General features: G+C 51.5%; 116 protein-coding genes and 1 tRNA gene (2 of these 117 running past the window's edge). 51 read left to right on the forward strand and 66 right to left on the reverse strand.

Features of this window, described 5'->3' with window-relative positions; all coding sequences use genetic code 11:
• The 4 genes in view from tolB to JFC11_RS13010 are tightly spaced (at most 47 nt apart) and all read left to right on the forward strand, a layout consistent with a single transcriptional unit that may run on beyond the window.
• Window positions 1-1,091 carry the 3' portion of a Tol-Pal system beta propeller repeat protein TolB gene (gene tolB, locus JFC11_RS12995; RefSeq protein ID WP_038484314.1) on the forward strand. 196 nt of this gene lie to the left of the window's left edge, so the window shows 1,091 of its 1,287 coding nt (coding positions 197-1,287); its start codon lies off the left edge, out of view; its stop codon occupies window positions 1,089-1,091.
• Window positions 1,092-1,137: 46 nt separating this feature from the next.
• On the forward strand, window positions 1,138-1,683 hold the full coding sequence (gene pal, locus JFC11_RS13000) for a peptidoglycan-associated lipoprotein Pal (protein ID WP_038484311.1): 546 nt from the start codon (window positions 1,138-1,140) through the stop codon (window positions 1,681-1,683).
• A 47-nt stretch (window positions 1,684-1,730) separates the two neighbouring features.
• Window positions 1,731-2,522: a tol-pal system protein YbgF gene (gene ybgF, locus JFC11_RS13005; protein WP_038484308.1), complete on the forward strand. Its 792-nt coding sequence runs from the start codon at window positions 1,731-1,733 to the stop codon at window positions 2,520-2,522.
• A gap of 33 nt (window positions 2,523-2,555) precedes the next feature.
• Window positions 2,556-3,317, forward strand: coding sequence for a YciK family oxidoreductase (locus tag JFC11_RS13010; RefSeq protein ID WP_198349708.1), 762 nt, complete (start codon window positions 2,556-2,558; stop codon window positions 3,315-3,317).
• Between the two features lie 73 nt (window positions 3,318-3,390).
• Here the strand turns inward: JFC11_RS13010 and JFC11_RS13015 are convergent, their stop codons facing one another.
• A complete protein-coding gene (locus JFC11_RS13015) occupies window positions 3,391-4,059 on the reverse strand; it encodes an HAD-IA family hydrolase (protein WP_198349709.1) in 669 nt (222 codons plus the stop codon).
• The gene (ubiG, locus tag JFC11_RS13020; RefSeq protein ID WP_198349710.1) at window positions 4,060-4,803 is read right to left on the reverse strand and encodes a bifunctional 2-polyprenyl-6-hydroxyphenol methylase/3-demethylubiquinol 3-O-methyltransferase UbiG; all 744 of its coding nucleotides are present in this window, start codon (window positions 4,801-4,803) and stop codon (window positions 4,060-4,062) included.
• A 165-nt stretch (window positions 4,804-4,968) separates the two neighbouring features.
• Between ubiG and JFC11_RS13025 the strand changes: the two genes are divergently transcribed.
• The 6 genes from JFC11_RS13025 to JFC11_RS13050 all read left to right on the forward strand — a co-directional run bounded on the left by JFC11_RS13025 (window position 4,969) and on the right by JFC11_RS13050 (window position 14,272).
• Window positions 4,969-6,261 carry a nucleotide sugar dehydrogenase gene (locus JFC11_RS13025; protein WP_198349711.1) on the forward strand — a complete coding sequence of 431 codons (1,293 nt, stop codon included), beginning with the start codon at window positions 4,969-4,971 and terminating at the stop codon, window positions 6,259-6,261.
• A gap of 9 nt (window positions 6,262-6,270) precedes the next feature.
• Window positions 6,271-7,119 carry a coiled-coil domain-containing protein gene (locus tag JFC11_RS13030; RefSeq protein WP_198349712.1) on the forward strand — a complete coding sequence of 283 codons (849 nt, stop codon included), beginning with the start codon at window positions 6,271-6,273 and terminating at the stop codon, window positions 7,117-7,119.
• A gap of 84 nt (window positions 7,120-7,203) precedes the next feature.
• The gene (gene tamA, locus JFC11_RS13035; protein ID WP_198349713.1) at window positions 7,204-9,057 is read left to right on the forward strand and encodes an autotransporter assembly complex protein TamA; all 1,854 of its coding nucleotides are present in this window, start codon (window positions 7,204-7,206) and stop codon (window positions 9,055-9,057) included.
• A gap of 9 nt (window positions 9,058-9,066) precedes the next feature.
• Window positions 9,067-13,074, forward strand: a complete 4,008-nt coding sequence (gene tamB / locus JFC11_RS13040; RefSeq protein WP_198349714.1) for an autotransporter assembly complex protein TamB — start codon at window positions 9,067-9,069, stop codon at window positions 13,072-13,074.
• Between the two features lie 9 nt (window positions 13,075-13,083).
• Complete coding sequence (gene msrA, locus JFC11_RS13045; RefSeq protein ID WP_198349715.1) at window positions 13,084-13,704, forward strand: peptide-methionine (S)-S-oxide reductase MsrA; 621 nt, start codon at window positions 13,084-13,086, stop codon at window positions 13,702-13,704.
• Window positions 13,705-13,774: 70 nt separating this feature from the next.
• On the forward strand, window positions 13,775-14,272 hold the full coding sequence (locus JFC11_RS13050) for a c-type cytochrome (protein WP_232482904.1): 498 nt from the start codon (window positions 13,775-13,777) through the stop codon (window positions 14,270-14,272).
• 39 nt (window positions 14,273-14,311) lie between these two features.
• Here the strand turns inward: JFC11_RS13050 and can are convergent, their stop codons facing one another.
• Window positions 14,312-14,959: a carbonate dehydratase gene (gene can / locus JFC11_RS13055; RefSeq protein WP_038484281.1), complete on the reverse strand. Its 648-nt coding sequence runs from the start codon at window positions 14,957-14,959 to the stop codon at window positions 14,312-14,314.
• Between the two features lie 172 nt (window positions 14,960-15,131).
• On the opposite strand from can, the gene gorA reads away from it, so the two are divergent.
• The 4 genes from gorA to JFC11_RS13075 all read left to right on the forward strand — a co-directional run bounded on the left by gorA (window position 15,132) and on the right by JFC11_RS13075 (window position 19,206).
• Window positions 15,132-16,514 (forward strand): glutathione-disulfide reductase, encoded by a 1,383-nt coding sequence (gorA, locus tag JFC11_RS13060; RefSeq protein WP_198349717.1) that lies wholly within the window; start codon window positions 15,132-15,134, stop codon window positions 16,512-16,514.
• A gap of 236 nt (window positions 16,515-16,750) precedes the next feature.
• Window positions 16,751-17,329 (forward strand): diaminobutyrate acetyltransferase, encoded by a 579-nt coding sequence (ectA, locus tag JFC11_RS13065; protein WP_030072977.1) that lies wholly within the window; start codon window positions 16,751-16,753, stop codon window positions 17,327-17,329.
• A gap of 124 nt (window positions 17,330-17,453) precedes the next feature.
• The gene (gene ectB, locus JFC11_RS13070) at window positions 17,454-18,722 is read left to right on the forward strand and encodes a diaminobutyrate--2-oxoglutarate transaminase (protein WP_038484274.1); all 1,269 of its coding nucleotides are present in this window, start codon (window positions 17,454-17,456) and stop codon (window positions 18,720-18,722) included.
• Window positions 18,723-18,807: 85 nt separating this feature from the next.
• On the forward strand, window positions 18,808-19,206 hold the full coding sequence (locus tag JFC11_RS13075) for an ectoine synthase (protein WP_038484271.1): 399 nt from the start codon (window positions 18,808-18,810) through the stop codon (window positions 19,204-19,206).
• A gap of 138 nt (window positions 19,207-19,344) precedes the next feature.
• Here JFC11_RS13075 and JFC11_RS13080 read toward each other — a convergent pair whose 3' ends face one another.
• Complete coding sequence (locus JFC11_RS13080) at window positions 19,345-19,875, reverse strand: DUF3833 domain-containing protein (RefSeq protein ID WP_038484268.1); 531 nt, start codon at window positions 19,873-19,875, stop codon at window positions 19,345-19,347.
• A 224-nt stretch (window positions 19,876-20,099) separates the two neighbouring features.
• On the opposite strand from JFC11_RS13080, the gene JFC11_RS13085 reads away from it, so the two are divergent.
• The 6 genes from JFC11_RS13085 (at window position 20,100) to yidD (ending at window position 24,790) form a co-directional block, all read left to right on the forward strand.
• On the forward strand, window positions 20,100-20,939 hold the full coding sequence (locus JFC11_RS13085; RefSeq protein WP_038484265.1) for an ATP-dependent zinc protease family protein: 840 nt from the start codon (window positions 20,100-20,102) through the stop codon (window positions 20,937-20,939).
• Window positions 20,940-20,977: 38 nt separating this feature from the next.
• Entirely contained in the window at window positions 20,978-22,501 is a 1,524-nt protein-coding gene (locus JFC11_RS13090; RefSeq protein WP_198349718.1) for an inactive transglutaminase family protein, read from the forward strand.
• Window positions 22,498-23,496 carry an alpha-L-glutamate ligase-like protein gene (locus tag JFC11_RS13095; protein ID WP_198349719.1) on the forward strand — a complete coding sequence of 333 codons (999 nt, stop codon included), beginning with the start codon at window positions 22,498-22,500 and terminating at the stop codon, window positions 23,494-23,496. Before JFC11_RS13090 ends, JFC11_RS13095 begins: the two co-directional genes overlap by 4 nt.
• Before the next feature lie 31 nt (window positions 23,497-23,527).
• A complete protein-coding gene (locus JFC11_RS13100; RefSeq protein WP_038484256.1) occupies window positions 23,528-23,977 on the forward strand; it encodes a transcriptional repressor in 450 nt (149 codons plus the stop codon).
• On the forward strand, window positions 23,977-24,444 hold the full coding sequence (gene hisI / locus JFC11_RS13105; RefSeq protein ID WP_198349720.1) for a phosphoribosyl-AMP cyclohydrolase: 468 nt from the start codon (window positions 23,977-23,979) through the stop codon (window positions 24,442-24,444). The genes JFC11_RS13100 and hisI overlap by 1 nt, the downstream gene beginning before the upstream one ends.
• Before the next feature lie 70 nt (window positions 24,445-24,514).
• Window positions 24,515-24,790: a membrane protein insertion efficiency factor YidD gene (gene yidD, locus JFC11_RS13110; RefSeq protein ID WP_232482913.1), complete on the forward strand. Its 276-nt coding sequence runs from the start codon at window positions 24,515-24,517 to the stop codon at window positions 24,788-24,790.
• A 26-nt stretch (window positions 24,791-24,816) separates the two neighbouring features.
• On the opposite strand, the gene JFC11_RS13115 is transcribed toward yidD, so the two are convergent.
• Both JFC11_RS13115 and JFC11_RS13120 read right to left on the reverse strand, forming a co-directional pair.
• The gene (locus JFC11_RS13115; RefSeq protein ID WP_038484250.1) at window positions 24,817-25,233 is read right to left on the reverse strand and encodes a SufE family protein; all 417 of its coding nucleotides are present in this window, start codon (window positions 25,231-25,233) and stop codon (window positions 24,817-24,819) included.
• Between the two features lie 38 nt (window positions 25,234-25,271).
• Window positions 25,272-26,495, reverse strand: coding sequence for a tyrosine-type recombinase/integrase (locus JFC11_RS13120; RefSeq protein WP_232482905.1), 1,224 nt, complete (start codon window positions 26,493-26,495; stop codon window positions 25,272-25,274).
• 176 nt (window positions 26,496-26,671) lie between these two features.
• On the opposite strand from JFC11_RS13120, the gene JFC11_RS13125 reads away from it, so the two are divergent.
• Window positions 26,672-27,706 (forward strand): DNA-binding protein, encoded by a 1,035-nt coding sequence (locus tag JFC11_RS13125; RefSeq protein WP_038484244.1) that lies wholly within the window; start codon window positions 26,672-26,674, stop codon window positions 27,704-27,706.
• A 103-nt stretch (window positions 27,707-27,809) separates the two neighbouring features.
• Here the strand turns inward: JFC11_RS13125 and nfuA are convergent, their stop codons facing one another.
• Window positions 27,810-28,421, reverse strand: a complete 612-nt coding sequence (nfuA, locus tag JFC11_RS13130; protein ID WP_038484241.1) for a Fe-S biogenesis protein NfuA — start codon at window positions 28,419-28,421, stop codon at window positions 27,810-27,812.
• A gap of 286 nt (window positions 28,422-28,707) precedes the next feature.
• On the opposite strand from nfuA, the gene metH reads away from it, so the two are divergent.
• The 4 genes from metH (at window position 28,708) to JFC11_RS13150 (ending at window position 36,048) form a co-directional block, all read left to right on the forward strand.
• Window positions 28,708-32,403: a methionine synthase gene (gene metH, locus JFC11_RS13135; protein WP_120386950.1), complete on the forward strand. Its 3,696-nt coding sequence runs from the start codon at window positions 28,708-28,710 to the stop codon at window positions 32,401-32,403.
• A complete protein-coding gene (locus JFC11_RS13140; protein WP_198349722.1) occupies window positions 32,403-33,719 on the forward strand; it encodes an MATE family efflux transporter in 1,317 nt (438 codons plus the stop codon). The genes metH and JFC11_RS13140 overlap by 1 nt, the downstream gene beginning before the upstream one ends.
• Before the next feature lie 138 nt (window positions 33,720-33,857).
• On the forward strand, window positions 33,858-35,516 hold the full coding sequence (locus JFC11_RS13145; protein ID WP_038484232.1) for a nitrite/sulfite reductase: 1,659 nt from the start codon (window positions 33,858-33,860) through the stop codon (window positions 35,514-35,516).
• Window positions 35,503-36,048 carry a DUF934 domain-containing protein gene (locus JFC11_RS13150; RefSeq protein ID WP_095602931.1) on the forward strand — a complete coding sequence of 182 codons (546 nt, stop codon included), beginning with the start codon at window positions 35,503-35,505 and terminating at the stop codon, window positions 36,046-36,048. The genes JFC11_RS13145 and JFC11_RS13150 overlap by 14 nt, the downstream gene beginning before the upstream one ends.
• Before the next feature lie 110 nt (window positions 36,049-36,158).
• Here JFC11_RS13150 and smrA read toward each other — a convergent pair whose 3' ends face one another.
• A complete protein-coding gene (gene smrA / locus JFC11_RS13155) occupies window positions 36,159-36,749 on the reverse strand; it encodes a DNA endonuclease SmrA (RefSeq protein WP_095602930.1) in 591 nt (196 codons plus the stop codon).
• A gap of 121 nt (window positions 36,750-36,870) precedes the next feature.
• Here smrA and JFC11_RS13160 point away from each other — a divergent pair, with 121 nt between their 5' ends.
• From JFC11_RS13160 to JFC11_RS13170, 3 genes are read left to right on the forward strand one after another with little or no spacing between them, the layout of a single operon-like run.
• A complete protein-coding gene (locus JFC11_RS13160) occupies window positions 36,871-37,341 on the forward strand; it encodes a gamma-glutamylcyclotransferase family protein (protein ID WP_198349723.1) in 471 nt (156 codons plus the stop codon).
• A 47-nt stretch (window positions 37,342-37,388) separates the two neighbouring features.
• Window positions 37,389-38,015: an NAD(P)H:quinone oxidoreductase gene (gene wrbA, locus JFC11_RS13165; protein ID WP_038484219.1), complete on the forward strand. Its 627-nt coding sequence runs from the start codon at window positions 37,389-37,391 to the stop codon at window positions 38,013-38,015.
• The gene (locus tag JFC11_RS13170; protein WP_038484216.1) at window positions 38,012-38,404 is read left to right on the forward strand and encodes a DUF2069 domain-containing protein; all 393 of its coding nucleotides are present in this window, start codon (window positions 38,012-38,014) and stop codon (window positions 38,402-38,404) included. Before wrbA ends, JFC11_RS13170 begins: the two co-directional genes overlap by 4 nt.
• A gap of 30 nt (window positions 38,405-38,434) precedes the next feature.
• Here the strand turns inward: JFC11_RS13170 and JFC11_RS13175 are convergent, their stop codons facing one another.
• Entirely contained in the window at window positions 38,435-39,127 is a 693-nt protein-coding gene (locus JFC11_RS13175) for a cytochrome b/b6 domain-containing protein (RefSeq protein ID WP_198349724.1), read from the reverse strand.
• 237 nt (window positions 39,128-39,364) lie between these two features.
• Between JFC11_RS13175 and pdxH the strand changes: the two genes are divergently transcribed.
• A complete protein-coding gene (gene pdxH, locus JFC11_RS13180) occupies window positions 39,365-40,009 on the forward strand; it encodes a pyridoxamine 5'-phosphate oxidase (RefSeq protein WP_038484211.1) in 645 nt (214 codons plus the stop codon).
• A gap of 116 nt (window positions 40,010-40,125) precedes the next feature.
• Here the strand turns inward: pdxH and JFC11_RS13185 are convergent, their stop codons facing one another.
• Complete coding sequence (locus JFC11_RS13185; protein ID WP_198349725.1) at window positions 40,126-42,873, reverse strand: bifunctional acetate--CoA ligase family protein/GNAT family N-acetyltransferase; 2,748 nt, start codon at window positions 42,871-42,873, stop codon at window positions 40,126-40,128.
• Window positions 42,874-42,979: 106 nt separating this feature from the next.
• Between JFC11_RS13185 and JFC11_RS13190 the strand changes: the two genes are divergently transcribed.
• Together JFC11_RS13190 and JFC11_RS13195 are read left to right on the forward strand one after the other, a co-directional pair.
• Entirely contained in the window at window positions 42,980-43,921 is a 942-nt protein-coding gene (locus JFC11_RS13190) for a histone deacetylase family protein (RefSeq protein WP_038484205.1), read from the forward strand.
• 103 nt (window positions 43,922-44,024) lie between these two features.
• Window positions 44,025-44,657, forward strand: coding sequence for a helix-turn-helix domain-containing protein (locus JFC11_RS13195; RefSeq protein ID WP_038484202.1), 633 nt, complete (start codon window positions 44,025-44,027; stop codon window positions 44,655-44,657).
• 41 nt (window positions 44,658-44,698) lie between these two features.
• Here the strand turns inward: JFC11_RS13195 and JFC11_RS13200 are convergent, their stop codons facing one another.
• From JFC11_RS13200 to JFC11_RS13235, 8 genes are all read right to left on the reverse strand, one after another.
• Window positions 44,699-45,049, reverse strand: a complete 351-nt coding sequence (locus tag JFC11_RS13200) for a TusE/DsrC/DsvC family sulfur relay protein (RefSeq protein ID WP_120386957.1) — start codon at window positions 45,047-45,049, stop codon at window positions 44,699-44,701.
• A 2-nt stretch (window positions 45,050-45,051) separates the two neighbouring features.
• A complete protein-coding gene (gene tusB, locus JFC11_RS13205) occupies window positions 45,052-45,339 on the reverse strand; it encodes a sulfurtransferase complex subunit TusB (RefSeq protein ID WP_038484196.1) in 288 nt (95 codons plus the stop codon).
• Window positions 45,340-45,375: 36 nt separating this feature from the next.
• Window positions 45,376-45,741 carry a sulfurtransferase complex subunit TusC gene (gene tusC, locus JFC11_RS13210; RefSeq protein ID WP_038484193.1) on the reverse strand — a complete coding sequence of 122 codons (366 nt, stop codon included), beginning with the start codon at window positions 45,739-45,741 and terminating at the stop codon, window positions 45,376-45,378.
• Between the two features lie 53 nt (window positions 45,742-45,794).
• Window positions 45,795-46,184, reverse strand: a complete 390-nt coding sequence (gene tusD, locus JFC11_RS13215) for a sulfurtransferase complex subunit TusD (RefSeq protein WP_198349726.1) — start codon at window positions 46,182-46,184, stop codon at window positions 45,795-45,797.
• A gap of 81 nt (window positions 46,185-46,265) precedes the next feature.
• The gene (locus JFC11_RS13220) at window positions 46,266-46,946 is read right to left on the reverse strand and encodes a Bax inhibitor-1/YccA family protein (RefSeq protein ID WP_038484188.1); all 681 of its coding nucleotides are present in this window, start codon (window positions 46,944-46,946) and stop codon (window positions 46,266-46,268) included.
• Window positions 46,947-47,167: 221 nt separating this feature from the next.
• On the reverse strand, window positions 47,168-47,344 hold the full coding sequence (locus JFC11_RS13225) for a hypothetical protein (protein ID WP_167457121.1): 177 nt from the start codon (window positions 47,342-47,344) through the stop codon (window positions 47,168-47,170).
• A gap of 115 nt (window positions 47,345-47,459) precedes the next feature.
• The gene (locus JFC11_RS13230; protein ID WP_198349727.1) at window positions 47,460-48,464 is read right to left on the reverse strand and encodes an aldo/keto reductase; all 1,005 of its coding nucleotides are present in this window, start codon (window positions 48,462-48,464) and stop codon (window positions 47,460-47,462) included.
• 22 nt (window positions 48,465-48,486) lie between these two features.
• On the reverse strand, window positions 48,487-49,548 hold the full coding sequence (locus tag JFC11_RS13235; RefSeq protein ID WP_198349728.1) for a hydrolase: 1,062 nt from the start codon (window positions 49,546-49,548) through the stop codon (window positions 48,487-48,489).
• 297 nt (window positions 49,549-49,845) lie between these two features.
• On the opposite strand from JFC11_RS13235, the gene JFC11_RS13240 reads away from it, so the two are divergent.
• Together JFC11_RS13240 and cydB are read left to right on the forward strand one after the other, a co-directional pair.
• Window positions 49,846-51,258 (forward strand): cytochrome ubiquinol oxidase subunit I, encoded by a 1,413-nt coding sequence (locus JFC11_RS13240; RefSeq protein ID WP_038484182.1) that lies wholly within the window; start codon window positions 49,846-49,848, stop codon window positions 51,256-51,258.
• Window positions 51,255-52,253, forward strand: a complete 999-nt coding sequence (cydB, locus tag JFC11_RS13245; protein WP_038484179.1) for a cytochrome d ubiquinol oxidase subunit II — start codon at window positions 51,255-51,257, stop codon at window positions 52,251-52,253. The genes JFC11_RS13240 and cydB overlap by 4 nt, the downstream gene beginning before the upstream one ends.
• A 121-nt stretch (window positions 52,254-52,374) precedes the next feature.
• Here cydB and JFC11_RS13250 read toward each other — a convergent pair whose 3' ends face one another.
• The 3 genes from JFC11_RS13250 to JFC11_RS13260 form a co-directional block, all read right to left on the reverse strand.
• Window positions 52,375-53,544, reverse strand: coding sequence for an alpha-hydroxy acid oxidase (locus JFC11_RS13250; protein WP_038484176.1), 1,170 nt, complete (start codon window positions 53,542-53,544; stop codon window positions 52,375-52,377).
• A 169-nt stretch (window positions 53,545-53,713) separates the two neighbouring features.
• On the reverse strand, window positions 53,714-54,016 hold the full coding sequence (locus JFC11_RS13255) for a helix-turn-helix domain-containing protein (RefSeq protein WP_038484173.1): 303 nt from the start codon (window positions 54,014-54,016) through the stop codon (window positions 53,714-53,716).
• Complete coding sequence (locus tag JFC11_RS13260) at window positions 54,013-55,359, reverse strand: type II toxin-antitoxin system HipA family toxin (RefSeq protein WP_038484170.1); 1,347 nt, start codon at window positions 55,357-55,359, stop codon at window positions 54,013-54,015. Before JFC11_RS13260 ends, JFC11_RS13255 begins: the two co-directional genes overlap by 4 nt.
• A gap of 179 nt (window positions 55,360-55,538) precedes the next feature.
• Here JFC11_RS13260 and JFC11_RS13265 point away from each other — a divergent pair, with 179 nt between their 5' ends.
• A complete protein-coding gene (locus JFC11_RS13265; protein ID WP_198349729.1) occupies window positions 55,539-55,844 on the forward strand; it encodes a hypothetical protein in 306 nt (101 codons plus the stop codon).
• Window positions 55,845-55,992: 148 nt separating this feature from the next.
• Entirely contained in the window at window positions 55,993-56,772 is a 780-nt protein-coding gene (locus tag JFC11_RS13270; RefSeq protein WP_089038349.1) for a transporter substrate-binding domain-containing protein, read from the forward strand.
• 98 nt (window positions 56,773-56,870) lie between these two features.
• On the opposite strand, the gene JFC11_RS13275 is transcribed toward JFC11_RS13270, so the two are convergent.
• From JFC11_RS13275 to JFC11_RS13390, 24 genes are all read right to left on the reverse strand, one after another.
• Window positions 56,871-57,440 (reverse strand): hypothetical protein, encoded by a 570-nt coding sequence (locus JFC11_RS13275; RefSeq protein WP_198349730.1) that lies wholly within the window; start codon window positions 57,438-57,440, stop codon window positions 56,871-56,873.
• A gap of 228 nt (window positions 57,441-57,668) precedes the next feature.
• Window positions 57,669-58,136, reverse strand: coding sequence for a GNAT family N-acetyltransferase (locus tag JFC11_RS13280; RefSeq protein WP_038484158.1), 468 nt, complete (start codon window positions 58,134-58,136; stop codon window positions 57,669-57,671).
• 97 nt (window positions 58,137-58,233) lie between these two features.
• Window positions 58,234-58,737 carry a P-loop NTPase family protein gene (locus tag JFC11_RS13285; protein WP_198349731.1) on the reverse strand — a complete coding sequence of 168 codons (504 nt, stop codon included), beginning with the start codon at window positions 58,735-58,737 and terminating at the stop codon, window positions 58,234-58,236.
• A gap of 37 nt (window positions 58,738-58,774) precedes the next feature.
• A complete protein-coding gene (locus tag JFC11_RS13290) occupies window positions 58,775-59,086 on the reverse strand; it encodes an addiction module antidote protein (RefSeq protein ID WP_038484152.1) in 312 nt (103 codons plus the stop codon).
• 156 nt (window positions 59,087-59,242) lie between these two features.
• The gene (locus JFC11_RS19020; RefSeq protein WP_231656915.1) at window positions 59,243-59,404 is read right to left on the reverse strand and encodes a hypothetical protein; all 162 of its coding nucleotides are present in this window, start codon (window positions 59,402-59,404) and stop codon (window positions 59,243-59,245) included.
• A gap of 86 nt (window positions 59,405-59,490) precedes the next feature.
• The gene (locus JFC11_RS13300; RefSeq protein ID WP_167541175.1) at window positions 59,491-59,664 is read right to left on the reverse strand and encodes a hypothetical protein; all 174 of its coding nucleotides are present in this window, start codon (window positions 59,662-59,664) and stop codon (window positions 59,491-59,493) included.
• Window positions 59,665-60,117: 453 nt separating this feature from the next.
• On the reverse strand, window positions 60,118-60,360 hold the full coding sequence (locus tag JFC11_RS13305) for a hypothetical protein (protein WP_198349732.1): 243 nt from the start codon (window positions 60,358-60,360) through the stop codon (window positions 60,118-60,120).
• Window positions 60,360-60,650: a head-tail connector protein gene (locus JFC11_RS13310; protein ID WP_198349733.1), complete on the reverse strand. Its 291-nt coding sequence runs from the start codon at window positions 60,648-60,650 to the stop codon at window positions 60,360-60,362. The genes JFC11_RS13305 and JFC11_RS13310 overlap by 1 nt, the downstream gene beginning before the upstream one ends.
• Window positions 60,647-62,143 (reverse strand): terminase large subunit, encoded by a 1,497-nt coding sequence (locus JFC11_RS13315; protein WP_198349734.1) that lies wholly within the window; start codon window positions 62,141-62,143, stop codon window positions 60,647-60,649. The genes JFC11_RS13310 and JFC11_RS13315 overlap by 4 nt, the downstream gene beginning before the upstream one ends.
• A complete protein-coding gene (locus JFC11_RS13320; protein WP_198349735.1) occupies window positions 62,140-62,601 on the reverse strand; it encodes a hypothetical protein in 462 nt (153 codons plus the stop codon). Before JFC11_RS13320 ends, JFC11_RS13315 begins: the two co-directional genes overlap by 4 nt.
• Window positions 62,602-62,664: 63 nt before the next feature.
• Complete coding sequence (locus JFC11_RS13325) at window positions 62,665-62,976, reverse strand: HNH endonuclease (protein ID WP_198349736.1); 312 nt, start codon at window positions 62,974-62,976, stop codon at window positions 62,665-62,667.
• Window positions 62,948-64,108: a phage portal protein gene (locus tag JFC11_RS13330; RefSeq protein WP_198349737.1), complete on the reverse strand. Its 1,161-nt coding sequence runs from the start codon at window positions 64,106-64,108 to the stop codon at window positions 62,948-62,950. Before JFC11_RS13330 ends, JFC11_RS13325 begins: the two co-directional genes overlap by 29 nt.
• The gene (locus JFC11_RS13335) at window positions 64,105-64,626 is read right to left on the reverse strand and encodes an HK97 family phage prohead protease (protein WP_198349738.1); all 522 of its coding nucleotides are present in this window, start codon (window positions 64,624-64,626) and stop codon (window positions 64,105-64,107) included. The genes JFC11_RS13330 and JFC11_RS13335 overlap by 4 nt, the downstream gene beginning before the upstream one ends.
• A gap of 2 nt (window positions 64,627-64,628) precedes the next feature.
• A complete protein-coding gene (locus JFC11_RS13340; RefSeq protein ID WP_198349739.1) occupies window positions 64,629-65,846 on the reverse strand; it encodes a phage major capsid protein in 1,218 nt (405 codons plus the stop codon).
• A 415-nt stretch (window positions 65,847-66,261) separates the two neighbouring features.
• The gene (locus tag JFC11_RS13345) at window positions 66,262-66,663 is read right to left on the reverse strand and encodes a MarR family transcriptional regulator (protein WP_198349740.1); all 402 of its coding nucleotides are present in this window, start codon (window positions 66,661-66,663) and stop codon (window positions 66,262-66,264) included.
• A gap of 44 nt (window positions 66,664-66,707) precedes the next feature.
• On the reverse strand, window positions 66,708-67,001 hold the full coding sequence (locus tag JFC11_RS13350; protein WP_198349741.1) for a helix-turn-helix domain-containing protein: 294 nt from the start codon (window positions 66,999-67,001) through the stop codon (window positions 66,708-66,710).
• Window positions 67,002-67,003: 2 nt separating this feature from the next.
• On the reverse strand, window positions 67,004-67,486 hold the full coding sequence (locus JFC11_RS13355; protein WP_198349742.1) for a hypothetical protein: 483 nt from the start codon (window positions 67,484-67,486) through the stop codon (window positions 67,004-67,006).
• Window positions 67,476-67,769 (reverse strand): hypothetical protein, encoded by a 294-nt coding sequence (locus tag JFC11_RS13360; protein WP_198349743.1) that lies wholly within the window; start codon window positions 67,767-67,769, stop codon window positions 67,476-67,478. Before JFC11_RS13360 ends, JFC11_RS13355 begins: the two co-directional genes overlap by 11 nt.
• On the reverse strand, window positions 67,766-67,975 hold the full coding sequence (locus JFC11_RS13365; RefSeq protein ID WP_189463097.1) for a hypothetical protein: 210 nt from the start codon (window positions 67,973-67,975) through the stop codon (window positions 67,766-67,768). Before JFC11_RS13365 ends, JFC11_RS13360 begins: the two co-directional genes overlap by 4 nt.
• Window positions 67,976-68,244: 269 nt before the next feature.
• Window positions 68,245-68,451, reverse strand: a complete 207-nt coding sequence (locus tag JFC11_RS13370) for a helix-turn-helix transcriptional regulator (protein WP_198349744.1) — start codon at window positions 68,449-68,451, stop codon at window positions 68,245-68,247.
• 100 nt (window positions 68,452-68,551) lie between these two features.
• Window positions 68,552-69,076 (reverse strand): hypothetical protein, encoded by a 525-nt coding sequence (locus JFC11_RS13375; RefSeq protein WP_198349745.1) that lies wholly within the window; start codon window positions 69,074-69,076, stop codon window positions 68,552-68,554.
• A complete protein-coding gene (locus JFC11_RS13380; protein ID WP_198349746.1) occupies window positions 69,069-70,301 on the reverse strand; it encodes a tyrosine-type recombinase/integrase in 1,233 nt (410 codons plus the stop codon). Before JFC11_RS13380 ends, JFC11_RS13375 begins: the two co-directional genes overlap by 8 nt.
• 164 nt (window positions 70,302-70,465) lie before the next feature.
• A tRNA-Ser gene (locus tag JFC11_RS13385) sits at window positions 70,466-70,556 on the reverse strand.
• 58 nt (window positions 70,557-70,614) lie between these two features.
• Entirely contained in the window at window positions 70,615-72,321 is a 1,707-nt protein-coding gene (locus tag JFC11_RS13390) for a potassium/proton antiporter (RefSeq protein WP_038484061.1), read from the reverse strand.
• A gap of 147 nt (window positions 72,322-72,468) precedes the next feature.
• On the opposite strand from JFC11_RS13390, the gene JFC11_RS13395 reads away from it, so the two are divergent.
• Complete coding sequence (locus JFC11_RS13395) at window positions 72,469-73,629, forward strand: ABC transporter substrate-binding protein (RefSeq protein WP_198349747.1); 1,161 nt, start codon at window positions 72,469-72,471, stop codon at window positions 73,627-73,629.
• Between the two features lie 26 nt (window positions 73,630-73,655).
• The gene (locus JFC11_RS13400; RefSeq protein ID WP_198349748.1) at window positions 73,656-75,041 is read left to right on the forward strand and encodes a 3'-5' exonuclease family protein; all 1,386 of its coding nucleotides are present in this window, start codon (window positions 73,656-73,658) and stop codon (window positions 75,039-75,041) included.
• 29 nt (window positions 75,042-75,070) lie between these two features.
• On the opposite strand, the gene JFC11_RS13405 is transcribed toward JFC11_RS13400, so the two are convergent.
• The 3 genes from JFC11_RS13405 to JFC11_RS13415 all read right to left on the reverse strand — a co-directional run bounded on the left by JFC11_RS13405 (window position 75,071) and on the right by JFC11_RS13415 (window position 78,675).
• Window positions 75,071-75,877, reverse strand: a complete 807-nt coding sequence (locus JFC11_RS13405; protein WP_198349749.1) for an alpha/beta fold hydrolase — start codon at window positions 75,875-75,877, stop codon at window positions 75,071-75,073.
• Window positions 75,878-75,924: 47 nt separating this feature from the next.
• Window positions 75,925-76,599: a 7-cyano-7-deazaguanine/7-aminomethyl-7-deazaguanine transporter gene (locus tag JFC11_RS13410; RefSeq protein WP_038484049.1), complete on the reverse strand. Its 675-nt coding sequence runs from the start codon at window positions 76,597-76,599 to the stop codon at window positions 75,925-75,927.
• A gap of 159 nt (window positions 76,600-76,758) precedes the next feature.
• Window positions 76,759-78,675: a propionyl-CoA synthetase gene (locus tag JFC11_RS13415; RefSeq protein WP_198349750.1), complete on the reverse strand. Its 1,917-nt coding sequence runs from the start codon at window positions 78,673-78,675 to the stop codon at window positions 76,759-76,761.
• A 286-nt stretch (window positions 78,676-78,961) separates the two neighbouring features.
• Between JFC11_RS13415 and JFC11_RS13420 the strand changes: the two genes are divergently transcribed.
• On the forward strand, window positions 78,962-79,282 hold the full coding sequence (locus JFC11_RS13420) for an ArsR/SmtB family transcription factor (RefSeq protein ID WP_038484043.1): 321 nt from the start codon (window positions 78,962-78,964) through the stop codon (window positions 79,280-79,282).
• Window positions 79,283-79,313: 31 nt separating this feature from the next.
• Here JFC11_RS13420 and sohB read toward each other — a convergent pair whose 3' ends face one another.
• Window positions 79,314-80,360, reverse strand: a complete 1,047-nt coding sequence (sohB, locus tag JFC11_RS13425; RefSeq protein WP_038484041.1) for a protease SohB — start codon at window positions 80,358-80,360, stop codon at window positions 79,314-79,316.
• 139 nt (window positions 80,361-80,499) lie between these two features.
• On the opposite strand from sohB, the gene JFC11_RS13430 reads away from it, so the two are divergent.
• Window positions 80,500-80,811, forward strand: coding sequence for an SCP2 sterol-binding domain-containing protein (locus JFC11_RS13430; RefSeq protein ID WP_198349751.1), 312 nt, complete (start codon window positions 80,500-80,502; stop codon window positions 80,809-80,811).
• Between the two features lie 23 nt (window positions 80,812-80,834).
• On the opposite strand, the gene nudC is transcribed toward JFC11_RS13430, so the two are convergent.
• The 4 genes from nudC to JFC11_RS13450 are packed head-to-tail and all read right to left on the reverse strand — an operon-like array spanning window position 80,835 to window position 83,616.
• Window positions 80,835-81,614 carry an NAD(+) diphosphatase gene (gene nudC / locus JFC11_RS13435; protein WP_038484035.1) on the reverse strand — a complete coding sequence of 260 codons (780 nt, stop codon included), beginning with the start codon at window positions 81,612-81,614 and terminating at the stop codon, window positions 80,835-80,837.
• Window positions 81,607-82,359: a DNA polymerase III subunit epsilon gene (gene dnaQ / locus JFC11_RS13440; protein WP_120386980.1), complete on the reverse strand. Its 753-nt coding sequence runs from the start codon at window positions 82,357-82,359 to the stop codon at window positions 81,607-81,609. Before dnaQ ends, nudC begins: the two co-directional genes overlap by 8 nt.
• Window positions 82,347-82,826, reverse strand: a complete 480-nt coding sequence (rnhA, locus tag JFC11_RS13445) for a ribonuclease HI (protein ID WP_038484029.1) — start codon at window positions 82,824-82,826, stop codon at window positions 82,347-82,349. The genes dnaQ and rnhA overlap by 13 nt, the downstream gene beginning before the upstream one ends.
• Entirely contained in the window at window positions 82,819-83,616 is a 798-nt protein-coding gene (locus tag JFC11_RS13450) for a methyltransferase domain-containing protein (protein WP_198349752.1), read from the reverse strand. The genes rnhA and JFC11_RS13450 overlap by 8 nt, the downstream gene beginning before the upstream one ends.
• Window positions 83,617-83,728: 112 nt before the next feature.
• Here JFC11_RS13450 and gloB point away from each other — a divergent pair, with 112 nt between their 5' ends.
• The 6 genes from gloB (at window position 83,729) to JFC11_RS13480 (ending at window position 91,592) form a co-directional block, all read left to right on the forward strand.
• A complete protein-coding gene (gene gloB, locus JFC11_RS13455) occupies window positions 83,729-84,496 on the forward strand; it encodes a hydroxyacylglutathione hydrolase (protein ID WP_095602885.1) in 768 nt (255 codons plus the stop codon).
• Window positions 84,497-84,525: 29 nt separating this feature from the next.
• The gene (locus tag JFC11_RS13460) at window positions 84,526-85,731 is read left to right on the forward strand and encodes a transglycosylase SLT domain-containing protein (RefSeq protein WP_198349753.1); all 1,206 of its coding nucleotides are present in this window, start codon (window positions 84,526-84,528) and stop codon (window positions 85,729-85,731) included.
• Between the two features lie 165 nt (window positions 85,732-85,896).
• Window positions 85,897-87,777, forward strand: a complete 1,881-nt coding sequence (locus tag JFC11_RS13465; RefSeq protein ID WP_198349754.1) for an extracellular solute-binding protein — start codon at window positions 85,897-85,899, stop codon at window positions 87,775-87,777.
• A gap of 74 nt (window positions 87,778-87,851) precedes the next feature.
• A complete protein-coding gene (locus JFC11_RS13470; protein ID WP_083003971.1) occupies window positions 87,852-88,925 on the forward strand; it encodes a microcin C ABC transporter permease YejB in 1,074 nt (357 codons plus the stop codon).
• Between the two features lie 2 nt (window positions 88,926-88,927).
• A complete protein-coding gene (locus JFC11_RS13475) occupies window positions 88,928-90,001 on the forward strand; it encodes an ABC transporter permease (protein ID WP_198349755.1) in 1,074 nt (357 codons plus the stop codon).
• A complete protein-coding gene (locus JFC11_RS13480; RefSeq protein ID WP_198349756.1) occupies window positions 89,994-91,592 on the forward strand; it encodes an ABC transporter ATP-binding protein in 1,599 nt (532 codons plus the stop codon). The genes JFC11_RS13475 and JFC11_RS13480 overlap by 8 nt, the downstream gene beginning before the upstream one ends.
• 171 nt (window positions 91,593-91,763) lie before the next feature.
• On the opposite strand, the gene JFC11_RS13485 is transcribed toward JFC11_RS13480, so the two are convergent.
• Together JFC11_RS13485 and JFC11_RS13490 are read right to left on the reverse strand one after the other, a co-directional pair.
• Window positions 91,764-92,468, reverse strand: a complete 705-nt coding sequence (locus tag JFC11_RS13485) for a pseudouridine synthase (RefSeq protein WP_198349757.1) — start codon at window positions 92,466-92,468, stop codon at window positions 91,764-91,766.
• A complete protein-coding gene (locus JFC11_RS13490) occupies window positions 92,468-93,283 on the reverse strand; it encodes an amidohydrolase (RefSeq protein WP_198349758.1) in 816 nt (271 codons plus the stop codon). The genes JFC11_RS13485 and JFC11_RS13490 overlap by 1 nt, the downstream gene beginning before the upstream one ends.
• 72 nt (window positions 93,284-93,355) lie before the next feature.
• On the opposite strand from JFC11_RS13490, the gene rarD reads away from it, so the two are divergent.
• Window positions 93,356-94,264: an EamA family transporter RarD gene (gene rarD / locus JFC11_RS13495; RefSeq protein ID WP_038484000.1), complete on the forward strand. Its 909-nt coding sequence runs from the start codon at window positions 93,356-93,358 to the stop codon at window positions 94,262-94,264.
• On the opposite strand, the gene JFC11_RS13500 is transcribed toward rarD, so the two are convergent.
• The gene (locus tag JFC11_RS13500; RefSeq protein WP_038483998.1) at window positions 94,235-95,890 is read right to left on the reverse strand and encodes a methyl-accepting chemotaxis protein; all 1,656 of its coding nucleotides are present in this window, start codon (window positions 95,888-95,890) and stop codon (window positions 94,235-94,237) included. The genes rarD and JFC11_RS13500 overlap by 30 nt on opposite strands.
• A 229-nt stretch (window positions 95,891-96,119) precedes the next feature.
• Between JFC11_RS13500 and JFC11_RS13505 the strand changes: the two genes are divergently transcribed.
• The 5 genes from JFC11_RS13505 (at window position 96,120) to JFC11_RS13525 (ending at window position 101,446) form a co-directional block, all read left to right on the forward strand.
• A complete protein-coding gene (locus JFC11_RS13505) occupies window positions 96,120-97,820 on the forward strand; it encodes a SulP family inorganic anion transporter (protein ID WP_198349759.1) in 1,701 nt (566 codons plus the stop codon).
• 106 nt (window positions 97,821-97,926) lie between these two features.
• The gene (locus JFC11_RS13510; RefSeq protein ID WP_038483991.1) at window positions 97,927-99,057 is read left to right on the forward strand and encodes an MlaE family ABC transporter permease; all 1,131 of its coding nucleotides are present in this window, start codon (window positions 97,927-97,929) and stop codon (window positions 99,055-99,057) included.
• A complete protein-coding gene (locus tag JFC11_RS13515) occupies window positions 99,057-99,881 on the forward strand; it encodes an ABC transporter ATP-binding protein (RefSeq protein WP_198349778.1) in 825 nt (274 codons plus the stop codon). The genes JFC11_RS13510 and JFC11_RS13515 overlap by 1 nt, the downstream gene beginning before the upstream one ends.
• A gap of 6 nt (window positions 99,882-99,887) precedes the next feature.
• Entirely contained in the window at window positions 99,888-100,829 is a 942-nt protein-coding gene (locus JFC11_RS13520) for an MlaD family protein (RefSeq protein ID WP_198349760.1), read from the forward strand.
• The gene (locus tag JFC11_RS13525; RefSeq protein ID WP_198349761.1) at window positions 100,826-101,446 is read left to right on the forward strand and encodes an ABC-type transport auxiliary lipoprotein family protein; all 621 of its coding nucleotides are present in this window, start codon (window positions 100,826-100,828) and stop codon (window positions 101,444-101,446) included. The genes JFC11_RS13520 and JFC11_RS13525 overlap by 4 nt, the downstream gene beginning before the upstream one ends.
• Here the strand turns inward: JFC11_RS13525 and JFC11_RS13530 are convergent.
• The 10 genes from JFC11_RS13530 to JFC11_RS13575 all read right to left on the reverse strand — a co-directional run.
• Entirely contained in the window at window positions 101,420-103,285 is a 1,866-nt protein-coding gene (locus JFC11_RS13530; RefSeq protein ID WP_198349762.1) for a protein kinase domain-containing protein, read from the reverse strand. The genes JFC11_RS13525 and JFC11_RS13530 overlap by 27 nt on opposite strands.
• 63 nt (window positions 103,286-103,348) lie before the next feature.
• Complete coding sequence (locus JFC11_RS13535) at window positions 103,349-104,605, reverse strand: 2-oxo acid dehydrogenase subunit E2 (protein ID WP_198349763.1); 1,257 nt, start codon at window positions 104,603-104,605, stop codon at window positions 103,349-103,351.
• Between the two features lie 17 nt (window positions 104,606-104,622).
• Entirely contained in the window at window positions 104,623-105,600 is a 978-nt protein-coding gene (locus tag JFC11_RS13540; RefSeq protein ID WP_120386991.1) for an alpha-ketoacid dehydrogenase subunit beta, read from the reverse strand.
• Between the two features lies 1 nt (window position 105,601).
• The gene (locus JFC11_RS13545) at window positions 105,602-106,804 is read right to left on the reverse strand and encodes a thiamine pyrophosphate-dependent dehydrogenase E1 component subunit alpha (protein WP_038483974.1); all 1,203 of its coding nucleotides are present in this window, start codon (window positions 106,802-106,804) and stop codon (window positions 105,602-105,604) included.
• 163 nt (window positions 106,805-106,967) lie between these two features.
• Window positions 106,968-107,744, reverse strand: coding sequence for an ABC transporter permease (locus tag JFC11_RS13550; protein WP_319618588.1), 777 nt, complete (start codon window positions 107,742-107,744; stop codon window positions 106,968-106,970).
• A complete protein-coding gene (locus tag JFC11_RS13555) occupies window positions 107,734-108,699 on the reverse strand; it encodes an ABC transporter ATP-binding protein (RefSeq protein ID WP_198349764.1) in 966 nt (321 codons plus the stop codon). Before JFC11_RS13555 ends, JFC11_RS13550 begins: the two co-directional genes overlap by 11 nt.
• Window positions 108,696-109,889, reverse strand: a complete 1,194-nt coding sequence (locus JFC11_RS13560; RefSeq protein ID WP_198349765.1) for an ABC transporter permease — start codon at window positions 109,887-109,889, stop codon at window positions 108,696-108,698. The genes JFC11_RS13555 and JFC11_RS13560 overlap by 4 nt, the downstream gene beginning before the upstream one ends.
• A 3-nt stretch (window positions 109,890-109,892) precedes the next feature.
• A complete protein-coding gene (gene osmF / locus JFC11_RS13565) occupies window positions 109,893-110,801 on the reverse strand; it encodes a glycine betaine ABC transporter substrate-binding protein OsmF (protein WP_198349766.1) in 909 nt (302 codons plus the stop codon).
• A 150-nt stretch (window positions 110,802-110,951) separates the two neighbouring features.
• Window positions 110,952-112,343 (reverse strand): cysteine--tRNA ligase, encoded by a 1,392-nt coding sequence (gene cysS / locus JFC11_RS13570; protein WP_038483959.1) that lies wholly within the window; start codon window positions 112,341-112,343, stop codon window positions 110,952-110,954.
• Window positions 112,344-112,354: 11 nt separating this feature from the next.
• Window positions 112,355-112,842, reverse strand: partial view of a glutamine--tRNA ligase/YqeY domain fusion protein gene (locus JFC11_RS13575; RefSeq protein ID WP_038483956.1) — the final stretch only. The gene runs 1,192 nt beyond the window's last position; the window shows 488 of its 1,680 coding nt (coding positions 1,193-1,680); its start codon lies off the right edge, out of view — the gene reads right to left on this strand; it ends in the stop codon at window positions 112,355-112,357.

The following is a 112,842-nucleotide window of genomic DNA, read 5'->3' on the forward strand; positions in this document are numbered from 1 at the left end:
TTTTTGCGCCTTTAGAACGCAGTGCGATGTTTGATAGGCCAAGCCAGGCGGATGACGTTGAGTTTGGCACTTGGCGTTCTCTAGATGTGCGATATTTAGTGGTAGGTAGAGCGCAACAGACAGGTAGTGGTTATCAGATTCAATTTGAGTTAATGGATATCAGTGGACAGCGCCGTATGATTGGCGAAACGGTCACTGCAAGCACGAACGATTTACGTGGTGCTGCTCACTATATTAGCGATCAAATTTTTGAAGAAATTACTGATATCCGGGGTGCTTTCTCAACTCAAATTGCTTATGTAACTGCTCAAGGATTAGGCGATAATATGCAATTTGGTCTGTATGTGGCCGATGCGGATGGTCGCAATAGTCAACAAGTGCTTACCTCCGACCAACCGATCATGTCACCTGCATGGTCTCCCGATGGTCGGAAACTGGCATACGTATCCTTTGAAACAGAGCGTCCGGCTATCTATATTCAAGATGTTTCAACTGGGCAACGGATACAGGCAACTTCTTTCGACGGTATCAATGGTGCTCCTACATGGTCACCTGACGGGCGCAAAATCGCTATGTCACTGTCCAAAGATGGACAACCAGAAATTTATATCCTAGATATCAATAATCGCTCAGTAGAGCGCATAACTCAAAACAGTAGCATTGATACCGAGCCAGCTTGGGCACCTGATGGACGTAGTCTGTTGTTTACCTCTGACCGTAGCGGTGGGCCGCAAATTTATGAATATTCGCTAGGTAGCGGTGAAGCAAATCGCATCACATTCACCGGTAACTACAATGCGCGCGCACGCTATTCACCTGACGGGGAGTATATCTTTTTAATTCACCGCTCCAACCGTGGATACCAAGTTGCACGTCAGGAGCGTGATGGAGGACGCCTTGTTGTCATCAGTGAAACAACAAGAGATGAATCCCCTAGTGTTGCGCCGAACGGGACCATGGTAATCTTCGCTACCCAACAGGGTAGTAATGGGGTGTTAAGTGCCGTTTCAGCGGATGGCCGCTCGTCATTTAGATTACCCGCAGCGCAGGGTGATGTGCGCGATCCCGCGTGGTCACCTTTTTTAAATTGATTGACGAAAAGTTTTATTTTTTTGTTTTCAGGCAAGGAGTCTGATTATGCAACTTAAACCGTTGGCTCGCTCATTGGCAGTAGCGTTATCTATCGTAGTTATCGCTGGCTGTTCCAGCACCGGCGGAACCCAGGACGGTGACTCTTATGGAAGCCAGGATGGCAGCGGTACCGGAACTAGCACCTCAGGTGCCGGCACTGGTGGCCAGTATGGTTCTACATCTGGTTCCGGCGCAGGCGCTGGTCAACAAGCCGATTCTCGCATTCCAGAAGTGCGCACCATTCATTTCGATTTTGACCGCGATACCATCAAGAGTGAGTATGAGTCGGTTGTAATGGCACATGCCCGCTATTTACGCGCCAACCCGAATTCGCGTGTTGTCCTGCATGGACACACCGATGAGCGTGGCACACGTGAATACAACATGGCTCTTGGTGAGCGTCGTGCTAATGCTGTACAGCGTTTCTTGAATATCCAAGGCGTATCACCGTCTCAAATGAGCGTTGTGAGCTATGGTGAAGAGCGTCCGGTGGCTAGCGGTCAAAGCGAAAGCGCTTACGCTCAGAACCGTCGTGTTGTCTTTAATTACTGATGGCATTGGCGCGCGCTGCGCGCCAACCCTTAATGTTCGGAGTCATCATGATCCACAGTCTCAAACGTTATTTTGAGAGGCTGTGCGGTGCGGGAGCCATAGTGCTCCCGCTGTCCGTATTGCCTTTAACAGCCTTTGGTCAGCAGCCATTAGTGCATGACTTATCATCGGGGTCAGGCGGGTTTTATCAGGAAGCTCAGCGCCATGAAGCTTCTGGTGGTAATTTAGTACTATTTAATCAGGTACAAGAACACCAGAAGGAGATTCAACAACTACGTGGTCAAATTGAAGAACTTCGACACCAGTTAGAGCAGCTTCGCCGGCAATCACAGCAGCAATACCTGGATATTGAAGATCGTTTGATGAATAGCGGCCCTAGCCAAATTGAACAATCGACTCCTGCAGTGGAACCCGAGGCGGCAGAGCAAGTTGCCAACGCAGCTTCTACTCGGAACGTCAGCGAAGACGCTCAGGCTGACTACCAAGCAGCGTTTGCCCACGTTCAAGCACGTCAATTCGAAGATGCGATCAATGCATTTAAAGCCTTTGTTACTGATCACCCCGACAGCAGTCTGACCGCGAACGGACATTACTGGCTGGGGGAACTTTATGCTGCTGAAGGTGAACTTGGCGCTGCTGATGAATCATTTAGCCGTGTTATTGAGCAGTACAGCGGCAGCAGTAAAGTACCCGATGCGCTTTATAAGCTAGGGTTAGTAAAAGCGCGGCAGGGCGAGGCTGAACGCAGTCGTGAACTGCTGGAACAAGTACGTGATGATTATCCGCAGAGTAGCGCTGCAGGACTTGCCAATGACTTTTTACGTCAGTCGGCAGGATAACGTCTGTTTACACTTTTGTATCAAGGAAACCTCATGAGCTGCAAAATCGACTATCAACCAGCGTCCAATCTTTTGGAAAACCGCGTCGTGTTGGTAACCGGTGCGGGTGATGGAATTGGACGTGCTGCTGCACTTACCTACGCCCGCCATGGGGCAACTGTGATACTGCTTGGCCGCACGATAGCCAAGCTTGAGCGTGTCTACGACGAAATTGAAGCAGAAGGCGGGCCTCAGCCTGCAATTTTTCCGCTCAACTTTGAGGGTGCAACACTCAAAGATTTTCACGATATGGCTGAAACGCTGGACAAAGAATTTGGCCGTTTAGATGGATTGCTGCATAACGCTGGCTTGCTAGGCAGAATTACTCCTTTTGAGCAGTACAATCCAGCGTTATGGGAACAAGTCATGCAGGTCAATATCAATGGGCCTATTTGGATGACCCAAGCGTTGCTACCACTGCTTCAGCAGTCAGCTGATGCTTCTGTGGTCTTCACCTCATCAAGCGTTGGGCGAAAAGGCCGAGCCTACTGGGGGGCATATTCGGTTTCAAAGTTCGCCACTGAAGGTTTTGTGGAAGTGCTTGCTGACGAACTTGAAAACCAGTCTACTGTGCGGGTCAATACGTTAAACCCAGGGGCAACACGTACCCAAATGCGCCGAACTGCTTATCCAGGCGAAGATCCGTTGACGCTGCGTACCCCTGAGGAAATCATGCCCACTTACTTATGGCTTATGGGGCCAGACAGCACGGGGGTTAGTGGCCAGAAATTTGACGCTCAACCACCACGTGGATAAACGTACCTTGCCCATAGCTTTCTGACGTTCCGCACCGCTTGTCGATGCTCTATGCGTTTTCATTCAATTAACGCTATGAATGAAAAGCAGTCAGAGCATCGACTAAGTCTTTACAGGTTTCAAACCATAAGTCAGCTGGCCATTGCTGATAGTCGTCTTCCTCACTGATATACCCGTAGCCAACGGCAACAGCCGTCATTCCCGCCGCTTTTGCTGCCTCCATATCACGGATATGATCACCGACGTACCAACACGCTTGTGGCGCCACGTTAAGCCTGCGCGCAGCCTCCCAAAGAGGTTCCGGAGCGGGTTTTCTGACCGCTAGATCATCTGCACATAAAAGAGCTCCTGGCGTGAGCGCCAGGGCCTCAAGTAGCGGAAGGGTATAGCGCCTTGGTTTGTTCGTTACGATTCCCCACAAGCGTGATGCTGAATGCCAGCGGTCTAGCCATTGGTCAAGGGGTTCAAATAGCCGACTGTGAACAGCAACTGCTTTTTCATAATTATCTAACAAATACTGTCGCGCCGTATCATGTTCAGTTGAACCACTTTCGATACCAATAGCCAAGGTTACTAAGGCACTGCCTCCGTTAGAAACCTGACCTCGTATTTTCCCATAGGGCAGTGGTGTCAGCCCATGATGCCGCCTCAATGCATTCGTTGCTTCAGCAAGATCAGGGGCAGTGTCAACAAGAGTTCCATCTAGATCAAACAGTATGGCTTCAGGTATTGATGTTGACATTTATTGGCTCGCTTTTCGGCAATACATCATGTAATTGACCGATACATCATTTGCGACCAAGCGGTAGTGACGAGTCAACGGATTATAGGTCAGTCCCGTTTGTTCATTAATCTCAAGGTCTGAGGCTCTTGCCCATGCGGCCATCTCAGAAGGACGTATAAATTTTGCATAATCATGGGTGCCGCGCGGCAATAGCTTAAGCACATACTCAGCACCTAAAATCGCAAAAGCATACGATTTAGGGGTACGATTTAGGGTCGAGAAGAAAACGTAGCCCCCAGGGCGAACCAGCTCACTGCAAGCACGAATGACCGATGCAGGGTCAGGCACATGCTCAAGCATTTCCATGCAGGTTACGATGTCATAATGCCCTGGCTGCTCTGCTGCTAACGCTTCAACACTTATCAGCCGATAGTCCACCGATGCACCGCTTTCTGCCGCATGTAGTCGGGCAACGTTAAGGGGCGCTTCTCCAAGATCAATGCCGGTAACATTAGCACCTCGATGGGCCATCGATTCACTTAAAATCCCACCACCACAGCCGACATCAAGCACCTTTTTACCGGCTAAGCCTGCACGCGCGTCAATAAAGTCAAGCCGCAAGGGATTGATAGCGTGCAGCGGCTTGAATTCCCCCTCTGCGTCCCACCAACGACTAGCAAGTGCTTCAAATTTCGCAACTTCCGCTGCGTCGACATTGTCGTGGTTGCGATGAGTAGTGCTATCCTGAGGTATCGCTTGCATGTTTTAACTCCCATTGTCGGTAAGTTGGCATGAAGGTGGCAACCAACCAGTCGTTCAGTATTATGTCATTCTAACCACTCCTGGAAAGGAACGCATGAAAAGGAACGCGACATGAATCTTAACCCTCTATTTTCGCGACTTTTATTTTCTCAGGGAGCGTGATGAATGCGAGTATTACTCCACGGAAGTGAACTAAGTGCCGCCACCGCCGCCGCAGCGTTAGCCTGGGTAGGCCATCAAGTTGAGTGGCTACTACACGAAAGCGCACCATGGCCACAGCTTTTAAAGGCGGACTGGTTGCGCAGTGAGCCTGAGTTAATGACGCATATTGAACAAGCGTTAGCCAGTGGAACACTGAGAATCATTGAAGCGCCAGAGCAGGCTCACTCTCCTGATGTAGTTTGGTTGGCTCTGTCGCCCAATCAGCGTCAGGCGGCCAAGGCACTGCTTGAAGCCTCTATATTTGAGCGCCATAGTGGTGCTGTATTAATTAATAATTCAACATTTCCAGTAGGCGAAACAGAGCAGTTGCACGCGCTTATGGGGCCCCAGCACAGTAGCGTTGCCTTACCCGACACTTTGGAAGAAGGGCGGGCCTGGCTCTCATTTACGCGTCCTTCACGCTGGCTATTAGGCTGCGATGATGCAACAGGTGAACAGGTGGCGCGCGAGCTTTTACGTGCCTTTAATCGCCGCAATGATGTGTTCCAGCGTATGCCTTGTAGAGCGGCTGAGCTGACTAAGCTCGCTATTAACGGCATGTTGGCAACACGTATCAGCTACATGAACGAGATTGCAGGACTAGCAGACACGCTCGGAGTTGACGTTGAACATGTACGCCAAGGCATGGGGGCTGATACTCGCATTGGTTATGAATATTTATATCCTGGCTGTGGCTTTGGTGGCCCCAATTTCTCTCGCGACCTAATGCGCTTAGCTGATGTTCAGTCAGCCAGTGGTCGTAATTCGGCATTGCTAGAGCAAGTAATGGACATCAATGAACAGAAAAAAGAGACGTTATTTAGGAAGCTATGGACGTTCTTCGAGGGCGATTTAGCCGGCAAAACAATTGCTATTTGGGGGGCTGCCTTTAAACCTGGAACTACCCGAATCGATCATGCGCCAGTGCTGACACTCCTTGCCGCCTTATGGGCACAAGGGGTGAAGGTGAAGCTTCATGATCCAGCGGCAACCCCCGCGCTGCTCAACGCTGTCGGTGACCGAAACGATCTAACTACGTTTACCAGTGACCCTTATCTGGCATGTGAAGGAGCCGACGCACTAATGTTGGTGACTGAATGGAAATCTTATTGGAACCCTGACTGGCATCGTTTAGCCTCCTTATTGAGCGCTAAGTTGGTGTTGGATGGACGAAATATTTATGATCCAGCCTTCGTGGCTAGCTGTGGCTTACGGTATAGAGGAATCGGGCGTCGAGCAGATCCCACAACGTATTGAGGAAAAGTCATGCCCAACAGTACTGCATCTTCTCGCATTGTTCCCGATGTGGATCAAAGCTTGACCGCACAACACTTGCGTCATCGCAGGGGGCCCAAACTGTGGCCATTGTGGTTATTGATGATGCTTATTATCATTTCGCTGGGCGCCGCAGCAGGGGGCCTTTGGTATGAAAGAGAACGCTTATTAGAAGAGGTGCATCGCGTTAGTGGAGAAGTGTCTAATCTTCATGCAAGACTCGACTCAGGTGACACGGATACACAAGATGCGATAGCCTTTTTACAAGCACAGATGAGAACACTGTTCCAAGAGCAAGAGCAATTAGCCGTTGCGGTGACAAGCACACGTGAAGAGCTGTACGGGCTCTTGACGTCAAACGAAGAGCTCATTAATGGTGATGCCCTGAGCAGCATTGCTGACCGTATTAGTTTGTTGGAAGAACAAGCAGCGTTGCGTGACCAGCAGCTTGCCGCAATACGCACATCACTTGATTCACTTGAGCAAGCGGGCATGTCTGGGCGGCAAAATTTAGCAGAAGAAGTAACTTACCTCGAAGAAATGCTGTCACAACGCTTGTCTGCTACTGCAAGCCGGTTAGATGAGGTTGCTCAACTGGAAAATGAGAGCAGCGAATTGGCAACAAAGGTTACAACATGGCAAGAAGAGATCGATCAGCGCTTTACTGAGGTAAACTCTGCTCTCGAAACGCTAAGAAGTACTGATATCCCAGCTACTCAAGAAGCTTTAGAAGCGCTTGAGCAGCAGTGGGTACAACGGTTAAACACCTTAGAAAGTGATATCCGTCAGGTGCGGCAAGCCCAACTGGCATTCAGTGCCCAGATGGAGATGCTCCGCTAGAAATACACCGTTAAAGATTGCCGGTATCATAGGGCAATTAGTAATAAAGCCACCGAGTCGCTGATTTGGTTAGGGATGAATTGCATGGAAAGAAAACGGCGATGGCCTACCGTTAAAAAAGCGACTTGTGGGGTGGTTTTACCACTTCTTGTAACGTGGTCAGCACCTTTGTGGGCACTCAACGCTTCCATCAATGGTGTTAGCAGTGAAGTTGAGGCCAATATTAATGCTTATCTACAAAATATTAATGAAGAGCAATACACCGATGTCAGGTTAGAAGGTGAGATACGGAAACGTGCGCAAGAAGCCATGCGCGTTTTCGGCTACTACGAACCAGACATTACGGTTGAGGTTGGTAGCTCACCCATCACACTCCGTATCGAGCCCGGTTCGCCGGTCAAAATCGATGTGCTTTCTGTCAATATCGCCGGTGAAGCGAGCGATGATCCTCCGTTTCAGGAAGCACTCGATGCATTTCCCTTGAAGGAAGGCGATACATTGCGGCATGCCCCATGGGATCGCCTGCGCAACCAGTTTTCAGGCTTAGCACTGGAACGTGGTTATTTCGACTCGGAGTTTACCGATCGCCGAATGGAAATAAGACCCTACCTTGAAAGCGCTCGTCTCTATATGGATTTCAACAGCGGCCCACGCTATCAATTTGGCAATACGACTATTGCAGGCAGCCATATTGAGCCTGAGCGGTTACTTCAAATGCAGACCTTTACGTCGGGAGAGCCTTATCTAGCGGAATCGGTAGCCCTTTATAATCAACGTTTGGCTGAAACAGGATGGTTCAGCTCTGTGACGGTTCGACCACGTTTAGCGACAGCACGCGAACTGACCTTATCGCCACCAACAGGTGGCTCACCGTGGTGGGATGAAGCAACAGCATCACAGCCCCAACGCCCCAGACTTTCCAGCGTAGCGTTTGCCAGCGCACTTAGCATAACTAAACGAGACGATACCAGCTTGCCTATTGACGTAAGTGTAGAGCCTGCTGATCGCCATCAATTTGAAGTCGGGGTTGGCTTCGCAACTGACGTAGGGCCGCGTATGCGATTTGGCTGGAAACAGCCATGGATCAATCGTTTTGGTCATAGTTTAAATCATGATCTGTATGTTTCAGCACCCGACCAGCGTTTCACCGGTACCTACAATATTCCATTAGAAGACCCTCTACGTGACAGCTATCGCCTTCAATATGGTGTGCGTAACCTGGATGACGGTGATACCCAATCATTAGAGGGCACCGTAGAAATTGCTCGTCGATGGGAATTTGAAAACCGTTGGGTGCAAACACTTTACTTCCGCACCACCTACGAAGACTTCACCCAAGGGGGAGTGTCTGATGAAGTATTACTGTTTTATCCAGGCATTCAGTGGTCTCGTACGAGAACGCGCCCCCAGCGGTTTCCGCTTTGGGGAGATAGACAACAATTATCGATTGAGTACTCAGACACCCTATGGGGCTCAGACGCCCAATTCGCACGTGTAACAGGCGATACTGAATGGATTCGCACCATCGGCGATGACAACCGCTTTTCTGCAAGGCTAAGTATCGGTGCTATCGAAACAGATAATTTCGATAAGCTGCCACCCTCGTTGCGATTCTTTGCAGGCGGCGACCGAAGCGTTCGGGGTTACTCCTATGAAAGCCTATCGCCGCGAAATGAAGAAGGGCTATTACGTGGCGGCCAGCAAATGCTGACCTCGACCCTCGAGTATCAGCGTCGAGTTTCTGGAGACTGGTGGGGAGCCACTTTTGTCGATACTGGAGATGCCTTCGATGACTGGGGGCCAGAAGAATTAAAAACGGGCGCAGGGGTTGGTGTACGTTGGATTTCCCCTGTGGGTCCTATCCGACTTGATGTAGCACACCCATTTGACGATGAAGACGATTGGCGGCTGCATTTTTCCATCGGTCCAGAATTTTAGGAGAGCATTTTGGCTAAGGTTGTAACAGCGGCATCCATTAAGCGTCAACCGCTCTCAGTTAAACATCGTGCCGGGTTGTTTTTGTGGAGTTTTGTACGGTTAGCCATTGTGCTACCACTCTGGCTATTTGGTTTGGTCGCTCTTCTATTAGGCATTGCGCTCTCTCCTTGGGGAACAGGACAACTATTTTCTCAAGGCGAGCAACGGGGGTTCTTTACGTATGAACACCAAGAAGGCGCACTGCTCGACCAGTTTGCATTGCGCGGTTTTCAACTATCGCTCGGTGAGACACGCGTCAACGTCGACAGCCTAGAGCTCGCTTGGGCTGAAGACTGTGTGCTGTCAGGCAAGCTTTGCCTAGATCAATTTCATATAGAAGGTGCAGATATACGTTTGGGGGAAAGCGCTGAACCGGACCCTGAATCACCAGAATCAGAGGGGATGCCTAGCATCCAACTTCCTTTTCCTATTGAGCTACGCTCAGTTGAGTTCAATAACGTTCAACTGCAGCTAGCTGATGGAACTCGCATCGGTTGGGAATCGTTTTCAACCGCGATCACTGCACAACAGCATCTTGTCAGTATCGCGCCTACTACGCTCATGCAGCCAACCGTGTACTTACCTCCCTCGGCAGGCACTCAACTGACCGAAGGTATTCAGACGCCGTTACATGCATCTGGCATTGATGGTGCTGTTATGGCTACCCAACCCCTCATAGAAGAACCTGATCAAGCAGTAGAGGCCTTAACAGCACGGGAGCGAATTGAGCTACCTGAAGTAATGCTTCCCATTGATATCGACTTAGCATCCCTCACCGTGACTGACGTCACTGTCAGCGGAGCCGTTGATTACCAAGTCGAACGATTAGCCGTGGTTGCGAGTGCCGAAGGCAACCAAATAGCTCTCCGGTCATTAGAGTTGCTCACGCCAGATGCCGAGGCAAACTTAACAGCCAACGCTACATTATCAGGCAGTTATCCGATAGATGCTCGATTAACGTCAACTTTGTTTTTACCCGAGATATTTCCCGAGCTAAGTGGGGAAGAGCTTGTTTTGGAGCTGTCGGGATCCCTAGATGAGCTTACAGCCAGTTTAGGGGCATCCGGTGTCGTTAATGCAACACTGGAGGCTCAAGTCGATGCACTAGCACCGACGCTACCCTTTGATATGCGACTACAGAGTAACCGAGTACAGTGGCCACTCACACAGCCCAGTAGTGATGAGTCAACGGCAGAACCTTATGTTGTTGAAGATATAGACATCGTTGCTAGCGGCAATTTGGAAGCGTACCAGACAACGCTTTCCTTAAACGCTCAAGGCCCGCAAGTGCCAGCCACCAACATTCGCCTCAGTGGCGACGGAGATCTTTCATCGTTCCGCTGGGCGCCACTAACCCTAACGATAGATGACAGTTCGCTTAGCAGTGAAGGGGAAGTTAACTGGGCTTCGTCACTGCGAGTTGATACCACCATCAGGCTGGATCAATTCGATCCTTCTCACTTTGTCGAACAGCTCAACGGCAATCTCAATGGCGATATTACCGCTAGTGTGAGCCAAACGGGCGACCTCTGGGAAGTCAGTCTGCCAGTCCTCGATATTAATGGGGAGCTCCAGGAGTATCCTCTGACGCTACAAGCCTCCCTAGAGGCTAACAGTGCGCTTGAAGTTGATATCCAAGAACTACTTTTCACTCAGGGAGACAACCGATTAACGGCCTCTGGCCAGGTTAGTGAACAAGCAATGTCGCTAGATACTGAGATTGCATTACGTCAATTACAGACGCTGCATCCAGACTTAGCGGGTACATTAACAGGCAATATTCTTGCCAGAGGTAGCATTAGCCAACCGAGAGTAGAGGCCGAAGTAACTGGTCGCGATTTGCGTTTTGCCGAGAACCGTATTGAAACGTTATCACTGACCAGTAATATCGAGGGTATCGACGATCCATCGCTAGACATTAACCTTGGATTGCAGCAAGTCAATGCAGGTGGGCAGGCATTTTCAAGTATTACCCTTGAGCTTAACGGCCGCCTATCTCAACATGCGCTCGCTGTTAGTATCGATGGCCAGGCCGATAACATGCTAAGCCGTGCGCTTTTAACGCTAAATGGTCGTTTTGATCAGCAAGCGCAGCAGTATCAGGGCCAACTAACCCCACTGGAAGTTGACTCCGAGTTTGGCAACCTACGTTTAGAAGCCCCTCTTGATATTCGTTACAACCTTGCTAACGGCCAAGCACAACTCTCACCTTTCTGTTTGCGGCGCGAAGAAGGAGGGCTTGTTTGTTCAGAAGAACCGGTTACTGCATCAGCTGATCAAGGGCGCACAGTGCTAAGCATCAGAGAAGTGCCGATGGAAGCACTGGAGCCTTTATTGCCTAAAGAGTGGAGCTTTGAAGGCGACACGACGGCAGACCTTGTTGCAGCTTGGCGCCAAGGGGGAGCTCAGTGGCAAGCCGACGTTCAGGTATTAAGTGAGTTAGCGATTACTGCAGTCAATGATTACGGCCAGCCCGTACAGCTTCCTGTGATTAGTTTAAACACGCAGTTAGAAGCCAGCCAAGCTCAAGCTGATGCCGATATTGTACTGTCGCTTGAAGATGCTGGTGAGCTGACACTCGATCTCACCATTAGTGATCCACTTGGTCGTGGTGGTCTTAGTGGAGAGCTAAGGGCCCAAGAGCTTTCTTTAACGCCTTACCGCCCATTAGTGGTGGGTATGGATCGTTTAGAGGGCGACTTAAATGGTAGTATACAAATTACTGGAACAACCAGTCAGCCAGATTTACAGGGGCAGCTTGCACTTCGCAATCTAAGCGCTAATGGCCCAGATATTCCTCTTGATATTAAAAATGGCGAGCTAGTCGTTGCGTTTGACGGCGAGCAAGGGGACATAAATGGTTTTATTGCGGCTGAACGTGGCCGCTTAAATATTACCGGGGATGCGTTTTGGCCCGCAGGTGACGACTGGCGTATTGGTGTCGATGTAAACGCTACCCAGGAGCCACTATTAATCGTTTTACCACAGTTTGGGCGTTTAGAAGCAGCCCCTGATATCCGCATTCGCGTAACGCCGGATCGCTTGCAAGTGCGTGGCAATGTCGATCTACCTTGGGCGCGCTTAGAGATTGGCGATCTTCCTGCCTCGGCTGTTAGCCCAAGCTCTGACGAAGTCATTATCACCGAGCGTGACGACCGAAAAGCGGAACGGCTGGCTCAGCAACGAGCTGCCAATAACGATTCAAGCGCGGCTGACGAGCTCTCACAATCAGGCATGGCCCTTGATGTGCTCATCACACTAACCTTGGGTCGTGATATGCAAATATCAGCATATGGGCTTAATTCTGGCTTGGGTGGCACATTAGAAATTCGTCAAAACCGTGGTGCACTACAGCTGTTTGGTGATGTCAATTTAGTCGATGGCCGCTTTCAAGCCTTTGGTCAAGATCTCCTGATTCGCCGTGGACAGCTAATATTCAGTGGTCCTCCGGGGCTTCCAATCCTCGATTTCGAAGCCATTCGAAATCCAGACATCACAGAAGATGAGGTTATTGCCGGCCTTCGCGTCAGAGGCAATGCCGAAGAACCTAACGTACTTATTTTTTCAGAACCAGGAATGAGTGAAACCCGTGCACTGTCATATTTATTAAGAGGGCGGGCGCCAGATGCTGCTGGTGGTGGAATTGGCAGCGAGCTAACTACCGCCTTGATTGGAATGTCTCTTGGACGGACAGGCCAAGCCGTTGGTTCAATTGGAGAAGCCTTTGGTATTAGCGATTTAACCTTGGATACCACTGGGGCAGGTGACAACAGTCAAGTAGCGCTGACTGGGCAGCTAACCGATGACATCCGTATTAGCTACGGTGTTGGCATTTTCTCGCCCATTGCAGAACTGACGTTACGCTACACACTTTGGCGTAATCTATACGTGCAGGCAGTATCGGGCGCCAATCAAGCCGTCGACTTAATTTATACCTTCACCCGGCCCGGTGACCCTACGATTTATCCACGGCAATAAGAGGGCGTTATGACGCTATTTTCTAAAGCAAATTCAACACCACTTGGCCGCGTGACGCCGATTGAAACGAGTAGCGTACATACCGTTACTGGCCACTCACTTCACCCTCCTTTTCCAGAAGGGTATGAAGAAATTGTGTTAGGTATGGGGTGTTTTTGGGGCGTTGAGCGCCTGTTTTGGCAAGTACCGGGGGTTTACGTCACTGCCGCAGGTTATGCTGGGGGAGAAACACAAAACCCAACTTATCAAGAAACGTGTACGGGACAAACAGGCCATACCGAAGTGGTTAGAGTGGTATACGACCCCAGTGCCACATCCTTAGATACGCTGTTGCAAATTTTTTGGGAACAGCACGACCCTACACAAGGAAACCGTCAAGGCAACGATGTAGGTAGCCAGTACCGTTCTGCTATTTTCACAACAACGGATGAGCAGTTGATTGCAGCAGAAAAGAGTGCCGATACCTACCAAAAGGCTCTCGATAAGGCTGGCCGTGGTGCTATTACTACCGAGATCAAGTCGCTGAATACCTTTTATTACGCAGAGGCTTATCATCAGCAATACCTGAACAAGAACCCCGGTGGTTACTGCGGACTGAAAGGTACCGGTGTGACTTGTCCCATCGGTTAGTCGTGGTGAGGGCCAAATCATTCATCATAAGGTCAGTAAAATGCCACACACTTTAAAACGTTCATGGCTCATGCCTTCGGTTTGGGCTCTGGCTATCTCTAGTGTAATTGCTACACCGGTCATGGCTGAGGAAGTCACTGAAGACACCGTTCCAGCGATGCCTCAAACGGTTGAAGAAAGCCCGTTTGCCAGTGAACGAGAAGCAGTCATATGGCGTCAGGATGAATTGAAAGAGCTAGAAAGTCTTCTGCGTCAGCTGCGTTTTGACTTGGTGAATAACCAGGATGCCCGCGGAGCCGCTCCACGGTTAGCAACACTTCAGAAACAAGCTACTCAAGCTCATTTTTTGCCCGCGTTTATTGTCGGCACCCATGGACGCGGGTCTGACGCTCGCCCAGAAATATGGGAGGAATGGGAAGACTTCGCAGCGGGATTTACAGATCTTGAACAAAAGGTGGCAGTGCTGATTGATGCTGCCGAGCAAGAGGATTATCGCGCGGCTACGCGAGCATTTTCTGATGTTGGCTTAAGCTGTAAAAGCTGTCATCGCGCCTACCGCTATAACTAACTGGGATCGATGTCATTAGAGCGATAGGCACAGATAGTGTCAGTCGCTTTGTTGAAGGCGGTCGATACGATAAAGGGTCTCAACCTGCTCCAGGCCGGTTATGGTGCAATTTAGATCTTTTACACGGCCGTCGCTCAACCCATAGACCCAACCATGCACTGAAATATCCTGGCCTCTCTGCCAGGCACGTTGCAGAATTTTAGTTCGGCACAAGCTATTAACTTGAGCCTTTACGTTCAATTCACACATGCGGTCAATTTGCTCTTCCAATGGCAAGTGTTCAAGCGTATCACGGTGGCGGTTATACTGTTCGCGCACCGAATGCAGCCAGTAATCGACGACTCCGCATTCACCGCCGGTTACTGCCGCCTTAATGCCACCACAACCGTAGTGCCCCACAATCATGATATGACTGACCTTGAGTACATCCACCGCAAACTGCACAACTGATAGTGCGTTCATATCGGTATGGTGGAGAAGGTTAGCGACATTACGATGGACAAAGACTTCGCCTGGCGGAAGGGCAATAATCTGGTTAGCGGGCACACGACTGTCAGAACAACCAATCCAGAGGTAATCAGGGTTTTGCTGATTGGAAAGGCGTTTAAAGTAGTCAGGATCTTCCTCACACATACGCTCTGCCCAGGCGCGATTATTATCAAGCAGTGTTTCAATAGCGTTAGACATTGGATCTCCGTCACAGGTTAGGAGCTGTTAGGTTCAAGATAGAGCAAACTAGGATACAGAGAGAGGGTTTTTAACCTTCTCGGAATCTAAGGTCAATCTTTGTGCTTAGCGACCGTTGTCGGCAAGTGCATGACCGATAAGTACATGCAATGGTTCAGGATAGGAGTAGCACATGGCAGATAACGCGGAATATGAATACGATTTACTGGTAATTGGAGCAGGGTCAGGGGGGGTTCGCGCCGCACGAATGGCGGCGGCAACCGGTGCCAGAGTTGCTATAGCAGAAGATCGTTACTTGGGCGGTACCTGTGTCAATGTCGGCTGCGTGCCTAAAAAATTGTACTCCTATGCGGCCCACTTTCACGACAGCTTCGATGATGCCGCGGGCTTTGGGTGGCAGTTGCCTGGGCCTGCTGTCTTTGATTGGTCAGTGCTACGCGACAATAAAACCAGTGAAATAAAACGCCTAAATGGCATTTATCAGCGGATGTTGGAGGGCGCGGGGGTCGTATTGCTTCACGCTAGAGCAACCGTGACAGATGCACACACCGTTTCATTGACCTCTGAAGAGGGTGTTACCCAAGTAACAGCACAAAAGATACTGCTGGCTACAGGTGGCTGGCCATGGGTACCTGATTTTCCTGGCAGTGAATATACAGTCACTTCAAATCAAATATTTGACCTTGACGCTTTTCCAGAGCGGTTTCTCGTTTTGGGGGGCGGCTATATTGCAGTCGAGTTCGCGAGCATTTTTAACGGCCTCGGTAGTGAAACGCATTTGATTTATCGTGGAGAGCTGTTTCTAAAAGGGTTTGATGAAGAAGTTCGAGCTTTTACCCGCGATGAAATGAGCAAAAAAGGCGTCAATCTGCATTTCAATACCAATATTGAACGGATTGAACCCAATGGCTCTGCGTTTAACGTGTATTTAACTAACGGTGATGTTCAAGAGGTAGATGCCGTCTTAGCAGCGACAGGACGTAATGCCAATACGCAGGGGCTAGGGCTTGAAGCATTGGGCATTCATCTTGATAGCAAGGGAAAAATCCCAGTGAATGCGCGCTACGAAACGTCAGTCCCTTCGATTTTGGCGCTTGGCGATTTGACCCAGGGGCCTGAATTGACGCCCGTGGCATTGGCTGAGGCGATGCAGCTAGTCGATATCCACTTCAATGAAACACTGCCTAAACCGCTGGACTACACCACGATTCCTACGGCTGTTTTTTGTCATCCCAATATTGGGACGGTAGGGCTATCTGAAGAGGCTGCCAGAGAAAACATTGGCAAGATTCGCGTTTATAGCGCGGACTTTAAAGCAATGAAACACACATTGTCAGGTAGCCAAGAACGCACCTTAATGAAGCTAATCGTTGATGATGCGACAGATGTTGTCGTAGGGGCTCACATGGTAGGTGAAGAGGCCGGTGAATTAATACAAGGGATCGCCATTGCGGTCAGAGCTGGGCTTACAAAAGAAGATTTTGATCGTACCATCGGTATCCACCCCACAGGTGCGGAAGAGTTTGTGACAATGAGAACAGCTACTCGCAATTGATTACATAAAATTCACATTTTTAAGGCGAGCATCAGCTCGCCTTTTTTGTCTCGCAGCTATGTGAGGTTGATCTAAACTCTTCCAATACAGCGGTTCTTTCAGCTGTTTTTTTGCAGGTAGAGACGCTTTTGATAACCAAAATTTATGGAAAAGGACAGGATGAATAATATGATTTTTGAATTGCTCATAATCAGCTGTTATAATGGCGCTCAAATTCGCTACAGCGAAGCATAACCATGAGCACGCCAATAACACCTTTTACCCCTTCTGCAGATCTTGCCCGCCCGACAGTCGCTGATGCTGTGGTTGGGCATGCGTCTACTCCGTTATTTATTCGCAAGCCGAATGCAGATGATGGTTGGGGCGTCTACGAGTTGATAAAAGCTTGTCCGCCGCTTGATGTTAATTCTGCTTATGCTTATCTACTGTTGGCAACTCAGTTTCGTGACACTTGTGCGGTTGCAACAAATGAAGAGGGCGAGATAGTAGGGTTTGTATCTGGTTATGTGAAAGACAACGCGCCGGACACCTACTTTTTATGGCAGGTTGCCGTCGGTGAAAAAGCACGTGGCACAGGCTTGGCACGCCGCTTAGTCGAAGCCATTATGTCGCGTCCAGAACTTGATAATGTGCATCATCTGGAAACGACGATCACTCCAGACAATCAGGCCTCTTGGGGCTTATTTCGCCGCCTAGCGGCACGTTGGCAAGCCCCTTTAAATAGCCGTGAATATTTCTCTACCGAACAACTCGGTGGAGAGCATGATCCTGAAAACCTAGTTCGCATAGGTCCATTTCAAACAGACAGTATGTAACGGAACGGACCAGCTATTGCCCAGTACGCGGCTCTCCATAGCTGGTTACGTTTTTAAATTTGTTACCGCTGCTTCCGCCAGTTTGCCCTACGCTTGGCTCAATGATTTAAAAAGGAGGTCGTTAATGCAGACCCAGACGCTTGAACGCATGGAATCTAACGTACGTACTTATTCGCGCTCATTCCCCGTTGTGTTTACGAAAGCCCAGAATGCTCGTTTAACAGACGAGAATGGTCGTGAGTACATTGATTTCCTGGCCGGTGCCGGGACTCTCAATTACGGTCACAATAACCCACATCTCAAACAAGCGATGATCGACTACCTGTCAACAGATGGCGTTGTTCATGGCCTGGATATGTGGACCGCTGCAAAGCGTGATTACCTAGAAACCCTTGAAGAGGTTATTTTCAAACCTCGCGGCTTAGACTACAAGGTACATTTGCCTGGTCCGACAGGAACTAACGCAGTAGAAGCGGCCATCCGTTTGGCCCGTGTTGCTAAAGGTCGCCATAACATTGTGACCTTCACCAACGGCTTCCACGGCGTCACTATGGGGGCATTGGCAACCACGGGTAACCGCAAATTCCGCGAGGCGACCGGTGGCATTCCTACACAAGGCGCAAGCTTTTTACCCTTCGATGGTTATATGGGAGAGCATGCGGATACGCTGGATTACTTCGAGAAATTACTTAACGACAAATCTGGCGGCCTCGATATTCCGGCGGGTGTTATTGTCGAAACTGTGCAAGGCGAGGGCGGTATTAACGTGGCAGGCCTTGAATGGCTCAAGCGTTTAGAGAGCATCTGTCACGCCCATGATATTCTGTTGATCATCGACGACATCCAAGCTGGCTGTGGCCGCACGGGTAAGTTCTTTAGCTTTGAACACGCGGGCATCACGCCTGATATCGTAACTAACTCAAAATCACTCTCTGGATTCGGGCTGCCCTTTGCCCATGTGTTGATGCGCCCAGAGCTTGATAAATGGAAGCCTGGACAGTACAACGGTACGTTCCGCGGCTTCAGTCTGGCAATGGTAACCGCTACGGCTGCGCTTAAAAAATATTGGTCAAATGATGTTTTTGAGCGTGATGTTCAGCGCAAAGCGCGTATTGTTGAAGAACGTTTCCAAAAGCTGGCGGCCTTACTCAGTGAGAACGGCATGCCTGCCACTGAACGTGGACGTGGCCTCATGCGTGGTATTGATGTTGTCTCTGGTGATATTGCCGATAAGATCACCAGTAAAGCATTTGAGCACGGCCTTATTATTGAGACCAGCGGCCAAGACGGCGAAGTAGTGAAATGCCTATGCCCGCTGACCATCAGTGATGAGGACTTGCTGGAAGCGCTGGATATTCTAGAAGCCTCAGTCAATGCTGTTATCCAAGCGTGATGTAGAAGTTGGGCTAATTTTGCAGCATCGATTCAGCACTGGGCTGCTTCGGTTAATACCAAGTGCCTCATAACGGAGCAATTCTATGATCGTTCGTAATCTTGAAGAAGCACGTAAAACAGATCGTCTTGTCACTGCCGAAAATGGCAACTGGGACAGCACGCGTCTTGTTCTAGCCAATGATAATGCGGGTTTTTCATTTCATATTACCCGTATTTTCCCAGGTACTGAGACGCATATTCATTACAAAAACCACTATGAAGCTGTGTTTTGCTATGAAGGCGAAGGCGAAGTAGAAACCCTAGCCGATGGCAAAATCTGGCCGATCAAAGCAGGCGATATTTATCTGCTGGATCAGCACGACGAACATCTGTTACGCGGTAAAGAAAAAGGCATGACCGTCGCATGCGTCTTCACGCCAGCAATTACTGGTAATGAAGTACACCAGGAAGACGGCTCATACGCTGCACCTGCTAGTGAGTGATAAGGTCAACGTTAGCTTTCTAATTGGCTAATGACAAAACAAAACAGCCTGCTTTATTAAGCAGGCTGTTTTTAATGGAAGATTGGCATAGGTGATATGGAATTAGTTGCTAAGAAATTAGGTGTTAAGAAATCAGGCTCACGAATCGACTTGCTCGAAAACCAAGGTGATTTCTCCTAAGGTAAAGCCAAATTTCTTCATCGCGGTGCGGTTTATCAAACGCCCATCGGGCTGCAGATACATCCAATCATCCATTAAGAAACGGATAGTGCGACCGCTAACCTCGATATCAAGCGGGTAGCGCATATGGAAGGCGTGACCATACTGACGCGCATCTACTTGGCCTTCAACATCATTCGCAGTGCCAACCCAGTGATGATCGTCTACTCGCTCAAACTCCCACACCCGTCGATCCGTCTCACCATCAGCAAACAAAAAAGCTTCATCAAGAGTCAGCTTGTTGCCGTCATAAGTTCCCGTGATATCGACTGTGAAACGGCGCTGTACTTCACCAGAGTAGTCTTGCACCATACCCCAAGCTTGGGTGTTGCCAGTGAAGTACTCAGCGATATCTAAGCGAGGAGTTGTGCTGGCATAATCTTCAACCTCGACATTGGCACAGCCAGCAAGCACAAATAGGGTAGTGGCAATTATGAGTTTGCGTATCATTAGAATATTCCTACACGAAGGATGTTAATCGTATAGCTATTGTAGGAGGAATTGGTGCGTTACAGTAGCATTAACAGGTGTTTCTACATAATCTATAGGTTCGTATAATATATATTATGTTAAATCAGATAGATAAAGGTTCCAAAACCAGCTGATCAAGTTGGACAATCCAGTGTCCTTCTCCTTATCATTCATGCTCTTCTTGTTTAAGGATATCTCACGTTATGCGCTCAGGTGTATTGTGTCTAATGGCTGGTTTGTCGCTTTCGGTTGCAGGCTGTGCTGTGACACCGCCAGAAACGAATGAGCCACCGCCATTAAGCGAAGCGTCTTTTAACACCCGCATCCTTGAACTTGAAACCTCTCTTGCCCAGCAGTGTGCATCCGCGTCTGCACTACTACACGAGCAGCAGCTTAACCAGCAGCAAGCGTTGACAGCTGATGTTCGCGAAGTCGGCAGTCTGTTGCGCTATTTGCGTCAAGATGTGGCTGGTATACAAGCTCGCGGTGAAGATCCCGTTATTGTTCGTGAAGAGTGCGATGTTGAGGCCACTCAAGACAACAAAACGCTGCTAGGCCGCAGTGAATGGATTGGTTTACCCAGCGTTGGCACTTATTTGAAGGCGCGCGTTGATTCAGGAGCCAACACGTCATCACTATCAGCATCTGAAATTACCCGCTTTGAACGTGATGGCGAAAATTGGGTGCGCTTTAAGTTGGCACTAAATGACGATGACGTGGTCGTAGATCGCGTGCGTGATGAATGGATCGAAGCGCCAATTGTACGTAGGGTGCGTATTGTTCAGGCATCTGGTGAAGAGTCTCGCCCAGTGATCTCACTGTTAATGACCCTGGGCCCAATCCGCGAAAACGTTGAGTTCACGCTTAATAATCGCACCCATCTGGACTACCCAGTGCTGTTAGGACGGCGATTCATGATGGATATTGCCACCATTGATGTTGCTCAAACCTATCTTTACGAACGCCCAGAATTCCCGGGTGGTGAACCCGCCGATCAAGCCGCTGAAGATGAAGCAGCAGATCAAGACGATACTGAAGAGTAACAGCTCTCCCCCGCCGTTTTTCGCTGAAAGGAATCATGATGTCACGGTTGCCATTTTATTTAATCGTTGGATTACTGCTGTTAGTTGGCATCGCCGCCAGTGTACATCGACATGTTCAGTTTGAAATCCCCTGGCTACCCGGTGAGCAGCGCCAAGTGTGGGAAATCGAAGCGGTTATCAATTTTAATGCCCAGGACGGCCCTGTGCAGGTTGATCTAGCGCTGCCTTCTCATCAGGCCGGATACCGGGTTTTGACGGAAAACACCGCGTCTTCCGGCTATGGGCTTGCCTATAAAGCAGATGAACTAGGTCGTCAGGCTGAGTGGACTATTCGCAATGCCGCCGGTAGCCAGCAGCTTTACTATTCAGTGCAGATGCTTGTTTCGCCAGATGCGCGCTCACCCGTGCAAACGCCACCAGAATTATCGACCGTTCCGCCCTGGGAAAGCCCGTACGATACTGCCGCTAGCCAATTAATTGATCGCGCTTGGGCGCGTAGCGCCAATAACGCCACCTTTGCGAGAGAATTGATTTTAGATATTAATGGCGAACGCCAAGGGGAAAATGCACGACTACTCTTAACCCAGGAACAGCCATCGCCACTTATTGTGCGTTTGTTGAACCAAGCGGATGTTCATGCAAGGGAAGTCAGTGGCCTATTGATGGAAGATGGTCGTCGTCGACAAACCCTCAGCAGTTGGATCCAAGTGTTCGACGAATCTGCCGAAACGTGGACGCTATTTAACCCGACTACCGGCGAGCAAGGAAAACCCGACAACCTTCTGCTCTGGGAAACAGGTGGTCGCGCGGTGCTAGAGGTCCAGGGCGGAACCAATTCGCGGGTCACCTTTTCAATGTTGACACATTACCAACCGGCTTCTGCGGCGGTTCGCAATCACTACTCTGATGACACACTACTCAACTTTTCTATCCATAGCCTTCCTTTGGAAGAGCAGGCACTTTTCCAAACGATTCTGCTGATTCCCATTGGCGCGCTGGTAGTGGTGTTTTTGCGCGTGCTGGTTGGGGTAAAAACGTCGGGCACGTTTATGCCGGTGCTGATTGCATTAGCGTTTATTCAAACTACCCTGCTAACAGGCTTAATTGGCTTCCTGCTGATTGTGGCCATGGGCTTGATCATTCGTAATTATCTTTCATACCTCAATCTATTGCTGGTAGCGAGGGTTTCGGCGGTCATCATCACGGTCATAGCAATCATCTCAATTTTCACTGTCATTGCTTATCGTATGGGCCTAAGTTCGGGGTTAACCGTCACATTTTTCCCAATGATCATTCTGGCGTGGACGATTGAGCGGATGTCGATTCTTTGGGAAGAGGAAGGGCCAAAGCAGGTACTGGTTCAAGGCGGAGGCAGCCTCTTAACCGCTGTATTAGCGTTCCTTGCCATGAACAACCCCTGGGTTCGCCACATTACTTTCAACTTCCTTGGCGTTCAGTTCATTCTGATGGCGCTCATCTTGTTGCTTGGTAATTACACGGGCTACCGTTTATTGGAGCTACGCCGTTTTAAGCCAATTACAGATGAAGAGAAATCATCATGAGCTGGCTAAAGAACTGGACGTGGCCGACACGACTTAGAGACAAGGGAATTATCGGCATGAATCGGCGAAATATTCGCTACATTGGCCGCTATAATTCCCGACGCTTATATCCGCTTGTTGACGACAAGCTGAAAACCAAGCTTCTTGCGCAGCGTTACGGCATTACAACGCCAGAACTCATTGGTACGGTAACGACTCAGTTTGGTGTCAAGCATATCAGTGAGATGCTGAGCGGCCATTCAGGCTTTGTGATCAAGCCAGCCAAAGGCAGTGGCGGAAAAGGCATACTTGTTATTGAAAAGGTACAAGAGGGTATCTTTATCAAGCCAAGCGGTGTCAGTTTGTCGATTGAAGATATTGAGCGCCATGTTTCGAACATACTTTCTGGTCTCTATTCGCTAGGCGGCTCACCGGATGTCGCCGTCATCGAAACGCTGATCAATTTCGATGAAAGCCTGATGGCTTATACCTATGAAGGCGTACCGGACATTCGAGTCATCGTGTTTAAAGGGTATCCTGTCATGGCCATGATGCGGCTCTCTACCGCGGCATCAGATGGGAAAGCCAATCTTCATCAGGGGGCTGTGGGTGTTGGGTTGAACATTGCCACAGGCGCGGCTCTGCGCGGGGTGCAGTTCGACCGCCCATGCTTCAGCCACCCCGATACAGGTCACGACTTGGCAAGTCTGGTTGTCCCACAGTGGGATACTCTGCTCCACTTGGCAGCAGGCTGCTACGAGATGACCGGGCTTGGCTATCTTGGCACCGATATGGTACTGGATAGAAAGCATGGCCCCATGCTGCTTGAGCTTAATGCGCGCCCCGGGCTTGCTATCCAAATGACCAACGGAGAAGGGCTTCGTCGCCGGCTTGACCTGATTGAACACCAGCCTGACGGTGTTCCCGTCGCTGAGCGGGTAGCGTTTGCACAGCACCACTTTGCCCGCCAAAGCGAACTCGTAGAAACGCCTGACACTTCTTCGGCGACGGCGTAGACTACGCATATACCGTTCAACGAGTGCCCTAATGACAGAAGCTAATACGCTATTACAACAAGCGGAATCCCAGTGCCATACCCGAGGCGTGAGATTTACTCCTATTCGCCGCCGAGTATTGGAACTGATTGCTGAGAATGGTGGCGGCCTAAAAGCGTATGACTTGTTAGACCAGCTATCCACTGAGCATGCCGCAGCAAGACCTCCCACGGTTTACCGTGCTCTAGACTTTCTTATCGAGCAAGGTCTCGTTCATCGTATAGAGTCACAAAATGCTTACGTTGCCTGTGCTTGTCCCGAGCATGCCCATGGCTTTCAGCTGTTGATTTGTCGTCACTGTGGCTACGTTGAAGAGCTTCACTTAGATGAAATAAGCGCCCAATTGGCTGAATTAGCCAAACGCCAAGGGTTTAACGTTGAGCGCCAAACGATAGAACTTCAAGGCTTGTGCCAAAATTGCCGATCTGCGAGTAATGAGTAATGTCACGTTTTGACCAATTAGCCCCGAGCGACCTATTCAAAGCTTTAGAGTCTGCCAGCCCTTCCGACACGTTGCCCGGGACGGAAACCCTTCTTGATGCAGTGCGCTTCAACGAACAAGGCTTGCTGCCTGCCATTGCCCAGCAGTTTGATTCGGGTGAAGTGTTAATGATGGCATGGATGAACCGCGAGGCACTCGAAGAAACGCTAGCAACGCAGCGTGTTTGCTACTACTCACGCTCGCGTAAAAAGCTCTGGCGTAAAGGTGAAACCTCGGGTCAACAACAGCAGCTGAAATCTGCGGCTCTCGACTGCGATGGTGACACGCTATTACTGCAAGTCGATCAAACTGGACCCGCTTGCCACACCGGTCGACGCAGCTGTTTTTACTTATCGGTAAGTGAAGAGCGTGCGACGATTACCAGCGAACCGCTTATCGACCCAGCGGCACTTTACGGCAAGAAATAGTGGTAAAAGAAAAGTGGTAAAGCTGCTATCCCAAGCAAAGCACGGGGCCTTGAAGGCACTCGCCATCGTCATGATTGGCTGTATCAAGGTCTATCAATACACCATTAGCCCCCTACTGGGGCCGCGCTGCCGCTTCTGGCCAAGCTGCTCCTCCTATACCGTTGAAGCCATTCAAGTGCATGGCCCTTTCAAAGGCGGCTGGATGGCGATAAAGCGTATTATGCGATGCCACCCAGGCAGCGCCGGTGGCATCGATCCCGTGCCTGGTGGCAGAAGCGAGCAACTGTGTCGTGAAGACCCCGACTTAACAGCGTCGCCGCATTCAAAGTGCGACCATCATCACTGATAAAGCTTTCCAATGCGCGTTTACAATTAAGACTGTTTTGCCACCTGGTAAATACGCTCCAACATGGCATGCAAGCCATTACTGCGGGTAGGTGATAGGTGCTTATCCAAACCTAAATCTTTCAAAAAGTGAGGCTCGGTTTGGCTAATCTCATCAGGTGTGCGATCACTATAGATTCTTAGCAGCAACGCAATCAGTCCTGAAACGATGGCCGCATCCGACGTTGCCTTGAAGATAAGCTTGTCGCCCTGCCCTTCGTGACACATCCACACGTTAGATTGGCAGCCCTGAATCTTAAACTCTTCAGTTCGCTGCTCCTCCGGAAAGTCAGGCAGTTGCTTCCCCATATCGATAATGTATTGATAACGATCCATCCAGTTATCAAATATTTCAAACTCTTCGACCAGTTCTTGCTGGGCCAGCTCAGCGCCTGAAGTTGCCATGGCGTTTCCTTTGGGTTGGTGTCTCAATATCATGCCTATTATAACGGGTCAGAAGGCGTTTTTGGGGCTGTTTTCAAGCGATGACGCTGCTGCTCTTGGTGCCATTCATTATCTTCGGTGTGTAAGTAGCGACTCGTCGTATCCAGTTTAGAATGACGGGCACTCTCGGCTAAATGGCGCAGGCTTACCCCCGATTGCGCTTGATGTGTAATCGCCGTATGTCGCAGCCAGTGGGGTGTTGCACGACGCAGCGCGTTCACATAGGCAGGCTTGCCATTTTGCGCTTCTAACGCGTCAGCCGCATCGCTAAATACACCTTTAATCAGCCGGTAAAGTTGGTTATCGCTAATGCCGCGACGTTTATCTAGCGCACGGATAAGAGGGTCGGGTTCGTGATAACTGGGCAGACCTGATAATCCAAGCGCTTCCCGCCATTCGAGCACGCACTCAAGCATGTCATCGGGCACCGGAATACGTGCAAGCTTACTCCCCTTACCGACCACCACCCACCACCATCGCCCCTCGCTTTCCTGAAAGTCACCCATCCGAGCGTTAGCCATTTCACTAATACGAGGCGCTAGTAGATAAGCGAAGCAGAATATAAATCGTCGTCGCGCTTGCTCATACGCTTCTCGCTCACTAGCGTGCCCGACTGGCGCATTCAGCCACTGCCAAAACCATGCCCAAAGATCTCGTTCTAGATAACGCTCAATGGTTTGAGCCTGGTTATTCAGCCGCCTAGCCTTGTCGCGCATTAGCACAAATGGATTATGGCGTACCCACCCAGCTTCCACTAGCCAGCTAAACAAGCCCTGCAGAATAATCAGACTTTGCCGCCGACTTGCAGGCGAGAGCCCACCACGAAAAGGTCGCCATTGCGCATGATAGCGAGGCTTACTTGCCCCCACCCACTGCTCAGCTGGCTGAGGATCTGCCAAAAAAGCCTCGTACTGGCGCAACATTTCACGATTCATATCGCATAACGACGTGTTATGGCTGGACAGCCAAAGCAGCAGGCGCTCCGCCTCTCGGCGATAACTTTTCAATGTCTGAGGGCTGTCTTGATACTCCCTAAGCCACGCAGCAACAGCCTCAACGTCGTTTTGAGCATCAATTAACTGCGTGTCAGTTCCCGGGGGGGCAGGCACGGAAGACTTAGCCAGCAAATCAGGCCAACCGCCCTTTTCTAGGCCTTTATATGCTTGTTCTTGCTGTTTCGCGACCTCTCCGGGCATCTCTGCGTTTCCCCATGTCCACTGCATGATTTTTCAATGGGTTAAGTGTGCTGTTATCAGCGTTAAAATTCAAGATTATGGCAGTAATCTTGAATTTATAGCGATGAATGTAAATAATATTACGTTTTATGTATTACGTAATTATTGTAATTTTAACCAAACCCTACGAAAATAGCGCTACCAATCTGACAGGGATAAGCACCATGGCTCGCAGCGGGATTCAATACAGTGATGTTCAGCAAGCAATCGATACCCTGCTCGCTCGCGGCGACACCCCTAGCGTGCAACGCATTCGCGAAGTACTGGGAACTGGCAGCTTCACAACAATCAGTGAGCATTTCCGTAATTGGCGTATTGAACGAGAGCAAAATCGCGATGTTCCGCCACCTAAGGGCGTTCCAGAAGTCATCGTTAACGTCGCAACCGAGCTATGGCGCGAGGCGCAAGAGGTCGCCAATCAAGCGCTCATCCACTATCGCGAAGATGCTAAACGGCAGGTAGAGAGCGCCCAGCAGGAAGCCGCCGAAGCGGTTCAGCAGACAGCCAATGCGGAACAACGCGAAAGCGCCCTTGCAGAGCATTTGCGACATACAGAACAGCGCTTGGAGACACTTAATCGTGAGCTGGCCGCTAGCCAAGCGAGCGAGCATCAGTGGCAGCAACAGGCAGAGCAAGCCACCCAAGATGCTAAGCGATACCAGCAGTTGCTTACCCAGTCTGAGCATGACGTAGCTTCGCTGAAAGAGCGCTTCACTGAGGAGCTGCAACAACGCCAAGCCGCTTGGGAACAGCGCATTGCTCAGGAAGAGCAGCGTAACGAAGCAGCAGAAGGAAAACTGATGGCGTTGCTAGACACGCTAAGACAAGAGCGTGCCCAAGAAGAAAAAGCACTACAAAAGCGCCTACTCCAGTTCGAGCAGCGCTCAGACAGCTTGGCGAAAGAGCTTCAGCTCAAAAAAGACACATTGCAGCACTACCAGTTAGACAACAGCAGCTTGCAACAACGAATTGACGAGCTTGAGCGCAACAATATATCGCTAAAAGAGCTGCACTCCAGCCTGCAGAGCGAGCTCGATAAGGCCCACCAAGCACTAGAACAGCAGCACAAAACGGCGCTTCAGGACGAAAACTGGCAGCAACAGCTTTGGCAACGAATGGAAGCCCTTCAGGCACAATTAACAGCGCTGCCCGAGACGCTCTCCTCGCAAGAAAAAGAAGATAATCCACCCAACGAATGATCTAGCACTTATAACCTATTACTCACAACCTACCACTCATAAAAAAAGCCCAGCAGATTTCTGCTGAGCTTTTCGAAGCGAACACGGTGCCACCAACAGTGCGTTAGCGGTAGTAAGCGTTCGTTGTATCCGTGTGATCGGTCACGTCACGGATACCCGCTAACTCAGGAATCCGCTCCATCAGCGTTTTCTCAACGCCATCTTTAAGCGTTAAATCTACCGCTGCACAACCTTGGCAGCCGCCACCAAAAGCAAGGATCGCCACCTTGTCTTCGGTCAGCTCTACCAGTTTGATTTCACCACCGTGGGCCGCCAGTCCTGGGTTAATCTCACTGTAAAGCGTGTAGTTGATGCGGTCTTCCAGCGGGCTGTCCGCGTTAACTTTAGGCATTTTCGCGTTAGGAGCCTTGATGGTTAACTGGCCGCCCATACGATCCGCGTTAAAATCAACAACCGCCTCGTCTAAAAACGCCAAACTGTTTTTATCGAGAAATACGTTAATTTTTTCAAGCTCAAGCTTAACGTCAGTGGGTTCTTCTTCACCTGGACGGCAATAGGCTAAACATGTTTCCGCGTAAGGCGTGCCGGGTTGGGTGATAAAAATACGCACAGCAATGCCTTCAACATTCTGCTTTTCCAACAGTTCAGCAAGATATTCCTGAGCACTGTCAGTAATATCAATACCTTGGGTATCAGTTTCGATAGTCGCGGTCATAAGGGATGTTATCCTCCCGTGGTTGTGGCTTGGCCACATCACATGTCATTTATAACTATTTCATTAACGCCTATGGTAAGCAAAACTGCTCGCCAGCACAATCCCGACTATTTTAGTAGGCTATTGCCTATGTATATGAGCGCGACTCATTAAGATACTGCAATAACTTCACGCCCTTACTTGCTGCCCTATGGTGTGCCCTTTGTTATGATAGGCGCCGCTCACACTATGACGACGACTATAAAAAATATCCTTTCGACTGAGACGCTGGAGATTCCCCCCTGCCATGGCTGCTAGTGATTTGACTGCTTCCCTCACCCAACGCCTTTCCCAACGTATCCTGATTTTGGACGGCGGCATGGGCACCATGTTGCAGAACGCCGAACTCAGCGAGGACGATTTCCGTAGTGACCGCTTTCGTGACTGGCCCTCGGATCTTAAAGGTAATAATGACCTATTAGCACTTACCTGTCCGGACTTAGTGGCACGTATTCACCGCGACTATCTAGAAGCTGGCGCGGATATTATCGAAACCAATACGTTTAATAGCACACGTCTTTCTCAGTCAGACTATGGCATGGAAGATTTGGTGCCTGAGCTAAATCGTGAGTCGGCACGTTTGGCGCGTAATGTCTGTGACGCCGTGGCTGCTGAAACGAATATCCCGCGGTATGTCGCCGGGGTACTTGGGCCAACCTCACGCACCGCATCTCTGTCGCCAGATGTCAACGACCCTTCTAAGCGCAATGTCACCTTCGACGAGCTTCGCGAGAACTATTACGAAGCTGCTAGTGCGTTAATCGAAGGCGGTGCCGATCTTATTATGATCGAGACTATCTTTGACACACTTAATGCCAAAGCCGCTATTTATGCGCTTGAAGAGTTGTTTGATGACCTGAACACGCGGCTGCCGGTGATGATTTCCGGCACCATTACCGATGCGTCAGGTCGCACGCTTTCTGGTCAAACCACCGAGGCATTCTGGAACTCTGTTCGCCACGCCCAGCCGCTCTCGGTTGGCTTGAACTGTGCTCTAGGTGCGGAAGAGCTGCGCCCTTACATCGAAGAGCTTTCCACTAAAGCCGATACCTTTGTTTCTGCGCACCCCAATGCGGGTCTACCCAATGAGTTTGGTGAGTATGACCAAACCCCAGAGGAAATGGCGGCCATTGTCAGCGAGTTCGCAGAAAGTGGACTGGTCAATATTATTGGGGGTTGCTGTGGCTCAACCCCTGAGCATATTCGTGCCATCGCTGAGGCAGTCAGCTCGATGGCGCCCCGCAAGGTTGCAAAGCGTAGTCATGCGTGCCGTCTGTCTGGCTTAGAGCCCTTCAACATTGAAGCCGACGCGCTGTTTGTCAATGTCGGTGAGCGCACTAACGTGACCGGCTCGGCACGCTTTAAGCGGCTGATCGTCGAAGAAGACTTCACCACCGCGCTTGAAGTCGCCTTGGAGCAGGTCGAGAACGGCGCGCAAATTATCGACATCAACATGGACGAAGGCATGTTGGAGTCCCAGGAAGCGATGGTTCGTTTCCTGAATTTAATCGCTGGTGAACCCGACATCGCTCGCGTTCCGATCATGATCGACTCCTCCAAATGGGACATCATCGAAGCGGGCCTTAAGTGCGTTCAAGGCAAGGCGGTGGTTAACTCTATCTCGCTGAAAGAAGGCGAAGCCGCGTTTCGCGAGCAAGCCACCAAGTGTCGCCGCTTTGGCGCCGCCATTGTGGTCATGGCGTTTGATGAAGAAGGCCAAGCAGATACCTTTGCGCGTAAAACCGAGATTTGTGAACGCGCCTACCGCTTACTAGTCGATGACATTGGTTTCCCGGCGGAAGATATTATTTTCGACCCTAATATCTTTGCTATCGCGACCGGCATAGATGAACACAATAACTACGCCGTCGATTTCATTGAGGCTACCCAGTGGATCCGTGAGCACCTGCCTCACGCGATGATCTCCGGTGGCGTATCGAACGTCTCGTTTTCATTTCGAGGCAATAACCCCGTTCGTGAAGCTATTCACTCGGTATTCCTTTATCACGCCATTCGTGCAGGCCTCAGCATGGGTATCGTCAATGCGGGCCAATTGGCGGTTTATGATGACTTACCCGCCGAGCTGCGTGATGCGGTAGAAGACGTCGTACTCAACCGCCGTAGCGATGGTACCGAGCGACTGCTTGACCTTGCCGACAAGTACAAAGGCGATGGCAGCGGTGCGGCCAAAAAAGAAGACCTGGAGTGGCGCAGTTGGCCGGTTAATAAGCGTATCGAGCATGCGTTGGTTAAAGGCGTAACTGCATATATAGAAGAGGACACCGAACAGGCTCGCGCCGAGGCCGCCAGGCCCATCGAGGTGATCGAAGGCCCGTTAATGGATGGTATGAACGTGGTTGGCGACCTGTTTGGTGCCGGCAAAATGTTCCTACCCCAGGTGGTTAAGTCGGCTCGCGTCATGAAGCAGGCGGTTGCCTACCTGATTCCCTATATCGAAGCGGAAAAAAGCGAAGAGACCAAGGCTAAAGGTAAGATCGTAATGGCCACGGTTAAAGGCGATGTTCACGATATCGGCAAAAACATTGTTGGCGTGGTGCTGCAGTGTAATAACTATGAAGTTATCGACCTTGGCGTGATGGTGCCCACCGAAAAAATTCTTCAAGCCGCTCAAGACCATAATGCTGACATCATTGGGCTTTCAGGACTGATTACCCCATCGCTTGATGAGATGGTGCATGTTGCTAAAGAAATGAAGCGTCGGGGCATGGATCTGCCGCTGCTCATTGGTGGTGCCACTACCTCCAAAGCCCATACAGCCGTAAAAATTGAGCCACAATACGATCACCCCGTGATTTATGTAACCGATGCCTCCCGAGCGGTTGGCGTTGCAGGCCGTTTACTGGCGCCGAACCTTAAAGCCGCCTACGTTGCAGAGATTCGCGAAGAGTACGAAAAAGTGCGCGAGCGTAACGCCAAACGTCGCCCTAAAGCCGCAGACCTGGACTATACCCAAGCCCGTAAACGGCGCTTTCGCACGGATTGGAACAGCTTTACTCCAGTAAAACCTCAGGTGTTGGGTCTAAAAACTTTCGATAACTACGACCTTGAAGAGCTGGTTGAACGCATCGATTGGACACCGTTCTTTATGAGCTGGCAGCTCGCTGGCAAGTACCCCAAAATCCTTGAAGATAAGGTAGTCGGCGAAGCTGCACGCAATTTGTTTGCAGATGCCAAAGTGATGCTGCGCAAGCTAATCGACGAAAAGCGTGTTCAAGCGCGCGGCGTCATTGGTCTGTGGCCCGCCAACAGCGTCGATGACGATGTCATTGAAGTGTATGCCGATGAAAGTCGCACCGAAGTAGTTGAGCGTTTGCACCACATTCGCCAGCAGACCACCAAAGGGCGTGACGGTATTTGCTACAGCCTTGCGGATTTTATTGCGCCTAAAGAGAGCGGCAAAGCCGACTGGATTGGTGGCTTTGCGGTTACCACAGGCCATGGGGTTGATGAACTTTCCAAAGCCTATGAAGCAGCTGGTGACGATTACAATGCCATCATGGTGCAAGCATTAACCGACCGTTTGGCAGAAGCGTTTGCCGAGCGCATGCACGAGCGCGTGCGCAAAGAGTTCTGGGGCTATGTGCCGGAAGAGACGCTGGATAATGACGCGCTAATTGCCGAGAAATATCAGGGTATCCGCCCTGCTCCCGGTTACCCAGCCTGCCCTGATCATACCGAAAAGGCCACGCTGTTCCGGCTGCTTGATGCGACAGAAAATACCGGCTTGGCACTGACCGAGAACTTCGCTATGTGGCCTGCGGCGGCGGTCTCTGGCTGGTACTTCGCCCACCCCCAGTCAAAATACTTCTCCACTGGAAAAATCACCCGGGATCAAGTGGAAGCGATTGCGCAACGCAAGCAGATGCCGTTAGTGGAAATGGAACGCTGGCTCTCTCCGGTACTCTCTTACGACCCTAGCTAATGTCAGCAGTGGGCCGCCGCCAAGGTAAGGTCATACGCTTAGCCTTACCTATCATGCTGGGCATGCTCTCACAGAGCATGCTCAACCTTATTGATGCTGCGCTGGTAGGCCATTTAGGCCAAGAGGCATTGGCAGGTGTTGGTATCGGCGCCTATGCCATGTTTATGATGACGGCATTGGTTTTTGGCCTCTCTTCCAGCGTCCAGTCGCAAACCTCTCAAGACCTGGGCTCAGAACACTTCCCGCTAACACGCTCACTTCACTCTGGCTTGCTGATCGCCGTTATGGTCGGTATTCCATTATCGTGTCTCGCGTGGTGGCAGGCTCCCCGGTTAATACAATTAATTAAGCCAGCAGATGATGTGACGACCATTGCCGTGGAGTATTTCCGCTGGCGCGTTGTATCGTTAGCCGCGATTGCCTTAACACTTTGCTTTCGCGGTTACTGGAACGGCCGGCAGCACACGCACCTTTACCTGCGTATTATCGTCATTGTGCATGTGTTCAATGTGATCGCTAGTGCAGGATTAATTTATGGCATTGGTGGCCTTCCAGCGCTGGGTGCCAATGGTGCAGGTATTGGCACGACGCTTTCGCTACTGCTGGGACTGATTATTTGGGCTTACGTGACGTATAACGCCCACGCACTTACCCGACAGAAGCTGACATTGCGTTCATTACAGACCACACTATTTTTGGCTATCCCACACTCACTGCAACAAGTATGGTTTGCCGCCGGCTATGTGGTGCTGTTCTGGCTATTAGGTAGGATGGGCACGCAGAGTGTCGCTGTCGGCCATGTGCTAGTGAATCTATCGTTGCTACTTATTTTACCTGGAGTCGGGGTGGGTGTTGCGGCAATGAGCTTGGTCGGTGAAGCGTTAGGGCGCGATGATCAACAGGCAGCACACCGCTGGGGAATCGACGCATTAAGCGTCGCTGGTTTGCTGCTGACAGTGTTGGCACTCCCTATGCTGTTGTTCCCAGCAACTGTTCTGGCTATTTTTTTTGAAGATCACTCACTCATTCAGTTAGGCACTCTTCCCTTACAAATTACTGGCCTAATGATAGTGCTGGATGCTGCCGCACTGGTGCTGGCCCAAACGTTAATGGGCGCTGGCGCTCAGCGAACAGTGATGTTGCTTACTTTGAGCATGCAGTGGCTAGTGTTTCTGCCACTGGCCTGGTGGGTAGGCATTGAGTTGGAATATGGGCTACTCGGTGTATGGCTAGTGCAGCTTTTCTACCGTGCGCTCAATTCCAGCAGCTTCTTATGGGTGTGGCAGCGTCGACGCTGGCTAGCTCAAGAGCTATGACTTATAAATCCCAAATACCATTTAGCGATAAAAAGATAATTATATATTCTTTTGTAGAATATGACGCCCGCGTTAAGGTGACGGCACATTACCGTCCGTCTCGACGTGACCATTTCGCTTTTAGCAGGATCGTGCCACATGTACCGTTATGATATTCACGACCAAACGTTGGTTGACGAGCGCGTCGCTCAGTTTCGTGACCAAATGGACCGCTACCGCGCCGGGCGTTTGGGAGAAGAAGAGTTTCGCCCGCTGCGGCTCCAAAACGGCCTGTATATTCAGAAGCATGCGCCAATGCTGCGAATCGCCATCCCCTACGGCATGCTGGCAGGCAAGCAGCTTCGCGCGTTAGCGGACATTACCCGCCGCTATGACCGTGGCTATGGCCACTTCACGACTCGGCAAAACTTGCAGCTGAACTGGCCCGCATTGGAAGACGTGCCCGATATTTTGGCTGACCTCGCCAAAGTACAAATGCACGCTATTCAAACCAGCGGCAACTGCATCCGCAATACCACCAGTGATCAGTTTGCCGGTATCGCGGGGGATGAAGTGGAAGACCCACGCCCTTGGTGTGAGCTAATTCGTCAGTGGTCAACCTTACATCCAGAGTTCGCCTACCTGCCGCGCAAATTTAAAATTGCTGTCAGCGGTGCCGCCCAAGATCGCGCAGCTATTCAAGTGCATGACATCGGCCTGCGGCTATGGCGTAACGAGGACGGCGACGTACGCATTAAAGTGCTAGCAGGTGGCGGCCTTGGCCGCACACCGATGATTGGCGACGTGGTGCGCGAAGACCTTCCCTGGCAGCATCTGTTAACGTATTTGGAAGCGTGTGTTCGCGTGTACAACCAATTTGGTCGCCGCGATAACAAGTTTAAAGCACGTATTAAAATACTCGTCAAAGCGCTCGGTATTGAAGAGTTTCGCCGCCGCGTTGACGAAGAGTGGGCGCATCTTAAAGATGGCCCACAAACACTCAACCAAGCAGCGGTTGATGCGGCCAAGATTCACTTCCCTGAACCAGAGCGTCGTCCGGTTGCTGAGAGCGCCATTGCCGATTTCGAACAGTTACGCAGCGAAAATCGTAGTTTGGCCCGCTTTGTGACGAATAACGTCACCGACCACAAAGTCCCTGGTTATAAAGCAGTGACTCTTTCACTTAAGCGCCGCGAACACGCGCCTGGTGATGTCACCGCGGATCAGATGGAAGCCGTCGCCGACCTGGCCGATCGCTATAGCTTCGGTGAAGTGCGCGTGACCCACGAGCAAAACTTAGTGCTGTCTGACGTTCCCGTCGATGAGCTGGAAGCACTCTGGAAAGAGCTTGATGCACTGGGCATGGCCAATCCGACTGTAGGTACGCTGAACGATATTATCTGCTGCCCTGGCGGCGACTACTGTGGCTTGGCCAACGCGGTCTCGATTCCCATCGCTCAAGCACTACAGGAGCGGTTTGAAGACCTGGACTTCCTCTATGACCTTGGCCCACTGGATCTGAATATTTCAGGCTGCATGAACGCCTGTGGGCATCACCACGTTGGTCACATCGGCATACTTGGCGTCGACAAAAAAGGCGAAGAGTATTACCAAATCTCGATTGGTGGTAACTCAACTGACGATGCCTCGTTAGGTAAAATCCTAGGGCCCTCTTTCTACCGCGAAGACGTGCCGGACGTTGTCGATAAGGTACTTCAAGTCTATGTGGCCGAACGTCACGCAGACGAGCGGTTCCTCGACACCTATCGCCGTATTGGCTTAAAACCCTTTAAGGAGCGTGTTTATGCCCAGCAATGACACTCAGACTGACGCGGTTGAGCTCACGCCGGTACATGTCGACCATCTGATCGCTGATGGTGAACTGGCAGCAGAGAATGCCTGGTGTGTGTCCTATGACGCTGACACGCTCCCTGAACAGCGTCCCGCCTTTGTGCCGCTGGCACTCTGGCAAGCGAATCAGGACGATGCCGAGCTAGCACCGCTGCTTTCAAGTGATACCGAGTTAACCACGGAGCTTGGCCAGCAGCTAAGCAGTACCAGTGCGGTTGCCATTGATTTCCCGGCATTTACGGATGGACGTGGCTACACGCTTGCTCGTTTGCTTCGCGAACGCTACGGCTATACCGGTGAGATACGTGCAGTCGGTGATGTGTTGGTCGACCAGTTGGATTACATGCGCCGCTGTGGCTTTACCGCCATGGCTCTGCGTGATGATCAGCATCCAGACGACGCTATCCGTGCGTTAAACATGTTTAGCGTTCGCTACCAAACCGATGTTGAGCAGCGCCAAGCATTGTTCGAACGCCGCCTGGCGGACACCAAGCAGTAACCGCAAACGGTATCGAGATAGAATTAGAGATAGAAAGGGCAGTTCCTCGGCTGCCCTTTTGCTTGATAAACAATTACTTGATAAACAATTACTTGATAAACAATGGCAGGCTATCCGCGGCGTTTTTGCTGGCGCTCACGGTTGTTAGCTTTGGCACGGTCACTTTTACGTAGCATGACCCAGGTGGCGCCAAGGCCGCCTTCGGAAGGCTGCGCAGAAACATAAGCTTGCACTTCGTCGAACTGAGCAAGCCATTTAGCCAGATAGGAACGCAGGACATTCGCAGGACTATCTATTTCTCGACCTCTCCCATGCACAATGAGCACAGAGCGAAGGTCGTGGAGGTAAGCTTCTTGAATAAACGGGAACAGCATTCTACGGCACTCTGCCAACGGCCGTCGTAGCAGATGTAGTTGGGCCTGAACACTGTAACCACCATGCTTCAGTTTATCGACCACACCTTGCTGAATACCCTCACGGCGGTATTCAATCGGATCAAAGGGCGGCAACAAGTCGACAAAATCATCAGATAAGAAATTACGCTCTTCCAGACGCTGCTCAGCACTTTCACGACGAGCAAGCTGGGCCTCTGTAGGCCGCTGGCGCTGGGTACCTGTATCTGCGCGGTTATGCTTGGGTAACGGCTTTACATCGCCGACCAACGCACTGAAATCCATCTCATCACGAAGTGATTGATTCATAACAGGCTCCTCTGACAGGGTCTAATGCCCTTATCCTAGCAAACCCGCCGACATTGCTTAAGACTTGTTTTCATTAACATCTAACGCCACGCTGATAGCCAACATTATCAAAGGAGTGGGCATGGTTTGGTTAAAACGTTTGATCGCGTGTAGCGCAGCACTACTAATCGGTGCTGCAGGTTGGCTTTGGCTGACAATGCTGAGCCCGTGGTTTTACGAGCGCCCCTCCCACTTGCCAGTCATTGAAGAACGCACCCACAGTGTCTTCGTCTATGGCACGCTGCGCTATCTCCCTGTGCGCTGGGTGGTGATGGGAAGTTCAGGCAACCCACAACCAGCACGTCTTGAAGGCTTTAAAAAAGAAGGCCTGGACTTGACTCCCGATACCCATAGCCATGTAGAAGGGTTACGGTTAGAAGTCACTGCGGATCAGCTACTGCGCTTGGATCGTTATGAGCGCCTAGGTATTCGCTATGAGCGGGTCAAACAAACGCTAACGGACGGTTCAACCGCATGGGTTTATCTACGTCTGCCCACGCTTAGCCAATTGCTTAACTCATCTCCTGTACAATCGGTAGCTCTGGTACCATAAGCAGACAACGCAGTGCCCTCTTTACGTCGTTATTTCTAGGATACCTCATGAGTGATTCCACGCCGTTTGTTTTAATTCTTTACTATTCGCGCTCAGGAGCCACTGCGGATATGGCAAGGCAAATTGCAGCAGGTGTCGAAAGCATTACGGGGATTGAAGCGCGGTTGCGCACCGTTCCCCCTGTCTCCACAACCTGTGAAGCCGTTGATCCCGAAATTCCAGCAGAGGGAGCAGTTTATGCAGACCTCGAGGATTTGCGCCACTGCAGCGCGTTGGCATTGGGTAGCCCTACGCGTTTTGGCAATATGGCTGCGCCGCTTAAGTATTTTCTAGATACGACCAGTAGCCTATGGATGAATGGCGCGTTGATTGATAAACCTGCCTGTGCGTTCACATCCACTTCCAGCCTCCACGGTGGCCAGGAAAGCACGCTTCTCAGCATGCTAATTCCGTTACTGCATCACGGCATGGTCTACGCCGGCATCCCCTATAATGAAACCGCCCTGCTTAGCACCCAAACCGGTGGCACCCCCTACGGGGCTAGTCATGTTGCCGGTGTGCGAAGTGACCGTTCTGTCGACGAGCACGAGCGTGCACTGTGTCTTGCTCAAGGCAAGCGGTTGGCTAGGCTTGCGCGAGCGCTGCATAAAATGCGCCAGGAGGAAGCGGCATGAGGCAGTGGTTAGAAGGTCTCGAGACTCGCCATGGACTCGATAAGCTCACACAGCAAGCAAGGCAGTTAGTACTCGTCAGCTTTGTCATTCTGCTGCTGCTAGTTATCTATCGTGGCTTTTTTATTCAGGGTGATACCTTTAACTGGCGTCCTGTTGTCGCATTTGTACTGCCACTCTTACTATTCCTACCCTCTATCATTGGTCAGCGAGCCAGAGGCCATGCTTGGTTAGCATTTGTCAGCCTACTGTACTTTACTCAAGGCACTATGCTGGCAACCCTACCCGGCCAAGGGGTTCGCGGTGTGCTGGAAGCTGTTACATCACTGGCACTATTTACTGGCTGTATGGCGTACGCACGTTTTCGCAGTCGTCAACAGCGCCAGGAGTAAGCTTAGATAACGCTCTGTTTGCTATAAATATCAGTAAGGATAAAACCACAACCAGCCACAAACGCCCGCCGCAACTAAAAAAGCACCTAGCGCAAACAGGCGATGCTTAGTTCGGTGGGCAGGTTTTATATCAATCGGTTCACTGTTGAAATGTTTGATTCCCGTCACCATCGCAGCGACTAAATTTTCTCCCTGCAGAGCATGCACAATGATGCCCGCAACATGGATGCCTATCAGGATAAGCAGCACATCACTATTGAGTGAATGCAAACTGGCTAGCTCGCCACTTATGTCTCGGCCCAGCAAACCGTAAAGTGGACCCTGGAAGAAGATATCGTCACTCAAAAACAGTCCACTCACTGCCTGAAAACTCAGTGAGAGTAACAAAAGGACCACCATCCACCCCCCCAGGGGGTTGTGGCTCGCGTAGCGGGGGGCACGTCGCTTCAGCAGCGCATTTGCATAAATTGCCGTATCTTTTGGACCATAGATAAACGCACTAAAGCGAGCATAGGCAGGACCTGAGACGCCCCATATCACGCGAAATATCAATAAACCAATAATGAGGTAGCCTGCTTGGGCATGAGCCTCAATCGGAAACAAAAACGGTGCGCCATTGGTTTTTGCGGTGTAAAACGAAATGATCACCGCTGCCAGCAGACACCAATGGAATAAGCGTACAAAGACGTCCCAAACGGCCAGCTGTTTTCTTTCATCCTGCATTACGTTGCCCTTTATCTTCTATTCATACATTTTCTCATTTCTTCAATGTTTCTGATATAACGCATTACAGAGCACAGTCGACGCGTTATACAATCAAGCAACTTTGCATTACCCGTAACGCCATCAACTTCTCGGCTGGGCTTCTAAATAGAGCTTGTCAGCAAAGCTTAGAGACAGGGCTTGAGCTTTACCGAAAGACCAGCGACCATGAACAAAATTTAAAGGGAGCAGTATTCAATGACACGCAATATAGCTGATATTAGGCGCGATTATGAAGGTGGCCGCCTTGATGAAGCCCAAGCCCCCGACAATCCCTTTGTGCTGTTTGATGAGTGGTTTAGCCTAGCGCTGGAAACAGAAGGACAAGACGGTAACGCAATGACCCTTGCTACGGTAGACAGTCAGGGGCGCCCCCATGCCCGTGTCGTTCTGCTCAAGGGGTTTGACGAGCAAGGTATGGTGTTCTTTACCAACTACCATAGCCACAAAGGTAGCGAGCTGAGCAACGTACCTTTTGCCGCCATCACCTTTTGGTGGCCCTCGCTGTCACGGCAAGTTCGCATCGAAGGTCCCGTAGAACAAGTGGCACAAGAAGAGTCTGATGAATACTTCTCAAGCCGGCCTCGTGGTAGCCAGCTGGGTGCCTGGATTGCTACCCAAAGCGTTGTGATCCCTGATCGTAATTGGATTGAAGAGCGGCAAAAACGCTTTGAACAAGCCTACGAAGGACAAGATATTCCGCGTCCGAATCACTGGGGCGGCTATCGAGTTAATCCTGAAATGATTGAGTTCTGGCAGGGGCAACCCAGTCGTCTTCACGACCGCCTACGCTTTGAACGGCGTGACGGCGGCGATTGGAGTCGCTTCCGCTTAGCTCCTTAATTAAGAAATCTATTAATTTAGTGGTTTCTTAATTTAGACACTGTTTTCACTCGATTTACCCATCCCATGAATAAGCCTGCCTCTTTTGAGGCAGGCTTATTTGGGTCAGCAATAGCTTAGTCAGGCTGGCTCTCCAACCGGTGACGCTGCCATTCGCTTTCAGGCTCGTTCAACCTGAGCACGGCATCAATCACCTGCTCTTCCATGTTGTAGCGACATCTAAAGCCCAAGTGCTTCATCAAGGCGCGCATGGGATGGTTATCTACCATAATTTTGCCGATCATTTCGAGCGTGCCAATGTTGGTGCAGTAATCGATCATCTTTTTCATTAGCAGGCTACCAATACCCAGCCCCTGCAAGTCGTCACGGATAATGACCGAAAATTCCGTGCGAATATTATCGGGATCATTCCATACCCGAACGACACCCAACATCTCCTTACTCCCGTCATCGTGCTGATGTTCGGCAATAAAGGCCATCTGTCGGTCGTAGTTGATATGCGACAGAATCGACAAATCACGCTGGGTTAGGTTGGATTTATTATGGAAATAACGAAAACGAATGCTCTCCTCTGATAACTGTCGGTGGAACGTCGTAATCAGAGGGGCATCTTCCGCGCGGATGGGGCGAACCTCTACCCGCCATCCATTTGTCAGCGTTACCCATTCACGTAGCTCTTCAGGGTAAGGCATGATGGCAAAACGCGCAGGCGGGCCTAAGTCCATGGCAAAATCCACTGCTAACATCCCATCACGGTTCAGCAGCAAAGGATTGAGTTCGAGCCCCCTCAAGTCGCCCAAGTCAGAAGCCATTTGGGATAGCTTGACCAACAGTTGGCAGAGCCGCTGGATATCTCGTTCGGGGTCGGCCGAATGCTCGCGAATCAATGAAGCCGCATGGGTTCTACCCACCACGTCAGCGGCCAAACTCATGTTTAGCGGTGGTAGCGCAATCTGACGATCCGCTAGCACGTTCACTTTATAGCCACCTATCCCGAAAACAATCAGCGGACCGAACACAGGATCACGAGTGATCCCGGCACAGATCTGCATTGAGTGTTTACCACGCTGCATTGGCTGCAAACAGTATTCGCGAATAGCATATTCGGGGAATTTCTCGCGCACCTTATCGCCTAGCTGACGGATCCCTGCGGCCACTTGCTCCGGCGTTTCTAAATCTTGCAGTAGACCCGCGGATATTTTATGGGGGTGTTTACGGTAGCGATAAGGGCGGCAATTGCCCTCGTGAATGACTTTTAGCGCCTTAGGACCTGGAAAATGATCTGCCATCGCTAAGGCATCTTCCGGATTAGCCAAATAGACACTAGGTGCGGCAGGAATGCCATAGGCTTCTAGCACTTGAGCTGTTTCTGAATGGGTCAACGTTTGCCGCCCCTCCGCTTTGGCATTTTTAATCAGCGCGCGACACTCCGCACGAATCTCTGCGCTGGTGGAAAAAGGTAAGCTAGGCGGAATTTCATGCAGCAGCGCCTGAACACGCTGATAGTCCACCATATGCATAAATGCTTTCACTGCCTTTTCCGGCGATGTATAGGTGGGGATACCCGCCAAATTGCACACATGCCTAGCATTCAGGGCTTCTTTCAGCCCCATCCAACTCGTCAGCAAGTTACGTTTAAATGTTTTTCGATGATCAATCAGCGCCTGAGCGGTGGCCAATGAGGGCGCTAAACGAGTAGGCGCGTGAACCACCAGTACGGCATCCACATTTGGATCGGCAGTGACAATTTTTAACGCTTCTACAAAACGCTCTGGCGTCGCGTTGCCGCCTAAATCCACTGGGTTCTCACCGGGTTTGCTCATATCTACCTGGCTTTTATGCAGCACACGCTGGGTCTCTTCGCTAAACTCCGCCAGTTTACCGCCCGCACTTATCAGTTTATCGATCGCCAGCATGGCGGGCCCTAAGCCATTAGACACAATAGCCAATCGGTCGCCGCGAAGCGGCTTCATGCGCGATAAGGTTTCAAGCGCATCCAGCAATTCATCATAATCATTGACACGAACAACGCCCGCTCGAGCGAAAGCCGCGTCAAACACCACATCACGATTAGCAATACCTGGTGTGGGAGCCATACCCGAAATATCAGACTGTGGCGTTCGCCCACTCTTGATGGCGACTACCAAGCGGTTACGCGATGCATCACGTACGGAGGTCATAAAGTGCTGAGCATCCATCACGCGCTCAAGGTGTAGCAGAATCGCTTGCGCTGGAGAAAACTGATTCACATAATCAATCAAATCTGGCAGTAGCACATCAACACTGTCACCTACCGTGATCAAGTGTGAAAAGCCAACATCGCGACCTGCAGCCCAATCGATCATGGCATTTGCCAACATGCCCGATTGCCCTAAATAGGCCACCTTGCCTGCTTGAACTGGCTGACTGGCATAGGAAGCATTCAGTTTCTTCCCAGGCACAATCAGCCCCATGCACTCGGGCCCTAGCACCCGGATACCCGACTCTATCGCCGACTGCAACATACGTTGCCGGATTGAGCCTTTGTTGCCCGTCTCACGATCAAGGTAGGCACCACCGGAAAGCACCAAAGCAGCTTTAACACCAAACTGCCCAAGTTTTTTGATAAGACTAGGAACACCATCGATTGGGGAACAGATAACCGCTAAATCAGGGATTTCTGGCAGTTCATTCACGGTACGGACGCAATCCACGCCGAAGACTGTGTCATATCCTTTCAGATTGACCGCCCATATTTTCCCCCTAAAACCGCCCTCTTGGAGGTTACTGAGCACTAAACCACCCAACGAGGCTGGCTTTTCAGAGGCACCGAACACGGCCACTGTGCGCGGTTCGAAAAAATGATGCAAAAAACGTGTGCTCACGAATGCGTCTCCCCTGAAATTAATAACCACTGTGTACGACTTATTGACACTGTCGCGCAAGCCCCTGAGACGATTAAGGTGGCGATATTGTCTTCGGAGCGCTTGCATGATTACTGCCTACCTTACTCACCCAGACTGCGCATTGCACCATATGGGGCCTGAGCACCCTGAAAGCCCTCAACGGCTTGAAGCGATTCGTGCACGCCTATCTCTAGCAGGCCTTCTTCAACAAACCATGCAGGCGGACGCCAAAGAGGCGTGTGACGAGGCGTTAGCAAGAGTGCACCCAACAAGGCACCTTAATGCGTTAGAGAAGTGCCTGCCGAAAGAAGGCATCGTTACACTCGATAGCGACACAATGATGAACCCCGATAGCCTAAAAGCGGCGAGAGTGGCCGCAGGAGCCGTCATTCGCGGAGTTGATCAAGTCTTTAAGCGCCAAGCTGACAACGTATTTTGCGCAGTACGGCCACCAGGGCATCATGCAGAAGCGGCTGATGCGATGGGGTTTTGTTTCTATAACAACATTGCCGTCGGTGCGGCCCATGCAAAAGCAAAATATGGTGCTAAACGTATCGCAATACTCGATTTTGATGTCCATCAATGCAACGGCACGATTGATATCTTCAAAAATGATCCAGAGGTACTGGTGTGCACGAGTTTCCAGTATCCGTTTTACCCATGGCGTTATTTACGCAGTGAATGGCAGAATGTGGTCAATACGCCGCTGGAAGTAGGCACTGATAGTAAAGAGTTTAGACGCATTATCGAACGACAATGGCTTCCCGCTCTCCATGCGTTCAAACCAGACTTAGTCATGCTTTCTGCAGGCTTTGATGCTCATCGCGACGACCCTATGGGAGACATCTGTTTAGAAGATGAGGACTTTTATTGGATAACCCACTTAGCAATGGAGATTGCAGCCCTCTATGCAGAAAACCGGGTAGTTTCAGTACTTGAGGGGGGATATAACCCGAAAACCCTCGCTAGCGGAGCAGAAGCTCACTTAAAAGCGCTATTGGGTTTGCCCTTTACGGATGTTCCATGACGTATGCCAATCACTATTGAGAAACCGTCATGCGACGGCGACCTTGATACAGAGCGTCTGTGATAACATGCGGTTTTATTGACGTTTACTCACCTGGCTTTTTATGACCGCTACTACTGAAGAGCATGCTGCGCTGCGCATAGCCTCTGGGCGAAAGCCCTTTGTCGAACCTTTACGCCTGGGGGAACGTTTAAAACAGATTCGCCTTGCTAACCAGTGGACATTGGAAGACGTCAGCCAGCGCACAGGCTTAGCACGCTCAACGCTCTCCAAGATCGAAAATGACCAAGTGTCGCCTACGTTCAGTGTGGTTCAAAAACTTATTACCGGCCTGAACATCGACCTGCCCCAGCTATTTACGCCGCCGAAGCGTGAGCGCTATACCATGGGGCGTAGAGATCTTACCCGTAAGGGCAAGGGCCAAGTGCACCCTACCCCTACCTACGAGCATGAGCTGCTAGGGCATCAGCTTGCTCAAAAGCGCATGATTCCCTTCAAGACCATTGTTAGAGCACGCAGTTTTGATGAGTATCATCAGTGGGTTCGACACGACGGTGAAGAATTTCTGATGATTTTAGAAGGCGATATTTTGTTATACACAGAATTTTATGCGCCACTCATGCTCGCCGAAGGCGATAGTATTTATTTTGATAGCGACATGGGGCATGCCCTTGTTTCTACCAGCCCAGAAGATGCGGTCGTGCTTTCTGTTTGCACACGGGGCGACTCGGTCTAACGCCAAGATTTCGTATTGCTCAAAATAACCGCAAAAAATAGCTATAAACAGTTTGTGGGCTTAGGAAGGCCAGCGATGCGAGCAATACGCTTTGGTGGACTCCCCGGAAACAGCGTCATTAAATAAATCGAATTCCCCTTTTCATCACCCAGCGCCTGTTTTGCGGCTTTCACTAAGGGCCGCATTGCGGGTGCCATTTCATATCGACCATAAAAATCGCGCACCAGCTGAATAATTTCCCAGTGTTTTTCTGTGAGAGTTAACCCTTCATCCTCAGCGAGTAACTGAGCAACCTCATCGCTCCACTGATCCTGCTTAACTAGATATCCCTCAGGATCTAGTTGAATCTTTTGTGATAAATCAAGATAACGGTATAAACTTTGATTACTCATATTCAATACCAGGAAATGATCTTTTCATTTTGCTCGGTCAACCTAATAAAGCCATCCATCTCTATCAAAGGCAGCCCATGGCTTGTGGCAACAGAGTGAACCCCTCTCGAAATAGCATCTTCAGCTAGCAAAAAAATCGACGCTGTATTGGCTGCCCAGCCTTGCCATTCAGGATAGAGCGCAGCCTGCACGCCGTCTTCTATCAGCACAACAGAATCGCCATTGCTGAGTGCGTTAAGCATTTGCACAGCAGCATCGCTATGGGGAGGTTTATTCAGAATATGCAGCATAGTTATTGGCTACTCTGCTAAAAATTGAGCGCAAAATTAAAAATTAAGAACATAATTATAACGCTGGAATAGGTCTGGCACGTCTGAAGGCGAGACTAGGGTAACTCCCTCAACCAGCTGATCAGTGGCTATATTGAAGGCTTGTAGAGTCTCGGTAGGGACTAATATGTTTTCTATATCGTACATTTCTAACATATTAATTGTCGGTAGCGTGGCTTTTTGGCCAGGCGCGCCAACCTGTTGCTCTTTGAGTAACGCGAATATCCCCTGCCCTAAAAACAGCAGATCAACAGCTTGCCCAAAGGCAGCAGACACTAGCGCAACATCCAGCCCTTCCCGCAACTCATTTGAGCTATAGGGCGCATGTCGTATAACGATAAGTCGCTCATTTGCTTCAGCCATCTTAGTCCTACCTATCTACTCTGGTCGCCCTGTTTTCAGCCCTGTTCTCACTACTAAGCAAACGTAATCAAACGATCACAGCGCTGCTGTAGCTCAAGCAGTTGTCCTAGCCCCGTTAATTCAAAGGGTGGCTCAAGATTGAAGTTCACTTTCCCGTGCCGCTTTGCCTCTGCTTCACTCACCACGCCACGGCGTAACGCCGCCGCGATGCATACATCTAATGCGACCCCGTGCTGATGATGCAGGTCAACCCAAGCATCTCGCATATTGAGCTCATCCTGTGGAGGAGACATTAGTCGGGAGGCATTATGAACGCCATCTTGATAGAAAAAAACGCCCTTGATGTGGTGTCCTTCATTTAGCACTGCTTGGGCAAATCGCAGCGCGGAATGAGGGGCTGTACTACTATACGGCGCCCCCATGACCAATAAGCCATACTCCATCGGATTATCTCGATACAGTCCGCCCTAAAAAAAACAGACCCTAGCAAGTAGGGTCTGTCGCGATAGTACTGCAGGGGTTGATCAATCGTTGCTCATAATGCCTAAAATCGAGAGCAGACTGATGAACAGGTTATAAATGGAAACATAAAGCGTAATAGTTGCGAGGATGTAGTTGGTCTCTCCCGCCCGGTGAACAATTTCACTGGTTTGGTAGAGGATCGCAGCTGATGCAAACAGCACAAAACCAGCGGAAACCATCAATGAAAGCGCAGGAATATTGAAGATCAGCCCAGCTACCATGGCCAAAATCAACACAATGGCACCAGCCATTAGGAAATTACCTAAAAAGCTGAAGTCTTTCTTGGTGGTTAATGCAACCGCAGAAAGGCCAATAAACGTCAAGCCAGTCATTGCCAATGCATTCATTATCAAAGCGCCACCGTTAGGCAACGTAAGATAGGCGGAAATGATTGGGCCAAGCGTAAAGCCCATAAATCCGGTGAATGCAAAAGTCGCCAGCAGACCAGCTGCTGAATTGGCCGTTTTGTGAACCAGGAACATCAGCCCGTATGCACCGATAAAGAACACAAAAATGTTCATTTGTTGGATGCCCATTGCGACAGAGGCACCAGCGGTGACTGCAGAGAATAGCAATGTCATGGCCAATAGCGCGTAGGTGTTACGCAGAACTTTATTAGCGCTAACACTACTTACTTCGCTGCGCGTTTGCGCTCTCGCCGTGTTCGAATCGTTAAAAGCCATTTATCTATGCTCCCTAATGGTAATACTAACAACGGACAAGAATGCCGTTACCAAGTTCCAGACGCAAGTATTTGTCTTCCACGCAAACAACTGCTTTTTAAGGCACTTGCTCCTCCAGCGTTGACTATGCTTAACATTCCACACCACTTTGGACATAGAAATGCGCTATAAAATTCCCCTGACCGTGCCACATTTGGCGTGATTATCTTCGCCTCTTCTGCTTACAGCTTCACTGCTGGCGGTGAAACGTTATCGTCGTCTTCTTCCTTGTGAGGTAAATGCTGCATTGTCGCTGCTTGACGCGCATCCTGAGCGTTATAGAGACGTGCATCGATCACGTTCAGCACCGCCAACTGTGCAAATAGCACGGCAAAACAAATAATCAGACCTTTTAACATGGCAGTGCTCCTTGGTGGGCTAACAACATCGTCGTTGGTAGCGAATAATAGTCCTAGGCGGAAAGAAAGCAACGGTGTTTGGTAAAATCACCATTTGCCCTATCAATTTACTCTATTAATCCGCAAATTCTTCAGTGTCAATATCGGCTTGTTGCGCATCGCTATAACGAGCGCCAGCGACTTGGCTCGGCAACAGCATACCGTTGAGCTGAGTCACTGTTGCGTCATCCAGTACGACCGTTTCAGCGCGTAAGTTCTCGCGTATATGCGTCACTGAGCAGGAACCAGGAATAGGCACAATATGATGGCCCTGGGCGTTTAACCAAGCTAGCGCCAGCTGTGCGAGTGAGATCTCAAGACGCCTAGCCATTGTTTTAACGTCATCCAACAAAGCTATATTGTGAGGTAAATTGTCTTTACTAAAGCGAGGCATTCCGGCGCGCATATCCCCTGTCGAAAACTGGGTAATTTCTTCCACTGCCCCCGTCAGAAAACCACGCCCAAGTGGACTGAACGCCACTAAGGCGGCACCGAGCTCCGCACATACATCCTTCAGAGCAATGTCGGGATTACGTGTCCAGAGTGAGTATTCTGACTGTACTGCTGCGACTGGATATTCCGCATTACCTCTACTAAGTGTTTCTGCCGATACCTCAGATAAACCAACCGCACCAATTTTACCCTCTTCCACTAGTCGGCCCAGCGCCCCAACACTCTCTTCAATAGGAACACTGCGATCTAGGCGATGCAGGTAGTAAATATCCAAATAATCCGTTTTCAGTCGTGACAGACTCTCTTCACACTGGCGACGCAATGTGCCGGGGCGACCATCGATAATGCGCTTCCCTGTTTCAGCATCCAATGCCATTCCACACTTGCTGGCGAGAAACAGCTGGTGCCTTTTTGTTTTTAAAGCGAGCCCCAACAACCGCTCATTTGCTGTTCCACCATAGAGCGTCGCCGTATCAAAATGGCGGTATCCCATCTCAAAGGCTTCTTCCAATACCCGAAGCGCCTCTGTTTCTGGCACATACTGCCCATAGCCATGGGAAAGATTCATGCATCCCAAGCCAATACGAGGAGACGAGACACCGTTTAATCGGTCAAAGAACACGGACATAGCAACCTCTGGGTGATTGACGTTAATTGGATAGTAGTGCGCTAGTGTTATGCGTTTTACCCTGGCTACAAACCTGCGACTGTAGCCAGTCAGGCAATCGGTGTTCAAGATAATAACGCGGCCGCCACGGAGGCCCCTCTATAAAGCCCACATGGCCACCCGAGGCATGAAGCTCCAGGGTGACATTGCTTGGCAAAGTTTCCGCATTAGGAACGCTCTGTGGGTAGATAAAAGGGTCATCTAGCGCATGCACAATAAGCGTTGGAATACGAAGGTGCTCCACGAAGAAAGCACTGCTGCAGCGATGGTAATAGTCATCAGCACTTTCAAAGCCATGCAGTGGCGCAGTAACGCGGCCATCGAAGTCCCAAAACGTCTTCATACCTTGTAATGTTTCAAGCGCCGCTAAACGCGCCAGTTCTTCCCTTCGCCCTTGGCGTAAAAACACCTGCTGTTTATGTTCAACATACTGGCGCAAGTCTCGCAGGAAACGGGCCTGGTAAATTCTGGAGAAGCCTTTACTTATTCGGTCTGCGCAGTGGTCTAGCCGAAACGGTACCGATACTGCTACCGCCGCCTGCAACGGAGTATTGCCACCCTCTTCACCCAAATACTTGAGCAACACATTGCCACCCAATGAGTAACCTATCGCGGCAAACAATTTGTATGGATAGCGTAACGTTAGTTGCTGAACCACATCCGCTAAGTCCTCACTCGCGCCAGAGTGATATCCCCTGGCACGATGGTTTGGCTCACCAGAGCAGCCACGCCAATTGACAGCCACGCTCTGCCAACCGCGCGCCGCTAACGCTTGTTGTTGCCCTAGTATATACAGTGAAGAAGAACTGCCAGTTAGGCCATGAAGCAGCAGTACACAATTCGCCGACTCACCCTCAGGCCCATACCAATCCACATCGATAAAATCACCATCTTGAAGCCTCATTCGCTCCCGCCGGCGTTGTAATTGGGGCGATGTCCGCCGTAGCGGGCTATAGAGCGTTTGCAAATGTCCACCTGGCAGCCAGCGCGAAGGTCGAAATGGAGGCAGAGGTGAAGACGGTAGTGAAGACCGTATTGAAGACATGGAGGAAAAGCGCCAGCAAAAAAACAGCTGAATAGCTTAGCAAAATTTGTAAGCAGATTTGATTATGGCAGAAATATCGCCTGGGGCTCGCCTAAAGCAGAAGCCACTTGTGTGCAGCGTTCTCATAGATGCGACAATACGCCATGCATCATTAGATACTTTCAACTTACGTCGCAGAGTGGTTTCAACTACTATTATTAATGATTAAAGAAATATAGCCATAGCCTTTAAGAATATAGCTCCTGCGACAACTACTGATTTTCAATACTTTCATGCCACACGATCTAGGAGGTCGCCATGGAATTAGATCCTCTGTTGCTTTCAAGGCTGCAGTTCGCTTTTGTTGTCTCTTTTCATGCCATTTTTCCGGTGTTTACTATCGGTCTGGCTTCCTACATCGCGCTACTGCATGGCCTGTTTTACAAAACGGAAAACCCCGCTTGGGATCGCTTGGCGCTCTTCTGGACAAAAGTGTTTGCCGTTGTGTTTGGCATGGGCGTCGTATCAGGCATTGTTATGTCGTTTCAGTTTGGTACTAACTGGAGCAACTTTGCCTACGCCACATCTAACTTCTTAGGTCCTGTCCTCAGCTATGAGGTAGTAACGGCCTTTTTCCTAGAAGCTGCTTTTCTAGGCGTACTGTTATTTGGCCGCAATAAAGTACCTGAAGGTGTGCATTTATTTGCTGCCATCATGGTTGCTGTAGGCACGTTTATATCTTCTTTCTGGATACTTTCTGCCAACAGTTGGATGCAAACTCCTGCAGGTTTTGAGCTGATCGACGGTCGGTTTCATATCACTTCTTGGATGGAAGCACTCTTTAACCCCTCCTTCTGGTATCGCTTTGTTCACATGGGCATGGCTTCTTTCCTAACCGGCGGGTTCGTCGTTGCAGGTGTTAGCGCCTGGTTCTTACTGCGCAAGCGTGATGTTGAAGCTAACAAAAAAGCGCTATCCATGTGTTTGTGGTTACTGCTGATCTTAGCGCCAGCACAAGCGGTAGTCGGCGATTTTCACGGTCTGAACACCTTGGAGCACCAGCCAACGAAAGTAGCCGCCATGGAGGGTAACTGGGAAACGCAAACCAATGTGCCACTTCTGCTTTTTGCTATTCCTGATAAAGAAGCCCAGACCAATCATTTTGAAATTGGCATCCCCAACCTTGCCAGCTTGATTCTGACGCACCATGTCGATGGTGAAGTTCCGGGGCTTAACGCAGTACCGATAGAAGAGCAGCCTCCTGTCATCATTGTATTCTGGGCTTTCCGCGTCATGGTAGGCATTGGCTTGCTGATGATTGCTGTTGCGCTGACTGGATTGTTTCTGCGTCGTAAGGGGCGTGTCTATGAAAACCCGCTTTTCTTAAAAACGCTTACCGTCATGATTGCATCCCCTTTCCTTGCGGTTCTGGGTGGTTGGATTGTTACCGAATCAGGACGTGCGCCTTGGTTAGTGTATGGCGTCATGACTCACGCGGAAGGGTTAACGCCTTCCCTTACTGGCGGTATGGCGCTGTTTACCTTGATTGGCTATATCGCTGTTTACAGCGTGGTGTTTTTTACCGGTATTTATTATCTAACGCGCGTTGTGCGCAATGGCATGAAAGAAGAAACACAGGCTGAAGTTGAAGGCGAGGTTGAACGCCCGAAACGCCCCCTATCAGCAGCACACACCCCCTTTGATGATGATTTGGAAGGAGCCAACACATGAGTATTGATCTTTCACTCATCTGGGCTGCCATTATTGGCTTTGGCGTCATTATGTATGTCTTGATGGATGGCTTCGATCTAGGGCTTGGGATTTTGTTTCCCTTCGCGCCTGATGAAGAGTCACGCGATGTGATGATGAACTCTGTTGCTCCCGTGTGGGATGGCAATGAGACTTGGTTAGTACTAGGTGGTGCAGGGCTGCTCGGCGCCTTTCCTTTAGTTTATTCCGTGTTTTTGCCCGCGCTCTATATCGGTGTTTTCCTAATGCTGGCTGGCTTGATTTTTCGCGGCATCTCGTTCGAGTTTCGCTTCAAGTCTAAGAAAAACCGCCGTTGGTGGAACCGCGCATTTTGTTGGGGCTCTGCCATTGCGACCTTCGCTCAAGGCGCGGTCGTCGGCGCTTACATCCAAGGGTTTGCTGTCGAAGACTTTCGCTATGTCGGTGGCGCACTGGATTGGTTGACGCCCTTTACTGTATTGACGGGGCTTGGACTAATGGCGGGCTACGCACTGCTTGGTTCTACGTGGCTGATCCTGAAGTCAGAAGGCCATGTCCAGCAGTGGGCCTATCGCATCACACCAAAATTACTCTTAGCGGTATTGGTGGTATTTGGCATTGTTAGCCTGTGGACACCGCTGGTTAGTCCAGAAGTGCGTGACCGCTGGATGAACCAGATCCACCTAATTTGGCTGTTCCCCATTCTTGCCATGGTCTGCGCTGGCGCTCTTTATCGTGCCGTCAAACGCCAGCAGGAAGGCTTACCGTTTGTCTCAACATTGGGCCTATTTATCTTTACTTACCTTGGTCTCATCGCCAGTAAATGGCCGGTTATCGTACCGCCAAACTATACAATTTGGGATGCCGCTTCAGCACCTGAGTCGCAATTGTTTTTGCTGATCGGCGTGCTGTTTGTAATCCCTATCGTATTGGCCTACACCGCCTGGTCTTACTGGGTATTCCGCGGCAAGGTCAAAGTGGGCGAAGGGTACCACTGAGGCTCTACCAGTTAATCTGTTGATTGCTTGTCACAAATTGCTTGTCACAAAAAAGAAGGGTGCCATTTGGGCACCCTTCTTTTATTACTTTGGGTGTAACGTAGGCCTCACTGAGTGCCATCTAAAGCTTGACCGTAGGATCAGCAAAACCATGCGGCACATAAAGATTATGAGGGCCTAAGCGGCTAACATCTGTTTCTCCACATAGCGCCATTGTGGTATCAAGCTCTTTATGAATAATCTGTAGCGCCCTGGTGACGCCCTCTTCACCGGCAGCCCCTAAACCATAGGTAAAAGCACGCCCAATGTAGGTTCCCTTAGCCCCCAGCGCCAACGCTTTCAGCACGTCCTGGCCCGAACGGATACCAGAATCGAGATGGACTTCTATCTCGTCACCCACTTCATCGATAATACTTGTCAGCATTCGGATCGAGCTCATTGCTCCATCAAGCTGACGTCCGCCATGATTAGAAACAATAATGGCATCAGCGCCTATCTCTACGGCACAGCGCGCATCCTCAGGGGTCATAATGCCCTTCACAATCAGCTTACCGCCCCACCACTCTTTGAATTGCGCAATACGCTTCCAGTCCAGCGATACATCGAAGGCTTCTGCTGTCCACGCTGACAATGAGGAAGGGTCAGTAACCCCTTTGGCATGCCCCACAATATTGCCAAATGAGCGACGCTTGGTTTTCAGCATCTCCAGACCCCAAGGAATTTTCGTCGCCATGTTGGCAATCGATTTTGCGGTCAATTTAGGGGGTGCAGAGAGTCCGTTTTTGAGATCTTTGTGGCGCTGCCCCAGTACTTGCAAATCGACAGTGACCACCACAGCTGAGCAGTTAGCCGCCTTGGCACGCTCAAACAAGCGGCGCATAAAATCATCATCTTTTAAGGTATACACCTGGAACCAGAACGGCTGCGAAGTGTGTTCTGCGACGTCCTCAATCGAGCAAATCGACATGGTCGACAGCGTAAACAGCACACCAAATTTTTCAGCCGCCCGTGCTGCTTTAATTTCGCCATCTGCCGATTGCATTCCCGTTAGCCCTACGGGTGCAAGCGCAACCGGCATAGCCACATCTTCGCCCAGCATAGAACTTCGCGTAGAACGCCCGGACATATCGACCGCAACACGCTGTTTTAAATGAATATGCTGGAAGTCGCTGGTATTTTCACGAAAGGTTTGCTCTGTCCAACTGCCCGACTCGGCGTAGTCATAAAACATTTTTGGTGTACGGCGGGCGTAATGGCGACGAAGGTCTTCAATGTTGGTATAGATCGGCATAACACATCCTTAATAAATATTGTTCTCATTAGTATCTAGAACAGACGGCCTATATTGTTCTCCAATACTGCACAAGTAAACGCCCTGTTTCGCTCTCTTTACTCAGCAAACTATTTCAGCATAACCAGTAGAGATTTGAGGAAATGGCAGGGCATTAAAAGGAAACAAGTTACTCGGTGAACGCCAAAACTTGCTCCAACAGAGCACGCTTACGCGGCAGCAAGCTCACTTCTAACCCTAGCGGCCGGAATACACGATTCTTAACCTCTAGGGTGACATTGTTCTTGTCGCCTTCCAGATCCGATAACGTTCGTCGACTGATACCCACCAAAGCGGCATAACGTGTTTGGTTCAACCCCAGCACATCGCGGCGTAACGCACGCAATAACGCACCATCGGTGATTTCCCCCGCATAGAAACGTTTCAACAGAGCAACCAGGGCCTCTTCGCGATCATCAGAATAACGCTTCATAACAACCCCCAGCGCTTGAATCGAGTGTTGATAGTGCGTAGGCCGACTGCAGGCATGTCAAGGATTCGGGGTGGAACTCCACGGGCAGCCAAGCGTTCATCGACGCCCTCTAGCTTCAATGCAAGCGCACGGAGCTCTTCCATCACTCGTTCTGGATCGACAACGTCTGCCAGGGTGTCGGCAATTCCTCGCCAATCGTACTCCCCGCCAACTTCCAGGGGCGTTCCCCATTGCGTTGTTCGTGTCACACCCTCGGGGTCAGCCTTCATGGGCGCGAAGTCATATACGGGGGCAAGTTCAATGCCTTCGGGGCGCTTCAATAACGCCGTATTCCGGCCATGATTGTCAGAGTTGCCGAAAGCGATATTCAACAAATCACGCTTAATCCACTCCAAAGCAAAGCGCTCGCCCTCGAAAACAGCGCCTTGTTCTTGCACGCGATATTGAGCGCTCAGCAAACTAATCAGTTGGCGGATTGTTTCGCCATGATGCAGAAAGGTGCCCGGCGCGGCGCCTACCAAGGAGTAGACTGACTCCAGGCCATAGCGAACCCAAGTGCCGTCGAGGTACTGCATGTCGAAACGGGGTAACCACAGAGACGGGTAACGCTCTCCCTCCACCAAACGCATCTGTTCGGTATCTATCGTGGCCACCCCTAACGATGCAAGCTCCTGATAGTAGTGATATTCAGCTCTCAAGATGTCGCAATCGTCAGCTGAACGTCTACCGCGCGGGAATTTCACCAGCATGGGTAGGTCAGATCGGTGGTTTTCATCCTGCCAAGTATCAATCCAGACGTGGTCGTCGTTCGTCAATCTAAGCAGCAATTTTGGCGCTTCACCGCCAGCCCCAGTGGCACCACCACTGGCCGCCCCCATCTGCTGGGCATACTCTAAAAAGTCCACCTGACGCTCTACAACGCTTTGCAGCGGAAACCGTCGCTCCTCTAAGGCTTTCTTTACGGTGAGGTCAGGCACTGATTCTTTGATTCGTAAGTTGCCGACCGGCGCGATAGTGCCACGTGCCAGTAATTCAGCATCCTGTTGCCCGACGGGTAAATCGTGAAGCCCTAAATAATTCACCCAAAAACGTCGGCTAGCGCCCGCCGGCATAATGTCTTCCAAGAAACCGAACCAGTGTGGAGATTCATGGGTCAGCATTAACTCGATAGGCAACCGCATACTGCAAGCGTGCAGGTCATCTTGAAATAGCCACTCAACGGCATAGTCAGTCGCATAGCGCAGCCGAGACTCCCCACGAGTACCCTGCTCAGGGTTAGGCAACGACAATTCAGCCGCATCATGCCACGCTTGTTCAAAATGAACCTGTATCGTTAACTTCACGAATCACCCATGTCGAAAGCCGCTCATGTCCGAAATTATTGATGCGCAGTAAAGTGCTCAAAAATTCTTCCAAGGATTACTTATGAGCAGTTTAGCGCACATAATTACCACAACAAAGAATTAATGAGCATTATAGTGCACACTGAATTATCCACACGAACGCCATATTGGAGCCTAATGTGAATATTACCCATTTAGAGCATGCGTTTGTCGCGCTGCTGATTCAAATGGCTCTACTTCCTTTTGCAAACGCAAGAGTCACTGGTGCCATCGCGGTAGCACTGTTGCTTGGACGTGAGATTGCACAACATGAATACAGGTTAGCCGTTCAACGTGGTTGGGAATGGGGGCAAACATTACCGGTGGGCATATTTGAAGGTGTTTGGCGTGGCTGGACGCTGGATTCGGTATTAGACGTTGTTTTACCTGCCCTGGCATGCACAGTAGTGGCCATTACGATCAAAATCATAAAGCCAAACGGCTAAATCGCGAAAGCTAAGTGTTTAGGAACGACAAAAGGCCCTGACTCCTTAGAAGCTTTTAACAAGCCTTTATAAAGCACTTTACCTATTACGCGAATCATGCAAAATTGCTTAATCAACACCTTATATAAAAACGAAAAAAGGAAAGTCTATGCTCCGCAGTCACATAGGAATAGCAACGGCGCTTACATCACTGCTATTTGCCGTTCCAGCCTACTCCGACGATCCACTTCGCCTCGCTGTTGATGTTCCCTTCGAGCCTTTTGAGTATCGCTTGCCCGACGGCACCCTAACAGGCTTTGAGGTGGAGCTGGGTGAAGAAGTATGTCGACGCATCGAGCGTGAGTGCGAATGGGTAGAGCAAGGCTGGGACGGCATCATCCCCGGCTTATTAGCACGCAAATACGACGCCATCATGTCCTCAATGGCAATCACCGATGCGCGCCGCGAGCAAGTGCTGTTCTCAGAACCCTACTACAGCAACCCTAGTGTCTGGGTGACTCAGGAAGGCAAAGAGATCGATATTGAGGATCACGACGCCCTTGAAGGCATATCGGTAGGCGTTCAGCGTGGCACCATCCGCGATGAGTACATCACCGACACCTATGGCGATCTCGTTGACGTACGGCGCTATGCAACAGGCGAAGATCTCGCGGTAGACATTAGAACAGGTCGTTTAGACGCAGCTTTTATGTATTACCCATTAGCGCTGTCATCACTTGAAGTTAACGCTGAAGGCAGTGGGATTGTTACCAGCTCGCCGCTGATCCGCGAGCCCAAGCACTATTTCGGACATGGCGTGGCGGCAGCCTTCCATCCTCGCAATGAAGCCCTGGCGGAGCAGTTCAATGAGGCACTGCGAGAAATCAAGCAAGACGGTACCTACGACGAGCTAATGAACAAATACGTCGACTACGACATCAAGATCTAAGATCTAAGATCTGTCACTATCTCAACAACTATAACCCCAGGGATAACACGCTACGCTTACCCCTGGGGTTGTTGTATTAAGTAGAGAACAATCTAAATCTAATTCCGAGACAGTGCTTCATTAAGAATGGGTACTTGTACTCTACTTAGCCCAGCTAATCTCCACGTCTCAACGGGCTCGCTGCCTTCTGCCCCCTGGATTGAGCCCCAAGCCACTCGAATCGACGTTGTGTAAACAGCTCCGTCTCCCATCACAATATTCGCGTCAATTAAATACCGTCGCTTCTGCTCTTGCATGACGTCATCATCAAAATCCGAGGTTACTTCCATCTCCGCAATACCCGCATCGTTACATGCTTCATGGAAGATAGAAAATTTCTCTTCATAATAGGGATCTGGTTCAATTTTCCGTTGATGCATCCCAAGGTGCCTTTCTATATCGCCATCACAGATTGCTTGAACAACGAGCTCAACCATCCCTGTTGCCGTCTCGCTATACACTCCCTCACTGGCCTCACTGGCCTCACTGGCCTCACTGGCCTCACTGGCCTCACTGGCCTCACTGGCCTCACTGGCCTCACTGGCCTCACTGGCCAGCGTAGAGGAAACTAGCAGCAGAGAAAGCGCTACAGCGGTCGAAATAGAGAATAAATTGGTTTTTTTAAACATGCTTACTTCCCTTTTTTAGCGCTACTCAACGTAACTTAAGGTCGAAACCAGCCCATCGCAATCACTCACAATCCTTAAGATGACAGTAGCTTAGGAAGCGAAACCTGTCACAAAAAATCACCCCACATCTCACTCAACTAAAAAAGCGCTTGAGAGCGCTTCGATGGAACGTTATGAGTGAATAGGCCGTGGGGAGTAGTGAGCGAAGCGAACGGTTTGAACCACTTATTAGCCGATAAGTTTGCACATGATGTGGGAGTGATCTTTAAAACCTAGCTTCTGATAAAACTTTTGTGCTGATTGGTTAAAGGCCATAACCTCTAGCCTGATTTGCTCCGCGCCTTGCGAGGCAGCCCACTTGCTACATGCCGACATAAGTTTTGTGCCAACGCCTGAAGCACGATACTTTTCATCAACGACTATCGTCCCTACACGACAAACCGGACAGCTAACTAGAAACGGTATTGTCTCGTTTTTAGTGATTATTGCCGTTAGAAATCCGACAACTCTACTTTCTACTTCTGCTACCAAAAACAGCCTTGACTTATCACTCAGAGCATTTTTTAAAAACTCTTTGTCAGCGGCGGAAGGCTTTGTAAATGCTTCTGGTGCATTTTCGAAATGTAAAGTACCTATTTGCTCATTCAGTACCAATAATGCTTCTAGGTCCGTTGCTTCCGCTTCTCTGGTTCTCATAGATCCCTTTGATGCCACTGCTTCCGGCTAATGCCCACCATAAACGGCGCGAGGAACGAGCGTTCTACGACCGAAGGGAGCGTAATTGATGGTTTGGTTATGCATTAACTGCTCGTTCTACCTCAGAGAAACTGCTGCAAACTACTATTTTATGAGCTTGAGCTTTGGAAAATGCATAAAACCGTACCAGATTGTCCCGGTCGTACTTTTGGTTCCAAGATATCAGTTCAATAAGGTTTGCAAACGTTTCGTCTTTTTCGTGGCTACGTGAAAGTTTGTAGCCCAAATAGCGCCGCAGAACTCTCCATTGCCTCAGCAACACTGGCGTATTGAGAACAATTATCTTATCGGCGCCCTCAAAGGACTTCTCTAGCCATTTATAATAGACCCCTTCAATTATCCAGGTGTCATTCGACAGGATTGACTCTAAGTTTCTTTGCCGTGCCTCGTCGCTAGACCTGATGTAATCCGTATGGTTTCGGTCCCAAAATATGTCATCTAAATCGTGCTGGGGCAGACCATATTTCTCTGAAAGCCTTCTAGCAATATATGACTTTCCGCTTCCCGGACCACCAATTATGTGCAGTTTTTGATATTTCATAGCTTCGTGCGCTTCGATACACTTCTTTTAAGTGGTTTTAGTTTGCTGGCGCTTGATGAGTAAGATCGCGGAAGTTAACGCCTGTGGCTTTAATCACCGCGGTCATAGTTCGAAGTGTTGGGTTGCCCTTGGGGGACAAGGCGCGATAAAGGCTTTCGCGTGATACTTTGGCACGTTCTGCTACCAGCGCCATTCCACCTTGAGCTTCAACGACATGACGCAGCGCCATCAGGAAGGCTGACTCTCCCCCCTCTTCGTCCAGCTCATCAAACGCTGTTCGCAGGTAGTCCAGAACTATACCGGGGTCAGTGCGCAGCATCTCAATAACTGCTTCATCATGACGTTTCATGACGTATTCTCCTTTTGTGGTCGGCCAAAAACGCTTTTGCCTATTCGATGTCAGACTGCTGGCGCTGTTTGGTACCACCTATTAACAACATTACTAAGCGCGCCCCTACCTTGGCGTAGTAAACGCGGTAGCCAGGGCCATGGTAATGCACAGCTCTCACACCCCATCGCCTACTGTCTTGGTACCACCTGCCGCTAGCCTGTTAAGGCGTGTTAGCACCCGCATGGCGGCTTGACGATCTTTAGCCTTAGTGGCAACCAGCCAGGCTTGAAAAGGGTCATAGCCATCAGCGGTAAGGTAGTGGGCAAGTTCAGTCATAATGCATTGTAGCTTTTAAGCTACAAATTAAAAGAGATAGCTTGACTTTAAGCGATTGAAAAAAACTCAAACGGCAATGGCTTTTTTTACCAACGAATTCTTAGTAGCTGAATTTTCAATGAGGCATACTCGTTGACCTGGTTACGGGCGCGGTTGATATTCACTAACAGCTTGCTTAGGTCAGCTCTCTCAACATGACCGAGTGAAATACGCACCTTACGCCATACCGGGCAAGAGACGCGGTAGCCAAGTTCGATCACGTTCTCATCACGTTAAATAACCGATGGAGAGTATCGAGGCGCTGCTAGGAAGGAAAAAGAAAGCCTAGAAACGAAAAAAGCCCCGTAAAAACGGGGCTTTATAATCGAGGTGGCGGAGGGACAGTCTCTCACAAAGCCACCTAAAACCCCCACCAATAGCGGAATTCCGCTATCGCTTATCGAAACATGCCCCCAGATATGCCCCCTTAGCGAGCGTGTCACTTCAAAGTGATTCAGAGTCACTTTGGAGCGATGTCGGATAATCGGACATCGCCCACGCGGGCGCGGGCTTAATCGAACGTCTGCACAAAATTGCGCAGACGAAAACACATCGCCCACGCGGGCGCAGGCTTAATTGTGTCTCAGAGACAGAATTACGCTTTTTCAATGGGTTAGATAAAAGGTGCGGATCCCCACCTTTTAAGCGATGCGAAAAAAAGCGCATCGGTAGCCTTACCACTTGCCGCGGTAGCGCTCAAACTTATTGGGCGGGCAGCCTGGGGCCAAGTCATCGTCGATTGCCTCCTCTAACGCTTCAAGGCGCTGGTGCAATCTCTCAATAGCCTGGGCATCCTGCTTACGCATGGCCCACACCAAACGGCGGTTTAGTCGCTCGCGCTCCTCCTCTAGCCGGTCGGTGCGATATTCGCCGGCGGGGCGCTCGTTCCATGCAAACTCGCTTTTCAGGTCGCCCATCAGAAAACCTCGTTAGACCGGTAAGGGTTTAGCAAAAGTTGGAAGGTGGGGTTTTGCTGGTAGCTACCTACTCCCACGCTTTGGCGCTCTCTGTTCTCGAATAGATCGGCCACCAGAAGCAGCACAGCAGCACGCACAGGCGCGGGCATCTGTTCAGGTAAGTCATCGCCTAGGTACTCGCTCACGTAGCCCACAGCGGCCTCAATTAAGCCGGTAATCAAGCCGTCTTCGGCGTCGTCTTCATCTATCAAGCGAAGATGGGCCTTTGCTTCTTCAAGTGAAACGCTCATACGAATAACACCTCTGTTTCAATGGTGGCGGGTTCTTCGGCTGATTGGGCGGCCCCCATCGCCATCGCCAAGGCTTGAATGCCGTCAATGCGTCCAGTACGGCGGGATTTGTCTAGCTTGCGAGCGCCAGCGGGATCGGTCACGGCGACCGCGTTGGCGGCGCACATCGTCAAAACGGGGTGATTGCCGTGGGCTATGCGTCCGTTCAGCAACTCGGCTTCAAGTGCGTCCAGTGCGGGGGCCATATCGCGGAAGCCTTGCCCGTGGGGTACCAGCGGCAACTCTATGCCAAGGCGGTCTAGCTCTTTCTTGAAGATGTCGATGCGCCAGCGGTCAAAGGCCAGGGCGTGAAGGTCTACGTCTTGCAGTATGTCGCCTAGGTCAGCGGCTACCGCCTCATAGTCCACGGTTGCGCCTGGGGTAGTTCGCAGGAAGCCATCACGCGCCCACACGTCATAGGGGGCGCGGTCTTTTTTAGCTCGGTCGAAAATGCCTTGCTCTGGCGTCCAAAAGTAGATTTGAACCTGCCATACGCCCTCGACCTTGCCCACTAGCGCCAGGGCGGTTAAGTCGGTACGGGCTGACAGATCAAGCCCACCAAACACCGGCCCATCAAACGGCAGCGGCGCGGCTGCACAGTCTGCCCATACGTCTGGGCTAATGAAGGGGCTGTCTAGGCTGACACGCTGGTTAAGTAGCAGGTTGCGGGCACTGTTAGACATGCTCGGCATTCGCTCGGCCTGGGCCATCTGCTCGCGCATATCGTCTTCACTCCGGAAGATGCCCAACGCAGGGTTAGCGGCGCGCCATGCTTCAACGTCCATCAGATCGCAGTCAGCGGGCGCGGTGTACAAGTGGCAAACAGTACGCGGGTCTTTCGATCTTAGGGCGTCGTCTATCCACTCGCTTAGCAAGTCGGCATCGTTGGCGGCCTGGGTGCTGATCGTGATTAGCAGCGGGTGTTCGTGTGCGCCTTGGCTGGTGGTGATCGCGTCCACAAAGTCAGATTGCGGCCCGCGTACCTGCCCCACTTCGTCCAGTATGGCCAGCACGGGGCTAAGACCGTGGGCGGTTTTTCCATCGGCTGCCAGCGCCTTAAACTCAGTGTTCATTGTCAGGCCAATAAGTCGCTTACTGCTGGGCACGATGCGCACGATCTTGGAAAGCTCGGGCGACATCTGCACCATTTTTGACGCCAGGTTAAACACCAGCGCGGCTTGATCGCGGCTCATAGCACCGCTAACTAGCTGGCTGTTTTGCTTCACCTCTGGGCCTACCAAATGCGCCAGCAGTAGCGCGGCGATAAGGCCGGTTTTGCCGTTCTTGCGGCCAACGGACAGAATAGCGCGGCGGGTACCGGCGGGGTTGTCGTAAACGTCGATGATGAATTGCTTCTGAAACTTGGCCAGCGCCAGCGGCTTACCAACGTCTTTACCCTCAGGCGTTACACAATAGCGCTCGATGAATTTGATAATCCGCTCGGCTCGGGTCATTGCAGTGTTCTCGGTATCAAGCCGTCGTCATCGTCAACGCCTTGGCGCGCATCGCGTTCTAGTGCGGCGCTCTTGTTAATGTCTTGCGACTTGCCCACCACGCTGATCGTGTCGATCTTTAGTTGTCGCGCCATGGCCAGGGCGCGGCGGCTCATCTTATCCAGCAGCGTACAAGCGGGGTTGACCTGATCGCCTAAGATCATGCCTTGCTGGTCGATCAACTCCTCTAGCTGGGCTATGTCGCCATAGGTGCGGGCAAGCTGGCCAGCCAAGATAAGGTCGGCATCCGTCCACGTATCACGCGCTCTAGCGGTCACTATGGCAGCCCACACGGGCCGGTCACTTTCACGCAAGCGAACGCAAGCCGGTGGCGCTATTGGCTCCATGGCGGCGGCCTGTGCGGCGGCTATGGCCGCTTTGGCGCTGTCAGATCGTTGGCGGCGGGCGGTTGTTTTCATGGCAGTTAGCGATAAAAAAGAGGGATGATGGCGGTGTCTGCCGCCACGGTTCCTCGTGATTTTTCAGCGGTTCCAATGGTGGTTTGGGTCAATGGGTCGGCCACTGGTGTCGCATCCCACCTGCACCAACTCCCCGCCGTTCATCTCGGCGCGGGTCTTCTGGCTGTGGCACGGGTGGCACAATGGCTGCAAGTTCTCGCGGCGGTTGTCGTCTGAATAGTCGCCCTCACCGTTGACGATATGGTCAACATCGGTGGCGGGCTCCACCAGCCCAAGCGCTGCGCAGTGCCTACAAAGCGGCTCCTCGGCTAGCACCTGGGCACGCAGACGCGCCCAAGCGGCGCTATTAAGTGGTAGGTGCCTTAGCTTCTTCATCGTCTATGCCTTCGATGCTGGGCAGGTTCTCCAGGCGGCGCACTTCACTACGTCGCATCCATCCATCACTGATAGAGCGCCCGTAGAACTGGGCCCGCTTCAAGCTATCGCCACGCAATAGCCCTTCAACGTTATGCTCTGCGTAGAAGGTGGCGGGGTCGTTGATTAGGGCGCGGTTGATTGCCTGCTCCCACATCACCAAGTGACGGCGTAAGGTATGGGTCACAAAGTACCGGCCAAGCTCTACCGCGTTGGAGTAGTTGGCCTCTCTCAGATCGCCAATAAGCACGGGCGGGACACGGAATAGGCGGGCCACCTCCTCCACGCTCATACGGCGGGCTTCTATCCACTCGGCGTCTTCAAGCGTCATGCTGACCGTCTTGAACTCGGCACCGGCAGGTAGAACGGCAGTCTTACCGTGGTTACTCACACCACTCTGACCAGCGGCCCAACTGTCGCGTATTTGCGCGGCCTGCTCTTTGGTGGTGGTGGGCTGCGTCTGAATAACGCCTGATAGCTTGGTACCCTGGGCAAACATACGTTCCCCGTGGGTGCGCTCTGCTAGCGCTAGCCCTACAGTGTCGCGGCACACCTCAATAGGCGTTCGCCCCATCAGTCCATCGTCACTGTGGTAACGCAGGTGAAGCACCTCAGACGCCAGCAGGCGGCGGCGTTTACCGTGCCGGTCTGTCACCTCATACACCAGCTTATCGTCTAGGGTGATAAGCACGTTCACACTGTCAGGGTGAAGCGCCTTCAAGCTGTCGATGCGTCCGGCCGCGTTCCACTTGATCTCGGCATAAGCATTGCCACGTAACAGAACGTGCCGTTGCAGCATTTCCCGAAACTCTAGCGCGGTCTGCTGTTCGTTTGGCTCTGAGTGCAAAAGCTTGAACAGCGGATGGGTTCGGGCCTTCTCGCGCCCATCCTCAGTGCGGCGGTAGATGTCTAGCGGTAGGCTGGCCACACTCTCAGAAATAGCCGCCACGGCAGCATAAACGGCGCTTATACCTTCGGCACTCTTGGGATTTACCGCCACACCTGCCACGTCTTGCGCAGCGGTGAAGCGGTTCCAATAGGTGTCGTAGGCATCGGCGGCGCGCTTCTCAAATAGGCGCTTGATTAGCTTCACTGGCAAGCCTCCACGTATAGGCGGGCAAGTCGGATGCCTAAGGGCTGGCTGGCGCGAACCTGTACGCTGGTGGTGTCGTAGGCGGGTGACGCGGTTATGGTGACTTCAATCAAGTCCACGTCTGTCAGCTCACGCACGGCGCGGCCTTCACGCTCTGACCACACATCACGCACCGGCAGGAAGCCAAACGAACAGCCAGCCACGTCGCCACGCTCCACCAAGTGGGCCAAGTCATGGCCCAAGGTGGTGTCGGGTAGGTCGATCTCGAAGGCCAGCCCCACGGCATCCTCAGTTAGCCGCAACGTACCAGCGCCCAACCGTCCCAGCAGTGCGCGGCCATCATGTTCGTAAATAGCGCGGATGTTTTGGGCACCGGTACCGGCTAGCGTGCGGGTAAACGCGCCAGCGCGTACCACCTCGATGAACTCCCCTAGGTCAGTGGGCTCATCGAAGCGTGCAACGTAGCCGGTCAGCTTGCGGCCCTTGGGCTTCAATTCACTGCTAGCACGGCGCTCCATGGTTATGCGCCTGGGGTTGCGACGACAAATCCTTGCGGATAGCGAAGCGCCACATCACAAGTGGCCATAGCGCGAACCTGAACACCGCCACGGCTATAAGCCGGTTCAGCGTAGGGGTTCACCAGGATGTCGATCTCTGACCAGATACCTAGCAGCACTTGCGAGAAGTCGCCAAACAGCAGCGTACTAGCGGGCATCTGATTAGTAGACCAGTAGGGCTTATCATCCATCATGCCGTTTTGCAGCAGGAAGCCAGAACCGGAACCGGCGACCTTCTCAGTGCTGCCAAGGGTGGTCTTCACGCCTGGGGCTGATAGCCAAGCCGCGCCTTCCAGGTTCTCAAGCTCTAACTTTTCAGATAGGCCAAGCACACCGGCCCACGTGGTGGGGATGTCGGCGGTTTGGATGCCAGCAGCACCGATAATGCCTTGCGGCTCACCGGCAGCACCGGAACCTTGCAAAATGGCGCGGTCAATTTGCTGGGCAATCAAGGCGGAAAGGTCGCCGCGCACCAGCATTTCGATGTCTGGGCTAGATTGCTGGATAAGCTGGCGGCTCATTTCGGTCTTGCCGCCTACGTGCTTAGGTGACAGCTTCACCTCGCCAAAGCTCATTTCGCCTTCTGGCACGGCTCCACCTTCTGTCACCCAACCGGTAGCAAGGCCGCTGCCGTGCTTCGGAATGCTCACATCACCCGATAAGCCAGACAGAATGCGGATACCAAGACGGCGAGCCAGCAAGCGGTTGCGCAGCGCGTCAATGTACTGGTCTTGGCGGTGGTCAATTGGGGTGATCTCGCCAGCGGTGCCGGTTGTATTGGCCCGTGTCTCTAGCGCAGCCATTGGCACGAATGCGCCTTGTGCCTTGCGACCACTGCGGCGCTCGGCCTCCTGGGCGTATTCAGCTTCTACACCGTCCAGGCTGCGGCCTTCCATCTGAGTGCGCATTACCTTCATCACGCTTACCTGACGCGCCAGCTTGTCGAAGTCTGCGCCAGCATCACCGGTTACGGGTGCGGCAACGCTGCGGCGTTCGGCTTCGGCTAGGTACTCGGCACGCTCTACCTGAGTGGCCAGGGCGCGCTCCTCTGCTTTGAGCGTCTCAAACTGCTTAGCTTCATCGGCTGACAGATCGCGGCCTTCATCGGCGGCTTTGTCGATCATGCCCTTCATTTGCGCAACTTTGGCGCTGCGCTGCTCACGTAGTGCTGACACTTTCATGGTCGTTACCTTGTCGGTTGGTCGTCTGGTAATGTCGCTATAACACCTAGCCCATAAATGCAATGTTATAACATAACTGCTTATATCACCATTACTGTGGTTGCTTACAAGGTGTGCGCTTATTACTCACGCCATGGCTTCTCTCTCTGCACCGCTCTCTGTGTTGTGTTCCCCGCCAAAAGCCCCCTAACGTGGTAACTCTAGAAGGGTGTTCAATTATTGAACCCGGTAAAAATCGAAATTACGGGGTAAGGGTTCAATTTTTAGCCCCTTATTTGGAGCAAAACGACCGCTATATGAATAAGGGTTCAATTTTTAGCCCTATAGGGTTCAATTTTTGAACGCGGTTAAAATCGAATAGCTGTTCAATAACCACGGCTAAAGCAAAAAAAATCCCACCGCGTGGTGGGATTCCTTAGCCTCTAGACAGCTTGCGCCTGGGAATAATGCTAGGCGGCATTTCCAGGTCTTTACCGGGGCAGTCGTCAATGGTCTGCCAAGTCAGGGCGAATAATGCGCAGCGCGCGCCCTCTCTGCCGTGCCGGTTCTCTCTGGTCTTAATGATCAACTCGCGGTCTTGCAGCTCACGCAACGCCTTGGCTAACGTCGCCTTGGCCATCCCTCCCCAGTCTTCCATCATTGAATGGGTGGCGGACAGATCGCCATTGTTGCGCCCGTTGTATTGGCTTCCCAGCACCATCAGAACCTTCAAGGCTGACGGTGAAAGCTCTCTAAAGTCGCGCTGTTCCATCAGCAGTTTGGGCAGTGCGAGAAAGCCGCCAGGTGTTGCCACGCTGTCGCGCTTTTTCCTGGGCATAGCGTCCTCCAGAAGCGGGCCTCAATGCGAGGCCCGCTGATTAATCACTGCGCTTCGATTAGGCGGTAACGCTTGATCGTTTTACAGCGAGCATTCTGGTTTGGGTTGGGCGCTTCTATCGTGTCGATCGGAAAGCCTTTCTTTTTCAGATCGCGCACCACGGCGCGGGCATCTGCCAGGGGTAGCAAGTGTTGCAACTCAAAGGCGCTGGCGGGGTGCTGGCGCAAAACCTCTAGCACCATGCCTTGCTGGGTGTTAGGATTGATCTTGCAAGACGGCTTCGAAAGATCGGCGCGGCTCCCCTCAGGGCCGCGCTTTTTATTGAACGGCGCGGCCATGGTTACTCCTCCCCTTCTACGACAAAAATTACTTTTTCCTTTTCTTCTTCAACTTCAACTTCTAGCTGTGAAATTGTCGCCTCAAGGCAGTTTGCCGCATCCATAAAGTATTCAGCTCGATATTTAGCAAGCTCGTGCCCAACGCAGGCTAGCCGCTCGGCATCCTGGGCTAAATCGAACGCATCCTTATCCAGCAAGGCCACAATAGCTTTGAGCAAAGACTCCAGCTTCAAAAGGTCTTCACCGGCAAGCGTCATTTGCTCTAGCTGTTGGGTGTAGTCGCTAATGGTGTTCTCTAGCTGGCGAGCATAATCGTTAGTGGTTGTACGGGTCATGGCGGCGGCACCTTTGTAAACTGAGTCTTCAATCATCTGGGCATACTGAACTAGCGCGGCGGGCCTTATGTCTTCTTCGCGGCGCTCGGATGTCTCGGCTTCTTCTCGCATCGTGCGGAGAATGCCGGTCAAGTAGAGTTCATTTAGCATCGGTGCCTCCTGCCGCTAAGCCGTCATCTATAAAGCTGGCAATGGCTTCACGGCCAGCGTTGGCGCTGGTTTCTTGCTCCCCGATGATGTCAACTAGCGAACTTGCGCGGTTAGCCAAGTGCTTTATAGCCGTGGTCATACAGCCACGATGAAGGCGGCTAAGGGCTGGCGCTTCGTCTTCGCTGCCTTCATGGCTTCCGCTTTGCTCCAGCATGTCGGCTAGGCCATATACAGCGCCCAAGATGTCCTCAAGGTCGTGTAGGTGCGTTTGGTTGGTGTTCACGCTTCACCCCCTACACTGCGCTTGGCAGTATTCAGGGCGCGGGCTTCTAGTTGCTCGGCTTTCGCTATGTGGTGGTTGTAACGCTTTAGGCGGGTGCTGGCGCTGCTATCGGCAAACAAGGCACTTTTGGCCATGGCACGATGGGCAGCGGCGCGGCTGGATAGGCTGCGGGTAATAAGATTAGATAGGCGGATGGATGCCGTCATTAGTGACACTCCTAGAGTTAAGGAGTCGCCACGATCCTTCCTACGGGATTGGGTGGCGACTGTACGCAGGGTAGGAAACCGGCACTCTAGGAAACCGGCCAAGCCGAAGCTTGCCCACGCACAGCCGCCATAACATTCAGCGGGCACAAAAAAAGCGCCTGCTAATATGGGGGCGCTATTGCGCCTAGAGGTAAACGGGTTCCTACGCCCGACTGACGATTTTGCGCCAGCAAGTGAAGCATAGCGGGAAGCGCTGGGAATAGTCAACATCACGCGGCCCCCTTTTCTTGGCGGGCGGCTTCAATGCGCTGTTCAATCCACTGCTCGACTTCGGATTCTACCCAAGCGACGGCGCGACCGTGCGGGTTAAGCTGAATAGGCCGTGGAAATTGGCCCCTTTCCATAAGCCGGTAAAGGGCGGAATCGCTTAGTGTGGTGCGCTTGCGAACTTCGGGGCGCTTAAGAAGTGTTGCCATGTTATCACCTTGGTTGCTCTTGGGATTACATGGCTAATGCTGGCTAAATAGCTCTTTTGGGTATAACTCACGACAAGCTCACCTTGAGGAGTAAATCTTTTTAATTTTCCTTATTGATGGCTTTTTTTAGCATTTTCTTTCTATAATTCAGAAGGTTATCTAAGGTGGCTAGCATCACATTCCCATCAACAGAATATACCATTTTCTCTTGACGGCGGTCTTTTACCTCTCTCTGCAGGGTAGATCGGCTCATATCATATTTTTTCGCTACAGCCTCATATGTTTCATTATCAAGCTTGCTGTTTTCGCCACCTTTCATCCTGACTTTTATCAACTCCTGAATAGCCATTTCTCTTTTGAATTTATCTGCGGTTCCAATTCTTGCCTGTATTAGACCAGCATGCTCTCCTAAATAACGATCACGACCACCAATAAAGCGCCTTGCCGCTTCTGCAAGCGCACGAACATCCTCAGCGCTTAACTGAGTGCCTTCGTCTTCTGCTAAGATCGCCTCCTCTAAGGCGAACAAAAGACGCCCTTTTTCCTCGCCATGTTGGCGAATAGAGCGCTTGCGGTCAGAACTTTTAATAAACTCTAGGGCCGTTTTTTCCCATTCTTTATCCATGACTAGCACCTTTGAATGGCACCACGTTTTGACTGCCTTCGCGTAGCGCGTCCAGGTAGTCGGCCCACGCCTGCAGCATTTCGCGGCGCTGCTCTAGGAAAGCCGTCCGGTTGTAGGCGCGCCCATTGGCGTCTCTTACTACGTGGGCCAATTGCTGCTCAATATGAGCGGGTGGGAAGTTTAAGCGCTCCTCTAGCACCGTGCGGGCCATGGCCCTAAAGCCGTGGGCAGTCATTCGGCCTTTATAGCCCATGCCAGCCATAGCGGCAGTAATAGCGTTCTCACTCATTGGGCGGTCACGGCTTCTAGCACCTGGGAACACATAACGGCTTCGTCCGGTTAGGTCGTGTAGATCGGTCAGCACCTCGATTGCTTGCGAAGCCAGCGGCACGATTAGCGGCGGGCCGTTTTTGCTCGGGGTGAACTTCCAGGTTGCTTCTTCCAGGTTGATCGCGTCCCATTCAGCGCGGCGAAGCTCGCCAGGGCGAACGAACACCAACGCGGACAACTTGAGCGCGGCCAGCGTTACCGGCTCGCCAGAATAAGCGTAAATGGCGCGCATCAGCTTGGCGATTTCATCAGGTTCAGTAATGGCGGGATGGTGCTTTATCTGCGGCGATTTAAGGGCACCTTTCAGATCGGCGGCGGGGTCACGGTCGGCGCGCTCTGTCGCTATGGCATAACGAAAAATCATACTCGCCAGGGTGCGCACTCGCTTAGCTGTCTCTAGCTTGCCTTGCTTCTCAATCTTACGCAGGCAATCAAGCAATTCTGGGGCCGTGATCTCAGAAAGCACACGGTTACCCAAAACCGGCAGCAAGTGAAGTTCTAGGCGGCGCTTGTCGTGCCGATAATGGTCGTGAACCACCTTATCTTTATGAACGGCTAGCCATTCGGTGGCCACTGCGTTCAGTGTATTGGCAGCCGCCACCTTGCTTGCACGTCGCTCGGCTTGCTTCGCTGCGCTCGGGTCAATCCCCTGAGCAAGCTGACGGCGGGCATCCTCTCGCTTTTCACGGGCCTGGGCTAGTGTGGTCTCTGGATAGATGCCAAGCGCCAGCCGCTTCTCTTTGCCGTTGAAGCGATATTTCAGCCGCCAGTAAGTGCCACCGCTGGGGGTGATCTCCAAATACATACCGCCACCATCGGACAGCTTATAGGCTTTTTCCTTCGGCTTGGCATTGCGCACAGCGGTAGCGGTCAGCTTGTTGGTGGCTCGGGTCATTGGGGGCACCTAAAAACGTAGTTTTGGCATATGCCCCCACATATGCCCCCTTAGATGGTGCGAAGTCAAGGGGTGTTCTGGGAATTACAGGCAACAAAAAAGCGCCCTAAGGCGCTTCGTTGCTGGGTTTCAGGTGCTTTATGGGAACATCTGAAACCATGTTGTGGCGGAGGGACAGGGATTCGAACCCTGGATAGGCTATTAACCTATGCCGGTTTTCAAGACCGGTGCATTCAACCGCTCTGCCATCCCTCCGGCTTATGGGTGCGTATAATAACAGCTTTCCCTTGGAAGTCAACGCCTTTCCGGTTAATTAGTAGAGCCTTAAGCCAACACGGGTAATGTTCCCGCCTTCCATTTCACTAACCACCCAGTGAATGCCATGCCAGTCGACATCGTCGCCGACTACTGGGTGGCCGCCGACGCGTAGCGAGATAAACTCCGCAAGCGTCATATCCTGCTCACCGGGGCTTAAGGTTAAACCATAGGCTTGGGCAATATCCTGCATTTGCGCTTCGCCATCCAAGGTAAAGGTACCAAAGAAGGCCCGCTCTTGTTTAAGCTTTGCATCGCCGTTGAATAGGCGATTGAGCGCGACTAGGTCTTCGGTGCGGCCAATGACACAAATGACATCATCAAGCTTAAGCCGCGTACTCCCTTTGGGGTGAAGCATAACGTGGTTGCGAAATAGCGCCGAAATCAATGCGCCCGAAGGGAAACGCAGCAGCCGGATAGGAACATCTTCTAAGTCTTCGTTTTCGACCACGTAAACAAACATCTCAAAATCATTATCCGGCATTATGCCCAGCGGCCCTCGGCGGTTCGGCGTGGTACCTACAGGCACTTCTACTTTCAGCCATCGCGCCATAAATGTTAGCGAACCGCCCTGAATAAGCAGCGACATCAGTACCACCGCAAACGCTACGTTAAAGTATAACGAGGCGTTTTCTACCCCGCCGATTAACGGGAAGATAGCCAATACAATAGGTACCGCGCCCCGCAAGCCAACCCAAGCAATAAAGAAGGTTTCTCGCCAGCGGAATTTGAAAAATGGCTTAATGGTGATCAACACCGCCAGGGGGCGTGCAACAAAAATCAGTGCTAGCGCAACTAGCCCTGCTGGCAATGCCACGTCCCAGAGCTGGCTTGGAGTGACGAGTAAGCCCAGCACCAGGAACAAACCAATTTGGCTCAGCCAAGCCAACCCGTCGTGTACCGGAAGAATAAAGTTAAGGTGGCGCCCAGGCTGATTACCAATCATCAACCCTGCTAAATAAATGGCCAGGAAGCCGCTGCCGCCTAGCACGCTGGTTAATCCAAACACGCTAAACCCAAGCGCCAGCGCTAGCATGGCATAAAGGCCCGGGGCTAGATCTAACCAACGCAGCAGCTTAGCGCTTAGCCAACCACCACCAATACCAACAACTAAACCAATCCCAAACTGGGAAATGAAGAACAGCAGTGTTTCGCCAATGCCGCCAATATCACCAACCAACAGCTCGACCAACATCAACGTGAGGAAAATGGCCATCGGGTCGTTGGTACCCGATTCAATTTCCAGCGTGGCCCCTACCCGCTCGTTGAGGTTAACCCCACGGCCGCTAAGCATCGAGAACACGGCTGCGGCATCGGTGGAGCCAACAATTGCCCCAACAAGCAATCCCTGTACTAGGGAAAGGTCAAACACCCACATGGAAATGACACCAACAATAGCGCTGGTGATAAAGACGCCAAAGGTGGCTAACGAGAGCGCAGGCCTAAAGCCGACACGGAACGTTTTTAATCGAGTGCGAAGGCCGCCATCCAGCAGAATCATTGCGAGCGCTAGATGGCCAATCGTGAACGCCATGGTGTAATCGTCAAACTCAACCCCTAGCAGGCCCTCTTCCCCCGCAAGCATGCCAAGTCCTAAGAAAATCAGTAGCAGCGGCACTCCCATCATTGAAGAAAGACGGCTCGCTAAAATGCTGAGCGCCATCAGGGAACCGCCTACTAAGAAGAACGTGTAAATTGCGTCCATGTCTCTCCGTCTCACCATCAATGCCGTTCTATTATTACATGCCACCGTACAATTTACTGAGCTTGTTAGGCTTGTCGCTTACAGGGGCTAGCCAGATCCTTCACCTCACAGCTAAACTCCGGCGTCATACCATCGGGAGTTAAGGTTATGTTGAACGCTTTTTGGCGTGTCGGTTCACTTGTATTCTTCACATTAAGCATTTTTTTATTATTTTCAATTTCAGCCACTTACGCAAATGAAGACAGCGAAACAGTTAGTAGCAGTGAGCCGCTTACGCTTGAGAGCGAGGTATCATTGCCCATTGGGCTATGGCCACCTACAGGCAATGACGCAGCAGAAGATGACCCGGAAGAAGCGCCCAGCATGGCGCTTGCACCACCACCGCCATTAGAGCCGCCTCCCTTAAAGCAGCTTCGTCTAATGCTAGACTGGTATGTCAGCCCTCAGCACGCAGCCTTAATTGTGGCGAAGCAGCGTGGCCTGTTTGCTGCCCATGGACTTGAACTTGAATTATTAACCCCCGCAGACCCATCTATCGCGATCAAACTGTTGACGGCGGGAGAAGTTGATCTGGCGTTAACGCGTCAGCCGTTGTTGCATTTACACGTTCACGATGGTGCCGCTATTACCCGTATTGGCACGCTGATTGAGACACCACTAAATGCTGTCATCGTGGCGGGAGACGTCCCTACAGGCGAAACTACCGATCAACTTGCAGGGTTGCACTATGGCTTTTCCACCCGCGAAGGGCGTGATGTGCTGGCAGATCAGCTGGTGCCTACCTCATTTCGCCAAATCGACGATTTCGCCCCGCCGGAAAGCGTCCACTTTGATGCTGCCAGTGCCCTGCGAGAAGGCCGAGTTGATGCAATCGCCGATGGCTTTTATCACACTCTGCCACAACAGCTGGCGTCAGATGGCATTATCACCCACACCGTACGTTACAACGACGTTGACGTGCCGCGTCATGACGGTTTGATACTACTGGCAAATAGCGACACAGTAACAAGACGATCAGCCACTTGGTCACGTGTCCTTATTGCTTTGGAAGAGGCGAGCAATTGGATTATCGAAAACCCGGAAGCAGCGTGGTCACTGCTGATTAGCAGCCATCCTGTACTGGATAATGCGATTAACGAAGCCGCCTGGGACGACCTATTACGCCGCATTGCCATTAGTCCGGCGGCTCTTGATGCCCGACGCTATGCATCATTCGAACACTATCTTGAGCAAGCAGGTATTATCGAAACAGCATTGCCGGTTGCCCGGCTAGCCGTCAATCCTCATACGTTGGCCGATGTACGCTGAAATAAGGTAGTAATGACGCAAGCACCATGAGTAACACACCACTGATATTTATTGATGTTGAGACGACAGGCACCCGTGCGACGCGTGACCGCATTACCGAAATTGCTGCCTTAAAGGTAGTCAATGATCACATAGTGGATCGCTGGGTCAGCCTGATTAATCCTGGCACCAGCGTGCCTTCTCACATTAGCCAGCTCACCGGCATTTATGATGAAATGCTGATTGATGCGCCCTCTTTTCAGACCATTGCGCACAGCTTGCGCGAATGGCTCGGTGAAGACTGCCTTGTAGCCCACAATGCACGCTTTGATGCCAGCTTTCTGCGCAACGAGTTCAAGCGTGCCGATATTACCTATCAGCCGCTACTCCGCTGCACACTGCGCATTTCCCGCCGCTTAATACCTGAACTGCCCAAGCACAATCTCCGCGCCTTATTGGCGCATTTCAACATTCCACAAGCCCGCCAGCATCGGGCAGAGGATGATGCCACTGCGCTTTGGAAGCTGTGGGAAACCTGGCAGCAGCAGTATGACGCTGGCAGTTGGCAAGCCGCTCTAGCCGATGAGCAGCGCCACCGAAGCCTGCCCGCACATTTACCCAGTGAGCAACTAACCGGGCTTCCTGCTTCTCCAGGGGTTTATTTGTTTTATGGTCACAACCGCCTTCCCTTGTACGTTGGCAAAAGCATTAATTTACGCAGCCGCGTGCTTGGCCATTTCCAGCGCGACCACCAGGACGACAAAGAAATGCGCCTTGCCCAGCAAATACAGCACATTGAGTGGGAAGAAACCGCTGGCGATTTAAGCGCCCAGCTAAGAGAGGCTCAACTAGTCAAAGAGCTGATGCCGATTATGAACCGACAGTTACGCCGTCAGGGGCATTTAAAAACGTGGTATTGGCCAACCGATCAACCTTGCCCAACGCTGGTCAGCGGCAAAGCCATCAGCCAGCCTCAGCCGGGAAAGCTCTTTGGGCTGTTTCGCAGTGCCAAAGAAGCTAAAGATGCGCTGCGTAATATTGCCGAAACACATCAGCTTTGCCCGCAAGTGCTCGGAATAGATAAGGGAACAGGACGGTGTTTTGCTAATCAGTTAGGCAAGTGTCGAGGCGCCTGCTGCGGGCAGGAGCCACTTGAAAGCCACACGCAGCGCGCCCAAGTAGCATTAGCAGCTTTTCAAGTAAAAACATGGCCCTGGCCGGGGCGAATTATTATTCGCGAGAAAAGCCGTAAAAATGGCCCAACTAGCCATCATGTGGTCGATCACTGGTGCTATTTAGGCAGCGCCACGACCAAACAGCGTGCCTTGGGGCTAAAGGGAGTCGCTGCCAAATTTGATGTGGATACCTATCGCATCCTAAACCGTTTTTTACGCGAACCAGAGCGGCACAACCTGACGGTTCTGCCGCTCTAGCTCTACGCTACTTAGCGTTGCCTGCAGGGCTACGCGTTGGCGGCCATAAATGTATCAACGGCTTGCTGGAATGCTTCTGGCTGATCGGCGTGAAGCCAATGCCCGGCGTTTTTAAGTGTTACTACTCTTGCGCGTGGCAGTACTTCGCGTAGCGCTGGTAGCATGTCATCTGCGACGTAGTGCGAATCAGCGCCTTTAAGCACCAGTGTCGGCCCTTCGAAAGCGCGGTCACCATCAGGTTTGCCGATAATCGCTTCATAACCACGTTGAATTTCATCCAACCCAACGCGCACCTCCATCTCACCCTGCTCATTGCGCACTAAATTGGTGGCAAGAAATAGCCGAGTTGGACGGGAGTCAACATGCTCGGCCAATAAGGCATCGGCTTCACGGCGGTTAGTGGGTTTACCCGCTTTTACCCGTTCGAGTGCAGCAAATACATCGTCGTGGCCATGCTGATAAGCTACCGGGGCGATATCTGCCACCATCAGTGACGCACAGCGTTCAGGGTTCATACGCGCCAGCGTAATAGCCACCTTCCCGCCCATGGAGTGACCCAATACATGTGCGCGTTCGATCCCAAGCTTATCGAGCGCCGCCAACACATCTTGGCTCATAGCGGTATAGCTCATACCTTCTGCATGAGGTGAACGGCCGTGGTTACGAAGATCCACAGCAATGACCCGCCTACTGCGCTGCCAAACCTTTAAATGCGAACGCCAGTTATCGGCGCTACCCAACAAACCGTGGATCACCACAAGAGGTAGTTGATCGTCGCTACCTGATTCGTCGGGCAAATCGATCACATAAAGATCAACACGGGAATCATCAGTCATGCGGGCTCCTCAGTCGTTACGCTTGGATTTATGCTTGGTCGTTAAGCCTAGCCGTTTGCGGTTTGGGGGGATGCGTCAGTTTGCCCTGTCCACACGACTAGCCGACGCGTTAGCCACGCTAACAACAGGCCATATAAAGGCAGGAAGAATAATAGACTAATGCCTAGCTTAATGGCGTAGTCGACCACGGCTATTTCTACCCAATGTTCGGCCATAAAAGGGTCTGGGCTGTTATAAAATGCGGTCGCAAAGAAAGCAAACGTATCCGCTAGATTGCCCAATACGGTAGAGCAAACAGGAGCTACCCACCACGCCCACTGACGAAGACGATCAAACACTTGAACATCGAGCAACTGGCCTAGCACGTAAGCAAGGAAACTAGCCAACGCGATACGGGCAACAAATAAATTCCATTCACCCAAGGCTTCGATACCGGCAAAGCTTCCCCGTGGAAAAATTACCGAAACAACGTAGGAAATCACCAGCGCCGGAAACATGACCCGCAGTATGATTGAGCGAGCAGGCCCTTTCCCGAACAAACGAACCGTTAAGTCCGTTGCAAGAAAGATAAAGGGGAAACTGAACGCGCCCCAGGTGGTATGAAAACCAAACAGGGTAAATGGCAATTGAACCAAGTAGTTACTGGCGGCAATGATACCAATATGAAACGCGACCATTACCAGAAGGCAACGGCGGTGCTGGGTGTCGGTTAATGCAAACATGCAGGTTGGCCTTTTTTTGCAAGTCCGAGGGGTTAGGGAACCCTCATTTAAGCGCGGTTAACGCCACTGGGGCGCGCATTATACGCCTTCCGTTAGGTAATTAAAGTCGCCCACCTGCCGGGGCGACTCTATTCATCACGCTATTAGCAACGTTTTAACCTAAACGTCTAGCGACTTAGCTTGACCCGACGCGCCGACAGAACGCTCGCACATCGCCGCATGCACATCTTCTAAGCTAGTCGGATCATCAATGGTTGAGGGAATGCCGAACGACTTACCGTCGGCAATATTACGCAGCAACTTGCGCAAGATTTTACCCGAGCGGGTTTTAGGCAATCGATTGACGACCAACACCTGCTTAAAGCAAGCAATCGGCCCAATGTGCTCGCGCACTCGACTAATCAGCTCTGCTTCAAGCGTTGCTTCATCGCCATCAAAACCATCTTTAGTGATCACTAGCCCGATGGGTAGTTGGCCCTTTAGCTCGTCGTGAATACCAATCACGGCACACTCAGCCACCGCAGGGTGCGCACCGACGATTTCTTCCATTTCGCCGGTAGAAAGACGATGTCCGGCAACGTTGATCACGTCATCGGTTCTACCCATGATGAATAAGTATCCCTCTTCATCGAAGTAGCCACCATCGCCAGTCAGGTAATAACCCGGGTAGGCTGCCATGTAGGCACTATGAAAACGTTGGGGATCACGCCAGATACCGATAAGGCAGCCAGGTGGAAGTGGTTGCTTAATGACCACGCTGCCCTGCTGCATTGGGTCTGTTTGCTCACCGTCACGATCCAAAATTTGCACGTTAAATCCAGGCACCGGGAAGGTTGCCGAGCCTGCTTTGGTGGGCGCAGATTCAATGCCCGGCAAGTTTGCTGCGATAGGCCAGCCGGTTTCAGTTTGCCACCAATGATCGATTACCGGTACATCCAGCAGGTCATCAAGCCAATGAAACGTCGGAGGGTCTAAACGCTCACCGGCTACATATAAGTGTTCAAGGCTGCTGATATCATAATTAGCTAGCAGCTTGGCATCAGGATCTTCTTTTTTGATGGCGCGGAAGGCTGTCGGCGCAGTGAAAAAGCTTTTAACCTTGTACTCGTCAATTAACCGCCAAAAGCCGCCTGCATCAGGTGTTTTAACGGGTTTCCCCTCATACACTATTGTGGTACATCCTCTTAGCAGCGGCGCATACACAATATAAGAGTGTCCTACTACCCACCCTACATCCGACGCCGTGAACATCACATCGCCAGGGTTCAGGGCATAGATTGCTTCCATCGAATAGGCTAACGCTACCGCATACCCGCCTGTATCTCGCATAACCCCCTTGGGCTTACCTGTCGTGCCAGAGGTATAAAGAACATAGAGTGGATCGGTCGCTTTTACGGGAACACAATCAGCAAACGGTGCATCCGCTACCAATGTTTGCCAGTCATGGTCGCCTTCGTGAAGTTCTGCACGGTGGGCTTCACGTTGAAAAACGACGCAGGCATCCGGCTTGAAACTGCTGAGTGAAATGGCCTGATCAACAATAGGTTTGTAAGGAAGCACTTTATCTACTTCTATGCCACAGGAAGCAGCAATCACTACTTTTGGCTCAGCATCTTCGATGCGCACCGCCAGTTCGTGGGGTGCAAAGCCACCAAATACCACCGAGTGAACCGCCCCTAATCGAGCGCAGGCATACATTGCGATAAGCGCTTCTGGCACCATCGGCATGTAAATAACCACTCGATCCCCTTTCGTCACACCAAGGCGAGCAAGTCCTCCGGCAAACTGCGCGACACGATCACGCAACGCTTGATAGGTAATGGCTTGCTTTGTTTGGGTAACGGGAGAATCCCATAGAATAGCAGGCTGGTCACCCCTGCCTTGCTCAACGTGATAATCGATCGCCGCGTAGCAAATATTCAGTTCGCCATCGTCAAACCAGCGAGCATGTTGATGATCGTCATAGCTAAGAATTGTGGAAGGAAATTTGAACCAAGGCAGTCGCTTGGCCTGCTCAGCCCAGAATGTTTCGGGGTTTTCGACAGATTGCTGATAAGTTTGCTGATAGAGGCTCATGATGGGCTTGCCTTTATTGTGTCAATGAAAGCGATCGATTGTTGACACTTTATAAAGAAAATAGCCGCCACACCCTCATACTATGGGATAAATCGCGACTAAAGCGCTACACGCCCAACATTATTGTCGACAAAACACTACTTCACTACCATTGATAGATCGTTAAACCAGTGTTTGGACAAACACCGCTAAATTACTGATCATTCAACAACTGATCCTCGCGACGCGACGATGCCTAAATAACCTATAACAACGCTGTCACAACAGTGTAGGCAAGGAGATCCTCATGTCTGCTTCTACTAGCGCCGCTGCCCGTTTGCTTGAACATGATTGCCACGCCATTGAGGCGGGCACTAATCTACTTAAAGCATTGGCAAACGAAAAACGTCTCCAAATACTCTGCCTTCTGGCAGAAAAAGAGCTCTCAGTCACTCAAATCAACCAGCAATTGGAGCTGAGCCAGTCCGCGTTAAGCCAACACTTGGCAATTTTGCGTCGCGATCAACTGGTCGACACTCGCCGCGAATCGCAAACCATTTACTACTCACTAAGTAGTGAAAGCGCCAAGGCGATTATTGACACCCTGGCGCACCACTACGCCACCTAACTGAAAAGCAGCTATTAACAGTAGCTATCGACTATCGACGTTGCCAACCAGCCGCATCGATTAAACCAAGCCCTTTAACAATGGCTTGCTCGACGCCCGCCGACACAGCCAAGCCTACCTTACGGCTGAGGGTTTTCGGCGGTTCAAGCTTCACGCTGTACACCTGAGCCTGCGCCATACGCTCTACCAAATACGCCTCACTGGTACCAATGCTGTCGGTCAGTTTCTGTTCTAACGCTTCACTGCCGTACCAAATTTCACCCGTCGCTAGTGCATCAATGTCCATGTCAGGACGATGCTGAGAGACATACTCTTTAAACAACCGATGGGTATTTTCTAAATCATCAATAAACTTCTCACGACCCTCTTCGGTATTTTCCCCCAGCACGGTCAAGGTTCGTTTGTATTTGCCCGCCGTCAGCAGTTCGACATCAATATCATTGCGCTTTAGCAAGCGATGAATATTAGGCACCTGAGCCACAACGCCAATAGAGCCAATCACCGCAAACGGCGCAGCTTTAATATGGTTGGCCGTACACGCCATCATATAGCCGCCGCTGGCGGCCACTTTGTCGATACATACCGTCGTGGTTAAACCTGCTGCTTGAAGACGGTCAAGCTGCGCTGCCGCTAAGCCATAGGCATGTACGAGCCCGCCCGCCGACTCTAACCGCACGACAACTTCATCCTCGGCTGCGGCAACATCAATAATCGCGGAAACTTCTTGAGCAAACTGCTCAGTTTGCGAAGCCTTGAGATCACCATGAAAGTCCAACACCCATACCTTCTGAGCGCTCTGAGCCTCTCCTTTACCTTGCTTGGCGGCCTTGTGTTTTGCTTTCTCTTCTTGGCGAAACGCTTTTACCAGTTTTTTCCGTGCACCTTGTTCTGTCGTGGTAACGCGCAGCCTGCGGCCACGAGAGCGCCGCTGGTCATTAAGCGACTCTACGCTTAGCTTAAGGCTATTATCCCCACTCTCCTTATTACGCAACACTAACGCCAGCACGATGCCCACCATCGCCATCAGCAAGGTGGCTTGAATCAAAAACGTGCCCATCTCTACCATCCAGTCACTCATGCCTTCTCTCCTACTCGACAATCCAGCTTGATTAAAACACTTGTTTAAAATAACCTCGTTGATAGCGTCGTGAGAAACTAACTCACCTAACGCCTTACATCTGCTTGGTTAACGACCAAATAACTTTTGGGAATTTATAATGTCATCGAACACGTTAGATAAACTTCAGTCGCGCTTTAACCCAGAAGCTGCCAAAGGAATGGATGAGGTATTTCAATTTCATTTCTCTGACGCGGGCAGCCATTACATGGTTATCCAAGATGGAACTCTGAACGCACACGAAGGCGAGCACGACGATCCTTCTGTAAGCCTAAGCATGAGTTCAGATACGCTTAAAGGCATCATGAGCGGCGACATCAACGGCATGACGGCTTTTATGACGGGTAAGCTGAAAGCTACCGGCAATGTCATGCTGGCCACTAAGCTGACCAGCCTGTTTCCCAGTAAATAACGCCCGTTCTCGCCCGCGAGCATTCAACGCCAGCGGGCGAGATGCGCTTCGATAAGTTCACGTGAAATTGAGTACGGTGGTGGCAATGAAGGTAACTGCCTTGGCGAAAACCAAGCGGCATCACTAATCTCCACACCATCGATATGAATGCGCCGCGTCGTCGCTTCTGCAAAAAAACCAAACATTAGTGAGTGCGGAAATGGCCACGCTTGGCTTTGGTGATAACGAAGATTTTCTACATGTACGCCTACCTCTTCGTATATCTCACGATGTACCGCTTCTTCAGCAGACTCCCCAGGCTCAATGAAGCCCGCAAGTGTTGAGTAACGTCCAGGAGGGAATCTTGGGCTTCGTGCTAACAGCATCGCCTCCCCACTGGTGACTAGCGTGATAATGCAGGGTGAAATGCGCGGATAGTTACGATGCCCACAGGCATGACAGTGCATCGCAAACTCAGCTTCCAACTTGGTTGCCTTCTCACCGCAACGCCCACAAAAACGATGGTTCTCTAACCAAGCACCGACCTGAAGCGCCGTCGATAACAGGCTGAACCAGGAAGCAGTCAACTCCCCTAGCCACTGCCGTCCATCTATCCAGTCCTCACCCGGCTTACTTTCCACTAACAGCGCCACCGGCTCATCGTGCCAGTAGCACAGCGGCTGCATCCGCTCGTCCCACGGTTGAGTCGGCTGTAACGGCGTCAACTCACCACCTTCAGCCAACGGTGCTGGCGCTAGATGACTACGGGACACGCGGATAACACGACCTTCTCGCGCATAATGGGGAATTTCTCGTCTAAGCATCGGCACTATTACCTTCAGACCAACCACCCTCGAACCAACGTAATTGATGCGCCTGACATTTAGCTTGGTGAGCGGCGCGCTCTTCCTCACTAGGCCGGACGACCCTTAACTGCCCTGGCGTCAACGCTAAACGCTGCACCGACAGCCCTTCATTGGCTTGATTATTTTGCTGCTCACCTGACGATGCTTCTGAATCAAGCGTCAGCGCCGTTTGCCCGCCGGTCATCGCCAAATAGACGTCGGCTAGGATCTCGGCATCAAGCAATGCGCCGTGCAACACACGATGACCGTTATCAATGTCGTAACGCTTGCATAACGCATCGAGACTATTACGCTGGCCTGGGTGCATCTGACGAGCCATCACCAACGTATCAAGAATGCGGCAATGTTCACTAACAGGACCTAACGCGGGGGACCGTCGCCGCTGGTTTAACATGGTCAGCTCGTGATCAATAAACCCCACATCGAAGGGGGCGTTATGAATCACCAGCTCGGCTCCTGCTATAAATGCCCAGAAGTCATCGGCTATTTCGGCAAACACCGGTTCATTCGCCACCTTGGCGTCATCAATACCGTGAACCGCCACGACTTCAGCATCAATATGCCGTTCAGGATTTATATACTGATGATAGGAGCGCCCTGTAAACCGCCGGTTAATCATTTCAACGGCACCAATTTCCACTAATCGGTGACCATCTTTTGGGTCAATGCCGGTTGTTTCCGTATCCAAGATCACTTGGCGCATGCTGCTCTCCTGTTATGCTCATCAATGGCTTCGTTAGCCAACGCATCGGCGCGCTCATTACCGGGGTGCCCGCTATGCCCTTTTACCCAGTGCCACTCGACACGATGCCGCTGTGTCTCCTCGTGAAGGGTCTTCCAAAGCTCAGCGTTTTTAACCGGTTGCTTGGCCGCTGTCTTCCAGCCTCGCTTAATCCAATTGTGAATCCATTGAGTAATTCCTTGGCGCACATACTGGGAATCGGTCCAGAGAGCCACTTCACACGGCTTGTTTAGCGTTCTCAACGCCATAATGGCCGCCATTAATTCCATTCGGTTGTTAGTGGTATCTGCTTCGAAGCCTTTTAACGTCTTTTCATGCTGCCCGCTTGACAGCACTACACCCCAGCCGCCTGGGCCCGGATTTCCTCGACAGGCCCCATCGGTATACACCGTAACGCGAGGCAACCCATCGGTTGCTTGCTTACTCACTTTCACTATCCTTTTCTAGACGACGTTGACCCGAGTGGTATCGCGCAGAAACACCGGTTCGCGTAGCTCCCAGAGAAGTGGGAGTGATCGGTGCACGCAACCCGAATTTAAGACGCTCTACCGGCGCATGGCGTTGTCGCCGCTGCGCTTGAATCATGTAACTTTCACCCAATGGTAAATTATGCCTGCGTCCCAACGCTTCCCAGCGCTCTCCACAGGTGGTGCTCATCGGCCCCCGAAAACAGCAGTAGTCTACGCGTTCTACGTCAAAATCGACAAACGCCAGCCAATCGCGCAAACGGCTAGCCGTACGCCACTGCCCGCTCCAAGGGAAATTCCCTTGCTGCTTACGCCAACGCTGCGTTAACCCGTTCAATCCTAGCGGATTGAAACCAAACAGAACTAGCACACCGCTATCGGAAGTTACCCGGGCAGCCTCTTGTAACGTGTGATGGGCATCTGGCAAATGCTCTAGCCAGTGATGAATAATCACCACCTCTAAACTGCGGTCTGGTAAGGCAAGGTGATCAGGCGGACAGACTAACGTGGACGAAGCCTCCGCCGTTGCTCTCGTCGGTGACCAGCGAATGACATGAGGAATAGCCGACATCGTCATCAACGTCGGCCCCATACTCATCTCTAAACTGTGGCCACCTTTGCGTCCTTCAACCAGCGGCCCCAAACACGCTCGCTGCGTTTCCCATAGCGAACGGCCAGCCTCTGTTTGCCAGTACGCTTGGCTTTCCGCCATCTGCTGGGCGAGCCGAGTTGCCGTTGACGAAGTTGACATGAACAACGCTTCCCTCCACAGTAAATGCTTTTTAACGTTTTGAACGCCAGCGTTAGCGCATTCGAAAGCGTCTAATTGAGCGTCTATTTTTTTGAACTAAAGGATCTCGCCCATGATGAGCGTGACACCGATTCCCGCACTTAGCGATAACTACATTTGGCTATTAAGACAGGATACCAGTCAAAGCGTTTGCGTGGTGGATCCCGGTGAAGCAGCACCTGTCATCGAGTTTCTTGAGCGTGAATCCTTAACGCTTGATACGATTTTAATCACTCATCACCATCATGATCATACGGGTGGCCTTACAGAGTTGATTAAACGCTTCTCGCCCCGGGTTATTGGCCCCTCCAATCCTACTATTGAAGGTATTAAGGAACAGGTAGGGCATGGCGATGAAGTACGTATTATGGGGCGTCTTTTTGAAGTCATGGCCACGCCAGGGCATACGTTAGATCACGTGAGTTACTTCACTCCAGGAATTCCTGCGCTACTTTTCTGCGGCGACACCCTGTTTTGTGGTGGATGTGGCCGCTTGTTTGAAGGGTCGCCAGAGCAAATGTTTGCATCTCTTCAAACCTTAGCGGAACTCCCAGAGGATACGCTGGTCTTTGCAGCGCATGAATATACGCAAGCGAATCTAACATTTGCTCGTGCTGCAGATCCTGATAACGAAGACGTTAAATACGCACTGCAGGAGTGTGAGAAGGCTCGGGCATTAGACCGACCTACCTTACCCAGCACGATAGGACGCGAGCTGAAGATCAACCCCTATTTGCGCGTGAGCACCGATAGTGTGCGTCAAGCAGTAGGTACACATGGGGTCAATGATGATGATCTCGCCACGTTCACCACTTTACGCGAGTGGAAGAACCGTTTTTAAGAACGCTATCGAGTAAAAACGAACCGACTATGACTTATCGAACGATTCGCCAGCGCTTATTACTAAGCGCTGGAAGCACTGTTATTGTGAGCCTATTTTTAGCCGCAGCGGCCAGCTCCCAAGCCTCTACTACCGAAGCATATCAACCTAACAGCGCCCTCAATGACGCGCCGGCTTCACCCGATTCCCGCCCCAATGCCTTTCAGCATCACTTCTGGGAAGCACTTGAGCTACAACCCCAAGATGCCTGGAGCACACTTCGTGACAGCTTCCAGTGGCAGGAAAAAAGTCTCCCCGCCGATGCTCAAGCACGCGTTGACAAGTGGATAGAGTACTACCGTTCAAGCCCGCAAAATATTGCCGCCATCACGGAACGAGCAACCCCCTGGCTTGCCTGGATCACCCAGCAAGTGAGCGAGCGTGGCCTTCCTGGTGAGATCGCGCTGATTCCGTTTGTTGAAAGTTCTTTCGACCCCAGCGCCCGAAGCCATCGAGGAGCCGCTGGGCTTTGGCAGTTTATGCCGGGTACCGGAGATGCATTAGGCCTGGTTCGCAACGGCAACTACGATGGACGTTTAGACGTCGTGACGTCTACCGCAGCAGCGCTTGATTACCTGGAAATGCAGGCAGATGAGTGGTACGAGGGTGACCTAATGCTCTCGCTGGCCGCTTACAACGCCGGTGCTGGCACTGTTAACCGTGCGCAACGCCAAGCTCAGGGCCAAGGCCTTGCAGGCGACTACTGGGAACTATCACTGCCCCACGAAACGATGCAGTACGTCCCCAAACTTAAAGCCATTGCGACGATCATCAATAATCCAGAACAGTACGGGGTCTCACTCCCTGACATTCATCCTGATCCCGCTTTTGCCAAAGTTCAGTTGGAGCAGCCAGTTAGCCTGGCACAGGCCTCTCAACTTCTGGATGTTAGTCAATCCGCGCTGGCCGAGCTAAACCCTGGCTTGCTGAATGGCAGCCTTGACCCACGTAGTGCACAGACGTTACTTGTGCCTGAAGAAGTCGACACTCAGGTGTTAGCTCAGCTTTCGCAATCAAACAGTACTTCGTTAGCATCGACCAGCACGCCAAGCGTTCACCGCGTTGAAAGTGGCGATAACCTATCAGTGATTGCGTCACGCTATAATGTCACTCAACAAGATTTGATCAGGTGGAATGCTATTGAACGCCCAGAGGCACTGAAGCCAGGTCAACTGCTGACGCTTTCAGGACGGTAATTTGGGGAATCTAACCAGGCTTTGTTAACTAGGTTTAAAACGCAGTCTTTATTAATCTTTCTTGGCCATATCTCAGTTACTATTAGCGCCGCTACTGTGACTCAGCAGTTGTGTCTAAGGTTCTAAGCTCGGTTTCTAAGCCTTCGTTGCTACAGGAAGTTACCAATGCCAAGCGGTATGTTGTTTACCAAAGCACTTTTGTTAACCAGCGGCTTGCTGTTGAGCCTGTCGCTGTTGGCTTCTGAAAACGACGTCGAAAACAACACCTCTACCCCCGTTGAGACCGTGCACGGGCTATCTCTCTACAATAGCCCAGAGCTACCTCCCGATTTTGCCTACTTCCCCCATGTTAATCCGTCCGCCCCCAAGGGCGGAACGATTACCCATACTGCCGTGGGGGGCAGTTTCGACTCTACCAACCCGTTTATTATTCGTGGCACGCCTGTTACCGGTATTTCTAAAATTTATGACTCGCTGATGGCCAGCAATCCTGGCGAGCCCTTCAGTTTGTACGGACTGCTGGCAGAAGGCGTCCGCCTGGATCCGGAACGTCGGTGGATAGAGTTCGATTTGCGCCCAGGGGCTCGCTTTCAGGATGGGGAGCCGGTAACGGCCTATGATGTGGTGTTCTCACTGAACCTGCTGCGTGAACAAGGCAACCCCTTCTACAGCAGCTATTACGCCGGTGTCGAACGCGTTATCGCCTTAAACGATCATCAAGTGCGCTTTGAATTTAATGACACTGAGTCACGCGAGCTGCCACTGATTGTGGCCCAGTTACCCATCTTGCCTCGTCACTACTGGGAACCCCGCGACTTTACCTCTCCGACCCTGGATGCACACACTGGGTCAGGTCCCTATCGCATTAGCGAGGTAGACCCTGGGCGGCGAATTGTCTATCAACGAGATGACAACTATTGGGGTAAGAACTTGCCCGTCAATGTGGGTCGTTACAACATCGACCGTGTTGTTTATGAGTACTACCGCGACCGCGATATTGCCTGGGAAGCCTTCAAAGCAGGCCTTACCGACTTCAGGACTGATGCACGTGCTGCCACTTGGGCGATTGGCTATGATAATTTTCCTGCCTACCAAGACGGCTTAATTAAGCGGATTACCGTGCCTGATGTTAACCCCTCCATGATGCAGGCGTTTGTCTTCAACTTACGCGAAGAAAAGTTTCAGGACCCAAGGGTTCGAGAAGCACTGAGCCTCACGTTTGATTTCCCCTGGCTCAACACTAATATTTTCTATGGCACCTATCGGCGCACGGAAAGCTTTTTTCAAAATTCCGAAATGGAAGCTACTGGAACGCCATCAGAAGAAGAACTTGCGCTACTCGAACCTTTTCGTGAGGCGTTGATGGACTCCCATCATTCAGAACGACTGTTCACTGACCCGCTGCCCATTGAACACCCCACAGAGCTGCGTGAACGCCTGCGGCTTGCGCTTGATCTGCTGCGCGACGCTGGCTACCGCGTAGAAGATGGTGTGTTGGTGCACGGTGAAACAGGCCGACCGCTTACCTTGGAAGTACTGCTCTACGACTCGGGCCTGGAGCGTGTTGTGCAACCCATGCTACGCAATATGGCACGTCTTGGGGTTCAAACGTCGCTACGCATTGTCGATATCAATCAATACCTTAATCGAGTTCGCAGCTACGATTACGACATGGTCATCAGCCACTTCCCCCAGTCTAACAATCCTGGCAATGAACAACGCGATTTTTGGACCAGTGCTGCCGCAGAGGCACCACAAAGTCGCAATCGCATGGCCCTTGCCCACCCAGCTGTCGATGCGCTAGTGGAGCAGCTGATTCGTGCTGATGACCGTGAAACGCTAGATATCATTACACAAGCGCTTGATCGCGTGCTGCGTTGGGGCTTTTATGTCATCCCTCACTATCATTCAGGCGAAACGCGGATTGCTGTGTGGGATAAATTTGGCTACCCAGAACCGTTTCCAGCTTATGCCATGGATTTAGACGCTTGGTGGGTAAACACCGATCGAGAAGCAGAACTACAACGCCGTCATCGACGCCGCTGATTTAGCCAACATAGATTCATTCGAACAGCTTACCGGCAATAACTTTTGGCCCCCAATTACTCATGGAGCGCGCTGTGGCACGTTATACCTTACGCCGACTGCTACTGATGATCCCGACCCTGTTCGGCATCATGCTGCTTAACTTCATGATTGTTCAGGCTGCCCCTGGGGGCCCCATTGACCAAATGTTGGCCCGCTTTGAGGGGGCCGACGCCATGGCAAGCACACGCCTGGATATGGGGGGGGCCGATGTTCAAATTAATGATGACTCTAGGGGGGCACGTGGAATCGATCCACGCTTTATTGAGCAGTTAGAGCAGCAATTTGGCTTTGATAAACCCGCTCATGAACGGTTTATCGGCATGATGGTGGATTATCTCACCTTCGATTTCGGCACCAGCTTTTTTCGTGATCGACCGGTTATTGAACTGATGATCGAGCGCTTACCCGTGTCTATTTCATTAGGCTTATGGACAACACTGCTGGTCTATCTCATTTCTATTCCTTTAGGCATCAGCAAAGCGTTACGGCACGGATCTCGCTTTGATGTCTGGACCTCAGGTTTAGTGATCGTAGGCTATGCCATCCCAGGCTTTTTGTTCGCCATTCTTCTTATTGTCGTGTTTGCTGGTGGCACTTACCTGGATTGGTTTCCTCTACGCGGCTTAACATCACCCGATTTCTCTGAGCTATCCGCCTGGGGCAAAATTAAAGACTACTTTTGGCATATCACCCTGCCGGTACTGGCTGCCGCGATTGGCAGTTTTGCCACCCTCACCATGCTGACCAAAAACAGCTTTTTGGATGAAATTCATAAGCAGTACGTACTGACAGCTCGGGCCAAAGGTGCCGACGAGCAGCGTATTTTGTATGGCCATGTTTTCCGTAACGCCATGCTGATCATCATTGCTGGGTTGCCCTCTGCAATGATTGGCATTTTCTTTACCGGCGCACTGCTCATCGAGGTAATTTTCTCCTTGGATGGCCTCGGCTTATTAGGCTTTGAGGCAGTCATGCAGCGAGACTACCCCGTTATTTTCGGAACGCTATTTCTGTATACGGTAATCGGGCTGCTGCTAAAGCTAGTATCCGACTTGACCTATGTGTGGGTAGACCCACGCATTGATTTTGCGTCGAGGGAGTCATAAACATGATATTTATCAGCTCGCGTCTTTCGCCGATTACGCTGCGTCGCCTAGCAGCATTTAAAGCCAATCGCCGCGCCCGAGCATCGCTGTGGCTCTTTGGTGTTTTGTTTATTGTCAGCCTATTTGCTGAACTCATCGCCAACGACAAACCTCTCGTAATGAAATATGACGGACAGTGGTATATACCGCTACTGGTCGATTATCCGGAAACCGAATTCGGTGGTTTCTTACCCACCCGTACCGACTACTTAGACCCCTTTGTCCAACAGCAAATTAGCGACCACGGTTGGGCGCTATGGCCGATTATTCCCTACTCCTACCAAACCCTCGATATGCTGATGACACGACCTTCGCCTGCACCACCAGATAGGCGCCATTGGCTGGGTACCGATGATCAAGGGCGTGATGTATTAGCGCGAGTCATTTACGGGTTTCGACTATCGGTTGCCTTTGCTCTGGCGCTCACCGCAGGCTCCTTGGTCCTGGGCGTGGTGGCGGGCGGTGTGCAGGGTTATTTTGGCGGCAAAGTAGACCTCATCGGACAGCGCATCACAGAAATCTGGTCTGGATTACCGGTGCTATTTCTGCTGATTATATTGGCCAGTTTTGTGCAGCCCGGTTTCTGGTGGTTACTGGGCATCATGCTGTTGTTTTCGTGGCTGGGACTGGTTGATATCGTACGCGCCGAGTTTTTGCGTGCACGCAATCTTGAGTACGTGCGTGCAGCCAAGGCCATGGGACTCCCTTCTCGGCTGATTATGTGGCGCCACGTGCTACCTAACGCGATGGTAGCCACGCTGACGTTTATCCCCTTCCTGTTCACTGGTGCCATTGGCACGCTCACCGCGCTGGACTTTTTAGGCTTTGGCCTGCCACCCGGCGCACCTTCACTTGGCGAACTAGCGGCACAGGGCAAAAACAACCTACATGCTCCATGGCTTGGCATCACCGCGTTTATGACGCTTGCCATTATGCTCTCACTACTGGTGTTTATTGGTGAAGGGCTTCGCGATGCCTTCGACCCACGACATGTGAAGCAGCAACAGCCACCCGCCCAGGAAACCAAGCATGCCTAGTCACGCAAACAATGCCCAACCACTACTGCGCTTAAGCGAGTTTTGTGTTTCCTTCGATGGCAATGTCGTTGTCGATTCCCTCTCTCTCACTGTCAATGCGGGCGAAACGCTCGCTATCGTGGGGGAATCTGGCTCGGGCAAGTCGGTCTCTGCCCTGGGCGCGATTAATTTACTGCCTGACAACGCTAAGGTAAGTGGTCAGCGCTGGTTAGAAGAGACCGATCTTAATCAACTAGGCAAACGTGATTGGAATGATATACGCGGTAATCAGGTGGGATTTATTTTCCAAGAGCCGATGACGTCGCTCAACCCGCTTCACCGCATTGGCAAGCAAATAGGCGAAACCCTTCGTTTACACCAGGGCCTTAGCGGGCAGGCTGCACGTACACGGGCCAAGGCACTGTTAGAACAAGTCAAACTACCGCGTCCTGACGAACTGCTTGACGCCTGGCCACATCAGCTTTCTGGCGGTCAGCGCCAGCGGGTAATGATCGCCATGGCCATTGCCAATAATCCGGCACTGTTGATTGCGGATGAGCCAACGACGGCGCTCGATGTGACCGTTCAGCAAGAGATTTTAGCCCTGCTGAAAGAACTCCGCGATCATCACGGTATGGGTGTGCTGTTTATCAGTCACGACTTAAATTTGGTACGCCGCCATGCAGACCGGATATGTGTCATGTATCAAGGGAAAATCCAGGAAACCGGTAGCGTTGCCGATGTATTTAATAATCCCCAAAGCGACTACACCAAAGCCCTCATTGCCGCCGAACCAGAAGGCCGGCCTGCTGAGCCTGCCGATACCACGCCGCTTTTGACCACACGCCAGCTTAGCGTGAGTTTCAAGCGCCCGAGGACAGGACTTTTTCAGCGCCAGCCACCCGCTTTTGAAGCCCTGAAAGCCACCGACCTAACCATCGCTCCTGGCGAAACGCTGGGCATTGTCGGCGAATCAGGCTCTGGAAAAACGACGCTGGCGTCAGCGGTTATGCGATTAGTCGCTAGCCAAGGTGAGGTGATACTGGGCAATGCCACGTTGAGTCAGCTCTCTGGCGACACGCTTCGACGCCAGCGCCATCGGCTACAAATGGTGTTTCAAGATCCTTACGGAGCGCTTTCTCCGCGCATGCCGGTATTTGATATTGTCAGTGAAGGCCTGCAGTTTCATTACCCTAACTTGACCAATGCAGAAGTCACCGAACGCGTGCATCGTACGCTGCGAGAAGTGGGTCTGCCGGAAAGCTGTGCTGCCCGTTACCCTCATGAGTTTTCGGGGGGACAGCGCCAGCGCATAGCGGTGGCACGGGCAATTATCCTAGAACCTGAGCTACTGGTACTGGACGAACCAACCTCAGCGTTAGATCGAACAGTACAAAAACAGCTGGTCACGCTGCTGCGCGAACTTCAGGCACGCCGCCAACTAAGCTACCTGTTTATCAGCCACGATCTCGCCGTGGTTCGTGCTATGGCCCACCGCATTATGGTGCTAAAAGATGGCGACGTGATTGAACAAGGGGATTGCCTGGAAGTGCTCGCCGCGCCGCAGCATCCCTATACCAAAGCGTTGATAGAAGCTGCCCACTTGCACTAGCTACCTGGTTAACATAAACGGTTATCTCGGCAATTTTTCAAGTTGGTTATGCATGAACGCAGAAACAAGATAACGGTATAAAAATTAATTACTCATAATAAAAACGCCCCGGCCTTGGCACGGGTGTGCTGACCGGGGCGTTTTATCCACTAGCAGTGACGCTAAGTGTATTTAGAAGCTGGCAATTTCTTCAGGCGTTAGCTCCCGCCATTCACCAGGTGCTAGGTCATCTGGCAAGACCACATCACCAATCGAACGGCGATGAAGCGCATTGACGTGATTACCTAGGGCTGCAAACATACGCTTCACTTGGTGATAGCGCCCTTCTGTAATGGTCAATTCCGCTTGCTGAGGAGTAATAAACCTCAACACAGCAGGTTGCGTTGGCGTTTCTTCACCATCCAGTAGAAGTCCTTCCTCTACTTGGTTAATTGCCCACTCAGCGGCGCTACCTTCCATAGGCTCTGCCAACTCTGCAATGTATACCTTGGCACAGCGATGGCGCGGCGAGGTGACACGATGGGACCATTGGCCATCATCAGTGAGCAATAACAAGCCGGTGGTATCTACATCCAACCGCCCTACCGGCTGCAGTCGCTCTACTTTGGGTAGATCAATGAGGTCAATCACCCTTGGGTAGAGCCCACGGCGTGCAGTGCACTCTACTTCCAGCGGCTTATGCATCATCAGGTAACGCAACCCAACCAGCGCTAGCGTCTCACCGTTGAGCTTTACTTCGTCGTTCTGGGTGTCAACTTGGGTCGCCGACTGCTTGATGGGCTCGCCATTCAGGGTCACCTCGCCATTTTTCAACACACGCTTTGCTAGGCTGCGCGTCAACGGGGTTGTTTCACTCAAAAAGCGATCAAGGCGCATTATTGACCCACTCCTGGCAGAAGCGAAAAGCGGTCGGCATCTTGCCAGGCAGGAAATTTTTCTCGAAAAGCATCTAGGTCCGTTTTATTTAGCGTCCCCGTTTCAATAAACGGAGAGTTTGCAGGGTGGTCGATCAGCGGTTCCCCTTTGAAATCGACCAGCATGGAATCGCCGCTATAGGCGAGTCCTTTGGCATCTTCACCGACGCGGTTGACACCCACTACGTAAACTAAGTTTTCAACTGCACGCGCTTGTAAAAGCGTGCGCCATGGGTGACGCCGGGGTGCAGGCCAGTTCGCCACACACAGCGCGGCATCATACTCGAAATGTTCGCCCCCTGCTGGCTGCTGGCGCATCCAAACGGGAAACCTCAGGTCATAGCATACGCTCAATAGCAGCCTGAAACCTTTCAGTTCCACTATTTTCCGGCTGTTGCCCATACCATAGCGTTCATGCTCTCCGGCCATACGAAATAAATGGCGCTTATCGTAGTACTGCAAGTCGCCGCTGGGGGTAGCCCATACCATACGGTTGAAGTATTGCCCTTCATCGACAATTGCCACGCTGCCGGTCATTACACAGCCTCTCGCCTTGGCCTGCGTCTGTAACCAGGCAACGCTCTGACTCGAGTTCATGGGCTGGGCCATTTCCCGTGAGTTCATGGTGAAGCCAGTCGCAAACATCTCTGGCAACACAATTAAATCGGTATCGCGGCTATCTAATTCGCCTAATAGCCGCTCAAGATGCGCATGGTTGGCCTGAGGATCTTCCCAGCGCAAATCGCACTGCACTAAGCTCGTTTTCAGTTGACTCATGCCATGTCTCCTTTGCATCAGTGTGTTCGTCAATTATGTGCTAGATTAGCATTTTTAATTAATGAGGCTGCTATGTTTCCACCCGCATCAAGGGACCCTGAAGCGGTCAAGGGCGTTATGTTCGGCTTAACGGCCTACACTATGTGGGGCTGCTTCCCACTATTTTTCGCTCTGTTTGATGGCATTCCCGCATTTGAAATCCTGATACATCGGATTTTGTGGTCGTGCCTTTTCCTGGTCGGGTTAATCAGCATACTGCGCCGATGGACGCCAGTGGTTAGCGCACTTGTTGAGCCCAAGCGCTTGGGGCGCGTACTCGCTTGCGCGTTACTGATTGCCTTTAATTGGGGTCTCTATATCTATGCTGTTGAAAGCAAGCAGGTGTTACAAGCCAGTTTAGGCTACTTTCTAACGCCTTTGGTAAACATTGCCTTGGGCGTGCTAGTGCTACGCGAAGTAATGGCTCGCCTCCAGCTGGTTGCTCTTGGTTTGGCAAGTTTAGCGATTGCAATCCAGTTCGTGATGCTGGGTGAACTGCCCTGGATCAGCCTGTTGCTAGCACTCAGCTTTGGTAGCTACGGATTATTTCGCAAGCAAGTGCCTCTTGATGGGCTTTCAGGCCTGTTTGTAGAGACGCTGTTGCTATTCCCACTAGCACTGATAGCGCTCACTTGGCTCAGTTGGCAGGGGGAGTCTCACTTTATCCATAATGTGCCGATGAGCACCCTGCTAATAATTAGCGGCGTATTAACTGCCCTGCCCTTGATGGCCTTTGCTGGAGCTGCACGACGCTTACGGCTGGCAACGCTAGGGTTTCTGATGTATATCAATCCCAGCATTCAGTTTTTGATTGCAATCATTATCTTTGGCGAGCCTCTAGGGCTCATCCAGTTAGCGACCTTTGTGATGATCTGGGCGAGCTTAGCGCTATATTCCTGGTCCTCTTGGCAATCACGTCCGCGCCAGAAGGTGGCTACCTGAGGCTAGTTCTTCCACTGGTTTTTCAATCACCACTGCACTGGTGTCATTTGTCTTTTCAGGCTGGTAGCCCACGCGAAAGCCTCCCCAGTGCTTACCATTAATGTAAATGGGAACCGAAAGATCGTGCATGATTTCGCCAGTGTCACGCTTATAGGTTTGTAGCAGCAACGGTTTCTCATGGGCGCCGCAACGACTGCCCGTCGGATCATCAAAAATGCGTTTGCTGCGGCAATACTTGAGATCGTGATCGTAATCACCGATGGGCTCGCGGCTAACGGCTGAGTTATGGGTAGGCACATAGCCGTTGCGGTCACATGCAATGGCGTAACTCAACCCGTGCTCAGTAAGCAACGGTTCTTGCAAGCTGGGTAACTGTAAGTCCGTGAATGCATCAAAGCCTGTGTGGTAAAGCGGTGGCTGTGTCCCTGGCATGACCCTGTAATCAGGCTGGAACAGCGACGCTTCTGATAACTCACCGGAGGCAATGGCCTTTTCAAACAATTTACCAATACGGTTCGCCGCTTGACGAGCAACACTAAACACATGCTGATGACGCCCCTGTAAACGCTGCTGCGCCAGCTCGCCATCAACGCCTTCTGCAGCTTCCATTAACGCCCGAGCTTGCTGAGCTAAATCGCGCATATCGCGATTGCCCTCATCTACATCGTCTTCAAGCTGACGTAAGCTATCAGCAACTGTTTGGCTATGGACTTTAGTGCTTTCCATTGCTTCTGCGACGCTGGTGATTTCCTGCTCAACTTGATCGAACTGTTCTGTGATAGTGGCAAGACTACCGCCCACCTGCTGCATCCCTTGGGAACGCTCTCTGATACGGTTCATCAGCACTCCCATGGTACCAACAACACTTTGGCCACTCTGGTGCATATCTTTAACAAGCTCATCGACGCTTTGTGTCGCCGTTGACGTCTTCAGTGCTAGGTTGCGCACTTCGCCCGCGACAACCGCAAATCCTCGTCCATGCTCTCCCGCTCGAGCTGCCTCAATAGAAGCATTGAGTGATAGCAGGTGCGTTTGTTCTGCTATTCCCTCAATCATCGACGTCACATTGCGGACGCGCTCAATTTTGTCGTTTAGCGCCGATAGCATTTCCAGCGCCTGATCAGAGCGCTCGGAAACATCACTCATATCGCCAATAATATCAGCCAGCTCATCATGATTATGATGACTTGCCTGACGAGCGCTCTCGGCAAGCGAAGCGACATGGGTAGCACTGGCACTCACTTGCATAATGGCAGCATTAATAGCGTTCATACTCGATGACGCGTCACTGGCCATGGCTTCCTGCTTAGTAAGGCGTTGCGCCATAAGATCAGCGTAATGAGAAACTTCTGCCGAGGCGATAGCAGTGCTACTTGCTCGGTTCATCAACCGATAGGCCATCGCGCGAAGCGCACCATAGTCGCGAATGGGCTTGAAACCGTGAATGGGTTTTGTCAAACGCGCTTGATCAGCTGAGTAAACCGACGTAATCGTTACGAGCATTAAACCTGCACCAGCCCCCGTTGCCAACAGCAGCGCGACATAGGGAAAAGCACCAGATTCAGTCATCATCCAAACAGAAACACCTAGCACTGCCAAGGGCACTAATAGCCAAAGTAGTCGCATGTGGGGTACTCTTTTTTATTTGACGTTATTGAGCAGTCAATCAATAAAGAAGGAGCGATTAGCCACTTTTCAGTCAGCTTAACGGGTTATGCTAATGAATGAAGTAGCACTTTCGGGTCAGAACATGCTTTTGTTTGAAAGCAAAGGCCATCATTGCCCACACAACACGTTAAACTGACGGACTCACCAGTGGTTGGGGTTTAAAAAACAAAGCTGACGCCAGGAGCTTATGTTAAAGCGCTATTTTCCTATTCTTACATGGCTGCCCCACTACCATAAGCGCCTGCTAGGTGCCGATATATTAGCGGGACTCATCGTAACCGTGATGGTGATTCCGCAGTCATTAGCCTATGCCCTACTTGCTGGCCTGCCTGCGGTAGTGGGCCTATATGCCAGTATTTTGCCGCAACTTCTATATACCTTTTTAGGCACCAGCCGCACCCTGGCCGTAGGGCCGGTGGCCATCATTGCATTAATGACGGGCGCTGCACTCTCCTCTGTTGCAACGCCCGGCAGCCCCGACTATTTGCAAGCTGCACTGGTACTTTCATTACTTTCTGGCGGCATATTGGTGGCAATGGGTGCCCTTAAAATGGGCTTTTTTAGCAATTTTTTAAGCCATCCGGTTATCTCGGGCTTTTTAACCGCATCGGGCATTCTGATTGCCGTCAGTCAACTGGGAAGCCTAATGGGTATCTCCAGCAGTGGCTTTACGCTGGTAGAGCGTGTGGTAACGCTCTTGCCTAATCTCCCCACCTTAAACCCCTATACGCTTGTAATCGGTGCTGGCACGCTGTTGTTTCTCGTTATGATGCGGCGTTTTGGTAAGCAGAGCCTTAGTGCTATTGGTTTGCCTAGAGCGCTCGCCGAGTTAATCACCAAGGCGGGTCCTGTCTTTGCGGTGGTTATTACCACGCTGGCTACTTGGCATTGGCAGTTGGCTGACCAAGGCGTTGCCATTGTCGGCGCTATTCCCAGTGGGCTACCTGCGCTAAGCTTTCTCTGGGGAGATACGTCACTATGGCGCGCCCTGTTTATTCCGGCGTTACTGATTAGTTTGGTGGGGTTTGTCGAGTCTGTTTCCATGGGGCAAATGTTGGCAGCGAAACGGCGCCAACGTATCTCTCCTAACCAGGAACTGATTGGCTTAGGTGCCGCTAATCTAGCCGCTGGGTTTACCAGCGGCATGCCGGTCACCGGTGGCCTTTCGCGCACGGTCATCAACTATGATGCTGGGGCACAAACACCCGCGGCCGGAGCCTTTGCAGCCCTGGGAATAGCCTTGGTAACGATGGCGTTTACTGGCTGGCTCTACTACCTGCCGATTGCTACGTTGGCCGCGACAATTACTGTGTCTATTTTAACCCTGGTCGATATCCCCATGTTGCGCCAAACGTGGCGCTATTCTCGCAGCGATTTCGCTGCGATGGCCGTCACCATTCTGCTAACCCTAATTGAAGGTATCGAAGCAGGCATCATCGGTGGCGTGAGTCTCTCTATCGCGTTATTTTTGTATCGCACCAGCCGCCCCCATAGCGCGCTGGTGGGCCGGGTTCCGGACACCGAGCATTTCCGCAATACCGAACGCCACGATGTTGAAACCGTCAGTAATGTGGCGCTACTGCGAATCGACGAAAGCCTCTATTTTGCGAATGCCCGTTACCTTGAGGATACCGTTTATAATTTAGTTGCCAGCTATCCTGAGCTGGAGCACGTCGTTCTGATCTGTTCCGCCGTTAATTTAATTGATGCATCAGCACTCGAGAGCCTGGATGCCATCAACGCCCGTTTAAAAGACTCCGATGTAAAACTTCACCTGTCAGAGGTGAAGGGCCCCGTTATGGATCAGCTCAAAAAGAGTGATTTTTTAGAAGCTCTGACTGGGCGCGTTTTTCTTAGCACTTATGCTGCATGGCGTGAATTTTCATAAGCATTATTTTTATAAGCTTAACGAAGCAGCTTTAACTAAGATTTGTTTGAATGCATCATAGACTTCTAAACAAGCGTATCAATACCAAGAGCGCAAAGGAGTGGGGATGCCAAGCGAGTGGATAGCGCGTGATGATCAAACAGTAACCCTTAAAGGCGAGTGGACGCTTGCCAATTATCGCCTTATCAAAGCGGCGCTTCAGCAAAGTGAAACTCAAACTGAGCCTGGCAAGCCAACAGATGCGACGGTTTCACTAGACGCAATAACTCGCCTTGATACCGCTGGCGCCATACTCATTGCGGAGTTGATTGGCGTTGAGAAAGCGCAGGCGGTGGCGGATTGGGCAGCAGAACTGCCGAAAGAGCAGCAGGCGTTGCTGGTGCGTATTGCCGAAGCCATGGAAGCGCCGCTGGACGTTGATCCTCCTTCCTATTCGCGCATTAGCCAAGCGCTTGCCAGCGTGGGTCAACACATGGTGGGACTTTGGTCCCAGCAGCGCCAGCTTTTGGCCTTTATTGGTCTCGTCGTGGCCACCCTCTTCCATCTAACATTGCGGCCACGCCACTGGCGCTTAACGGCCACCGTGGCCCATATCCAGCAGAGTGGTCTTAATGCCGTCCCCATCGTCGCGCTACTCACCTTTATGGTAGGCGCCGTGGTGGCTTTCCTTGGCGCTACCGTTTTGCAGGATTTTGGCGCCACAATTTATACCATCGATCTTGTGGCGTTCTCATTTTTGAGAGAGTTCGGCGTTCTACTTGCTGCGATCCTACTCGCGGGACGAACCGCCAGTGCCTTTACTGCCCAAATTGGCGCCATGAAATCCAATGAAGAGATAGATGCCCTGCAGGCTCAGGGGCTTGATCCTATCGAGCTTTTGGTGCTCCCACGGGTAATGGCGATGTTAATTAGCCTGCCCATGCTCGCCTTTGTAGGTATGCTCAGCGGCTTAGCGGGCGGCGCCATGGTCACCTCTCTGTCACTGGATATTTCACTTACCCAGTTTATGGCCACGCTGCAAAAAGATGTATCGGTGACACACTTTTTGGTAGGACTAAGCAAAGCCCCGGTGTTTGCCTTCGTGATCGCCGTGATCGGCTGCCTGGAAGGCTTTAAGGTCAGCGGTAGCGCGCAGTCGGTGGGAGAACACACCACCTCAAGTGTCGTTCAATCGATTTTTATGGTGATTCTAATTGATGCCGTCGCCGCGCTATTCTTTATGGAGATGGGCTGGTGATCAATTCAGATAAACCGACAGAGCAAAACGACTTACCGGTCATTAAGGTTCGAGGCTTGGTGAACCGCTTTGGTACTCATGTGGTGCACGAAAATTTAGATCTGACCCTTGAACGCGGGGAAATCCTCGGCGTTGTAGGTGGTTCTGGTACCGGCAAATCAGTGCTGTTACGCAGCATCGTCGGTTTGAAGCGCCCCAATGACGGCATGATTGAAGTCCTAGGCACAACGCTTAACGAGCTTAACGAGGCTCAGCGCAGTCAAATAGAGCGACGCTTTGGCGTGCTGTTTCAGCGCGGTGCGCTGTTCAGCTCGTTGAACCTGCAAGAGAATATTGCCCTACCGCTAATTGAACATGCCAGGCTACCCCGTGAAGACGCCGAGCATCTTGCCAGGGTCAAGTTATCGTTGGTCGGGCTTCCGCCACAGGCCGCGCTGCAGTTTCCTGAGTCGCTGTCTGGCGGCATGGTCAAGCGCGCCGCCCTTGCCCGTGCCTTAGCGCTTGATCCTGACATCCTGTTTCTTGACGAGCCCACGGCAGGGCTTGACCCTATTGGTGCAGCAGCCTTCGATCAGTTGCTGGTCACCCTTCGCGATGCGCTGGGATTCAGCGTATTTCTGGTTACCCATGACCTGGATACGCTCTACGCTGCCTGCGATCGGGTCGCGGTACTCTCACAGAAACGTGTGCTGGTGGTGGATACCATCGATAAAGTGGCAGATACCGACGATGAATGGATTCAAGACTACTTTCACGGCCCGCGTGGTCGAGCCGCTCAGCGTGCTCATACCGCCTTTTCAAATAACGCAAACGTCCAGGAGTGACTGCACATGGAAACCCGCGCGCATCACGTTTTGATAGGTTTGTTCACACTGGGAACCGCCGTCGCAGCACTGCTGTTTGCGCTATGGATGAGCTATGCCGCTGGAGAGCGTAACTATCAACCCTACCGGATTCTGTTTGAGCGCAGTGTTAGTGGTTTATCAATTGGCAGTAAGGTGCAGTACAACGGCATTGAAGTTGGCGATGTTACCGAGCTGACACTGAACCCTGACGACCCACGCCAAGTTATTGCTAGTGTGCGAGTCTATGAAGACACCCCCGTCAAAACAGATACTCGAGCAAAGTTAGCCTTTGCCAGCATTACCGGCAGCATGTCGGTTCAGCTGTATGGAGGCACCCCAGAAAGCCCCCGCCTAGTAAACCAAACGGACAGTATGGCACCGTTTATCAACGCAGACCCTTCACCGATTGCCACGCTATTTGATGAAGGCGAAACAATGATTCAAAACATTAATTCTATTCTGATAAACGTTAATGAACTATTTAATGACGGCAATCGTGAACAAGCCGGCACTATTTTGACGAGTATTGCGCAGATCACAGAGATGATCGCCTCACAACAAGCAGCGCTTGATCAAAATATGGCACTGTTCGGCGAAGTATCACGCCAAGCCACAGCGACCCTTGAAAGCATCGATACGCTTAGCCTCGAGGCGACACAGCTATTGCGACAAGATGGTCAGCAAATGATGCGAAGCGCTGAAAGCGCCAGTCGTGATGTGGCCAGCGCCGCACAACGAATTGAACAGCTCGTTAACGACAATGCCGGTGCTGTCGATAGTACGCTGCAGGGGGCACAAGACATTGCTCCCGCACTTTCAGCCCTACGTTCTACACTAACTAATCTTGATCGTATTACTCGCCAGCTTGAAGAGAGTCCCGCAGACTTTTTCCTGGGCCGGGATCAGGTAGAGGAGTTTCGTCCATGAGCTTGCGCTCTACGTTTAGCATCGTCACATTAGCGGCGCTTGTATTAAGCGCCGGTTGTTCAATACTGCCCGAAAGTAATCCCGCAACGCTCTATCGGCTGCCATCGTCTGCCACGCAGTCTGAACACACGGCTGCCACCCTCCCCGTAAGACTAGGCATTGCTACCCCGGGGGCAGGCCACTTGCTGAACAGCAATCGTATTGTGGTATACCCAGAAGGCAATGTAGTCAATGTCTATGAGGGGGTACGCTGGCATGAGGACGCCCCAGAAATGCTTCAAGCGCGCTTAATTTCTGATCTGCAGCAGCGCCAGCTATTCACTGGCGTAAGTAGCGACCGATTGCCTCACGATATACTGCTACTGAGCGAACTGCGCCATTTCCAAAGTGAGTACGACACTTCCCCACCCAGTATTCATCTTCAATTAGATGTCCAGCTTGTGAATACACAACACCGAAAACCACTGGCTGCGACTAGTTTTGTTATCCGCACCCGCGCGGATAGTCCAGAGATTCCGGACGTCGTGAATGCGTTTGGCGCGGCTAGCGATGCGCTAGCGGAGCAGCTTTCAGCATGGGTTGCGGCGCAATCAAGCAGTCTGAGAACCGCCGATTGACGGCGTCTTTCTTAAAAAATCACGCGGGTCTTTAGGATAAAAATGTTCAGGCTGGCACTCTAAATGGGTAAAAAATCGCGTGTCTTTGTAAGGCATTTTCATAAAGCCGGACACGCCTAACCCCTCGATCTGGCTTACAGACGCCAACATCTGCGCCAGCAAAGCCCGAAACTCGGCCTCCCGGCTAGGGTCCAGAAGCCGATAATAGCTATGAATTTTAAGATGCTTTGGTAGTGACTCAAAGATAATCATGCCGGTGTGATGAATCTCATTCAGCCGTTGCAGTATGTGCATAATGGTGTCCGGTAGGACAAGTAGCTCTTCTGGATCAGGGCCGTCTTCAAAGTAGCTATGCTGGCGAGTGAGGTCTTCCATTTCTGGCACCGCGCTCAGCTCGTAGTCAATCGTGGTGCCAGGATCACAATGAAAAGGCTCTTCCGCACTCGCGCGCTCTAAATGCAGCGTTTGGCGTGCATTAAACAAGCAGCTTTTAAACACCCCTTGGCGATGGATGGCTCGCGCCAAGTGCACCATATTGTTGACGGCTTGAATAAACGCTGGCTTTAATGCGGGATCATGCAGGTTAAGTGAGGAGTCGATATAGACGCCCTCTCGCTCCCAGCGTACTGCTAAACCACCGACAACCGGGTATCTTCCTAAGCGACTCACCGAGGCCAAAAACGCCTTTTCGGTTTCCCCCATGCCCTGCATAAATTGCTTGTAATAGCGGTCTAACTGCACATCATTGACATCATTAAGTGTTTCTTCCGCGTTCGCTTCGCGCAGAAACGCCTTCCGGGAGCTGTAAACGACCGTATCAATCTCTTGGTGCGCCGCACGGCCCCAGACAGGCACTAGCGGTGTTTGTATTGGCGTGGGTAGATCTAACATCACCACTTTGGCCATGCGGGACATCGCCTGTAAATAGTGATCCCCTGCTTTATGGCGTATGTGGGGGTCGGGATCCAACATACCGTCCAAGGTGCGGGCAAACTCCAAGGGTAGCCCCAGCGAGCTAGCGGGAATGGCACGATGACCAAAGCGGCAGGATTGCGCAGAAGCTAATGCATATAGCGTGCCTGCGGCCCCTTGCTCATCAAAACGAGGCGATGATAGCGCTCCATTTAGCTGCTCTTCACCAATAAAGTAGACATCGCCCAGCCGGGCGTTGGTTTGCTGCAGATTGTCGGACATTAATTCCATCACGTTTGCCCCGACAAATTGGAGCTTTTCGTCTAACTGGGCAAATACGGACGATCCCCAGTCAATCAACGCAATGGACTCGGTATCTGGATCAAATACCAAATTTGACGGTTTGATGTCGCCATGCACAACGGGACGTGCATTAGGACCCGTTTCGCGGCGCAATGCGGAAAGAATATCGGCCAACTGGTCGGCAATGCGCACCACTAACCGCGGAGAGAGACGGCCTTCTTTCAGTGACACCTGTTCAAGGTTCCAACCAGGCGCACGCTCCATCACTAGAATTGACTGGCCTCGGGAGCGTTGGTAAGCCACAAGCTTTGGTATGCGGGGATGGGAAACCTGATCAAGCATAAACGCCTCTTCTTCAAGGCGTTCTTGTAAATGAGTCGGTAGCGTAATACGTGAGAATTTAAACACGTAGTGGGCAGGCACATCTTGGTGTTGCGCGCTGCCCGCAAATACAAAGCCATAGGCACCTTTACCCACCAGCTCAATCCCCGTGTAGCCCAGCTGGGCGAGCTGTGCCTGACACAGTGCTACCCAGTCTTTAAGCTTACGGGCATCATGATGGCTAAGTAGATATACCGACTGCTCTTCCGGTATATAAAACTGCTGGAGCGGTGCCTGAGACATTTCTCATTCCTTGCTAACCAACTTCTGGCTATTTAACCTCTTGCTATTCAATGTCTAGCAACCTTAGCCCAAGTGCAGCAGCATGGTTTCAGGCGCTTCCAAATAGCCTTTCCAAGCATTGCAGAACCTAGCGATAGTACCACCATCAATAAAGCGGTGATCGCCTGCCCAGGTGATGGTCATAATGGCTCGCCGCTGAACTTCTCCTTGCTCATCGAAGCGCGGTAACCATTGGGTTTTACCAATCGCCACTATCGCCGCTTCCGGCGCATTGATAATCGGCGCGGCATAGGTTCCGCCCAACGCACCAATGTTAGAAATACTAATGGTGCCACCTTTGAGATCAGCCTGATCGACACGCCCTTCTCGGGCTGCAATGGTTAAACGCCCCACTTCACGAGCAATGTCTAGCAGCGTTAAACGCTCAACACCTTTCACATTGGGCACCAGCAAACCGGCTTTGCTATCCACCGCCATGCCGATATTGCACTGTTCGTAGTAGTGCAGCTCGTTGGCTTCCGCGTTTAGTTGGGCATTGATGATCGGCGCCTCAGTAACCGCCAGTGCCATAGCTTTCATGAAAAAGGGCATAAGTGTTAACCGCTCACCAAGCGCCTCTACCCGTGGCTTTAGACGCTCGCGCAGCGCCAGCAGATCGGTCACATCGATCTCTTCACCATAGTGAAAATGCGGGATGGAGCTGGCTGCCTCAACCATTCTTTTCGCCATCACCGCGCGCACACCGCGAAGCGGTTCGACGCGAGGCAACTGTGTTCCTTGGTTGACTTGCGATGGTGTTTGGCTAGGGGCAGCAGAAGGTTGATTCAGGTGCGCCAGCACGTCTTCTTTTAATACCCGGCCATCTTTACCACTGCCAGCAATGGCAGTTAACTCAAGTTGATGTTCACGAACGAGACGTCGCACGGCTGGGCTAGCAGGTATTTTGCCGCTGCTCGTACTAAGGCTGCAGGTACTGGATGCCACAGCGGCTTGCTCAACTGCCTTGGCTGAGCCACTGTCAGCGTCAGCTACAGGTGATTGAGGCTCGTTAGCCTGTTCCGTCGCGCCGGCTTCTTGGGTGTCATTTTCTGCTTGGTAGGCATAAAGCGGTGCGTGTACTTTGGCAATTTTTCCTTGGGCAACATAAAGTTTGGTGACCACGCCTGCTTCGGGAGCAGTAATTTCCACTAGCGCTTTATCGGTCATCACCTCGACAATTGGCTGATCTTCCTCAATCCGATCACCCTCTGCAACGCGCCACTCCACCACTTCACATTCAACAATGCCTTCGCCGATATCCGGCAGCATGAAATCGCTCATTATTTTTCTCCCTGGCGCTAAAAGTTAACGCTTTCGCGAATCGCTTCAAAAATTTTCAGATGGTCGGGCAAGTACTCTTTTTCCAGCACTAGCGGGAAAGGCGTATCTAGCCCCGTTACCCGAGTAATCGGCGATTCAAGATAGAGAAAACAGCGCTCTTGGATCGTCGCGGCGATTTCACCCGCAAAGCCACCTGTTAACGGCGCTTCATGGCTGACGATCAAACGTCCTGTTTTTAGAACAGACTCAACGACAGTATCCGCGTCCCATGGCAGCAACGTGCGCAAATCAATCACTTCACAGGCAATGCCCTGCTCTTCAGCAAGCTCAACGGCTTTGCCGATGACTTCCATTTGTGCGCCCCAGCCCACCAGCGTTATATCAGTCCCCTCTTTAATGACCTCCGCTTCACCAATAGGAAGCTGATAATCCTCTTGGGGCACCTCACCCACCGATGCACGATAGAGACGCTTGGGTTCTAAAAAAAGCACCGGATCTGGATCGCGAATGGAAGCGAGCAGTAGCCCTTTTGCTTGGTAGGGATTGCGCGGCACAACGACTTTTAAACCGGGCGTATGTGTAAAGTAAGCTTCTGGTGACTGCGAATGATAGAGCCCCCCCGCGATACCACCGCCATAGGGCGTGCGGATGGTTAATCCACCCACATTGAACAAATCCCCCGAACGGTAGCGGAATTTCGCAGACTCATTAACGATTTGGTCAAAGGCGGGAAAGATGTAGTCGGCAAACTGTATTTCAGCAACGGGCACTGAGCCTTGAGCAGCCAGCCCATTGGCAAAACCAATGATGCCTTGTTCTACCAACGGCGTGTTAAAGCAGCGCGATTTACCATACTTTTCCTGTAAATGGCTGGTAGCACGGAATACGCCGCCAAAAACGCCAACATCTTCACCAAAACAGATAACTTTGTCATCTTCAGCCATGGCGATATCAAGCGCATTGTTGATCGCCTGGAGCATGTTCATTGTGGGCATGTTATGCCTCCCCCTGGGAATCTGTGGACGTATTCACCTCAAGGTCTAGCGACCGCGCTCCACGCGGGTAGGCCTCTGGATAGCGGCGAATATGGCGCTTAAGCTGGTCAAATTGACGCTGTAGCTCAGGGGTTATGTCGGCATAGACATCAGTAATCAGCGACTCCAGCGGTGGGGGTGAACGCTTTTCTGCCCGTTTCATGGTATCTAGAACTTCGCGGCGCAACGTTTCCTGCTGGCTGGTTTCCTCCTCCTCGCTCCACCAGCCTTTTTTCAACAGCCATTTCTGCATGCGCAGTATGGGGTCTTTTAACCGCCACGCTTCTTCTTCACTTTTGGCACGATAGCCGGAAGGGTCATCCGAAGAGGAGTGAGCAGCAAGACGGTAAGACATGGCTTCAATCAGCACGGGCTTGTTTTGTTCAACAGCAATCTGACGCGCTTGGCGTGTCGCTTCATAAACTGCCAGTGCATCGTTCCCGTCAACGCGTATCACATGCATATGATAGCCAAACGCCCTTGGGGCAATGCCATCCGCTGCAAACTGCTCGGTTGATGGCGTCGAAATGGCATAGCCATTGTTGCGGCAGAAAAAAATCACCGGTACTTGATGGACTGATGCCATATTCAGCGCGGCGTGGAAATCACCTTCTGATGCAGCACCCTCACCGAAGAACGTTAAGGTGCAATGCCCATCACCCGCTAATTTCTGACCGTATGCGTAGCCTGTCGCCTGGGGGATTTGCGTTGCAAGCGGAGAAGAAATGGTCATGTAGTGCAGCTTGCGTGATCCATAATGAATCGGCATTTGGCGGCCTTTACCGTAGTCAAGCTCGTTGCCAAACAGCTGATTCATAAACTCGTCAATGGAGAACCCGCGGTACATTAATGCGCCTTGCTCGCGGTATTGCGCCATGATCATATCGGCATCGTCTAGTGCAGCAGCAGCACCAACAACGGCGGCCTCTTCACCCGTGCTTTGCATATAGAAACTAAGCCGCCCCTGGCGTTGGGCAGCCATCATGCGCTCATCTAGGATACGGGTGGCCAGCATGGCTTGATAGAGCCGTCTGGCATGATCACGCGGTAGGTCTGGCTCTCTCGCCCCTTCGTAAAGCTCGCCCTCTGGGTCGAGCAGGCTGAAGGTAGCCATTGAGAATTCGTCGCCGGTCATAAAGAGCGGCTGATGTACGTAGTTTGTCATGCTTATTATCCTTGTATTACCCCTTTTGAGGGCAGTGTTGTTGGTGTTGACCGTTTTTGCCAGTGGATTTATCTAGCATAGGTCAAGCTTGTCGAGGTTAGTGTCACCTCGATCAACGCAACACAAGGACAGTAACGCAGTCTGCTACTTTTAGGGATACAACTTAAGACGCAGATAGACGAGTGCGCAGCTGTTGTTGCAACGCATCAAATAGACTATCGACGGTCAACGCGAGTAACGCGATCAACAGCGCACCTTGTAAAACATACGCCATATTGCCATTCACGATACCTGCGATGATCGGGTCACCTAAGTTACTGGCGCCTACCGTCGCCCCTATAGCCGCTGTGGCAATATTAATGGTTACCGATGTTCGGATACCGGCCAGAATTACTGGTGTGGCTAATGGAAGCTCAACGCGAGTTAATACCTGCCAAGGGGTCATCCCCATGGCAAACGCCGCCTGTTTAAGACTCGCATCTACATCCTGGAGCCCAGCAAGCGTGTTTCGCACAATCGGTAATAAGCCATAGAGCATTAGCGCCACGATAATCGGCAATGTTCCAAAACCCAATACAGGAACCGCCAGGGCAAGCACTGCCACAGGAGGAAATGTCTGACCCAGTGAAGCCAACTGCCCGGCAAGGGGTAAGAAGTCTCTCCCCCACTGCCGAGTGACTGCAATGCCGGCCAATACTCCTACGCTTATCGTGACGACAGCCGCTACTCCAACAACGAACACGTGCCTTGCCAGCAGAGAAGCAAAATCAGCGCGGGCATAAATCACCTGACGGGCGTCGGGCTCCAGCCAACGAAATACAGGCTCTAACGCCGGGATACCCAATACCCCTATCAGCAGCAAGAGTGCCCAACCAATAGGCCATAGCCAGCGCGGGCCGACTGTAATCGATGATTCACCACGGTTACGATCACCCGTCACGGTGACTCACCTTGTCTAACTGGGCCTCTTTCACCACTTTGCGCAGCGATAACTCACCAATCGGCATATCATGCTGGTCGACAACCGTCAGCCTATCGCAGTGGTCACGCAGCATCATTGAAAGCGCTTGGCGCAGTGAAAACTCCCCCGGAATACGCGACTGGGCAGGCAGTGTCTGCCCAAGCGATGACATGTGATCTTTGACGCGTGTTAAGGCAGCCTGCTTTAAACCACGCTCCAACCCTCCCAATAGCGACTCAACAAACGGATCGGCGGGGGTTTGAAGCAGCGCTAGCGGTGACCCCTGCTGAACAATACGCCCTTCGCGCATAACGACTAAATGATCTGCCAGTTTGAGCGCTTCATCCATATCGTGAGTCACGAACACCACGGTTTTATGCAGCCGCGCCTGAAGCTTTGCCAGCTCGTCTTGAAGCTTTTCTCGAGTAATAGGGTCTAGCGCTCCAAAAGGCTCATCCATCAGCAAAATATCAGGATCTGCCGCCAATGCGCGCGCAACGCCTACCCGCTGCGCCTGGCCGCCAGAGAGCTGGTGAGGATACTTATGGGCAAACTCTTCCGTGGGAAGGCCTAACAGGCGCATTAACTCTTCGACGCGTGCTTTAACATCAGCGGCAGGCCATTTTAACAAACGTGGCACCAGCCCAATGTTGTGCGCTACCGTCCAATGGGGAAACAGGCCCGTACTCTGGATCGCATAGCCGATACGGCGGCGAAGCTTAACCGGGTCATAGTGGCCTATTGCCTGTCCGTCGATGATAATGTCGCCGCTACTATGCTCAATCAAACGATTTATCATACGTAGCGTCGTCGATTTTCCGCAGCCTGATGATCCTACCAGCGCACAGAACTTTCCTTTCGCGACGTGTAAGGATATGTCGTCAACCGCTGTGTCTTCGCCAAAGTGCTTCGACACATGGGAAAGCTCTATCATTTATGTCCTCCGGGGCGAAGCGCGTCGGCTAATGCCCCCAAACTAGCATCTACAATTAGTGCCAAGACCAAAATAGGGAGCGCGCCAAGTAGCACCATGTCCATAGCCGCTTGGCCTAACCCCTGAAAAATAAACGTGCCAAGCCCACCTGCCCCAATCAACGCAGCAACGGCCGTTAATCCAATCGCTTGAACAGCGGTGATTCGCACGCCTTCTAATAGTATTGGCAGCGCCAAAGGAAATCTTACCTGCCAGAAGCGCTGATACGGACGCATACCCATCGCCTTAGCAGCATCTAAGGTTTCAGGGTCGACTTCATCAAGCGCAATATAAGTATTGCGCACCATGGGTAACAGGCTATAGGCAATGAGCGCCATCAATGCGGGGGTGGCGCCGATACCGCTAACCCCCAACTGGGCTAAAACAGGTACGTTAGCAGCTAGCCAAGCAAGCGGAGCCAGCAGTAGCCCAAACAGAGCCAAGCTCGGAATCGTTTGCAGGAAGTTCAGCCATGCAAACGCTATTCGTTGTAGACGTTGGTAACGTCGCATTAGCATAGCGAGCACTAAACCAACTACGATACTAACGCTCACCGCTATGCCGACCAGTACCACATGTTGCAGCATGGCACGATAAAATTGCTGGTCGCGCGCTTGAAACTCCTGAACAAGGGCTAAATTTTCAAGCCATAAGGCGGCACAAAGCAGCCACGCTCCCCCCACGCTGCTGAGCAATAGGGTGGTCCATAAGCGCGACAACCCCAAACGTAAACGCACTTCCACTAGGCACAATAAAAGTAAAAAAAGCACGACCCAATAGGCAGCACCAATACCTAAACGCGCTTGCGGCAGAGTGGGATCAATCAGCCAGTGGCCTGCTACCATAAGCCCGAATGGCATCAATAAGAGTGTCAGGGTAACGATACACAGTTGAGCATAGCTATGAAGACGGCTTGGCTTAATAGCCAAGCCGCCCATAGCGATAAATAGCAAGGAAACAAGCAGCGCACCGGGCCAACCAATCGCAGCTACTAAGCCATAAGATGTACCCGCTACAATTCTATTAGGCGCGACGCTAACAAGACCCAGTAGCCAAGAGGCTCCTAACATAGCGGCACTTAAACATATCAGTACTGAGTTTAAATGCCCATATTGACTGGATGGCGATGGCAAAGCGTCTATCTGCGACATTCATTAGTCATCCAGGCTATCAAGATAGTCGCTTGCGACTTGATCAGGCGAGAAACCATTCACCGCGACATCTGCGTTGAGCGTTTGCAACGTCACAAGGTCAAGGGTTGCAAATACGTCGTTGAGTAGCGTCTCAATTTCAGGGTAGGCATCCAGCACTTCGGCACGCACCACTGGCGACGGCTGATATACCGGCTGAACCCCCTTAATATCTTCTAAAACAACCAGCCCCAGCGCACTTAAGCCACCATCGGTGCCATAGGTCATGGCACCATTAACACCGCTTGTTTGTTGGGCTGCGGCTCGCATAGTAGCTGCCGTATTACCACCGGACAGCACAAGCAGTTGATCATCGCTAAGTTCGAACCCATAAGCATCCTGGAATGCAGGCAATGCCTGAGCGGACTCTACAAATTCTGCACTCGCTGCGAATTTAAACTCGCCGCCTTGGTTAACATAGTCGGCAAGGTCATCAAGGGTCGTTAAGCCGTTGGCCGTAGCCACGTCTTCACGAATACTCATGGCCCAGGTGTTATTAGCGCTAGCAGGCTTCAGCCATATTAGCCCCTGCGCCGCATCGCGCTCTTTAACAGTCTGGTAGGCATCCTCTGCACTATTCCAGACAGGGCTGTCAGTCATATCAAAGAAAAAAGCGCCGTTACCGGTATATTCGGGATAAAGGTCGATTTCTCCCGCTTCAAGCGCACTACGCACAACGCTGGTGCCACCTAGCTGTAGGCGATCTTCTGTAGGCACACCGCCACGCTCTAGCGTTTGAATAATCAGCTCACCCAGCACGGACCCTTCTGTGTCGATTTTGGAGGACACGACAACAGGGTCGCTGGCGTAAGCAGTCGAAAAAGTAATGGCTGATAAGCAAGCGACGATGGTCGGTTTTAGAGTAAAGCGCATAGTGGTCATCCTATTATTTAGCGTCTTGAAGGTATCATCTCAGTATAAGAGCCAACGACATTGACGTCAGACGCCATATCAACGGCGCCTGACATCTACAACGTTTCTATTCAATGCCCTCACTGTCATCACGCTCAACATCGATAACGCTTAAGGCGCTTCAATCACCCAGGTTGTTCCCTCACGGGAATCCTTCAGGATAATACCCAAACTCGCTAGTTCATCTCGAATAGCATCTGCCTGAGCAAAATCTTTATTGGCTTTTGCTTCTTTACGCTGTGCTATTTTGGCCTCAATCTCAGTCTCACTCAGCGCTACCTGCTGCTGATTACCTTTCAAAAAAGTCTGAGGATCTTGCTGCAAAAGCCCTAGCACACCCGCTAGACGTGTTAATTCCGATGCTAAACGCTGCGCTTTTTCTGGCGACTCGCTCTTAGCGCGATTGAGATCCCGCGCCAGATCGAATAATACCGCTAACGCCTCAGGCGAATTGAAGTCGTCATCCATCGCCGTGGTGAAACGCTCAGCATAGCCTGCCTCATCACCGTCACCGCTAGATGACACTTCCACACCCTCTAATGCTGTGTAAAAGCGCGTCAGCGATTTGCGAGCCTCATGGAGAGAGTCTACCGAGTAGTTAATTGGGCTACGGTAGTGGCTAGCCACTAGCAAGAAACGCACGACTTCCGGATCATGCTCTGCCAGCACATCGCGGATGGTAAAAAAGTTACCCAACGATTTTGACATCTTTTCCTGGTTAACCCGCACGGCCCCGGCATGCATCCAGGTGTTGACGTAGGTTTTACCAGTCGCCGCCTCTGATTGGGCAATTTCGTTTTCATGATGAGGAAACGTAAGGTCAGGACCACCACCATGAATATCGAAGGTGTCGCCTAAGCAGCACGTCGACATTGCTGAGCACTCAATGTGCCATCCTGGGCGGCCATTGCCCCAAGGAGAGTGCCAGTGTGCTTCGCCCGGTTTAGCGGCTTTCCAAAGCACAAAATCAAGCGGGTCCTCTTTATGAACATCAACCTCAACCCGAGCACCAGAACGCATATCATCAAGTTGACGATTATTTAGCTTGCCGTAATCAGCGAACTTGCGTACCCGGTAATACACATCCCCATTGGCAGCAGCATAAGCAAAGTCTTTCTTAATCAGCGTCTCAATCATGGCAACAATGTCATCAATATGACCTGTCGCCCGAGGCTCATGGCTTGGGGGCAATACACCAAGACGTGCTTCGTCTTCGTGCATTGCCTGAATCATGCGCTCGGTGAGTGTGCTAATCGATTCGTTATTCTCTTCGGCACGCTTGAGAATTTTATCGTCAATGTCGGTGATGTTACGGACATAAGTAACATCATAACCGCGATAACGCAGGTAGCGGGTTATCACATCGAAGGCCACCATGACCCGCGCGTGGCCAAGGTGGCAGTAGTCATACACCGTCATGCCGCAGACATACATGCTGACTTTACCCGCCACCAGCGGGGTAAACGGTTCTTTGCGGCGTGTCAGCGTATTATAAATGTGCATATGACGATTCCTTAGCCCTTCTGTTTGATTTTCGCCCAGCTATCTTTCAACCCAACGGTACGATTAAACACCAACTGCCCTGGCTTGGAAGCATGACGGTCAGCGCAGAAATAGCCCACCCGCTCAAACTGGAAACGATCTTCTGGAACAGCATCCGCCAAACTGGGCTCGCCAATGGCGTGGCACACCGCCAAGGAGTCGGGGTTCAGGTGTTCGAGGAAGTCGACATCTTTGTCACGATCCGGCTGTTCAACCGTGAACAAATTGTCATACAAGCGCACTTCCATCGGTACACCATGAGCGGCACTCACCCAGTGAATCACGCCTTTCACCTTGCGGCCTTCAGGATTTTTTCCTAGCGTATCGAAATCCACCGAACAGTGCAGTTCCGTCACGTCACCGGCTTCGTTCTTAACAACGTCATCACAACGAATCACGTAGCTGTTACGCAGGCGGACTTCTTTGCCAGGCGCTAAACGGAAAAACTTTTTGGGCGCGT

The sequence above is a fragment of the Vreelandella alkaliphila genome, assembly GCF_016107625.1.
GTDB lineage: Bacteria > Pseudomonadota > Gammaproteobacteria > Pseudomonadales > Halomonadaceae > Vreelandella > Vreelandella alkaliphila.

Excerpts from the sequence above, each read along its gene's own strand:
- JFC11_RS13380 (WP_198349746.1), bottom strand. The coding sequence starts at position 70,301 with ATGACCCGAGCCACCAACAAGCTGACCGCTACCGCTGTGCGCAATGCC.
- JFC11_RS13085 (WP_038484265.1), top strand. The coding sequence starts at position 20,100 with ATGCGCTCAGGTGTATTGTGTCTAATGGCTGGTTTGTCGCTTTCGGTT.
- JFC11_RS13195 (WP_038484202.1), top strand. The coding sequence starts at position 44,025 with ATGACCGCTACTACTGAAGAGCATGCTGCGCTGCGCATAGCCTCTGGG.
- JFC11_RS13230 (WP_198349727.1), bottom strand. The coding sequence starts at position 48,464 with ATGTCCGTGTTCTTTGACCGATTAAACGGTGTCTCGTCTCCTCGTATT.
- JFC11_RS13335 (WP_198349738.1), bottom strand. The coding sequence starts at position 64,626 with ATGGAGCGCCGTGCTAGCAGTGAATTGAAGCCCAAGGGCCGCAAGCTG.
- JFC11_RS13375 (WP_198349745.1), bottom strand. The coding sequence starts at position 69,076 with ATGGATAAAGAATGGGAAAAAACGGCCCTAGAGTTTATTAAAAGTTCT.
- nudC (WP_038484035.1), bottom strand. The coding sequence starts at position 81,614 with ATGCTTAGACGAGAAATTCCCCATTATGCGCGAGAAGGTCGTGTTATC.
- JFC11_RS13270 (WP_089038349.1), top strand. The coding sequence starts at position 55,993 with ATGCTCCGCAGTCACATAGGAATAGCAACGGCGCTTACATCACTGCTA.
- ybgF (WP_038484308.1), top strand. The coding sequence starts at position 1,731 with ATGATCCACAGTCTCAAACGTTATTTTGAGAGGCTGTGCGGTGCGGGA.
- tusD (WP_198349726.1), bottom strand. The coding sequence starts at position 46,184 with ATGGAGTATGGCTTATTGGTCATGGGGGCGCCGTATAGTAGTACAGCC.
- JFC11_RS13090 (WP_198349718.1), top strand. The coding sequence starts at position 20,978 with ATGTCACGGTTGCCATTTTATTTAATCGTTGGATTACTGCTGTTAGTT.
- JFC11_RS13345 (WP_198349740.1), bottom strand. The coding sequence starts at position 66,663 with ATGCCCAGGAAAAAGCGCGACAGCGTGGCAACACCTGGCGGCTTTCTC.
- JFC11_RS13320 (WP_198349735.1), bottom strand. The coding sequence starts at position 62,601 with ATGAAAACAACCGCCCGCCGCCAACGATCTGACAGCGCCAAAGCGGCC.
- JFC11_RS13080 (WP_038484268.1), bottom strand. The coding sequence starts at position 19,875 with ATGATACGCAAACTCATAATTGCCACTACCCTATTTGTGCTTGCTGGC.
- wrbA (WP_038484219.1), top strand. The coding sequence starts at position 37,389 with ATGAGTGATTCCACGCCGTTTGTTTTAATTCTTTACTATTCGCGCTCA.
- JFC11_RS13290 (WP_038484152.1), bottom strand. The coding sequence starts at position 59,086 with ATGAAACGTCATGATGAAGCAGTTATTGAGATGCTGCGCACTGACCCC.
- JFC11_RS13390 (WP_038484061.1), bottom strand. The coding sequence starts at position 72,321 with ATGGACGCAATTTACACGTTCTTCTTAGTAGGCGGTTCCCTGATGGCG.
- JFC11_RS13200 (WP_120386957.1), bottom strand. The coding sequence starts at position 45,049 with ATGAGTAATCAAAGTTTATACCGTTATCTTGATTTATCACAAAAGATT.
- JFC11_RS13025 (WP_198349711.1), top strand. The coding sequence starts at position 4,969 with ATGCGAGTATTACTCCACGGAAGTGAACTAAGTGCCGCCACCGCCGCC.
- JFC11_RS13400 (WP_198349748.1), top strand. The coding sequence starts at position 73,656 with ATGAGTAACACACCACTGATATTTATTGATGTTGAGACGACAGGCACC.
- dnaQ (WP_120386980.1), bottom strand. The coding sequence starts at position 82,359 with ATGCGCCAAGTGATCTTGGATACGGAAACAACCGGCATTGACCCAAAA.
- JFC11_RS13220 (WP_038484188.1), bottom strand. The coding sequence starts at position 46,946 with ATGGCTTTTAACGATTCGAACACGGCGAGAGCGCAAACGCGCAGCGAA.
- JFC11_RS13520 (WP_198349760.1), top strand. The coding sequence starts at position 99,888 with ATGGAAACCCGCGCGCATCACGTTTTGATAGGTTTGTTCACACTGGGA.
- JFC11_RS13465 (WP_198349754.1), top strand. The coding sequence starts at position 85,897 with ATGCCAAGCGGTATGTTGTTTACCAAAGCACTTTTGTTAACCAGCGGC.
- JFC11_RS13275 (WP_198349730.1), bottom strand. The coding sequence starts at position 57,440 with ATGTTTAAAAAAACCAATTTATTCTCTATTTCGACCGCTGTAGCGCTT.
- JFC11_RS13240 (WP_038484182.1), top strand. The coding sequence starts at position 49,846 with ATGGAATTAGATCCTCTGTTGCTTTCAAGGCTGCAGTTCGCTTTTGTT.
- JFC11_RS13095 (WP_198349719.1), top strand. The coding sequence starts at position 22,498 with ATGAGCTGGCTAAAGAACTGGACGTGGCCGACACGACTTAGAGACAAG.
- JFC11_RS13285 (WP_198349731.1), bottom strand. The coding sequence starts at position 58,737 with ATGAAATATCAAAAACTGCACATAATTGGTGGTCCGGGAAGCGGAAAG.
- JFC11_RS13500 (WP_038483998.1), bottom strand. The coding sequence starts at position 95,890 with ATGCGACTACTTTGGCTATTAGTGCCCTTGGCAGTGCTAGGTGTTTCT.
- sohB (WP_038484041.1), bottom strand. The coding sequence starts at position 80,360 with ATGAGTGACTGGATGGTAGAGATGGGCACGTTTTTGATTCAAGCCACC.
- JFC11_RS13030 (WP_198349712.1), top strand. The coding sequence starts at position 6,271 with ATGCCCAACAGTACTGCATCTTCTCGCATTGTTCCCGATGTGGATCAA.
- yidD (WP_232482913.1), top strand. The coding sequence starts at position 24,515 with ATGATTGGCTGTATCAAGGTCTATCAATACACCATTAGCCCCCTACTG.
- JFC11_RS13250 (WP_038484176.1), bottom strand. The coding sequence starts at position 53,544 with ATGCCGATCTATACCAACATTGAAGACCTTCGTCGCCATTACGCCCGC.
- JFC11_RS13145 (WP_038484232.1), top strand. The coding sequence starts at position 33,858 with ATGTACCGTTATGATATTCACGACCAAACGTTGGTTGACGAGCGCGTC.
- JFC11_RS13540 (WP_120386991.1), bottom strand. The coding sequence starts at position 105,600 with ATGCCCACAATGAACATGCTCCAGGCGATCAACAATGCGCTTGATATC.
- JFC11_RS13160 (WP_198349723.1), top strand. The coding sequence starts at position 36,871 with ATGGTTTGGTTAAAACGTTTGATCGCGTGTAGCGCAGCACTACTAATC.
- JFC11_RS13325 (WP_198349736.1), bottom strand. The coding sequence starts at position 62,976 with ATGAAGAAGCTAAGGCACCTACCACTTAATAGCGCCGCTTGGGCGCGT.
- JFC11_RS13015 (WP_198349709.1), bottom strand. The coding sequence starts at position 4,059 with ATGTCAACATCAATACCTGAAGCCATACTGTTTGATCTAGATGGAACT.
- JFC11_RS13480 (WP_198349756.1), top strand. The coding sequence starts at position 89,994 with ATGCCTAGTCACGCAAACAATGCCCAACCACTACTGCGCTTAAGCGAG.
- JFC11_RS13235 (WP_198349728.1), bottom strand. The coding sequence starts at position 49,548 with ATGTCTTCAATACGGTCTTCACTACCGTCTTCACCTCTGCCTCCATTT.
- JFC11_RS13120 (WP_232482905.1), bottom strand. The coding sequence starts at position 26,495 with ATGCAGTGGACATGGGGAAACGCAGAGATGCCCGGAGAGGTCGCGAAA.
- JFC11_RS13140 (WP_198349722.1), top strand. The coding sequence starts at position 32,403 with ATGTCAGCAGTGGGCCGCCGCCAAGGTAAGGTCATACGCTTAGCCTTA.
- msrA (WP_198349715.1), top strand. The coding sequence starts at position 13,084 with ATGACGCTATTTTCTAAAGCAAATTCAACACCACTTGGCCGCGTGACG.
- JFC11_RS13315 (WP_198349734.1), bottom strand. The coding sequence starts at position 62,143 with ATGACCCGAGCCGAGCGGATTATCAAATTCATCGAGCGCTATTGTGTA.
- JFC11_RS13010 (WP_198349708.1), top strand. The coding sequence starts at position 2,556 with ATGAGCTGCAAAATCGACTATCAACCAGCGTCCAATCTTTTGGAAAAC.
- tusB (WP_038484196.1), bottom strand. The coding sequence starts at position 45,339 with ATGCTGCATATTCTGAATAAACCTCCCCATAGCGATGCTGCTGTGCAA.
- pdxH (WP_038484211.1), top strand. The coding sequence starts at position 39,365 with ATGACACGCAATATAGCTGATATTAGGCGCGATTATGAAGGTGGCCGC.
- JFC11_RS13365 (WP_189463097.1), bottom strand. The coding sequence starts at position 67,975 with ATGACGGCATCCATCCGCCTATCTAATCTTATTACCCGCAGCCTATCC.
- JFC11_RS13545 (WP_038483974.1), bottom strand. The coding sequence starts at position 106,804 with ATGACAAACTACGTACATCAGCCGCTCTTTATGACCGGCGACGAATTC.
- JFC11_RS13420 (WP_038484043.1), top strand. The coding sequence starts at position 78,962 with ATGTCTGCTTCTACTAGCGCCGCTGCCCGTTTGCTTGAACATGATTGC.
- osmF (WP_198349766.1), bottom strand. The coding sequence starts at position 110,801 with ATGCGCTTTACTCTAAAACCGACCATCGTCGCTTGCTTATCAGCCATT.
- ectA (WP_030072977.1), top strand. The coding sequence starts at position 16,751 with ATGAGCACGCCAATAACACCTTTTACCCCTTCTGCAGATCTTGCCCGC.
- cydB (WP_038484179.1), top strand. The coding sequence starts at position 51,255 with ATGAGTATTGATCTTTCACTCATCTGGGCTGCCATTATTGGCTTTGGC.
- JFC11_RS13255 (WP_038484173.1), bottom strand. The coding sequence starts at position 54,016 with ATGAAGCGTTATTCTGATGATCGCGAAGAGGCCCTGGTTGCTCTGTTG.
- gloB (WP_095602885.1), top strand. The coding sequence starts at position 83,729 with ATGATGAGCGTGACACCGATTCCCGCACTTAGCGATAACTACATTTGG.
- JFC11_RS13405 (WP_198349749.1), bottom strand. The coding sequence starts at position 75,877 with ATGACTGATGATTCCCGTGTTGATCTTTATGTGATCGATTTGCCCGAC.
- JFC11_RS13460 (WP_198349753.1), top strand. The coding sequence starts at position 84,526 with ATGACTTATCGAACGATTCGCCAGCGCTTATTACTAAGCGCTGGAAGC.
- ectB (WP_038484274.1), top strand. The coding sequence starts at position 17,454 with ATGCAGACCCAGACGCTTGAACGCATGGAATCTAACGTACGTACTTAT.
- JFC11_RS19020 (WP_231656915.1), bottom strand. The coding sequence starts at position 59,404 with ATGACTGAACTTGCCCACTACCTTACCGCTGATGGCTATGACCCTTTT.
- tusC (WP_038484193.1), bottom strand. The coding sequence starts at position 45,741 with ATGGCTGAAGCAAATGAGCGACTTATCGTTATACGACATGCGCCCTAT.
- tamA (WP_198349713.1), top strand. The coding sequence starts at position 7,204 with ATGGAAAGAAAACGGCGATGGCCTACCGTTAAAAAAGCGACTTGTGGG.
- JFC11_RS13410 (WP_038484049.1), bottom strand. The coding sequence starts at position 76,599 with ATGTTTGCATTAACCGACACCCAGCACCGCCGTTGCCTTCTGGTAATG.
- JFC11_RS13115 (WP_038484250.1), bottom strand. The coding sequence starts at position 25,233 with ATGGCAACTTCAGGCGCTGAGCTGGCCCAGCAAGAACTGGTCGAAGAG.
- gorA (WP_198349717.1), top strand. The coding sequence starts at position 15,132 with ATGGCAGATAACGCGGAATATGAATACGATTTACTGGTAATTGGAGCA.
- ubiG (WP_198349710.1), bottom strand. The coding sequence starts at position 4,803 with ATGCAAGCGATACCTCAGGATAGCACTACTCATCGCAACCACGACAAT.
- JFC11_RS13075 (WP_038484271.1), top strand. The coding sequence starts at position 18,808 with ATGATCGTTCGTAATCTTGAAGAAGCACGTAAAACAGATCGTCTTGTC.
- JFC11_RS13175 (WP_198349724.1), bottom strand. The coding sequence starts at position 39,127 with ATGCAGGATGAAAGAAAACAGCTGGCCGTTTGGGACGTCTTTGTACGC.
- JFC11_RS13050 (WP_232482904.1), top strand. The coding sequence starts at position 13,775 with ATGCCTTCGGTTTGGGCTCTGGCTATCTCTAGTGTAATTGCTACACCG.
- can (WP_038484281.1), bottom strand. The coding sequence starts at position 14,959 with ATGTCTAACGCTATTGAAACACTGCTTGATAATAATCGCGCCTGGGCA.
- JFC11_RS13340 (WP_198349739.1), bottom strand. The coding sequence starts at position 65,846 with ATGAAAGTGTCAGCACTACGTGAGCAGCGCAGCGCCAAAGTTGCGCAA.
- JFC11_RS13525 (WP_198349761.1), top strand. The coding sequence starts at position 100,826 with ATGAGCTTGCGCTCTACGTTTAGCATCGTCACATTAGCGGCGCTTGTA.
- nfuA (WP_038484241.1), bottom strand. The coding sequence starts at position 28,421 with ATGACCGCGACTATCGAAACTGATACCCAAGGTATTGATATTACTGAC.
- metH (WP_120386950.1), top strand. The coding sequence starts at position 28,708 with ATGGCTGCTAGTGATTTGACTGCTTCCCTCACCCAACGCCTTTCCCAA.
- JFC11_RS13280 (WP_038484158.1), bottom strand. The coding sequence starts at position 58,136 with ATGAGAACCAGAGAAGCGGAAGCAACGGACCTAGAAGCATTATTGGTA.
- JFC11_RS13125 (WP_038484244.1), top strand. The coding sequence starts at position 26,672 with ATGGCTCGCAGCGGGATTCAATACAGTGATGTTCAGCAAGCAATCGAT.
- JFC11_RS13150 (WP_095602931.1), top strand. The coding sequence starts at position 35,503 with ATGCCCAGCAATGACACTCAGACTGACGCGGTTGAGCTCACGCCGGTA.
- pal (WP_038484311.1), top strand. The coding sequence starts at position 1,138 with ATGCAACTTAAACCGTTGGCTCGCTCATTGGCAGTAGCGTTATCTATC.
- JFC11_RS13415 (WP_198349750.1), bottom strand. The coding sequence starts at position 78,675 with ATGAGCCTCTATCAGCAAACTTATCAGCAATCTGTCGAAAACCCCGAA.
- JFC11_RS13485 (WP_198349757.1), bottom strand. The coding sequence starts at position 92,468 with ATGCGCCTTGATCGCTTTTTGAGTGAAACAACCCCGTTGACGCGCAGC.
- JFC11_RS13310 (WP_198349733.1), bottom strand. The coding sequence starts at position 60,650 with ATGAGCGTTTCACTTGAAGAAGCAAAGGCCCATCTTCGCTTGATAGAT.
- JFC11_RS13560 (WP_198349765.1), bottom strand. The coding sequence starts at position 109,889 with ATGTCGCAGATAGACGCTTTGCCATCGCCATCCAGTCAATATGGGCAT.
- JFC11_RS13100 (WP_038484256.1), top strand. The coding sequence starts at position 23,528 with ATGACAGAAGCTAATACGCTATTACAACAAGCGGAATCCCAGTGCCAT.
- JFC11_RS13510 (WP_038483991.1), top strand. The coding sequence starts at position 97,927 with ATGCCAAGCGAGTGGATAGCGCGTGATGATCAAACAGTAACCCTTAAA.
- JFC11_RS13475 (WP_198349755.1), top strand. The coding sequence starts at position 88,928 with ATGATATTTATCAGCTCGCGTCTTTCGCCGATTACGCTGCGTCGCCTA.
- JFC11_RS13430 (WP_198349751.1), top strand. The coding sequence starts at position 80,500 with ATGTCATCGAACACGTTAGATAAACTTCAGTCGCGCTTTAACCCAGAA.
- JFC11_RS13225 (WP_167457121.1), bottom strand. The coding sequence starts at position 47,344 with ATGTTAAAAGGTCTGATTATTTGTTTTGCCGTGCTATTTGCACAGTTG.
- JFC11_RS13530 (WP_198349762.1), bottom strand. The coding sequence starts at position 103,285 with ATGTCTCAGGCACCGCTCCAGCAGTTTTATATACCGGAAGAGCAGTCG.
- JFC11_RS13370 (WP_198349744.1), bottom strand. The coding sequence starts at position 68,451 with ATGGCAACACTTCTTAAGCGCCCCGAAGTTCGCAAGCGCACCACACTA.
- JFC11_RS13555 (WP_198349764.1), bottom strand. The coding sequence starts at position 108,699 with ATGATAGAGCTTTCCCATGTGTCGAAGCACTTTGGCGAAGACACAGCG.
- cysS (WP_038483959.1), bottom strand. The coding sequence starts at position 112,343 with ATGCACATTTATAATACGCTGACACGCCGCAAAGAACCGTTTACCCCG.
- JFC11_RS13350 (WP_198349741.1), bottom strand. The coding sequence starts at position 67,001 with ATGGCCGCGCCGTTCAATAAAAAGCGCGGCCCTGAGGGGAGCCGCGCC.
- rarD (WP_038484000.1), top strand. The coding sequence starts at position 93,356 with ATGTTTCCACCCGCATCAAGGGACCCTGAAGCGGTCAAGGGCGTTATG.
- JFC11_RS13170 (WP_038484216.1), top strand. The coding sequence starts at position 38,012 with ATGAGGCAGTGGTTAGAAGGTCTCGAGACTCGCCATGGACTCGATAAG.
- JFC11_RS13305 (WP_198349732.1), bottom strand. The coding sequence starts at position 60,360 with ATGGGCGACCTGAAAAGCGAGTTTGCATGGAACGAGCGCCCCGCCGGC.
- JFC11_RS13395 (WP_198349747.1), top strand. The coding sequence starts at position 72,469 with ATGTTGAACGCTTTTTGGCGTGTCGGTTCACTTGTATTCTTCACATTA.
- JFC11_RS13490 (WP_198349758.1), bottom strand. The coding sequence starts at position 93,283 with ATGAGTCAACTGAAAACGAGCTTAGTGCAGTGCGATTTGCGCTGGGAA.
- smrA (WP_095602930.1), bottom strand. The coding sequence starts at position 36,749 with ATGAATCAATCACTTCGTGATGAGATGGATTTCAGTGCGTTGGTCGGC.
- hisI (WP_198349720.1), top strand. The coding sequence starts at position 23,977 with ATGTCACGTTTTGACCAATTAGCCCCGAGCGACCTATTCAAAGCTTTA.
- JFC11_RS13190 (WP_038484205.1), top strand. The coding sequence starts at position 42,980 with ATGATTACTGCCTACCTTACTCACCCAGACTGCGCATTGCACCATATG.
- JFC11_RS13535 (WP_198349763.1), bottom strand. The coding sequence starts at position 104,605 with ATGAGCGATTTCATGCTGCCGGATATCGGCGAAGGCATTGTTGAATGT.
- JFC11_RS13450 (WP_198349752.1), bottom strand. The coding sequence starts at position 83,616 with ATGTCAACTTCGTCAACGGCAACTCGGCTCGCCCAGCAGATGGCGGAA.
- JFC11_RS13355 (WP_198349742.1), bottom strand. The coding sequence starts at position 67,486 with ATGCTAAATGAACTCTACTTGACCGGCATTCTCCGCACGATGCGAGAA.
- JFC11_RS13505 (WP_198349759.1), top strand. The coding sequence starts at position 96,120 with ATGTTAAAGCGCTATTTTCCTATTCTTACATGGCTGCCCCACTACCAT.